Origin of the sequence: Polaribacter sp. P097 (assembly GCF_036864555.1) — a bacterium.
In the GTDB taxonomy this organism is placed as follows: domain Bacteria; phylum Bacteroidota; class Bacteroidia; order Flavobacteriales; family Flavobacteriaceae; genus Polaribacter.
Genome location: NZ_JAZETJ010000001.1, coordinates 1,038,089 through 1,153,431, shown reverse-complemented (window position 1 = coordinate 1,153,431; position 115,343 = coordinate 1,038,089). Strand labels below are relative to the sequence as shown.

Sequence of the window (115,343 nt, the reverse complement as noted above, 5' to 3'; positions counted from 1 at the left end):
TGTTAGTTTGGTAGATAGGTTACCAAATGGTGTAACCTACAAATCTGATGATGCAGGTACTTATAATGCTACCTCAGGAATTTGGACAATTAGTGATTTATCTGCAGGAAATAGCGCTACCATAAATATTACAGTTACTGTAAATGGAGGTACAGCTAATACAAGCATTACCAACACAACTTCTGCAGCAACAGCAGATCAAGCAGATCCAACTACTGTTGGAGATAGTTTAGCTGCCACAATTAACGTAGTTAGTGCAGATCTTGTAACAACAAACACTGTAAATGTAACTGAAGCAAATGTGGGCGATACTGTTATTTACACAATTACTGTAATCAATAATGGACCAAGTTCTGCAAGTGCAATTACTTTAATAGACCAATTACCTAGTGGAGTAACTTATGTTTCTGATGATAGTTCAGGTGCATATGATAATACTACTGGAGTTTGGACAATTGGTAGTTTACTAAATGGAGAATCTAATGTTTTAGAAATAACAGCAACTGTAAACGCATCTGCTGCTGGTAAAACTGTTACAAATGCAATTTCTCAAGAAGCACAAGGTGCAGAAGTAGATCCTACAATTACGAATGATAATTTAGTATCATCTTTTAATGTAATATCTAATGATTTAGTAACCTCATTAACTGTTGATAAAACAAATCCGAATGAAGGTGATGCTATTGTTTATACATTAACCATTACAAATAATGGACCTAGTAATGCAACTGGAGTAACAATCACAGATAATTTACCTGTTGGAGTTACTTATACCAATCACGCAACTAGTGAAGGTTCTTACAATAATGGTTCTGGAGTTTGGAATGTTGGTGCTATTGCAAAAGGTAGTGTAGCTACTTTAACTATTAATGCAACTGTTAATACTGCTACAGGAGGAACTACCATTACCAATACAACCAATAATGCAACTGCTAATAATTCAGATCCTGATACGTCTAACAATTCAGATAGTGTTGCAATAACCATAGGAAATGATGCAGATATCGTACTTACAAATACCGTAGATAATGCTTCGCCAAATATTGGAGATACTGTTACCTTTATTGTTACTGCAACAAATAATGGGCCTACAGAAGTTCAGAATTTGGTTATTGAAAACACTATTCCAAATGGTTTAACTATTACCTCTGCTTCTCCAAGTAATGGAACTTTTACTAGTCCAAATTGGACAATTGGTAGTTTAGCTAGTGGAACTACAGAAACCCTAACTATAGAAGCTACTGTAGATGCAGGTACAGCAGGTAAAACTTTTACAAGTTTAGTTTCTAATACTCAAAATCAAACAGATAGTAACTTAACAACAGATGATTTATCAGAATCATTAATCGTACAAAGTGCAAACTTAATTACAAGTAAATCTGTAAATGTTACTACTCCAAATGAAAACGATGTAATCACTTATACTATTTCTGTTACTAATGATGGGCCAAGTGATGCAACAGGCGTTTCTTTAACAGATGTTTTACCAACTGATGTTACTTATGCAAGTGATGACAGTTCTGGATCTTACAATAATGTTACAGGAGTTTGGACGATTGGTAATTTAGCTAATGGTGCTACTATCAGTTTAAACATAAATGCAACAGTTAATGCAGGTACTTCTGGTTCATCAATAGTAAATGTTACTTCTAGAGCAACTGCAGATCAAACTGATTTGGTAACAAGTGGAGATGATTTAGACGCTTCATTTACAGTGGCAAGCTCTGAGCTAGTTACACAAATATCTGTAGACAACACAACACCTAATGAAGGTGATATTGTTACTTATTCAATTCTGGTAAATAATCAAGGAGTAAATGATGCAACTGGTATTAGTTTAACAGCATTTTTACCAACAGGCATTTCTTTCACCAATTTTACAGCACCTACAGGAACAAGTTATAATCAAGGTTCAGGGTTATGGACTATTGGAATCTTAGCAACCAATGCTAGTAAAACATTAACCATTGAAGGGCAAGTAAATATTGGCACTGGAGGCACAACTATAACCAGCACTACTACTGAAGCTGTAGGAGATCAAACAGATCCAAACAACGTTCCAGATATATTAAGTGTTGCTTTAACTGTTGAAAATTCTTCAGATATTGAAATTACAAAAACCGTAAATAATAACAATCCTAATGAGGGTGATACAGTTACATATACTATAACTGCCACCAACAAATCTGGAGCAGAAGTAACTAATTTTGTACTTACAGATGCATTACCAAATGGATTAACTTTTGGTAATGTTACTGCTTCATCAGGAGTTTGGTCTGCACCAAATTGGAGCATATCTAAATTATCTGTAAATGATACGCAAACGTTAATTGTTGAAGCTTTAGTAGATGCAGGAACTGGTGGTTTAAGTTTAACCAACAATGTTACACATACACAAGATCAAACAGATACTAACGCTTCTACAGATGATTTATCTGAGACTGTTATTGTAACCTCATCAGATTTAGTAACTGTAAAAACGGTAGACAATGCAACACCAAATGAAGGTGATACCATCAACTACACAATTGTGGTTACCAATAATGGTGGTAGTGATGCTACTAATGTAAATCTTACAGATAATTTACCTACAGGTGTAACTTATGTAAGTCATACCACAACTTCAGGGTCATACAATACAGGTTCTGGTTTATGGGATGGTTTTAATCTTACAAATGGAGATTCAGAAACCTTAACAATTACTGCTACAGTAAATGCAGGAACTGGCGATAGTACAATAACAAATACAGCAATTACAGCTCAATCAGATCAATCAGACCCAACAACAACTGGAGATGTATTATCTGCTTCTATAACTGTAACAAGTACTAATTTAGTTACTGTAAAATCTGTAAGTAATAGCACACCAAATGAAGGTGATGTAGTTGTGTACAGCATAGAAATTTCAAATAATGGGCCATCTGATGCTACCAATGTTAGCCTTACAGATATTTTACCAAATGGCGTAACTTATGTTTCTGATGATTCAGCTGGAAATTACAATACAACTTCTGGGGTTTGGATAATTGGTACTATCGCAAACGGAACAACACAAACTTTAAATATTTCTGCAAGCGTAGATGCTGGTACAGGTGCAAATCAAACTACAATTACCAACACAACAACTGCTGCAATTGGTGATCAATCAGACCCAACAACTTCAGGCGATGTTTTATCAGCAAGCATAAATGTAAATAGTGTTGATTTAATTACAGTAAAAACTGTAGATAATGCAAGTCCGAATATTAATGATACTGTAAAATATTCAATTGCAGTTTCTAACTCAGGACCAAATTCAGCGAATAATGTTTCATTAACGGATGTTTTACCAGCTGGTATTACCTATGTTTCAGATAATTCTGCAGGTGCCTATAATGTAACTACAGGAGTTTGGACAATAGGAACTGTTTCAAATAGACAAACAAAAGTTCTTGAAATTACTGCAACAGTAGATTCAGATCAAGGAGGAAATGCAATTACCAATACTACTACTCTAGCCACTGGCGATGAAGCAGATTCAGACAACTCTACAGATGTTTTATCTGCAACCATTAATGTAACAAGTAGTAACTTAATCACTAAAAAGAGTATTACAACAAGTAGTGGAAATGGTGCTTCTTTTGAAGGTGAAGTAATTACGTATACCATTTCTGTTTTAAATGATGGTTCTTCTAATGCAACCAATGTTTCATTAACAGATGTATTACCAGTTGGTGTAACTTACGTAACTCATACAACCACAAGCGGATTATACAATAGTGCTTCTGGAGATTGGTTAATTGGAGACATTACAAACAATGATACTGTATTCTTAAACATTACAGCTTCTGTAGATATTGGTCAAGCAGGTAATACTATTACAAATACAGTTACCAAAGCAATAGGTGATCAATCAGATCCAACAGATGCTGGAAACGAATTATCAGCTTCTATAATTATAGATAATTTAGCAGATGTAGTAGTTTCAAAAACAGTAGATAATAATAACCCTAATGTTGGTGATATAATTACATACACACTTGTAGCCACAAATAAAGGCCCAGCCAGAGTAACCAATTTAGTAATTACAGATAATTTACCTACAGGATTGACCTTTGGTAATGCAATACCTACAAAAGGTGTTTGGACTGCACCAAATTGGACAATTAGTTCATTAGATTCAGGAGATTCTGCAACTTTACAACTAGAGGTAACTGTAGATGCAAATACAGGAGGACAAACGTTAGTAAACAACCTTACAGTTACTCAAGATCAAACAGATTCTGATGCTACAGCAGATGATTTAACTGAAACAATTACAGTAACTAGTTCAGATTTAGTAACTACCAAAACAGTTGATTTATCTACAGTTAATGAAGGTGACACCATTGTATACAGCATCTTAGTAGAAAACAATGGTACTAGTGATGCAACAAATGTAAATCTTACAGATGTTTTACCTACTGGAGTTACTTATTTAAGTGATGATAGTGTAGGAACTTACAATCCTAATACAGGTTTATGGATTTTAGGTGATGTAGCAGCAGGCTCGTCTAAAACACTTAACATTAATGCAGAAATAAATGCAGGAACAGCAGGTCAAAGTATTACAAATACAACTTCTGCTGCTATTGCAGATCAATCAGACCCAAGTACTGCAAATGATGTTTTATCTGCAACTGTTATTGTTAGAAGCGAATCAGACATTGTACTTACGAAGGTTGTAGATAATGATAATCCTGATGAAGGTGATATTGTAACCTATACCATTACTGTTACCAATAATGGTGGTGCAACTGCAACGAATTTAGTTGTTTCAGATAATTTACCAAGTGGTTTAGCTTACAATCAAGCTATTGTAACTGCAGGTTCTTGGAATGCTCCAAATTGGACAGTTGGTAATTTAGCTCCAGGTACTACAGAAACCTTAACACTATCAGTTTTAGTAGAACCAGGTACGCTTGGCTTAACCTTAATTAATACTATATCTAACACGCAAGATCAAACAGATACAAATGCTACAACTGATGATTTAGATGCATCTCTTACAGTAACAAGTTCAGATCTTGAAGTGGTTAAAACGGTTTCTAATAATTCGCCAAATGAAGGTGATACCATTGTTTATAGAATTACTGTAGAAAATAACGGACCAAGTGATGCAACTGGAGTTAGTTTAGAAGATGTACTACCAACAGGTGTAACTTACGTTGGTCATTTTGCAAATACAGGAAACTACAATCAAGCTACAGGTTTATGGACTATTGGTTCTTTAAATAACGGAGACATTGTAACTTTAACTATAAATGCAACAGTAGATGCAAATACATCTTTCAATAGCATTACAAATACCACCTCTAATTTAACAGCAGATCAAGCAGATCCTGATAGTTCAAATAATGTTGGTAGTGTAACTATAGTTCCTGGTTCATCAATAGATTTAAGTTTAACTAAAAGAGTTTTAGGTAACAATACATCACCAGTAACAGGAGATATTGTTAGCTACGAAATTGTAGTTAAAAACGATGGACCTAATACAGCAACAGGTATTGTTGTACAAGACTTATTACCTTCTGGTTTACAATTTGTAAGATATAATAGTTCTGGAACGTATGATGCTACAACTGGAGAGTGGAATGTAGGTACTTTAGCCAATAATGATACCAAAATTCTATTTATAGAAGCAGAAGTATTAAGTTCTGGAGATTATGAAAATTGTGCAGAAGTAATTGCTGCAGATCAAACAGATTCAGATTCTGTGCCAAACAATGGTAGCACAACAGAAGATGATTATGCTTGTGCAGGTATTGTGCCTCAAGTAAATGTAGATGTTATAATTACCAAATCCGTAGATAATAATTCTCCTAATATTGGTGATATAATTACCTATACAATTCAAGCAGAGAATAAAGGCCCAGCAAGAGCAACAGGATTAACCATTACTGATGCGTTACCTACAGGATTAACTTTAGTAAGTGCAACACCTAGCGAAGGTACTTGGACAAACCCTAATTGGAATGTTGGTAATTTGGAAGTAGGTAACATAGAAACATTAACGCTTCAAGTTCGTGTAGATATGAATACTGGAGGTCAAACAATTGTAAATACTATTAGCAAAACACAAGACCAAACAGATTCTGATGATACTACAGACGATTTAGAAGAATCAATTACTGTTACTAGTGCAGATATTAGTGTTGTAAAAACAGTAAGTAATAGTTCACCAAATGAAAATGATGTAATTGTGTATCAAATTACAGTTGCCAATAATGGCCCAGATACAGCTACAAATGTTTCTTTATTCGATGTTTTACCTGTTGGAGTAACCTATGCAAGTCATTCAACAACCAATGGTGCTTATAATCAATCATCAGGATTATGGACAATTGGTAGCATAAACAATGGAGATGCTGTTACTTTAGACATTAGTGCATCAGTAAATACTGGTACAACAGGTCAAACTATTACAAATACAACGTCTAATTTAACTGCAGATCAAGCAGATTTAGATAGTTCTAATGATGTAGGTTCTGTTTCAATAACACCAGGTTCTGTTGTAGATTTAGTTATTGCAAAAAGAGTTTTGGGCAGTACTACACCAAATGTGGGCGATGTTATAAATTATGAAATATCAGTTTCTAATTTAGGGCCTAATACAGCAACTGGTGTAGAAGTAACAGATATTTTACCTTCTGGCCTTCAATTTATCAGTTACAACAGTTCATCTACTTATAACAGCACAACAGGTATTTGGAATGTGGGTACTGTTTCAACTTCAGATAACAAAGTATTAATTATACAAGCAGAAGTATTAAGCTCTGGAGATTATGAAAACTGTGCAGAAGTAACCAGCATAAATCAAGGTGATGCAGATTTAACCAACAATGAGGTTTGTGTAAGTATTACTCCAAATTCATCTGCAGATTTAGAGTTAAATATGAGTGTAAACAATAACAACCCATTGGTAGATACAAATATCATATTTACACTAAGCCTTACCAATAAAGGGCCTAGTAGTGCAACTAATGTAGAAGTTACAGATCTAATTCCTACAGGTTATACCTTTGTAAGTGCTTCACCTTCTTTAGGTAATTATGATAGTTTTACAGGAATATGGTCTTTAGCATCAATGACAAGTAATACTACTGAAACGTTAGCTATTACTGTAAAAGTGTTGAATTTTGGAGATTGGGTTAACATTGCAGAAGTTACAAGTGTAACAGAGTCAGATCCTGATTCGACTCCAAATAACGCAGACATAGATGAAGATGATTATGCAGAAATAAGTACAATATCACCAAACATAACAGTTATAATCCCTGAAAGTTTCTCACCAAATGGAGATAACATTAATGAGACTTTCGAGATTCCGAATTTACATGTAGAATATCCTAAATTTAGAATTGTGATTATCAACAGATATGGAGATAAAGTATTTACATATTCACATAATGGAAACCCAAATACAACTCCAACTTATTGGGATGGTACCTCAATGAATAATGGCATTTTACCTTCTGCCACTTATTTCTATACCATTTACTTTAATGATGGTAACAGAACACCAAAAACAGGATGGGTTTATTTAAGAAGATAAAAGAAATTAAGCATATGAAAAGCATAAAATATATAATTAGTTGTACTCTTTTACTGGTCACAATTTCAATTAAAGGTCAGCAAGATCCACTGTATACGCAATACAATTATAACATGAATGTTATTAACCCTGCTTACGCAGGTTCTAAAGGTGTATTTAGTTTGGGTGTTTTAGGTAGGTCTCAATGGGTAGGTATAGAGGGTAGCCCAAGAACGTTAACATTGGCAGCGCATTCACCTGTTGGTAAATCTGTAGGTCTAGGGCTTTCTGTAATTGCAGATCGAGTTGGGCCTGTAAGAGAAACAAATATTTTTGGAGATTTTTCGTACACGATTGTAACTTCAGAAAATAGCAGATTAGCCTTAGGTTTAAAGGCAGGTGTAACTTCTTTACAAGTAAATACCTTAACTGCAAACAATAATAACGATCCTTTAAACGTACCTATAGATAGGACTGCACCCAATTTTGGAACAGGTGCTTATTTCTATACAGACAAATTCTATGCTGGGTTTTCGATACCAAATTTGTTAAAAACCAGGTATCTAGAAAAATCTGCTGGGGTTGTATCTACAGCATCAGAAGAAATGCATTATTTTATTACTACTGGTTACGTTTTTGATATTTATGATGATTTAAAACTAAAGCCTTCTACCATGATTAGAGGTGTAAAAAATGCACCTTTATCTGTAGATATTTCAGCCAATTTACTTTGGCAAGAGAAGTTTGAATTTGGTGCATCTTACAGGTTTAACAAATCGTTTTCTGGTGTAATTGGCTTTTTACTAAATGAAGATATGAGAATTGGTTATTCATATGATCAAAGTATTGGAAACTTTGGGAACTTTAATTTTGGCTCACATGAAATAATGTTGCTTATCGATTTTAACCGAAGAAATTTAAAAAGTCCAAGATTCTTTTAAACTTAAATTATGAAAAAAATTATACTACCATTTCTTTTCTTAACCTTAAGTCTATTTGCTCAAGAAGAGAACTACACTATTAAAAATTTAGATATCAATAAAAAATACCAAGATTTTGGTGTTAGCTTCTATAACGATTCTACAGCCGTTTTTGCTTCAGCAAGAAAAACGGTTTTTATGAAACGTGTTTGGTCTGGCAATCACGAGCCTTTTTTAAGATTGTATCAAGGAAAAATTTCATCTGATGGAGAAATTACAAATCCTACAGAATTTGGTCATCAATTAGATACCAAATACCATGAGTCTAACCTTAGCTTTTCTAAAGATTTAAAAACTGTTTATTTTGATAGAAATAACTACTTCCATAAAGAATACAGAACAAACGAAGAAGGTGTTAACCTAATACAAATTTATAAAGCCAAAATAGACGAAAATGGCAAATGGGTAGCTGTAGAAAGATTGCCTTTTAATAGCGATGAATTTAGCTCTGGACATCCTGTTTTAAATGCAGACAATACCAAGCTTTACTATATATCAGACAGGCCAGATTCTTATGGAGAGACCGATATTTATGTAGTAGATATAAATGCTGATGGTTCTTATAGCGAACCTAAAAATTTAGGAACCACTGTAAACACCTCTAAAAAAGAAATGTTTCCTTTTATAGATGAAAACAATATGTTGTATTTTTCTTCTAACGGATTCAATTCTGGAAAAGGAAATTTAGATGTTTATGCTACCAAATTAAACAAGCAAGGCGATTATTTTGCACCTCAAAACTTAGGTTTTCCTATAAATAGCAATCAAGATGATTTTGCTTTTGTGAAACAAAAAGGTAAAAATACAGGCTATTTTTCTTCTAACAGAGAAGGTGGAAAAGGAGATGATGATATTTACGCAATAACCGAAATTAATGCACCAATTTTTGAATGTAAAGAAACCTTAAAAGGTATTGTTGTAAATAACAAAACAACCAACACCATTGCATCTGCAGAGGTAAAATTGTTTCATAACAATAAAGAGTTAGCAGCTGTAATTACAGATAAACAAGGTAGATTTTCTTTTACCATAGACTGTGAATTAAACTACAAACTAGAGGCTTCTAAAGAAAATTTTCATCAAGCATTTAAAGAAGTTGCAAGCTCTAAACAAAATTTTATAGAAGTTGATTTAGAGTTAGAGCCTATAGAAAACAATCACTTTATTACAGTTAGAGATCAAGTTATGCTAAACATACCTCCTATTTATTTTGATTTAGCAAAGGCAACCATTAAAAAAACATCAGAACAAGAATTACAAATGGTGGTTGATTTAATGAACAGATATCCAAAAATTATAGTGCAAATTAGAGCACATTCAGATAGTAGAGGAAATGATAGTTATAACCTAAGGCTTTCTGATAGAAGAGCAAAAGCAACCGTAAATTGGATTCTTGACAAAGGTATTGCCAAAAACAGAATTTTCGGAATTGGTTTTGGTGAAGAAGATTTGGTAAACGAATGTTCTAATGGTGTGCAGTGTTCAGAAGAAAAACATCTAGAGAATAGAAGAACTGAATTTGTTATTTTAAATCCGTTTACAGTAGGTAAATAACTAATCTATCTTTTTATTTCTTTTAAACCAACTGTAATTGTAGTAAGTGAAACCACTAAAATTTAGGTGTTCACTTAGTTCTACATCATTCTTAGACAATTCTAAATGAAACGTTTCTTCTGCTTCTTGAAATCTATGACTTTGTAACCATCTGCCCATAAAATGATTTTCATGAGAGAATAATATAGAAACTTCTATATGTGAATGAATTGCATCTAAATAGTTTAACCTGTCTTTTACGTAAACGTAGCTGTATTTTGGGTCTTTTACATAATCGTGTATTAAAAGTTTATCTACATGCGCGCTTATTTGATCTACTTCTTTTCTCGTATATCTGCCAACGTAAGCCTCAGTTTTAACATCCATATTATCATCCTGAGCAAGTTCTTTCATCACTTTTAAAGAGCTAATGAAATAGTTGAAAGAATTTTCTCTATTGCATTTTAACTGTGCATTTTTTAAGTAAGTTTCACAGTAATAACCATTATCTACAGATTCTTTTTTGTTCCAATATTCATATTCTATATTATAAATATCAAAACGTTCTAATTCGTTTTCCCTAGATTGGTTATAAGGATGAATTGCTTTGATAAAAAAATCTCCAGTTTCACCTGATGCGCTTACACTTTTTACACCAAAATCTTTTTTAGCCTTACAAATAAAATCGGCTAATAATTGGTTCTTAGAGGCATCACCTAATGGAAATCGTTTATGTACTTTATGTAAATCATACAAAATAAGTTCATCTATTTCATTAGTTTCTACAAATTCGAAAAGTTCATGCTCAAGCGTATAAGAACCTAAAATATTTGCAAAATTATCTACATATAATTTTCTTTCTTGACCATAAATAGTAGTCATTAAAAGAAGGCAAACAACAGAGAATAAGTGGTTTAATTTTATCATAACGTAAAGATAAACAATTATAACAAAAAAAAACCACTCCAAATTTGAGTGGTTTTATATATTATTTTGGAGTTTTAGCTTTTTCCTTTTACAAGACTTAAAACTACTGCTGCAATTCCTAAACCTATTACTATGAATGAGTTGGTATTGTCCTGTGCTTCTACTAAACTAACATCGCCAATGGCCACTTTAGTTTCTGGTATTACCATTGTGTAAATTCCGTAAGCTAATAAAACTACACCTACAATTAGTAATACTGTTTTAATTGTTTTGTTCATAATTTGGTTGTTTATTGTGAGTTACGAATTTAACAATTAAAAGCAACTAAGATTAACGCTATCAAAACTTAGATTAACGTTTACCTATAAATCAAAACCAATATTTACGTTTAATTTGTTAGCAATAAGCTTGGTAATTCTTGATTTTACTTCAGGAATTTTTACACTTTCTAACACCGTATTTGCAAAGGCAAACATTAATAATCCTCTACCTTCTTTTTTAGGTATTCCTCTTTGCTGCATGTAAAATAAAGCATCATCATCTAGCTGACCAATTGTACAACCATGAGAACATTTTACATCATCTGCAAAAATTTCTAATTGAGGTTTTGCGTTTATTGTGGCTTTATCACTAACTAAAACATTATTGTTTTGCTGGTAAGCATTGGTTTTTTGAGCTTCTTTCTCTACAATTACTTTACCATTAAAAACACCTGTAGAGCGTTCATCAAAAATACCTTTATAATCTTGATGCGATTCGCAATTTGGCTCTATGTGATGTACTAAAGTATGGTGATCTACATGTTGTTTACCTTCAATAATTGTGATACCTTTTAAAATAGAGTCTATATGTTCTCCATTTTGATAAAAGTTTAAATTATTTCTAGTAATGTTACCACCAAATGAGAACGTATGCACAGATACTACACTGTTCGATTTTTGATTTACATAAGTATTGTCCACTAATGAAGCATTGGTATTATCGTTCTGAATTTTGTAATAATCTACAGTTGCACTTTTAGCCGCAAAAACTTCGGTAACAACATTAGATAAAACCTCGTTAGAAGTTAAACTTTGATGACGTTCTATAATTTGAACATGAGAATTTTCTTCAACCACAATTAAATTTCTTGGCTGAATCATTGTTGCTGGCTCAGAACCTGTTGTAAAATTAATAATCTGAATTGGTTTCTGAACTTCGATATTCTTTGGGATGTAAATGTAAGCACCCTCTGATGCAAATGCAGTATTTAAACTTGTTAAGTTATCTTGTTTGGCAACTTTATTAAAATAAGTTTCTATTACTGATTTGTATTTTGGTTTATTTAATGCAGAAGACATTAAGCAAACATCGAATTTCTCATGCGTTGTTGCAGATAAGAAAGAACTGTATTTACCATCTATAAAGACTACTTTATAAGTGTCTATATCATGAATAAAGTACTTTTTAACATCTGCTAATTCTACAGCTTTTTCTCTATCAGGAAAAATGCTATAGTCGTTTTTTAAAAGTGAGTTTAAAGATGTGTATTTCCAAGCTTCCAATTTTTTGGTTGGGAAACCTAGCTTGTCAAAGTTTTCTAAAGCTTTAGAACGTATTTCATGAACTTCTGAGTTCAAGTCTACATTGTCTTCAAAAGCTACATAAGAAGAAAGTAATTTATCTTTTAATTCCATTTTATTTCGTTTGAAAGTTAAAATCACAAAGGCTATTACAAATAGCTTTTGTGTTTAAACTAGTTCCTTTTTAATCCAATCATACCCTTTTGCTTCTAATTCTAATGCAAGAGAGGCATCACCAGTTTTTACAATTTTACCATCGTGTAAAACGTGTACAAAATCTGGAACTATATAATCTAAAAGTCTTTGATAATGTGTAATAACAATTACAGCATTGTTTTTAGATTTTAATTTATTTACACCATTTGCAACAATACGTAAAGCATCAATATCTAAACCAGAATCGGTTTCATCTAAAATGGCTAATTTTGGCTCTAACATTGCCATTTGAAAAATTTCGTTACGTTTTTTCTCTCCACCTGAAAAACCTTCATTTAACGAACGAGATAAAAATTTACGATCTATTTCTAACAATTCAGACTTTTCACGAATCTTCTTAAGCATATCTTTAGCAGGCATATCTTCTAAGCCTTTTGCTTTTCTAGTTTCGTTAATAGCTGTTTTTATAAAGTTAGTTACAGAAACACCAGGAATTTCTACAGGATATTGAAAAGATAAAAATACTCCATTATGAGCTCTTTCCTCAGGTGCTAGTTCACTAAGATCTTCGCCATCTAATTCTATACTACCATTGGTTACTTCATAATCCTCCTTACCTGCAACTATGTTTGCTAAAGTACTTTTTCCAGCTCCATTAGGCCCCATGATTGCATGAACTTCACCAGCTTTCACCTCTAGGTTTAATCCTTTTAAGATAGATTTTTCTTCTATTGCTGCGTGTAAATTGTTAATTTTTAACATGTTTTCTACTCTTTAGTTTTGAGCTTTTGGCTCTATGCTATTTAATAATTTTTCTAATTTTTCGTAATCTTTTGGAGAATGTTGTATAATCACTTCTGCATTTTCTTCTTCTGCAAATTCTTCAAAAGCCTCCATACTTTTTATAGTTTGAGGTGCATTGTAATTAAATGATGGTACTCTTTTATGTATTCTATTTTCTTCGAAATGATACAAATCACCAGTTAATAAAATTGGTTTTTCTAAACCTGTAACATTTACTAATAAAACTTGATGCCCAATTGTATGACCAGGCATTGCTTTTATAATTACTGTACCATCTGCAAAAACATCATAATCTCCATATAATTTTTGCACTTTGGTTAGATTTTTAAAAGCTTCATTTTTCGCTTTTACAGTATCTCCAAGAGTTACATTAAATTCATCATTCTGAATTAACAGAGTTGCATCATTCATATAACTGGCATGACCTGTATGATCAAAATGAGAATGAGACATTGCAAAATATTTAAAATCTTCTACTTTAAATCCTATCGATTTTAGTTGATTTTTCAGTGAATCTTGTCTTTGAATTCGATATACTCCACTTGGCTCATCAAAAGGTTCTGGCAATACTAATTGTTCTGGTAAACCAGCATCCCACATCAAGTTTCCTTTTGGATGCGAAATTACATAATAGGTATCTGTAAATTGCTTTTGTTGACCTGTATAAGTTGTATCTTGAGAAAAAACCTCTAGCTTTTTCACCAAAATAGATCCTCCTTTTAATTGATACAATTTCACTTCAGGAACATTAGGTGATTGTGCTTCTTTCTTTTCTGCATTTTTGCAGCTTACAATACTAATTGCAAAAAATAAGTAGAATAGGTTTTTCATTAATTTGGTTTAAGTTAATTTTTATGCTTATCCTACAGAACCTTCTAAAGAAATTTCTAATAATTTCTGTGCTTCTACAGCAAATTCCATTGGTAACTTGTTAAGTACTTCTTTACTAAAACCATTTACAATTAATGCAATTGCTTTTTCTGTATCTATACCTCTTTGATTACAATAAAATAATTGGTCTTCTCCAATTTTACTTGTAGTAGCTTCGTGTTCTATTTGAGCTGATTTGTTTTTAGCCTCTATATAAGGAAATGTATGTGCACCACAAGCATTACCCATTAAAAGTGAATCGCATTGCGAAAAATTACGTGCATTTTCTGCTCTTGAGTTTATTTGTACTAAACCTCTGTAAGAATTTTGAGATTGACCTGCTGAAATACCTTTAGAGATAATGGTTGACTTGGTATTTTTACCCAAGTGAATCATTTTAGTACCTGTATCTGCTTGCTGAAAATGATTAGTTACTGCTATAGAATAAAATTCACCAACAGAATTATTTCCTTTTAAAATACAAGAAGGATATTTCCAAGTTACTGCAGAACCTGTTTCAACTTGTGTCCAAGAAATTTTTGCATTGGTTTCACACAAACCTCTTTTGGTTACAAAGTTAAATACACCACCTTTTCCGTTTTCATCTCCAGGAAACCAGTTTTGCACTGTAGAATATTTAATTTCTGCATCATCCATAGCAATTAATTCTACAACTGCAGCATGCAATTGATTTTCATCTCTTTGAGGTGCAGTACAACCTTCTAAATAAGAAACATAACTACCTTTGTCTGCAACAACTAAAGTTCTTTCAAATTGTCCTGTTCCTCCTTCGTTTATTCTAAAATAGGTTGATAATTCCATAGGACATTTAACACCTTTTGGAATGTAACAGAAAGATCCATCAGAAAAAACAGCCGAATTTAAAGCTGCATAAAAGTTGTCTGATGTTGGCACAACTGTACCTAAATATTTTTTCACCAACTCTGGATGCTCTTGTATGGCCTCTGAAATTGGCATAAAAATAATACCTTTTTCACCCAAAGTTTTCTTGAAAGTAGTTGCTACAGAAACAGAATCCATTACAATATCTACTGCAACATTTGCTAATTTCTTTTGCTCATCTATAGAAATACCTAATTTTTTAAATGTTTCTAATAAATCAGGATCTACCTCGTCTAAAGAATTTAATTTTGGTTTCTTTTTAGGTGCAGAATAATAGGCAATTTCTTGAAAATCTGGCTTAGGATATTTAACGTTAGCCCAATCTGGCTCTGTCATTTTTTCCCAAACTCTAAACGCTTCTAGCCTCCATTCAGTCATCCATTCTGGCTCGTTTTTCTTTTTAGAAATTGCACGAACAACATCTTCATTTAAACCTTTAGCAAACGTCTCACTTTCTATATCTGTATAAAAACCATATTCATACTCTTTGGTTTTTAATTCTTGTTCTAAATCTTCTTCTGTATACTTTGACATGATTGTCTAATTTTAAAGTGAAAATGATTCTCCACAACCACAAGTTCTATTTGCGTTTGGATTGTTAAACACAAAGCCTTTACCATTTAGACCTCCTGAATATTCTAAAGTGGTACCAACTAAATATAAAAAGCTTTTTTTGTCTACGACAATTTTTACATCATTCTCTTCAAAAACTTTATCGTTTTCTTGTTGGTTACTATCGAAAGTTAAATCATAAGATAAGCCTGAACAACCTCCACTCTTTACACCAACTCTTACAAAATCTTTTGTTGAGTCAAAGCCATCATCTGTCATCAGTTCAATGACTTTTCTCTTTGCTGTGTCTGAAACTTTTATCATAATTTTAAATAGATTAAATCTAAATTGTCTGCAAATATACGACATAAGTCGCAAAAAAAACACAAACTTTCATTATGAAACCTAATGTGGTTATTGGTTTTATTGATTAGTTTTTAAAAGCAGGATTATTGATAAAATCTTGATCTGTAAGTGTTAATAAAAACGCTTTTAAATCGGCCTTTTCTGCGTCACTTAAACCTACTCCACCTTGATTTACTTTTTTCATCAAAGGATCTATAGTTTCTGAGAATTTTAGGCCTTCTGAATAGTGATTGATAACTTCTTCTAAGGTAGAAAAACGTCCATCATGCATGTAAGGTGCTGTATAAGTTAAATTTCTTAATGATGGTGATTTAAATTTACCATTATCTGCAGGATCTCCAGTAATGGCCCCTAAACCTAAATCTGTAAAGGTTTCATCTAAACCATTGTTATGAAATTGATTGTCTGTCCACAGTGGATTATTATTGCTTCCATGGCAATGAAAACAATCCCCTTTTTCTTCACTCATAAAAATGTTAAATCCATTTTGTTCTTCAACTGTTAGAGTTGCTTCACCCAATAAATAGTTATCAAATTTTGAATTTGCAGAGATGATAGTTCTCATAAATTGAGCAACTGCCTTAGCTACCAAGTCTGAACTGATTTCTGAGGTACCAAATGCCAATTGAAACAAATCTGGATACCTATCATGATTGTTTAACCTTTTGGTAATCTCTTTTAAATCTCCATGCATTTCTACAGGATTTACAATGGGCTCAATTACCTGATTTTCTAAACCAAATTCTTTACCATCCCAAGCAAAACGCTCATCAAAATTCCAGGCTAAATTGAATAAGGGCATAGAATTTCTTGAACCTAAATCTCCTTCAGCACCTTCACTGAATTGAAAACTGTCTGAAAAAGCTTCTTGTAATTTGTGACAGTGAGAACAAGATTGTGTTTGGTTACCAGATAAAATTCTATCAAAAAACAACTTTTTACCCAAAGCTACCCCTTCTTCTGTAAGCGGATTATCAGCAGGGATAACAGGTGCTATAAGCTTATCTGCAAATAATTCTGGTATTTGTAAATTGTAAGAAACAGGTACATAAATATCTTCCTCTTTAGATGAGCAACTCATTAAAAAAGTGATAAATAAAATATATACACCTAATTTTCTCATATCCTTAAAAGTACTAATTATTGGTTATTTCACCTAGAGAAAAAACAGATTGACCATTGGCATTCATTAAAACTTGAGCATCGAAATTGGGCATTAAAACTGTATTAAGTTCGTTTAAATTCCAGGTATTTGGATTTTTAAACCATTCTGCAACATTCATTTGAATTTCTATGGTTGTATTGTCTGAAATTTCGACATTCCCTAGGTCTATATCTATTGAAGTATCTTGTAAAATTAAGTTATCTGGATCTGTAATATCTGCAGCTCTAATTGCATGATAATTAAAATTAGCATCTGCATTATTAGTGTCTTTGTATTTGCCATCAAATTGTATGTAATGATAGCCTCCACCCAACATTTCTGGAACATTAAAAGAAGCTGAATTCAAATCTGGATAAATACCATCTAAATTATCTGCATCATTAAAACCAAATGTAAAATTAAGTGATTTTGAGCCCTTGGTAATACCCTCTAAAACAATCTCTGCACCTGTATTTTCACCAACATCAATAAGTTGATAATTATTGGCTACTGCCCCAATTGTTGTATTTGAAACCACATATCTTAATCTTTCAATACTAATTAAATCTCCATTTTCATTGGTAAATTTAAACTGATTAAAATCTGATGATGAAATTGCTGTACCATCCCAATTTTGGGTAAATTTAAGAGTAATATTTACAGTTTCTATATTTACATCATTGTCTTCTGAACAGGCCAAAAATGTAAAACAAAATACTACTAAAGTGAATATTATTTTTTTCATAAAATTATTTTATATGTATAATCAGTCCGTCTGAAAAACCTTTATTCTCAGAGATATCTAAATCTGAACTGCTACTTTCTCCTACAGCAATAATCTGGTTATTATTAAGTGCAACAGCATCAAAAAGTAATTCGTTTTCTGAACCACCCACAAATTGTTGCCAAAGTAAATTACCATTATTATCCACTTTTAAAACCCAAGCATCATTTTGACCATTATTGGTAAAACCTGAATCTAAACTTCTGGAATTACCAGAAATTATAAATTCACCATCTTGCGTTTTAGAAATAGATCTTGCCACATCAAAACTAGAGCCACCAAGGTTTTTGTCCCAAATTAAATTACCATCTGACGATATTTTTATCATCCATAAATCTGCACCTCCATTGTTTGAAGATACATCTTGATCTGTACTTCTTGTATCACCAACAACAAAAAAATTGCCATCATCTGTGGCTGCAATTCCTCTTGGTTCTTCTACTTCTGAGCCACCAAAACTTTTTTCCCAGATTAATTCTCCAGTATTAGAAAGTTTGAAAAGCCAATAATCATAAGTGCCTTTGTTGTTGCTTATATTAAAATCTTCGCTATCTGAAGATGCTGCAATTATGTATTCATTTGCGTTGGTTTCAATGACTCCAAAAGGCACATCTGTAAATGAACCTCCAAAATATCTGCTCCAAACTAAATCACCATTATTGTTTAATTTTATAGCCCAAACATCTCCTCCTGCATGTCTTTCTAAAGTTTTGGAATTACCTTGACCATTAGAAGCTGTTACATCTAAAACACCCGTAATTAAAAAACCATTGTCTGCTGTTTGAAGCAAAGCATTACCTGTATCTGCACCTGAAAATCCAAAAGTTTTTTCCCAAGAAATACTGCCATCGAAAGTGGTTTTTATCATCCAAAAATCTTGTGCACCTGCATTTTCATCTACATCAAAATCTGAACTTTTACTAAACCCAAATAATGCAAAGCCACCATCATTTGTAGCTATTAAATCTGCTGCTCTGTCATCATCTGAACCACCATAAGTTTTACTCCATAATAAAACGTGGTCTGATGAGAATTTCATCAACAAAAAATCGAAACTTTCATCGGTTTTATCTTGAATATCAAAATCTTTACTTTGTGTGTATCCTAAAACTGCATAACCACCATCTAAAGTGCTAACCACTGATTGATAAACGTCGTTTTTAGAACCTCCATAAGTTGTTGCTGTAACTTCTTTTGTTGAATTTACAAAAGAAAAACCTCCTCTAATTTCTGGGTCTGAACATTGAAAAAGTAAAAAAAGAGATGCTAAATAGCAGAGTTTTTTCATTCAAAAATTTATTCTGATTTTTTAATTAAAAACAATCCGTTTTCAATATCACTAACTACAATTACGCCACTTTCAAAATAAGGATAAACATTCCAAACTCCATTAAATGAAGCTAAGTTATTAGCAGGCCTTGTATCAAAAAAACCAACTTCATTAATAGTTTTATTGGCAATGTTGGTAATGTCTATCATTCTAACACCTGCTGTATAATTGGCTAAATAAAACGTATCATCTTTAACATACCCATTATGATCTATAGCTGCAGTTACACCTAAATATTCAAAGTACAATTTAGGATTATCTAAATCGATAAAATCAAAAACTACAGTTCTAGTTCTTCCTCCATTTCTTAACTCATCTAACTCATCACCTAAAAGAAAATAACTCATGTCTTCTGTAAACCAACCTTGGTGTGTATACTCTACATTAGAATAACTTATTGATGATAGTTTAATAGGATTTCGTTTGTCTGTAATATCTACAATTACAACTTCTGTTTCATTACTACCAATTAATATTTCTTTTCCTACATGTTCTGTGTCTGGCCCATTATAAGTAACAACTTGAGCATCATGAGAGTAGTTTGTAAAACCACCTTCGTTTACCGGATTTAAAGGATCTTGAATATTGATAAATAGAGGACCACCAGCAAAAGTGCCACTTCTACTTGTACCAACAGGATATGCATAACCTTCACTTTCATTAATGACAATATTGTGTGCACTACCAAAATTGGTATAGGTAGCGTCTGCATCGAAAACAACTGGCGGATTTGCTACATCTCTTAACTTTGTTAAATCAAAAACTTGCATACCATGATTGGATGCTTCACTAACCACAAAAGCATGATTGTTATACACTTTTACATCTCTCCAATCGCTATTTACAGTTGCAGTTGGTAAAAAACCAACTATTACTGGCTCTGTTGGCTCACTAATATCTATGAAAGAAACACCAGAATTTAAGCCCATTAATGCATATTCTTTATTGGTTGTTGGGTCTGTCCAACCCCAAGAGTCATTACCACTTAAGTTATTGGTAGCTGTGTTTGATAAGTCTAAATCGCTTAAAGAAATTCTAGCCAATAAATCATAACCATTACAAGGAAAACCACCAGCCGAACCATTTTCACATTTGGTTATGGTATCATCATTCGTATCAACAATATCTACTACAGGATTTGGATCTGTGATTTGTGAATCTGAAAGATCTTTAGAACAACTAAATGAAACAAGAATTACTAAAAACAATACTTTTTTAAACATAACATTTTTTTTAGGTTGGTAGCAATAGTGCTGATAAAACGATAAGTAACAAAGCGTTATTGCACAATTATTATACCAAAAATAGAATTTATAATTGAAATCAAATTAAAATCTCTGTTAAAGTAACTCTATCAATTTTAAGAATGTGACTATCTTTGCAGCATGTTAGAAGATAAAAATCAGAATAAAACGTCATTGGCTGAACTTGGTGAGTTTGGTTTAATAAATCATATTACAAAATACTTTAAAGCAAATCATACCTCTACAGTGAAAGCTGTTGGAGATGATGCTGCTGTTTTAGAAGCTTCAGAGCAACAAACTTTAATTACTACAGATTTGTTAATAGAAGGTGTACACTTTGATTTAAGTTACATGCCCTTAAAACATTTAGGTTACAAAGCTGTAATGGTTAATTTATCTGATGTTTATGCTATGAATGGAACTGCAGAGCAAATTACTGTATCCATTGCTGTTTCTAACAGATTTCCTTTAGAAGCTATTGAGGAATTATATGCAGGTATTCAATTGGCTTGTTCTACTTACAATATTGATTTAGTTGGGGGTGATACCACTTCTTCTACAAAAGGTATTTTAATTTCGGTTACTGCAATTGGTAAAGTCAACAAAGAAGATGTAGTTTACAGAAATACCGCAAAAGAGACTGATTTAATTGTAGTTTCTGGTGATTTAGGTGCTGCCTATTTAGGACTACAAGTTTTGGAAAGAGAAAAGCAAGTTTTTCAAGTAGACCCAAATAATCAGCCAGACTTAGATAATTATACATATTTAATTGAGCGTCAATTAAAACCTGAAGCACGTAAAGACATTCCTGGTTTACTGAAAGAATTAGAAGTAAAACCAACATCTATGATTGATATTTCTGATGGTCTGTCATCAGAACTTTTTCACATTTGTACACAAAGCAAAGTTGGTTGTAAAATTTACGAAGACAAATTGCCTTTAGACCCTCAAGTAATCTCTGCTTGTGAAGAATTTGAATTAGATTCTACAATGGTTGCTTTAAGTGGTGGTGAAGATTATGAACTACTTTTTACTGTGCCTATTGCTGATTTTGATAAAATAAAAGGAAACCCTAATTTTTCTATTATTGGCCATATCACAGAAGAAAATCAGGGTTTACAATTAATTACAAGAGCCAATCAAGAAATTGAATTGAAAGCTCAAGGTTGGAATTCTATGCAATAGTGCTATTGTTTCTTTAAGTTTACACTAGCTCAAAAATTTAGAGTTTTAATAAAGTTGGTTGTTTAAGAAATACGTTACCAATTCTGAAGAAGTCTTTAAATTTAGCTTATTAAGTATATTTTTTCTGTGCGTATGAACTGTATGAATGCTTATAGATAACTTAGCTGCAATTTCTTTGCTAGAATTATTTAGAGAAATTAATCGAATAATATCTTGCTCTCTAGAGGTTACAGCTGCTGATAAAAGTAACTGAGAATAATTTTTATAAAACAAAGTTTCGTATTCATTATTATCATTAAGAATTTTAATACTAGCAATTATAGGCCTTTTATTTTTTTCATCTATTAAACTGCAATGTGTTATACCAATTATTGGTTTTCCCTCACCATCAAAATAAATTGGTGTTTGATGTTCTACAATATTAACATATTCGTCTTTGCTATTTTTAACTCTAATATTCCAAGTATAGCTTAATTTATGCCTGTCTTTCTTTTCAACTTTAGTCATAGTAAAGTTCATCAAATCTTCTAACATTGATAAAAATACAGGCAAACTTTCAGGGTCAAAATGAGAAAACCAATACTTAATACCTTCAGTTGTCATTTTTTCTACACTTAATCCTAAAGTATGTTCAAAATTTTTACTCACAAATTCATAAATCTGCTTTGATGTATTTGTAACAATAAAAAAAGATTGCATAGGAGGTAAAAACTCATCCAACTCTCTTAACTTTTGAATATGATCTGCTACAATAGTTCCATCATACTCTTTGTAAGTATCAAAAACCTCTTTAAAAAGATTGTATTTCTGCTTTTGCATATATTTCTTAAATAACGATTTACTCAAATACTATTCTTAGATATATTTATTTAGAACACCAAAATACCTTAAACTAATCTATAATTTAAAAGTTCATTGATATTTATTTTGAGGGATAAATTGCATTTCAATAAAAGCAACGAAAGCATTGATTTATTGAAACAATTAATGGGAGATTGTTTGATTTACTATGATATTATGATTCATTAATTTAAGAGAGCCATAACCACCAAGAAAAATACATAGGCTAGAAAGAAAATGATTTCCTGTCAATTTTTCAAGAAAAAAACCAATAATAAATCCAAAAGTAATTCCTAAAAGAACCTTTAAGTAATACTTGGTTAACTTTTGTTTAGCCAAAGCAATTTGCAAAGCATTACTATCTGTAAAATTCTGATTTCCATTAATAAACAAATCTAAATTACCAATAAAATCTGCATATAAATTCTGAAAAGCAATTGGCGTAATTTGCATATTACCAGGTACATAGTAAGTTATGCTAAGTATATCTAAATTTTGAATTATGGTAATTCTAGATTCCCAATTTAAAGGATTCATTTTCCAACCATCTACTAAAGATGACTTCTTAAAAAAGGTAAATGTATTTGTACTTTCTCTCTTTTTCTTGAAATTGTAAAGTTCAAAATACTGAGTTAACTTTTCTTCTAAATCATATTGATTATCTACAACAAATTCGAAGCTTTTCCGATAAAAATCCATTACTTGAGTAAAATTGGATTAAACAACAATTTTTTTCCAAAAATAACATTTATTTAACAAATTCTTTCAAAAGATCTTGCAATTCTACTAGATTTTCTATGTGACTCATATGTCCGTTAGTCAAAGTTTTTAATTCTGTTTTTGTTGCTGAAGCTTCTTCTACAGATTTTTCATAACTCAAAACAGGATCTTTTTTACCAGCAATTATTAATTTTTTAAAGCTATTGTTGGCCAACACATGGTTTTGGTTTGGCCTTAGACGCATACCTTCATTTGCTGCTATATACCCCTGAACAGGTGTTTTTAAGGCTTCCTTTAAGGCTAAATTAATTTCTTCATGAAATGCATTTCTACTAGTTTCTGTAAATAAATTTACAAAAGACATACGAACCAAGTTTTCAAAATTGTTTTGTACCATTTTATTAGCACGAACTCTTAGTGCTTTTCGCTCTTCATCATCTTCATTAGAAGTTGAATTTAATAAGCATAAGCCTTTTATGGCATCAGGGTTTCTATCAGCCAAAGTCAATGCTACATACCCTCCTAAAGAATGACCAACAATAAAATACCTTCTCAATTTTAGGAATTTTAAAACAGCTTCTATAGCTTCAGCAAATAATTCTAAACTATGCACATAACCCAAACATGCTGTATCTCCATGTCCTAATAAATCTATAGAAATTACTCTATTTCTTTGTGATAGAGTTGGTGCTATATTTTTCCACATGGTTTTATTTTCTAAAAAACCATGAATCAAAACAATAGCAGTTCCTTTACCAACATCAGAAAAAGAAATATTTATTTTTTTAAAAGTTATCGATTTTTGCATCACACAAAAATATGTATATTTCCACTTCTAAATTAACCAAAACATGAACAAAACAAAAGAAATCTGGATTGCTGGTTTTGCACTCTTTTCACTTTTTTTTGGAGCAGGAAATTTAATTCTACCACCAACTTTAGGTGCCAAAGCAGGTTTAGACTGGTGGATTGTTGTTTTGGGCTTTGTTACCACAGCTGTTACCATACCTATTTTAGCCATTTTTGCTCACGCAAAATTACAGGGTACTTTATATGATTTTGGTAAAAAAGTATCACCAGTATTTAGTACAATTTATTGTTTGTTGATTTATAGTATTGCCATTGCAATTCCTTCTCCTAGAACTGCAGCAGTTACGCATGAAATGACTGTGCAACCTTTTTTTGACACATCAACACTATTTACAAGTATCATTTACTTTGTACTTGTTTTTATTTTTGCCATCAACAGGTCTAGAGTTATTGGTTTAATAGGAAAATTCTTAACGCCTATTATTGTAATTATATTATTAATTATTATTGGCATTGCCATTTTTACATCACCAGCAAGTTTATCTGCTTCTACTTTTAATACTCCTTTTGTAGATGGTTTATTGGAAGGTTACCAAACTTTTGACGCTATTGGAGGTGTTGTTGTAGGTGCTGTAATTATCATTTCTTTAAACTACAGCTCTCACACTACTTTCGAAGCTAAAAGAAAGCTTATTAGAAAAGCTGGTTTTATTGCTGGTACAGGCTTATTACTAATTTATGGTGGTCTTATTTTAGGAGGATCTTTATTTGCGAGTACGTTTGCAGAAAATGCTTCTAGAACCGAAATTTTAACCAGTTTAAGCACACAAACATTAGGTAATTTTGGAACAACTTTTTTAAGTGTATTGGTTGCTTTGGCCTGCTTTACAACTGCAGTTGGTATTGTAACAGGTTCTGCAGATTATGTTAAGGGTATTTGCAACAATTCTCAAAAAGCTTATTTAATTACGGCTGCAATTGCTTCGTTAATTGGCATTTTTGTTGGCAGCTATCAAGTAGATTTTATTATAACACTTGCAGTACCTGCTTTAATGTTTTTGTACCCAATTACTATAATGCTAATTTTACTAAACATTGTGCCAGATAAATTTGCTTCTAAATTAGTGTTCAGGGGTGTAATTCTGGTAACTTTCATTTTTAGCATTCCAGATTTTTTAGGCTTTATCATTCCTAGAGAAAACTTAACTGGTATAAAAAGTATTATTCCTTTAGCAGAAAATAGTTTGGGCTGGGTTTTACCTGCTTTATTAACTTTTGCACTTTTAAATCTTAGCACTTTTAAGTCTGAAAAAGATAAATTACAAGCTTAAATTTTATCATTTAATAGAAATATAACTTTTAGCAATTCAAAATACTGTAAATTAGCTACTTTAAATTGGGGCTTTGTTAAACTATTATCTTTATCCACATAACACATCTAAAGAATGGGTAACCTTTGTACATGGTGCAGGAGGTAGCAGTTCTATTTGGTTTAAACAAATACGAGATTTTAAAAAGCAATTTAATGTACTCATTTTAGATTTAAGAGGGCATGGAAATAGCAAGCCTACTTTAAAAGACACTTTTAATCCAAAATATACTTTTGATTCTATTACCAATGATATTGTAGAGGTAATAGATCATTTAAAAATTGAAAAATCGCATTTTATTGGTATTTCTTTAGGTACTATTTTAATTAGGAATCTTGCAGAAAAAAAACCAGATTTAGTACAAAGTATGGTAATGGGTGGTGCTATTATTAAGTTAAACACTCGTTCTCAAATCTTAATGAAATTGGGTGTTATCTTTAAATCTGTAGTACCTTACATGCTACTCTATAAATTCTTTGCATTTATTATAATGCCTAGAAAAAATCATAAAAAATCGAGAAGTCTTTTTGTAAACGAAGCTAAAAAATTATATCAAAAAGAATTTATAAGATGGTTTAAATTAACCTCTGAAATAAATCCTTTATTACGCTTCTTTAGAGCAAAAGATATAAAGATTCCTACTTTATATGTTATGGGTGCAGAAGATCATTTATTTTTGCCATCTATTAAAAATATTGTGAATAAACACACTACAAGTTCTCTTTTTATAATTAACAATTGTGGGCATGTTGTAAACGTAGAACAACCAGAAGTATTTAATAATGAAACTATTGGTTTCATTAATTCTCTTGCATAAGCCTTTTTAATATTCTAAATTTACTTTTAAATTTAGAAAAATCATGAACCAGATTATCACCTTTGGTGAAGTATTAATGCGTATTTCGCCTAGAGGAAACAAAAAATTTATTCAATCTAACAACGTAGAGTTTTATTTTGGAGGTACAGAAGTAAATGTAGGAATTTCAATTGCCAATTTTGGAGGAAAAGTAAAACACATCTCTTGTATTTCTGATGATTTTATTGGTAACACAGCAATATCTTATTTGAATAAATTTGACCTTGACACCACTGCAATTGTACGTTCTAGCAGACCTTTGGGTGTTTACTTTTTAGAGGTTGGTGCAGTTATTAGACCAAGTTCTATTTCTTATAACAGATCTCACTCCTCTTTTTCTGAAATAAAACCAGAAATGGTTGATTGGGAAAAATCGTTAGAAAATGGCAAATGGTTTCATTGGACAGGAATTACACCTGCCTTAAATAAAGGTAGTCAGCAAACTTTATTAGAAGGTTTAAAATTGGCTCGTAAAAAAGGCTTACAAGTTTCTGCAGACCCTACTTATAGAAGTGGTTTATGGAAATATGGAGAAAATCCTAGAGAAATTTTATCAGAAATGATTGAATATTCAACCATTTTTATAGGCGGAATTAATGAAATAAATGAACTTTTAGAAACTGAATATACTTACTCTAATGAAGATTTTATAGCAGCTAGTAAGCAGTTAATGGAAACATTTCCTTCCATAGAAAAGGTATTTGATAAAATTAGAACATCTATTAATTCTTCTTGGCATAAAATAAGAGCGAGAATGTGGAATGGAATTGAATTTAGAGAAACCGAAGATATAGACATTACACATGTTGTAGACAGAATTGGAACTGGTGATGCATTTGCAGCTGGCTTAATTCATGGTTTACAAAAGTTCGATGATTTTAAAGCCATACAATTTGCATCTGCTGCTTGTGCTATAAAACATACGTATTTGGGTGATGTAAATTATGCTAATGAAGAAGAAGTAATTAGTATTTTAGAGGGTAATACTACTGGTAGGCTAAAAAGATAAAACAATAAAAAAGGCAAGTAATAATTACTTGCCTTTTTTAAACTTTTTAATTGAATTTAATTCATTAAATCTTCAATCTCATCTGCTTCAATAGGTATGTTTCGCATTAAATTAAAAGGTTCTCCTTTTTCTTGTACAACAACATCATCTTCTAAACGAATTCCAAAACCTTCTTCTGGAATGTAAATTCCTGGTTCTACTGTAAAAACCATATTTGCTGTCATTGGTTTATGTAACAAACCATAATCGTGAGTGTCTAAACCTATATGATGACTTGTGCCATGCATAAAATACTTTTTATAAGCAGGCCACTTTGGATCTTCATTTTGAACATCAGCTTTATCTAATAAACCTAATTTTAATAACTCAGAGGTCATAATTTTACCAACCTCAACATGATAATCTTTCCAAATAGTGCCAGGTACTAATAGTTTTGTAGCTTCGTTTTTTACATAATTTACAGCATTGTAAACTTCTTTTTGTCTTTTAGAGAATTTACCTGAAACTGGTATAGTTCTAGATAAATCGCTCTTATAATTGGCGTATTCTGCTGCTATATCAAACAAAATTAAATCGCCACTTTTACATTGCTGATTGTTCTCTATATAATGCAAAACATTTGCATTATTACCAGATGCTATAATTGGTGTGTACGCAAACCCTTTAGATCTATTTCTTACAAATTCATGCAATAATTCTGCTTCAATTTCATACTCCCAAACACCTGGTTTTACGAAATTTAGAATTCGCCTGAACCCTTTTTCTGTGATGTTGCAAGCATGTTGCATTAGCTCTAATTCAATACCATCTTTTACAGCTCTTAAATCTTGTAAAATAGGGTTACTTTTTGCAACAGAATGTGCAGGATATTTAGCCAATAACCATTTTGTAAATCGGTCTTCACGTGTTTCTGTTTCTACAGAAGCTCTATAATGTTCGTTGGTATTTATGTAGAATGTATCTGCGTAAGTAGACATTTCAAACAAGGTTTTTTCTAAGTCTTGCAACCAGAAAATAGTTTGAACTCCGCTTGTTTTTGTAGCTGCTTCTTTCGTTAGTTTTTCACCTTCCCAAACAGCAATATGTTCATTTGTTTCTCTAACAAATAATACTTCTCTTAAATCTTCATTAGGACAATCAGGAAATAACATTAACACACTTTCTTCTTGATCTACACCACTTAAATAAAAAATATCTCTGTGTTGTTCAAAAGGCATTGTGCTATCTGCACTTATAGGATAAATATCATTTGAGTTAAAAATAGCAATACTTTTAGGCTTCATTTGAGCCATAAAATTTTTACGGTTTTTTATAAAAAGTTCTGAATTTATTGGGTTGTATTTCATGCGTACTTAAATTTTAGTACACAAATGTAGCAATTAAAAACTCAAAAAAAGAGTGCTAGTTTCGTTTACTTTTGGCTGCACCACTTCTACCTCTTCCTGAATTATTTGCGGGTTTTCTTCGCTTATAATTGTTAGTTCTTTTCGCTTTTTTAGGTGTGTCTGAATTGCCTTGTGTAGTTTTTTTCTTTTTGTTAAATGAACCTTTACTTTGAGAAGCTGCTCTTTTTGGAGCTGCTGTATCTGTAGGTTCAAAACCTTCTACAACTATCGATGTTAATTTCTCATTCAATAGCTTTTCAATTTCTTTTTGATATTCTGTTTCTTCACTACAAACTAATGAAATGGCTTCACCTTTTGCGCCTGCTCTACCAGTTCTACCAATTCTATGCACATAATCTTCGGGTACATTTGGCAACTCATAATTTATTACATAAGGCAATAAAGGTATGTCTAAACCACGAGCTGCAATATCTGTAGCCACCAAAACTTTAATGGTATTGTCTTTAAAGTTTTTTAAGGCTTTTGTTCTAGCACCCTGACTTTTATTACCATGAATAGCTGCTGCAGAAATTTTAGACTTAATTAAATTCTGCGTTAATCTATTTGCTCCATGTTTGGTTCTTGTAAAAATTAAAACCTGATTCCAATTATTGTCTTTAATCAACTTTATTGTGAATTCAGTTTTCTTCTTTTTATCAATTTGATAAACTTTATGCGATACTTTTTTAGCCGTAGAATTTTGGGGTGCAGTTTCTACTTCTATAGGATTTTTTAAAATACCACTAGCTAGTTTTTTAATTTCTTTAGAAAACGTAGCAGAAAACATCAAGTTTTGACGTTTTGCAGGCATATAACTAATAATTTTGTTAATGTCTCTAACAAAACCCATATCTAACATTCTGTCTGCTTCATCTAAGATAAAAACGTCAATTCGTTTAAATGAAACTGCTTTTTGGTCATGTAAATCAAGTAATCTTCCTGGTGTTGCCACTAGTATATCTACACCTCTTTTTAAAGTAGCAATTTGAGAAGCTGCTTTTACACCTCCAAAAACCACTGCAGATTTTATATTTACATATTTGCTATATTCTCTAACATTATCATGCACTTGAGCAGCCAATTCTCTAGTTGGTGTTAAAACCAAAGCTCTAATTGGCCTATATTTTGGGTGTTTCGTTTCTGATAAATATTGCAAAACTGGTAGTGTAAAACCTGCTGTTTTACCTGTACCTGTTTGTGCAGAAGCTAACACATCTTTACCTTTTAAGATATGAGGTATTGCTTTTTCTTGTATTGGGGATGGCTTTGAATATCCTTTTTCTTCTACTGCTTTTACAAAAGCATCTGATAAGCCTAATGATTTAAATGACATAGTTGTTGTTTAAGAAACAACTAGTTGTTGTTGGTTCTAAATTGCTACAAAGGTACACTGATTACTCTACTAAACGCAATTATTAGGTGCATATTTCATAAATAGAATACCAAATAAAAAAAGATGCTTAACAGCATCTTTTAATCTATATTTTCATCATAAAAATTACCTTCTTCTAGCTCTCGTTCCTCTAAGAACTCCTACTAAAAATAAAATAATAATTGCACCTGTTGCACCAACAACTATATCTTCTAACCAATAAGGATTAATGTTTAATTTTATACCCAATTCTCCATAAAGCCAGTCACCTACAAAACTTCCTGCAATACCTATAATAATATTAACAATAAGACCAAACCCATTGTCTCTCATTAAAACATCAGCTATATAACCACAAATGGCACCAATGATAATTGTGTACAAAATACCCATAATAATAATTTTTTATTGTTTAATTGATTTCTAGCTAAAATAAAAAAAATTAACAATATTTTACTAAAGGATATATTTTAAAACCAATATTTTAGTAAATTAATTCAATAATTAGCAATATTAATCGCAATTCAACATCAACAAATAACCTAACTATTATGAAAAAATTTATCTTTTTTTTCTTCTTATCAACCTCATTTTTATGTTTTAGCCAGCAAAGTGCAACAAGCGCTTCTAAAGTTGCTGAATCTCTAAAAATTAAAGAACAACTAGCTCAAAATTCTTTAGTTAAAAATGTAAGTTTCACAAATATTGGACCAACAGTAATGAGTGGTAGAGTTGCAGATGTAGCTGTAAACCCTAACAATACTACAGAATTTTATGTGGGTTATGCTTCAGGTGGTTTATGGTATACAAATAATAATGGTACCTCATTTACTCCAATTTTAGACAATTCTCCAACACAAAATATTGGTGATATTGCTGTAGACTGGAACTCAGGTACAATTTGGGTAGGTACAGGAGAAAAAAACTCTTCTAGATCTAGTTACGCAGGAATTGGTTTGTTAAAATCTACAGACCAAGGTAAAACTTGGCAAAATATGGGTTTAACAGATTCTCATCATGTTAGTAGAATAGTTATAAACCCAAATAATGTTAACGAAGTTGTGGTTGGTGTTATAGGTCATTTGTATTCTTCAAATGCAGAAAGAGGTATTTTTAAAACTACAGATGGTGGTAAAACTTGGGCAAAAACGCTATTTGTAAATAATGATACGGGTATTATTGATGTAGCATTTGCACCAGAAAACTTTAATATTATGTATGCTGCATCTTGGGAAAGAGAACGTAAAGCCTGGAACTTTGATGGTGATGGTTCTAATTCTGCCATTTATAAAAGTACAGATGCAGGTAATACTTGGACTAAAGTTTCCGACAATTCTGGTTTTCCTACAGGAAATGGTGTGGGTAGAATTGGTTTAGCTGTATTTAATGAAAACACAGTTTACGCTTTGCATGACAGTCAATTTAGAAGACCAAAAGGTGCCGCAAGAAAAGCTTCTGATGCACTTACCAAAGAAGATTTTAAAACAATGTCTAATGCAGAATTTTTAAAATTAGACGATAAAAAAATAAACACATTTTTAAAAAATAACGGATTTCAAGAAAAGTACAGAGCAGAAAACGTAAAACAAATGGTTAGAGTTGGTACAGTAAAACCTGCAGATTTAGCTAGCTACCTAGAAGACGCAAATGCTATGTTATTTGATACTCAAGTTGTAGGTGCAGAAGTATTTAAAACTACTAATGGAGGAAAATCTTGGAAAAAAACACACGATAATTTCTTAGATGGTGTTTACAGTTCTTACGGTTATTACTTTGGTGAAATACGTGTTGACTTGCAAGATGAAAACGCAATCTATGTTTTGGGTGTTCCTATCATAAAATCAAAAGATGGTGGTAAAACCTTTACCTCAATTAGTAAAGAAAATGTGCATTCAGATCATCAAGCATTATGGGTAAATCCAAAAAAATCTGGTCATATTTTAAATGGTAATGATGGTGGTTTAAACCTTTCTTTTGATGATGGTGCAAGCTGGATTAAATTAAATGATCCTGCAGTTGGACAATTCTACTCTGTATATGCAGACACTCAAAAGAATTATAAAGTTTATGGTGGTTTGCAAGACAATGGTGTATGGGTAGCTGCGAATAATGCAAGGGTAGATAAACGTTGGCAACAATCAGGTCAAAATCCATACGAATCAATTATGGGTGGAGATGGTATGCAAGTACAAGTTGATGAAAGAAATCAAAATATTGTGTATACAGGTTATCAATTTGGAAATTATTTTAGAATTGATAGAGAAAAAGGCAAGCAAACTTATATTCAGCCAAAGCACACATTAGGTGAAACTCCTTATCGATTTAATTGGCAAACACCAATTTTATTGTCAAAACACAATCAAGATATTTTATATTTAGGAGGTAATAAATTACACAGATCTTTAAATCAGGGTGATGATTGGGAAACGATTTCTGACGATTTAACCACAGGTGGTAAAAAAGGTAATGTAGCTTATGGTACTTTAACCTCAATTTCAGAAAGTCCGTTTCAATTCGGATTAATTTATGTTGGTTCAGATGATGGTTACATCAACCTTACCAAAAACGGAGGTGGAAATTGGACGCGTATTTCTAATAACTTACCCCAAAATTTATGGGTGTCTAGAGTTATAGCATCAGCACACAAAAAAGAGCGTGTTTACGCAACTTTAAACGGTTATAGATTTGATGATTTTACACCTTATGTTTACATGTCTAATGATTATGGACAAAGTTGGACAAACATTGGTAAAAACATACCAACTTCTGCTGTAAATGTTATTAAAGAAGATCCAGAAAACGAAAATATACTGTATTTAGGTACAGATAATGGTTTGTATATTTCTTTTAATCAAGGTACATCTTGGGAGGCATTTAGTAATAATTTACCAAATGTTGCAGTGCACGATTTGGTAATACAGCCAACTGCAAAGCATTTAATCGTTGCCACTCATGGGCGTAGTTTATACAAAGCAGATATTTCTGCCTTACAAAACATGAATTCTGATGTAATTACTAAATCTACGCACATTTTCAAAGTAAAAAATATTAGAAAAAACAGAAACTGGGGTCGTTCTTGGAGTCAATGGAGAGATGCTTATGAGCCAGAAATTACCATTCCTTTTTATGCAAATGCAGACAGAAAAAGTACACTTGCCATTTACCAAGGAGATGTAAAAGTAAACGAAATGGAAATAGCTGCTTCTAAGGGTTATAATGAAGTAGAGTTTGACTTAACTTTTTCTAAGAAAGGTTTAAAAGCTTATGAAAAAGCAAATAAAAATTCTAAAATTAGAGCTGCACAAAATGGCGTAAACTATCTACCAAAAGGTAAGTACACTATTAAAATTGATGATGAAACAAGCAGTTTCGAAATAAAATAATTGTAAAAAAGGGGCTTTAAAAGTCCCTTTTTTTATGACAAATATTTATGAAAAAAACACTATTACTATTATTTTTTAGTCTTGTAAGTATTTCAAATGCACAATCGAAATACACTGGTTTTTTCGAACTTTCTACACCAAAAAAAGTCTGGGTAATTTTTCATCCTTTTAAGGCTAAAAAGGCATTTAGAATTTCTGAAGAAACAAATAAAGTTTCAGACTCTATTAAAAAAACGAATGTCTTAGACAAAGACGCTTCTGGAGGCCAAGTTGATGCTTTTAGACATGCTTTTTGGATGGCTCGTTTAAGACAAGAGTTAGGAAAATCGGCTGCACGTTCTTTAGGAAAAGCACATGAAAGAGAAAACTACAAAACCTTTAAAAAAAGAAAACTAGAAGATGGTAGTGTACCTGATGAAATATCTTCTGTAATGGATTTGCATAACAATGAACAAGGTTTGGCACTAGTTGTTAAAGACGAAAAAGTATCGCAGAAAGAATTAATTATTAGAATAATTAACGCAATAAAAAGTGGTAAAATGAAAATTATCAAGAAAGATTCAAAAGGTAATTTTTTAACTTGTGAGGGTATTGTAATTTCACCAAAAAGTTTAAAAGGAAAATGGAAAAACAACAAATGCCTAATTGCTTCTAACCCTAAAACTTAAGATTTATTTAAAACTATTCTAAATACTAGCGAAAACGTTATAATTTCTTTGCTATGCATTTGTTTAAGCCTTATTTTTGTATATAATTATTAACTAATTTAAAAAAATGAGCGGATTTTTCAAATCTTCAATAGGTAAAAAAGTGTCTATGGCACTTTCTGCATTCTTCTTAATGGTTTTCCTTTTACAGCATCTATCAATAAACATGATGTCTGTATTTAGTGCAGATTTATTTAATGAAGTTTCACATTTTATGGGTACAAATCCAGTTGTACAATTTGCTTTACAGCCAATCTTAATTTTTGGTGTTGTGTTTCACTTTATAATGGGTTTCATCCTAGAAATTCAAAATAGAAATGCAAGAAATGTATCTTACGCACAAAACAATGGTTCTGCCAACTCTAGTTGGATGAGTAGAAACATGATTTGGTCTGGTGCAGCTATTTTAGCATTTATAATTTTGCACTTTATCGATTTTTGGTTTCCAGAAATCAATACAAAATTTATTCAAGGTGATTGGTCTGGTTTGCATAATGGCGAATTTAGATATTACCATGAGTTACAAGAAAAATTTGTAAACCCAATTAGAGTTGCTGGTTACTGTATTGCTTTTGTATTTTTAGGTTTACACTTAGCACACGGTTTTACCTCAGCATTTCAGTCTGTAGGTGCAGCATCTTTACGTAAAAAATTAGGCGTATTAGGAAAAGCTTATGCTATTATAGTGCCTTTAGGCTTTATAATTATTGCGCTTTATCATCATTTAAATCATAACCATTAATCTTAAATAACTATGGCTTTAGATTCAAAAGTACCAAAGGGTCCAATTAAAGATAAATGGACTGAATATAAAAATCACATAAACTTGGTAAACCCAGCAAACAAGCGTCATATAGATGTTATTGTTGTAGGTACAGGTTTAGCAGGTGGTTCTGCTTCTGCAACTTTAGCAGAATTAGGCTACAATGTAAAAGCATTTGCGTATCAAGATTCTCCAAGAAGAGCGCACTCTATTGCAGCTCAAGGAGGAATTAACGCAGCAAAAAACTATCAAGGAGATGGAGACTCTACCTACAGATTATTTTATGATACTGTTAAAGGTGGAGATTACAGATCTCGTGAAGCAAACGTATATAGATTAGCAGAAGTTTCTGCAAACATTATAGATCAATGTGTAGCACAAGGTGTACCTTTTGCACGTGATTATGGTGGTTTGTTAGACAACCGTTCTTTTGGTGGGGTTTTAGTATCTAGAACTTTTTATGCAAAAGGGCAAACTGGTCAGCAATTATTGTTAGGTGCATACTCTGCAATGAACAGACAAATAGCACGAGGTAAAATAGAAATGTTTAACAGACATGAAATGTTAGACGTTGTTATTGTTGATGGTAAAGCAAGAGGAATTATTGCACGTAACTTAGTTACAGGAGAAATAGAACGTCATTCAGCACACGCAGTTGTAATAGCATCTGGTGGTTATGGTAACGTATATTTCTTATCTACAAATGCAATGGGTTCTAACGTAACTGCAAGTTGGAAAGTGCATAAAAAAGGAGCATATTTTGCAAACCCTTGTTATACACAAATACACCCAACATGTATTCCACGTTCTGGAGACTATCAATCTAAATTAACTTTAATGTCAGAATCATTAAGAAATGATGGACGTATTTGGGTACCAAAAAATTTAGAAGATGTAAAATTAATTCGTGAAGGAAAGAAAAAACCTACAGAATTATCTGAAGACGAAAGAGATTATTATTTAGAAAGAAGATATCCTGCTTTTGGTAACTTAGTACCAAGAGATGTTGCTTCTAGAGCTGCAAAAGAACGTTGTGATGCTGGTTATGGAGTAAATGCTACAGGTGAAGCTGTATACTTAGACTTTGCATCATCTTTTGTTAGGTATGGTACAGAACAGGCAAAAATTCAAGGTATAGTAAATCCTACAGATGCTAAAATAAAAGAATTAGGTCAAGAAATTGTAAAAGCCAAATATGGTAACCTATTTCAAATGTATGAGAAAATTGTAGATGAAAATCCATACGAAACACCAATGATGATTTACCCAGCTGTACATTATACAATGGGTGGTGTTTGGGTTGATTATAACTTAATGACAACAATTCCTGGTTGTTATGCAATTGGTGAAGCCAACTTCTCAGATCATGGTGCAAACAGATTAGGAGCATCTGCACTAATGCAAGGTTTAGCAGATGGTTATTTTGTATTGCCATATACTATTGGAGATTATTTAGCTGATGATATTAGAACAGGTAAAATATCTACAGAAACTCCAGAATTTGAGGCTGCAGAAAAAGAAGTAAGAGAAAGAATTGAATTCTTTGTAAATAATAAAGGAACACACTCTGTAGATTACTACCACAAGAAATTAGGAAAAATTATGTGGGACAAATGTGGAATGTCTAGAAACGCAGAAGGTTTAAAAACTGCAATTCAAGAAATTTCAGATTTAAGAAAAGATTTCTGGCAAAATGTAAATGTACCAGGTACAGATACAGAATTTAATGAACAGTTAGCTAAAGCTGGTAGAGTAGCAGATTTCTTAGAATTAGGAGAGCTATTTGCTAAAGATGCTTTAGAAAGAGAAGAATCTGCAGGAGGACACTTTAGAGAAGAACATCAAACTGAAGAAGGAGAAGCAAAACGTTTAAAAGAATTCCAATTTGTTTCTGCTTGGGAATATAAAGGAGAACCTAAAGATGCTGTTTTACACAAAGAGCCTTTAGAGTATGAGAATATAGAAGTAAAAGAAAGAAGTTATAAATAAAAAAGATAGAATGAATTTAACACTTAAAATTTGGCGTCAAAAAGATGCTTCAACCAAAGGTAAAATGGTTGATTATAAAGTTACTGAAATTTCAGAACACATGTCTTTTTTAGAAATGATGGATGTTTTGAACGAACAATTGGTAAACTCTGGTGAAGAACCAGTTGCTTTTGACCATGATTGTAGAGAAGGTATCTGTGGTATGTGCTCTATGTATATTAATGGTGAAGCACATGGACCAGATAGGGGTGTTACTACCTGCCAATTACACATGCGTATGTTCAAAGATGGCGATACTATTACTATAGAACCTTGGAGAGCTGCAGCATTTCCTGTAATCAAAGATTTAGCAGTAGATCGTTCTGCTTTTGATAGAATACAACATGCAGGAGGTTACATCTCTGTAAATACCTCTGGTAATACTCAAGATGCCAATGCAATACCAATTAAAAAGGAAGCAGCAGATACAGCAATGGATGCAGCAACCTGTATTGGTTGTGGTGCTTGTGTAGCAACTTGTAAAAATAGTTCTGCAATGTTATTTGTAGGTGCAAAAGTATCTCAATATGCTTTATTACCTCAAGGACAAGTAGAAGCAGCAGACAGAGTTAGAAATATGGTTGCTCAAATGGACTTAGAAGGTTTTGGAAACTGTACAAATACAGGTGCATGTGAAGTTGAGTGCCCTAAAGGAATTTCTTTAGACAACATTGCAAGAATGAATAGAGAATTAATGAAAGCCTCAGTTTAAGAACAAGGTTATTACCTCATTTAAATTTCTAAATTTTTAGAAAACAATCTAATAAACCCAAAATGATTTTTCATTTTGGGTTTTGTTTTATTGCTCAAAATCTTCAAAGAATTTCTTAGGTGTTATATTAAGCGTATCTAAAATTTCAAAGAGTCTGTAAACATCTAACTTGGTCTTACCTGTTTCTACCTTAAAATAGCCACTGTACGTTAAGTTAAGTTGTTCAGATATATCCCATTGAGTTAAACCTAACTCTTTGCGCCTATCTACTATTTTCTTTAAAACTAATTGCCTATTTAACTCAGATTTTTCTATTTCTTTTTCTTTAGCTTTCTCCCCCATTATTTTTGTAATCCTTCTTTTTATTCCTAACAATAGCTCAAAAATAAGTTAAAAGTTTGATACAGTAATTTCCAATTTGGACTACCCATTTATGGGGATAAGGGTGTATCCCCATAAATGGGTAGTCCAAAATAGGAATTAAATTTTTTGTAGAAAAACGCTAACTTTATTAAATTCCAAGAAAATTGTTCAATTCTTACAACTTCTCCCATTGTAATAATTATACGAAATTAAAGCACTTACCCTTATTTTACCAAGAATCATAATGTTGTTTATTGGGTATAATTTATAAAATCTCTACTTAAAACTATACGTTTTTAAACTATCATTATTTGCAAGTACAAGTAACAAGTTCTTATTTTTCATTTTAACAACTGTAGTTTCTTTTATTTGATTATGAAAAGGTTGAATACCATATTTAGAAACAGGTTCTACATTCTTTGCATCACCCATAAAATAGCCTTTTAAGGCTGTATAACCACCATGATATGTATTAACCTTTAAAGAATTACCAGATATTAATAATTGATCTTTATTATTAATATTAACTTTTGTAAAAGAGGTAATAGGCCCCATTTGTAAACTGGCCTCAAAAGGTACAAAGTCGCTAAATTTACCATTGTTATTTTCTAAGTAACCAGAAGACAATGTATTTATTTGACTTCTTTTAGCTTTAGCTATTATAGAATCATTAAATATTTTATTAAAAGGAGTTAGCGCAAAATTTGCATGATTTACAAACTTCTTACTCATCACATTCATTTGTGAAGCCAATTCATCTTTTGTGTTTAGAGGATAATAATCATCACCAACTTTATAGGTGATAATACTTTCCTTTTTTCCGTTTTTATCAAAGTCTCCAAAATAGAAATAAATAGGATTTTCGATATACTTTGTAAACCTATTATTCTCTCCCCAATTTCCTAAAACAATGTCTTGATCTCCATCTAAATCTACATCAAAAGTGGCAATGCTTTGCCATAAACCATGTAAACTTTCTGGCAATTCTTGTAAGGTGAAATTACCATTGTTGTTGATGTAAATCTTAGGAGTGTCCCACTCTGAAGCAATCAATAAATCTTTTTGATCATCGTTATTCACATCTGCCCAAACTGCATCTGTAACTCTACCATTAAAATTAAATTTTAAGTGAATAGTATAGTTTCCTTTTCCATCATTGTTTAAAATTGCAGAATTTACTGTAGCTCCAAAACTACCAGGATTGGATAAGTTACCAATAAAAATATCTTCATCTCCATCTTTATTATGATCGTAAGCAATAATTGTAGAGGTGTTTAATGGATTGATTAACGTTTTATTTTCAGATCGTTTAAAGCTACCATTTGTATTAATGTACAAACGATCTACTTCATAATTCTGATTTCTTTTTTCATGAATACCAGAAGCTACATAAAGGTCTAAATCTCCATCTTTATCAATATCTATAAAAGCAGCATCATTATCTTCAAAAGCCTTGTCTGTTTCAAATACTGCTGGTATATTTTTTTTGAATGATGTACCAGAATTCAAATAAAGTGCAGCAGCATTTCCAGAAGAACCTCCTATAAAGATATCTTCAAAACCATTATTATCTATATCTGCTATGGCCATTGCTGGCCCAAGAGTAGAAACTTTATATGGCAACAGTTTTTCGGAAAAAAAGTCGTTATAAGAATCTTCTTCGTGAACATAATCAATTAAATTTTCTTCTTTAAAAGTTTGATTAATACTGTTTTTTGCATCAGCTTTAAACAATCTTTTAGTTGATGAGTAAGTGATTTTTGTAAGCTGATTTGCAGAAATACCTTCAATTTTTTGAACTTCTAAATTTGGCCAAATAACCAAAACTGAATCAATTTTAGCAATAGTATCTAAACCAAAATGAACCTTAGCTTCTGTAGAAGATAAAAAACCTCTCGATTTAAAAATTTGTTTGGTTTGCTTTTTACCATTAGAATATAAATGAACTTTAGCACCTATGGCTTCTTTATTACTTTCTATATAGGCTAATTGAAATGAAGCTGATTTAGTTGTAGCTGAACTGTTATTCTTAAAAATACCTGCAGGCGCATTTACGTTATTGGTTACCAAGTCTAAATCGCCATCTAAATCTAAATCTACATATACAGCCCCATTAGATAAAGAAGCTTCTTTCGCCAGCCAATTGCCTGTAGTTTCTTTAAATCTTGAAGAATTACCTTTAAATATTTGATTTGGAACACTACCACTTGGCATTTCATTAATTGATTTGTACAACCAATCTACTCCTTTCTTTTGCCCATATTTTTTAAAGGTACTAGAAACATATTTTTTAAAATCTAAACTGTTAGGTCTTCTTAGAATTCCGTTAGAAATAAATAAATCTTGATGACCATCGTTATTAAAATCAGCAAAAAGAGGAGACCAACTCCAATCTGTATCTGCGACACCATTATATAAAGCAGTTTCGTTAAAGTATTCTCCATTTTGATTGATTTGAAGCATGTTTCTAGAGTATTGATCTCTGTACCCTAAATTTTTAAGATTGGCTTGCATGTTAAGCATAGCATCATCTCCTTCTGTTTCTTTTAGTACTTTTTCGTCATTTGGCAACATGTCTAAAGTAATGATGTCTTGATAACCATTGCCTGTAATATCTGCTGCATCACTTCCCATAGAAAAACGACTTATTGTAGAAAATTTAGAAGCTAATTCTTCTGAAAACGTACCGTTTTTATTGTTGATGTAATAGTAATCATCTTCATGAAAATCGTTACAAACGTAAATATCATCCCAACCATCGTTATTAAAATCTGCAATAGAAGCACTTAAACCATAACCATTTACGCCACCAAAAATATTAGCCTCTGTACTTACATCTGTAAATTTACCATTGTTGTTCTGCAGTAAAACATCGCCAACCAAAGGCATTCTCTTGTTACGTTTAGAGGCTTTACCATGAGATAAGTTAGTATGCACTGCATGATTTACGATGTAAACATCTAAATCGCCATCTTTATCATAATCAAAAAAGTAAGATTGTGTACTATATCCTTTAAAATCTAAACCATATTCCGCAGATTTTTCCGTGAATGTATTATCGCCATTATTAATATACAATTCGTTATGACCTTGAAAATCTAAAAGTTGAGAAACTGCACAAACATAAATATCTAAATAGCCATCGTTATTAATATCAACCATGGTAACACCAGTATTCCAATCAGCATTGCTCTCAATCTTAGATTTTTTGGTAATATCTTCAAATTTAAAATCGCCTTTATTTAAATATAGCTTATTTTGGTTTTGATTAGAAACAAAACATAAATCTGGTAAACCATCATTATTAATATCGCCAGTTGCAACACCTCCACCATTGTAAAAATAGATGTAGTTTATAATGCTATGATTGGCATCTTCTGTAAGCTGATTCTTAAAATCTATGCCTGTTTCTGAGGCTGCAACTTGATTTAGAAGATAGTTTTCTGAAGGCTCTTTCTTACACTTGCTAAACGTAAATAGGACAATAAGGGCACCTAAAAGTAAATATTGCTTGGTCATTAAAATTATTTAAGGCGGTGTGTTTTACAAACATACAAAATTACCTTAACATAATTTTAACATTGGGGTATTCTATTTTATTGATTATTTACATGAGAAAAAATCAACTTAATCAAGATTAAAATCTCGAGAAAGTTGATTCAAAATATAGGGATATTATATAAAATAGGGGTATTACAGAGTTGGGGAAACTAGATTAAATTTTAGTAATATTTGGGCTTAAACTTTGCGTTTCTAAGCAGGTAATAAAAAGTAATTATCTTGTTAAAAGGATTTGAATAGATATTATTGACAAAATTTGAAGAAGCAATAAAAGATTGAGAGCGAAACGTATCTAAAATACTCTTCTTTATTTCTTTATTAACATTAGATAATCTTAAGGGTAATTTGCTATTTTCCACTAAACAATACATAACATCAAGGTTACTTTTTTGAATTTCACTCATACCATCTAGAATTACATCTAAATATGAATTATCAAACTTTCTTATAGATATTACGTATTTATAACTCTGATCATTATTGTTTAAAAATGTATTAAAATGATACAATCCTTTTTTAAATAGTACAGATCTATTGTAATTTTTTTCAGTGATTAGCAAATGTAAATTTTCGTGCCCACTAGTTAATTCTTTAAATGTTGCTTTGCACTTGTTTTTAGGAGAAACTACAAAGAGAACATCGCAAAAACTTATTCTATTAAAAGTTTTAAAAATACTTGAAAACAAACCTGGGTCTTCTTTTATAACAGGAATAATGAATATTGACTTTCTTTGCATAATTAACTTAATTATAATTTAATAGTAAAATTTAATTATTGGCTAAATACTCCTTAAACTTTGCACTATGAGTTCTACCAATAGGTACATGATATTGACCAATAATTACAAGATTGTCATATATAAGTTCGATTTTCTTAGCGTTAACTATGTAAGACTTATGTATTCTAATAAATGTACTTGCTGGTAACTTAGTTTCTATTTCTTTTAAAGAGTATGATGAAATAATTGGCTCTTTATCTGTTAAAATGTTTGCTCCACCTTCTAAACTTTTAATAACCATAATATCATCATGAGAAAGATTTATCATTCTTCTATTACAACTAAAAAAAGTATGGGTCGATTTTTCTTCTTTATTTTCCTTACTTTTTTTCATTGAAATACTTGCTTCTAGCAAGGATTTTCTATGAATAGCCCCTTTTATAGCCTCTTTAATAGAGTATTTAATAGAGTATTTATGTAATGGCTTTTTAATAAAGTATACAACGTTATTATTATTAATTACATCAATAGCATACTCAGGGTTACTTGTAACAATAGCAACACTAGTTTGCAGCCCTTTTTTATCTAACTCATTTAAAAAATCTAGACCCGTAAACTCAGGCATTTGTATGTCAAGAAAAATTAAATCTACCTTGTTATCTTCTAAAAAATCTAAAGCCTTTCTAGAGTCTTTAAATTTATTAACAATAGTAACATCATCTATGTTTTTACAGATAGCCTCAAAAATACCGTGAACAAAAACTTCATCATCTACAATAAGAATTTTCATAACTTAAATTTTGCATAAATTTACCGCTAATGACCCTTAACTAAACACAAACACCATTGAACTGCAATTAAATACCAGTGAACGGCTCTAAAGTATCGATAAGCGAAAATTAAAAGAAATTTGAATGATTTAATAATATATTTAATGCCTTCATTTTTAACATTTTGCTTGATGAAAATAAATTGCTTTTTGTTTTTGTATAAATCTAGTTACACCTTCTAAATACAAAGTTCTATATCTTATACAAGTGATAGCTGCTCTTTTTGCTTCCATTAATTTTTGAGGATCATCACCAATAAGATCTGAAGCCAATTTAAAAGCATTTGTGTTGAAATCTTTTAAGTTTTTAGCCTTTATCTTGTTTATCAGAAATAAAGTTTTGTCACATTTATTGCTAATATCTTTTTTACATAAACTCTCTAATATGAGAACCTTAGAAATAACCTCTTTACTTAAAGCAAATACTATTGCCATAAGATGTGTTTTTTGCGATTTAATAATTGTATAAATAAATCTTGTGTAATGTGAAGATTCTATACTAGTACCAGAGAGCGTTAAGGCTTCGTCTATAAGGTTGATTGTTCTAGAATGACTCAATACATTAAGAATATCACTAGTATTTGCACCCAATTCTTCCATAGCTTCTAGGTACATCTCAAAATATGATTTGATAGAACCATCTGAATCTACTGCATACTCTTCCTCATTAACAATCTTAGACAACGTTTTTAGACTTTTTCCATTATTGCTAGGAAACCAAGGAAGACTGTCATCTCTAAGTTTATTTTCTAATGCTCTCATTAGAGACATATAATCCCAGATTGCAAAAATATGATTCTCCATAAATGCTCTAGCATCTTCCACATTCTCTATACTATCAACTAAATCATTGTTGTTAGTATGATAATTTACTGAATCTAAACCTTTAATTATAAAATCTATATTACTCATATTTCTTTTAATTAAGTTGTTTTCAAATTATTACTAGAACCTGAATATTATTTTAAACTTAAAAGCACCTATCTCCTAAAATTCTATTTTTATTTGGAGGACGAATAGTGAGAAATATCCTTTAAACAAAATTTAAATAGAGATTAGGTGCCATTTTTGCAGCAATCTTAAAAATTGTATAAAGTCCTAACCCCTTAAGACTTTACCATCAACTGCTCTACGAAATAAATGAAAAGTATAATTTTAGCAAAGTAAGTACCAATAAACAGCAGTTAAAGTTCATTGAACGACAGTAAACGAACTTTAATCGTTAGTAAATAGAATTTTATAAAATATTAAAGAAATTGAAAGCTATTTTCTACCAAAATCTGCAGGTATTTCACCCCAAGCTTTGGTTTGCCATTTTAAAATCGGGTTTTTAAAAGTGTTTTGTTTTAACCAATTTTCTGCTCTTTTAATTAAATCGAGTAAGTCTTTATTAGAAGCATCAAAATGTAAGTTGGTTTTGCATTTTTTCTGGCGAACCCAACTCATAGCAATTTTAGAATCTGAGTAGATAGGCACCTCTTCTTTTTGTTTGCTTTTAAGTAAAGCAATACCATGTACCAAAGCCAAAAACTCGCCAATATTATTTGTGCCTTTTTTAAAGGGGCCTTTTCTAAAGATTTCTTTTTTATTGTGCGTTAAAACCCCTCTATATTCCATTTTTCCAGGATTACCTGAACATGCAGCATCTACAGAGATACTTTCTAAATTAGGAGCTCCAAATTTCTGCAATTCTGATGCAGACATCTTTTTAGCAGTTGATTTTTTTCCTTTATAATCTTCAAACTTTTTTGTGAAGGCAAGTTCTGCTTCATCTAAGCTTAAGAAAGATTTGTATTGGGCTCCTTCAAAACCATCAATTTGTCTTTTACAAACATTCCATGATGAGAATATTCCAGGTTTACGCCCTTTCCAAACTACATAGAATTTCTTTTTACTCATTAACTTCTAAAATTACACCTTCAATAATTCTTGGAAAATAGGTTTGCTCTAATTTATGAATTTTATTCGCAATTTCTTCTGGAGAATCATTAGGTTCAAGTGCTGTTTTTGCTTGATAGATAATAGCACCTTCATCATAGTTTTCGTTCACAAAATGTATGGTAATTCCGGTTTCTGACTCATTGTTTTCAGCAACTGCTTTATGTACATTCATTCCATACATACCTTTACCTCCATATTTTGGTAACAAAGCAGGGTGAATATTTATAATTCTCTTTGGAAACGCATTTACAATCTTAGCAGGAACTCTCCATAAAAAACCTGCAAGAATAATAAAATCTGCCTTCTCTTTTAACAGCTCTAAAATAGTGTCTGTCTCAAAAAAATCATTTCTAGTAAAGTGTAAACAAGGTACATTTAGCTTTGAACATCGCTCAAAAACTTTGGCTTCTTTATTATTACATAAAACCTGTACAACCTTTGCAGTTTTCGTTTTGTTGAAAAATTTAATAATATTTTCGGCATTTGAACCTGAGCCAGAAGCAAAAACAATAATACGTTTCATATTTATATTTCTATTTTACAAAAAAAGGAATAATTATTAAGAAATCAAGCAATTATTAAAGGCTATTAAACATTTTTATTTATATTTAGTAATCATTTTTTAGGCAAAAGTTAGTTAGAATTAATAAGATTTGTATTTTTGCCCCGATTTAAATTTTAAAAAAACAAAAAATTATGTCAGACATTGCATCAAGAGTAAAAGCTATTATCGTAGATAAATTAGGCGTAGACGATAATGAAGTAACAACAGAAGCTAGCTTCACAAATGATTTAGGAGCAGATTCTTTAGATACTGTTGAGTTAATTATGGAATTCGAGAAAGAATTTGATATTCAAATTCCAGACGATCAAGCAGAAAACATTGGTACTGTAGGTCAAGCAGTTAGCTATATAGAAGAAGCAAAAAAGTAATATTTATATGCAGTTAAAACGAGTAGTAGTTACTGGACTTGGTGCTTTAACACCAATTGGTAATAATATAGAAGAATATTGGAATGCTTTAATTAACGGAGTTAGTGGAGCAGCACCTGTAACATATTATGATGCTGCCAAGTTCAAAACTCGTTTTGCATGTGAATTAAAGAATTTTACGGCTACTGACTTTTTAGATAGAAAAGAAGCTCGTAAAATGGATAGATTTACGCAATATGCAATGGTTGCTTCAGATGAAGCTATCGCAGATTCAAAACTAAATCTAGACGAAGTTAACAAATTACGTGTGGGCGTAATTTGGGGAGCAGGAATTGGTGGTTTAGAAACTTTTCAAAATGAAGTTTTAAACTTTGCTGCAGGAGATGGTACTCCAAGGTTTAATCCTTTCTTTATCCCAAAAATGATTGCAGATATTGCTCCTGGAAATATTTCTATTAAAAATGGGTTTATGGGGCCAAATTACACCACTGTATCTGCATGTGCATCATCTGCAAATGCGATGATTGATGCACTAAACTACATAAGATTAGGTCATTGTGATGTTATTGTTACTGGTGGTTCAGAAGCTGCTGTAACTATAGCTGGTATGGGTGGCTTTAATTCTATGCATGCATTATCAACCAGAAACGAAAGCCCAGAAACTGCATCAAGACCATTTGATGCTGAAAGAGATGGATTTGTTTTAGGTGAAGGTGCAGGTGCTATTGTGTTAGAAGAATATGAACATGCAAAAGCTAGAGGTGCTAAAATTTACGCTGAAGTAATTGGTGGTGGTATGTCTTCTGATGCTTATCATATGACAGCTCCACATCCAGAAGGAATTGGAGTAATAGCAGTTATGAAAAACTGCTTGGAAAACTCTGGAATTAAACCAGAAGATGTAGATCATATTAATACTCATGGTACTTCTACTCCATTAGGAGACGTTGCTGAACTTAAAGCAATTTCTGAGGTTTTTGGAGAGCATGCTAAGAATATTAATATCAATTCTACCAAATCTATGACAGGGCATTTATTAGGAGCTGCTGGTGCAATAGAGGCAATTGCATCTATTTTATCAATACAAAACAGTATTATACCTCCTACTATAAATCACTCTACTCCAGATGAAAATATTAATCCAGAATTAAATCTTACGCTAAACAAAGCTCAAAAAAGAGAGGTGAATATAGCAATGAGTAATACATTTGGTTTTGGTGGTCATAATGCTTGTGTTGCCTTTAAGAAATTAGAGGAATAAACTATGAATTTTATTCGAAAAATAGTCAAATCTCAGTCTGATGAAGATAAAGAGTTATACTTCGAATTAAAAACCTTGCTCAATTTTTCACCAAAGAAAATTAGTAAATACAAAAAAGCGTTTACACACAGATCTGTGCAAATGACAGACAGTAAAGGAAACCCTATTAACTATGAACGTTTAGAGTTTTTAGGAGATTCTATTTTAGGCTCTGTTATTGCATCTTATTTGTACAAAAAAGTACCTACTGGTTCAGAAGGTTATTTAACCCAAATGCGATCTAAAATTGTTAGTAGAGAGCATTTAAATGAACTAGGTAAAGACTTAGAACTTATTCGTTTTGTAAAAAGTAATATTGATCAAAACACTGTAGGAGATAATATTCATGGAAATATTTTTGAAGCTTTAGTTGGTGCTATTTACTTAGATAGAGGCTACAACTATGCTCAGAAATTTATTTATGAAAATGTAATATTACCTTATGTTAATATAGAGAGATTAGAGGGTAAAATTACAAGCTACAAAGGCTTAATTATAGAATGGTGCCAAAAACAGAAGAAAAAATATAAGTTTGAAACTTATGAGGATTCTGGAAACGAAGCCATTAAACACTTTAGTGTAAAAGTTAGTATTGATGGAGAGCAAGTTGCAAAAGGTAGAGCAACCTCTAAAAAGAAAGCAGAGGAACAAGCCTCAAAGAGAGTATATTACGCCTTTCAAAGTGAAATTTCTGCAGGCTAAACACGATAACGTTTTCGTGAAAATCTCAAAAAAACTCATAAACAATTAGTAAATTAGCAACTTATTAAGTGGAATTAAAGCTAATTGATATTTGTGCCTATTCATTCATTAAGTCTTGACGTTTTTGAAGAAGAATATTCCTTAATAGGAATACACACTACATTAGAAGATTATAAGCTAGCTTACCTGCTTAATAAGAAATTAGGAATAAATTTGTGCAAATCGAAAAACGATTTAAAGTTTAACGATACTTCACATAAAGCATCCTTTTCAATTTATAATTATTTAAATGAAGAGTTTGATTACGAATGGTTTTTAATAGCTAATAGCTCTAAAAGAGAAAATCAAACAGAATCGAACGAATTATTACTAACTTCTGAAACAAAAACATATTTAATTTCAGAAAAGAAAAAAGTAGATTTCTTTATTAAAATTTCGGGCAGTTTCGATTATAGTTTTACCCTAGAAGTTGTAGATAAAATAAAAGAAATTAATCACATTATTACATCCTATTCAATAGATAAAAACTCACTAAAGTCTAAAGACTTTTTAACTTTTTAAGATATGCCAAATAATAATAAAACTAAAATAGTTGCAACCTTAGGGCCAGCAACAGATACTAAAGAAATACTTACAGATTTAGCTAAAACTGGTGTAAATGTCTTTAGAATTAACTTTTCTCATGCAGATTATGAAGATGTAAAACGAAAAGTAAAAATCATTAGAGAAATTAATGAAGAAAATGGCTTTAACATAGCAATTTTAGGCGATTTACAAGGTCCTAAACTAAGAGTTGGAGTTATGGAAGAAGGTGTTGAATTAAATGATGGAGATACCTTCACATTCACCACTGAAAAATGTATAGGAAGTAAAGAAAAAGCCTTTATGACCTATCAACGTTTTCCAAAAGACGTAAAAGTAGGTGAACAAATTTTAGTAGACGATGGTAAATTACTTTTCGAAGTAGTTTCTACAAATAAAGAAACCGAAGTTGTTGTAAAAGTAATTGTAGGAGGCCCTTTAAAATCTAAAAAAGGAGTAAACTTACCTAACACAGCTATTTCTTTACCTGCACTTACAGAAAAAGATATGGAAGATGCAGTTTTTGCAATAGAACAAGAAGTAGATTGGATTGCTTTATCTTTTGTAAGAACACCAGATGATTTAAGAATGTTACGCGATTTAATTGCACAACATTCAGAATATAGAATTCCTGTAATTGCCAAAATAGAAAAGCCAGAAGCCGTTAAAAATTTAGATGCTTTAATTCCTTATTGTGATGGATTAATGGTGGCTCGTGGAGATTTAGGTGTTGAAATACCAATGCAAGAAGTACCATTAATTCAGAAAAAATTGGTGAGACGTGCAAAAAGAGCAAGAATTCCTGTAATTATTGCAACACAGATGATGGAGACTATGATTGATAATTCCGTTCCAACAAGAGCAGAAGTTAATGATGTTGCCAACTCAATTATGGACGGTGCAGATGCAGTGATGCTTTCTGGAGAAACTTCTGTAGGTAAACACCCAATTAGAGTAATTCAGAAAATGTCTGAAATTATTAAAAGTGTGGAAAACTCTAGAATGATTAAAGTACCACATGAAGCACCACATATTAGAACTAACAGATTTGTAACTAAATCTATTTGTTATCATGCAGCATTAATGGCAAATGATACCAATGCAGCTGCTATATGTACGCTAACTAACAGTGGTTATACAGCATTCCAAATTTCTGCATGGAGACCTAGAACTCATGTTTTAGCCTTTTCTACAGACAGAAGAATACTTGGTAAATTAAATTTACTTTGGGGTGTAAGAGCGTATTACTACAATAAAAACTTTTCTACAGATGATACAGTAGAAGATGTAAACAGAATAGCAAAAGACAAAGGTTTTGTAAAAGCAGGAGATTTAATTATTAACTTAGCATCTATGCCAGCAGAAGCAAAAGGTATGGTAAATACTTTACGTGTTTCTGAGGTAGAATAAGTTAAAAATCATCTTTTTTTATAACAAATGAAATACACAAAATTACCAAATACCGATGTTGAAGTATCTAAAATTTGTTTAGGTACTATGACTTGGGGAAATCAGAATACAGAAGCTGAAGGCCATGCTCAAATGGATTATGCTTTAGAAAATGGTGTAAACTTTTTTGATGCAGCAGAACTATATCCAGTTCCTGCAAACCCAGAAACTTATGGAGGTACTGAAAGAATAATTGGTACTTGGTTTAAGAAGACAGGAAATAGAGAAAAGGTAATCTTAGCTAGTAAAATAGCTGGTGGAGGAGATTATACTGCCCATATTAGAAATGGCGGTATAAGTAAAGATAATATTATAGATGCTGTAGACAAAAGCTTACAGCGTTTACAAACAGACTATATAGATTTATATCAGTTGCACTGGCCAAATAGAGGTGTAAATTGTTTTGGAGTAAGAGATTTCCCTTTACAAGCAGCCAATGATGAAACTGAAAATTACCTAGAAATCTTAGAAACACTTCAAGATTTTATTAAACAAGGAAAAATAAAACACGTTGGTTTATCTAACGAAACTCCTTGGGGTACAATGAAATACCTGCAAGCTTCAGAACAATATAATTTACCAAGACCAGTTACTGTGCAAAACTCTTATTCTATGATTCATAGAGGTTATGAAGTTGGTATGAGCGAAGTTTCTTTAAGAGAAAATGTTGGTTTATTAGCATACTCACCTTTAGCTCAAGGCGTATTATCTGGAAAATATTTAAACGGAAATTTACCTGAAGGTGCAAGAGGAACTTTATTTCCTAGATTTATTGCAAGGTATAAAAACGATGCAAGTGAAAGAGCTGTAAAAAAATATTTACAAATTGCAGAAAAAAATAATTTAACCTTAACTGAATTGTCTCTGGCCTTTGTAAATCAATTGCCTTTTGTTACAAGTAACATTATTGGAGCCACTAAATTAGATCAATTAAAAGAGAATATTAATTCTATTAATGTTGAGTTATCTGAAGAAACTATTAAAGAAATTAATGCTGTGCATGCAGAAATTCCAAATCCTGCACCATAAATAAATCTCTTATCAAAATAGAAAAGGCTTAGTATTTATTTACTAAGCTTTTTTTGTGACCTTATTATTTTTTAATTCATATTCAACCTTACTTTCTTTACAAACTGCAATACCATCATTATTAAAATCTAAGGTATGCCCATGTTCACTAACCCAACCTATTTGTTTTGAAGGATTCCCAACAACCAATGCATAAGGTAAAACCTCTTTGGTAACTACAGTTCCAGCACCAATAAATGCATATTCTCCAATATGATTACCACACACTATAGTTGCGTTAGCACCAATACTTGCTCCTTTCTTAACCTTCGTTTTTAAGTATCTATTTTTTCTGTTAATAGCACTTCTAGGATTTATAACGTTTGTAAAAACCATAGATGGCCCTAAAAAAACATCGTCTTCGCAAGTAACTCCTGAATAAATAGATACATTATTCTGCACTTTTACGTTTCTACCCAAAACAACATTTGGAGATACAACTACATTCTGACCCAAGTTACAGCTTTCACCAATTTTACTATTAGACATAATGTGACTAAAATGCCAAATTTTAGTGCCTTTTCCTATTTTACAATTATCATCTATAACAGCTGTTTCGTGAGCAAAGTATTCCATATCAATATTTAAGGTAATTTATTTTGTAAATGTACTAAATATAAAAACCCAACTAAATAGTTGGGTTTATTTTTTTACATATTTAGAGATTTATTTAATCTACTAAAAAAGAAATAGGTAAAGTGTACCTAACCTTAACAGATTTTGAACCTTGTTTACCTGGTGTAAATTGAGGTAGTTTTTCTATCAATTCTTGAGTTTCTTGCTTCAATTTAATATGAGGTGCTCTAATTTTAATATCTACAACTTTACCAGTATTATCAATAATAAATTGAGTCTGAATTCTGTATTTACCAGATCTTAAACCAATTTCATTGGCCAATTGAGCGTCAAAATTTCGTTGTACAAATTTTAGCATCTTTTTATCAAAACACTTCTTGTTTTCCTCTTTAGATAAACCTTCACAGCCTTTAAATATTGGTGCATTTTCTATTGAAATAAAAGGAACAGGATCTTCATCTTCTTCATCTACAGGTTCTGGTACTGTTTCAATTTTATCAATATCAAAATCAACTTTTTGCTTTTTAGGCTCTGTTAGAATAACCGATTCAGTTTTATCATCATTAACCTTATCAATTTTCTCATCTAAGATTAATCGATCTGGTTTTTGTATTTCAACCTTAGGTTTAACAGTTGTTTCCTTGGTAAAGAAAACCTCTGTATTTGGCTCTAAGTAAATACCTTTGGAGACTTCTGGTTCATAGACTGCTAAAGATTTCTGTTTTGTTTCATGCTCTAATACAATGTAGACCACAAAAAGTACTAATACAAGTCCTAACTGAGTAAAAATGGTTGAGAACTTTTCTAATTGTTTGGTAGGTAGTTTTTTCACGTTTTTCATAATTAGAAAGTTTAAATGTTAAGACTATGTTAAAACAAACTTTATGCCAAAAAAAAAAACATCCTTATGAAGGATGCTATTTGTTATTATAATTTTCGGCGACTTTTTCTAGTTCATCATACCAATTCTGACCAAACTTTCGAATTAACGCTTGTTTTACAAATTTATAAACTGGCACTTGCAACTCTTTACCTAAAGAGCAAGCATCATCACAAATTTCCCATTTATGATAATTCACAGCAGAAAACTCGCTATAATCTTTAACTCGAACTGGATATAAATGGCAAGAAATAGGTTTTTTCCAGCTGATTTCGCCTTGATTATATGCTTCTTCAATACCACAAAGAGCGGTATTTTTATCATCAAAAATAACATAGGCACAGTCTGCACCATCAATTAAAGGTGTTTCTAATTCACCCCAATCGCTTGTTACCCAAGCACCTTCTCTTTCTATAACCTCTATACCTTCTTTACGCAAAAAAGGCTTTACTTTCGGATAAATATTCTCTAAGATTTTTGTTTCTTCTTTTTCTAATGGAGCACCAGCTTCGCCATCTACACAGCAAGCACCTTTACATGCAGAAATATTACAGACAAATTCCTTTTCTATAATATCTTCAGAAACGATTGTTTTACCTAGTTGAAACATAATGACAAAAATAAGTATATTTTTTACTGTATTTTTATAAATTGATAAAGTTAGTTGACTAATTTTGCACCAAAATTTAATTGATTTATGATGGATTTTAATTTAAAAGAAATTTTTACTGCTTTTATGGTACTTTTTGCAGTAATCGATATTATTGGTAACATACCAATTGTAATTGATTTACGTAAAAAAGTAGGTCATATTCAGTCTGAAAAAGCCTCTATTATAGCAGGTTGTATTATGGTTATTTTTCTTTTTTTAGGGCAGAGCTTATTAAGTTTAATTGGTATTGATGTAAATTCTTTTGCTGTAGCAGGTTCTTTTATTTTATTTTTCATTGCTTTAGAAATGATTTTAGGAATTACACTTTATAAAGATGATGGTGATTCTGGAACTATAACTGCTACTATATTTCCATTAGCTTTTCCTTTAATTGCAGGGCCAGGAAGTTTAACTACACTACTTTCTTTACGAGCTGAATTTGCAATTCAAAACATTATTGTTGCAGTTTTCTTTAATGTTATTGTTATCTACATTGTCTTAAAAACATCTTCTAAAATAGAACGATTAATAGGACCTTCTGGAATACAAATTATAAGAAAAGTTTTTGGGGTTATCTTATTAGCAATCGCTGTGAAATTATTCGCTCAAAATATCAAAGCATTATTTATTTAATATGATGTTTGACTGTTTAATTATTGGTGGTGGAGTTTCTGGAATGCAATGTGCCTTAGTTTTAGGGTCTGCAAAAAACAAAGCTTTTGCTTCCGATAAAAAAATTGGCATTATTACCCACCAAAGAGCTTCTCATTTAGAAAATGCACTATTTAATAATGTTCTTGGTTTGTCTGCAGGTACTCTTGGTAAAGACATTTTAAAAGAAAGTAAGAATCAATTAAATAGTTTATACGCTCATATAGTACAAATAGAGAAAGAAAAAGTACTATCTATAGACAAAATAGAGGGTGTTTACAGCGTTAAAACTAATAAGAACACCTATACTACTAAAATAGCAATCATAGCCTTAAACTATTCAAAACCATTTACAATAGATGGTTTAAACAATCATTTAATTCCTCATAATAAAGCAAACCCTGCAAAAGATAGAATTCAACTAGAGAACAAAGATCATTTTATAACAGATGGCTTATATTGTTGTGGAACTATAGCTGGACATCGAAGTCAATTTGCAATTGCATCAGGTAGTGGAGCAGCTGTAGCTACAGATATTTTAACTCTGTGGAATGATGGAAATCATACAAAAGTACATGATAAGATATAACTAAAAAATCCAGCTAAATAGCTGGATTTTTTTAATTCTAAATATTCAATTACCTAATTATTCTACAGTAACTGATTTTGCTAAATTTCTTGGCTGATCTACATTTTTACCTAACATTACTGCAATATGATAAGACAATAACTGTAATGGTATTGTAGTTAACAATGGCGTTAATGCTTCTTCAGTATCAGGAATTTCAATTACATGATCTGCAATTTCTTTCACTTGAACATCGCCCTCTGTTACTACAGCAATAATTTTACCTGCTCTAGATTTAATTTCTTGAATGTTACTTACTACTTTTTCATAATGACCTTTATTTGTTGCAATAACAAATATTGGCATATTTTCATCAATCAAAGCAATTGGCCCATGCTTCATTTCTGCTGCTGGATATCCTTCTGCATGAATGTAAGAAATTTCTTTAAGTTTTAAAGCTCCTTCTAGAGCCACAGGAAAATTAAATCCTCTACCTAAATATAAACAGTTTTTCGCATCTTTATAAACAGCTGCAATTTCTTTTACATGCTCATCAATATTCAATAATTCCTCTACTTGTCTAGGAATTAATTGCATTTTCTGGATGTAGTTTTCGAAAGTATGAGGAGCTAAAGAACCATTAGCTTTACCTAATTTTAAAGCAATTAATGTTAATACAGTAATTTGCGTTGTAAACGCTTTTGTAGAAGCTACACCTATTTCTGGACCAGCATGAGTATAAGCACCTGAATGCGTTTCTCTGGCAATAGAAGAACCTACCACATTACAAACTCCGTAAACAAAGGCACCTTTAGATTTGGCTAATTTAATTGCTGCAAGTGTATCTGCTGTTTCTCCTGATTGAGAAATGGCAATAACAACATCTTTGTTTGTAATAATTGGGTTTCTATACCTAAATTCTGAAGCATATTCTACTTCTACAGGAATTCTAGCCATATCTTCAAACAGATATTCACCTACTAAACCAGCATGCCAAGAAGTACCACAAGCAATAATTACTATTCTGTTGGCATTTAAAAATTTGTCTAGATGATCATCAATACTAGACATTTTAATTCTGTTTTCTATTGGTAGCATTCTACCTCTGAAAGTATCAGTAATGGCTTTAGGCTGTTCATGTATTTCCTTAAGCATAAAATGATCATAACCTCCTTTTTCAATTTGGTCTAAGCTCATCTGTAACTTTTGGATTGTAGGATCTACTTGCGAGTCATCGTTAATTTTATGAACTTTTACACCCTTATTTAATTTAATGATGGCCATTTCTTCATCCTCAAGATAAATAGCATCTTTTGTGAATTCTACAAATGGTGAAGCATCAGAAGCTACGAAAAATTCCTTATTATCTTTACCAACACCAATAGCAATAGGACTTCCCAAACGTGCTACAACAATTTCATTAGGCTTATTTTTATCAAATACAGCAATAGCGTAAGCTCCAACAACATTTGTTAATGCCAATTGAACAGCTTTACCTAATTTACAACCTTCAGTATCTTTAACCTCTTGAATTAAGTTTATTAAAACCTCAGTATCTGTATCACTCTTAAAAGTATACCCTCTTGTAATTAGTTCTTTTTTAATTGTATCATAATTTTCGATAATACCATTATGAACAATAACTAAATCTCCTGATTGAGATGCATGTGGATGTGAGTTTACATCATTTGGCACACCATGTGTTGCCCAACGTGTATGCCCCATACCAATATTACCAACTTTTCTTTCTTCTTCTGCGTCTGTAATTTTTTCAAGTTCAGAAACTTTCCCTTTTGTTTTAGAAAGTTGCATTTTTTCACCATCAAAAATCATAACACCTGCACTATCATAACCTCTATATTCTAATCTTTTAAGACCATTTATTACAATAGGATAGGCATCTCTATGACCTATATAAGCTGATATTCCACACATTTTTGATTAATTTTTTTGGCTTGGTTAATTTATTTTTTTTCTGAGTAAGATATTTTTAGAACTGCTTTTTTATCACCATTAACAGGATCGTTATTTAATAAAGTTACAGCTCTAGGGTTCCAACTAAAGTTTCTAAAGATAGTATCTGTTGTTGGAATATCTGACGTATTAAATGCTTTTATTTTTAACGTTGGATTATAATCTGTAAGACCTATAACTAAATCTGAAAGGTAATCTGTAATTTTAAACGTATACTTTTCTACTTTTCCATCTGAATCACGCACTAAATTACCATCAATTCCACCAAATGCAGCCTCTGATACTGCATCTTCAATTTGGCTAAATACTGGGCTAGTTGCATCTCCATCAGTCTTGTATAAATACAATCTTTCAGGTACAGAAGCTGTATCTGCAGATTGATTGATATAAAAAGTTAAAGAAGCATCGTTAATTAACCAATTATTGCTTCTTAATGTGCTTAAAACAGTTTCATCAAATAAAGTTACTTCTCCTTCACTACCAGCAGCACCTTGAATTTTTATCTCATTGTTGTCTGGATACGTTCTATCTTGCATGTCAAAAGTATTTACTCTATAACCTGACAATAAGAATGTATTGTTTTTTCGAACAGTTTTAATAGTATCAGTAGTTCCTGCTGTGTAAACAGTGTTTGTGTAGTAAACTTCAATTGAAGGACTCAAATCTGTAATAGCAGTATCGAAATTATACGTAATTAAGGAACCATCTGTGCCTGTAGCTTCTAAAATAACTCCTCTAAAATAATCATTGAAAGCATCTTGTGAGCTAAACTCTGCATCTTCATATTTATCTAAAAATAATTGCTCAATTAAATCTTCATCTAAAGGAATTCTAGCAAAAGGTATTGGGTTAGTACTAGCTGCAGAACTGAATATTTTTATAGTATCCATTCCAACAACTGTATTATCAATCATTCTTCTTTTTACAACAAACATGGTATCATTTAAACTTGGTGATAAAGGATAATCTGTTTGCACATTTAAAGGGCTACCTACTTTTTCAAAGTCGTCTTTTGAATTGTAACTATTTAACTTTGTAGGATCTGAAGGATTAAAATTATTTAAAAAAGTATTTGACCTATAAACGTTTAAGGTATATGGGGTAGCAGGATTACCTACAATACCATCAAATTCAAAATCGCTAGTGGCATCAGAAACATCTTCTAAAGCAACAGGATAAGGTAATTTAAGAAAAACGGTATCTATTTTGGTTAAAACTGTAGTTGTGTCTGAAATATCTGCATCATCTACAACCTGTAAATTTGCTTCTAGATTTAACTGAGAAACAATAGAGGCCTCAATCTTTTCGTAATCTGAACTTGCATAAACCCCTAATAAGTACTGATTAATTTGTCTAGAAATATTATCTGTTTGTAAAACCTCTAAAGGACTATTACTTGCAGTAATATCTAGGGTAATTTCGTTTGTATTAAACTTTGTATTGGTAATTACATTGGTATCTATGTCTGTAAAGTCAGACTCACAAGAAACAACTGCAAAACAAAAATATATAGCAGCTACTATATAAACACTCTTTTTTACGATATTTTTCACTTCAAAAATTATTGATTATCTGACAATAAATCAGCATAAAAATTTAAATAAGCTTCTTTCAAATTCTCTACTTGATATCCTAAAACTGGCTTTTCTTTTTCTTCGATAAAAGTTGTTAATTCTTCAGGTATGTCTTCACTTCCATGAATAATTGCATCAGAATTCTCAATAGCACTCTTTAAAATATTAGTATGATTTGGTGTTTGTATAGTCGATATTTTATCACTCTCATTTAAATCGAAAGTTATTTTGCTAGACATGTCTGCATTTAAATCGCCTTCAAAACCATTATTATAAAGCGAAGTAACAATTTTACTTTCGGTAAACAATGGTTCTTCTTTATAAAATTCTCTTAAATAAAGTGGTAACAAAGATGCCATCCAACCATGCACATGAATAATATCTGGTGCCCAGTTTAATTTCTTAACAGTTTCTACAACACCTTTCGCAAAGAAAATTGCTCTTTCATCATTATCTGAAAACAACTTATCATCTTCATCTGTATAAACCGCTTTTCTTTTAAAATACTCTTCGTTATCAATAAAGTAAACTTGCATTCTTTCTTTAGGAATAGAGGCTACTTTTATTATTAGTGGCATATCTATATCATTAACAACCAAGTTCATACCAGATAAACGAATTACCTCATGAAGTTGGTGTCTTCTTTCATTGATAACACCATATCTTGGCATAAAAATACGGGTTTGTACTCCTTTTGAATGTGCATTTTTCGCAGCTAAAAACGCTGTAGAAGAAAGTTCTGTCTCTGGTAAATATGGAACAACTTCAGACGAAACAAATAATACTCTTTTGTCCTTCATTAATCAAACTCTTTTTATAAGAAGGGCAAAAATACAAATTTTTATGCTAATATCGTGTTAAAATGGTAAGTTTGCAGACAATTTACAGCCATTACCCATGAAAGTTTTTACTGAAAAACAACCTTTAAAAGCACACCTTTCTAGCAAAAAAATAGAAAATAAAAGCATCGGTTTTGTACCAACAATGGGTGCATTGCATAAAGGTCATTTATCTTTAATTGAAGAAGCTAAGAAAAAAAATGATCTTGTTGTAGTTAGTATTTTTGTAAATCCAACTCAATTTGACAAAGAAGAAGACCTTGTAAATTACCCTAAAACATTGGATAAAGACAAGAAAATGCTAGAAAGTATTGATTGCGATGTGTTATTCTATCCTTCTGTAAATGAAATTTACAACAACAATATTTCTTCTGATAGTTTTGATTTTGATGGCTTAGAATTTAAAATGGAAGGTAAGTTTAGAGATGGGCATTTTAACGGAGTTGGTACTATTGTAAAAACCCTTTTTGAGATTGTAAATCCTGATGTTGCTTACTTTGGTCAAAAAGATTTTCAACAATTACAAATCATTAAAAAAATGGTTAAAAAGCACAACTTAAAATTAAAAATTAAGGGGTGCCCAATTTACAGAGAAGATGATGGTTTAGCAATGAGTTCTAGAAATGTTAGATTAAGCTCTAGTTTAAGAGAAGCAGCACCATTTATATACAAAACCTTAAAAAAAGCTCGTAAAAAATTTAAAACTAAATCTGCAGAAAAAGTAGTTTCTTGGGTAGAAAAAGAATTTAAAGAGCATTCTCTCTTAAAATTAGAATATTTTACAATTGCTGAAGAAAAAACATTAGAAACCATAATTACTAAAGAATCTGATAAAAAATATAGGGCTTTCATTGCAGTATTTGCAGGCGATATACGTTTAATAGACAACATTAAATTAAAACAATCCTAATTAAAAAATTCTTATTTTTGCAGCATGTTAGTACAAGTAGTAAAATCTAAAATCCATCGTGTAAAAGTTACAGGTGCAGATTTAAATTATATAGGAAGCATTACCATTGATGAAGATTTAATGGATGCTGCAGGAATTATTGAAGGTGAACGTGTACAAATTGTAAATAACAACAATGGTAATCGTTTAGAAACTTATGCAATTCCTGGTCCAAGAGGAAGTGGAGAAATTACACTTAATGGTGCTGCATCTAGATTGGTTGCAGTTGGCGATGTTTTAATTTTAATTGTTTACGCTTTTATGGAACTAGAAGAAGCTAAAAAATTTAAGCCTCAATTAGTTTTTCCAAACGAAAAAGACAACACACTTACCTAAGCATTTTGAATATCAAAAAAATTTTAAAACTACTATTACCTCTCATTTTGGGAGGTATTTTAGTTTGGTATTCCATCTCTAAAATATCGTTCGATGTTTTGTTAGCCTATTTTAAAGAAGCCAATTATAGTTGGATTTTTCTAGGCCTATTTTTTGGTATTTTAAGTCATTTATCTAGAGCTTATAGGTGGAAGTTTATGTTAGAACCTTTAGGTTACAAACCAAAGTTTACCAATAGTGTTTTAGCAGTATTAATAGGTTATTTAGTAAATTTAGCACTACCAAGAGCAGGCGAAGTTTCTAGAGCATATGCGTTAACCAACTATGAGAATGTACCCTTTGAAAAAGGCTTTGGAACCATAGTTGCAGAACGAATTGCAGATCTTATTATGATGTTGCTAATTGTAGCATTAACCCTTTTTGTTCAGTTCGATTTTATCTACAACCTATTAACCGAAAATTTTAATCCCACCAAAATAATAATTGGCTTAGCTATTTTAATTATTGCCTTTTACATTTTTTCATCTTTTGTAAAAAAAGCAAAATCTGGTTTTTTATTAAAAATTAAAACCTTTGTAACTGGCTTAATAGAAGGTGCAACAAGCATCTTTAAAATGAAAAACAAGTGGGCTTTTATCTTTCATACTGTTTTTATTTGGGTAATGTATGTAGCCATGTTTTGGGCCACAATACCTGCAATAGATGGTCTAGAGGTTCCTTTTGGCGGAATTTTAATCGCATTTATAGCTGGTGGGTTTTCGATAGCTGCCACAAATGGCGGAATTGGTCTCTACCCAATTGCAGTAGCAGGTGCCTTAGCACTATTTGATATTCCAACAGAACCTGCAACCGCTTTTGGTTGGATCATGTGGACAGCACAAACAGCCATGATTATCGTCTTTGGTGGTTTAGCATTTGTGCTTTTACCAATTGTAAATAAGAAATAATTTTTATAGCGTTCCCTAAAGGTCGTGCTTTCATTACTCGCTTTTTTGTGAAAAACAAAAAGAGCTCAAACATGCCATTCAATCACTAACGCAACTATTTGCTAACGCTTTGCAAACACAAAACTCATTAAATTTATAATTTACTTTGTAACTTTACTATTCTAAAATTCGAACTATAAATGGCTAAAACCAAAACAACTTTTTTCTGTCAGAATTGTGGAACACAACATGCAAAATGGGTAGGTCAATGTGGTGCTTGTAAAGAATGGAACACCATTGTTGAAGAAGTAATTCAAAAAGAAGAAAAACGAGTTTGGAAACAATCTACAACTGCAAAACAAAGCATAAATAAGCCTTTAAAAATAGCCGACATTCAGCTAAATCCTGAAGAAAGAATAGTAACTAATAATAACGAATTAGATACTGTTTTAGGTGGTGGTTTAGTTAAAGGTTCTGTAACACTTTTGGGTGGTGAACCTGGTATTGGAAAATCTACCCTATTATTGCAAGTTGCACTAAATATCAGCCAGAAAGTATTGTATGTTTCAGGAGAAGAAAGTCAGTCTCAAATTAAAATGAGAGCAGAACGTTTAGAAGCTGTTAATTCCAATTGCTTAATATTAACTGAAACCAATACACAACAAATATTTAAAAATATAGAGGAAACAGAACCAGAGGTTTTGGTGATAGATTCTATACAAACTTTACATACAAATTCAATTGAAGCTTCTCCAGGAAGTATATCTCAAATAAGAGAAACCTCTGCAGAGCTTATAAAATTTGCCAAAGAAACTGCAACACCAGTTTTGTTAATAGGCCACATCAACAAAGAAGGAAACATTGCAGGGCCAAAAATTTTAGAACACATGGTTGATGTTGTTTTACAATTTGAAGGCGACAGAAATCATACCTATAGAATATTAAGAAGCCAAAAAAATAGATTTGGTTCTACATCAGAATTAGGGATTTATGAAATGTTATCTGATGGTTTAAGAGAAATATCAAATCCGTCAGAAATTTTAATTTCTAAAAAAGATGCAGATTTAAGTGGTACAGCAATTGCATCTACTTTAGAAGGCATAAGGCCTTTAATGATAGAAATTCAAGCTTTGGTTTCTACTGCAGTTTACGGTACTCCACAAAGATCTACAACAGGCTACAATTTAAAAAGGTTAAATATGATTTTAGCTGTACTAGAAAAAAGAGCAGGTTTTAAATTGGGTGCAAAAGATGTGTTTTTAAATATTACTGGTGGTATTAACGTAGATGATCCTGCAATAGATTTGGCTGTTGTTGCTGCAATTTTATCTAGCAATCAAGATGTAGCCATAAATCCAAATGTTTGCTTTGCTGCAGAAGTTGGTTTGGCTGGAGAAATAAGACCCGTTTCTAAAATAGATCAACGAATTTTAGAAGCAGAAAAATTAGGTTATAAGAGCTTTGTTGCTTCTAAATACAATAAGATATCTTCTAAAAATCATTCAATTAGATTAATTTTAGTGGGTAAGATAGAAGAAGCGTTTGCTACTTTATTCGCATAAAAAAACCAAGCATTTCTGCTTGGTTTAAACTTTATATTAGATAAAAATTATTTCTTATTTGCTTCTTTAATATACTTTTCTAAAGCCATTGTCATAGATGGTGTTTCTTTAGATGGTGCAACAATATCACATTTAAAACCTGCAGTAGTTACTGCATTTACTGTAGAGTTACCAAAGGCAGCAATTCTTGTGTTATTTTGTTTAAAATCAGGAAAATTCTTTAAAAGAGACTCAATTCCTGAAGGGCTAAAGAATACTAAAATGTCGTAAAATACGTCTTCTAAGTCAGATAGATCACTAACTACAGTTCTGTAAAGATCTACTCTTGTCCAAGCAATTCCTAGCTTATCTAATTCAGCAGGAATTAAAGGCTTTAACTTATCTGAAGATGGTAATAAAAACTTTTCTGTTTTGTGCTTTTTAATAAGCTTTGTTAATTCAGGAAAAGTTCTGGCACCAACATAAATTTTACGTTTTCTGTACACTACATATTTCTGTAAGTAGTAAGCCACAGCTTCAGACTGACAAAAATATTTCATAGAATCTGGCACTTTAAAGCGCATTTCCTCAGCTATTCTAAAAAAATGATCAACAGCGTTTCTACTAGTTAAGATTATTGCAGTAAATTTACTTAAGTCTATTTTTTGAGCTCTAACTTCTTTTACAGAGATTCCTTCTACATGTATAAAAGACCTGAAATCTATTTTCACCTTTTGCTTATCAGACAAATCAAAATAAGGTGATGTTTCTGTCTTTGGGGCTGGCTGAGAAACCAATATAGTTTTCACTTTCATTCGATTTCAATTTTGGTTTTAAAACATCAAATTAAACAGTACAAATAGCGGTGCTATTTCGAAGGCGCAAATGTACAAAATAAAATAAAACAACTTGTTAAATATCAGCTTTTTATTTCTGAATATAAAAAACACAAACCTTAGTAAAAATAGAAATGCAGAAAAATAAAAAAGATATACGCTCTTTACATTAGCATATTCATAAAGAATAAGAAGAATATATAATATAAATGAAATTGCATAGAGATAATTGGCCTTTGTAATAAGAAAAATACTAATCTGGTTTTTTATTAAAAAAAGCCTAGTTAACGCAAATTCTAAAAGCTTTTTTAGAAAGAAGAAACAAAAAACAACCAAAAAGAGCGTAAAGAAAGTAGTAAAACTTTGTGTAGTTTCTGGCTGATTGTAAATTTTAAAAAAGTATACCAGCAACGAAATTGTACTTACTGAAAATAAAAATAAAACACTTTCAAAAGGACTTAGTAAATTGTTGGGTTCAGAAGATTCATCTTCAATAAAACTAAAATTGAATAATGCAAAAAAGCTCTCATTCAATTTTTTAGCATTTAATAGTTTCAAAAACACAATACAAACCAACAATAGAATAAAGATAATTGTAATCCAATTGTTTGAATATGTTATTTTATCTATTGCTTGCAATTAACTTTCATTTAAGATGATTAGCACAAAATTAGTAATTAAATAGTGTATATTTGCTCTCTTACTACATGAAAATTTATTTATGTCAGATGCTTTAGTAATTATACCTACTTATAACGAAAAAGAAAATATCGAAGCCATTATTAGAGCTACTTTTAGCCAACAAAAAGCCTTTCATATTTTAATAGTAGATGATAATTCTCCTGATGGAACTTCAGAAATAGTTCATCAATTAATTAAAGATTTTCCAGATCGATTGTTTATAGAAACCCGATACAAAAAAAACGGCTTAGGTAAAGCTTATATTCATGGTTTTAAATGGGCCCTTCAAAAAGGTTATGACTATATTATAGAAATGGATGCCGATTTTTCTCACAATCCAAAAGACTTAATTCGTTTATACAATGCTTGTAAAATTGAAGGTGCAGATGTTTCTGTAGGTTCAAGATACTCTAAAGGTGTAAATGTTGTAAACTGGCCTATGAAAAGAGTGCTACTATCTTACTTTGCATCAAAATATGTAAGGTTAATTACTAGAATTCCTGTTTTTGATACAACAGCTGGGTTTGTTTGTTGGAAAAGAAACGTTTTAGAAACCATTCAGTTAGATAAAATAAAGTTTGTAGGTTATGCTTTTCAAATAGAAATGAAATTTAAAGCCTGGAAACATAATTTTAATATAAAAGAAGTCTCTGTTATTTTTACAGACAGAACTTTAGGTGCTTCTAAAATGAGTAGTAATATAATATCAGAAGCACTATTTGGAGTGATAAAAATGAAGTTAAAAGGATTACCAAAATAAAATAAAAATGAGCACTTATTTAATTAAAAACGCAAACATTGTAAATGAGAACAACACTTTTATGGGTGATGTTTTAATTGAAAATGAAATTATTAAACAAATTGCTAAAGACATTTCTGCACCTGAAGATGCAGAAGTTATAGAAGCAAATGGTAAAACTTTAATTCCTGGTTTTATAGATGATCAAGTACACTTTAGAGAACCTGGTTTAACTCATAAAGCAAACATTGCTACAGAAAGTAAGGCAGCAGTTGCTGGCGGAATTACTACTTTTATAGAAATGCCAAATACAGTGCCACAAGCAACCACTCAAGAATTACTTGAGGATAAATTTAAAATTGCTTCAAAAGACTCTTATGCAAACTATTCTTTTATGTTTGGTGGAACAAATGACAATTTAGAAGAGTTGTTAAAAACAGATCCTAAAAAAGTAGCAGGAATTAAGTTATTCTTAGGTTCATCTACAGGAAATATGTTAGTAGATGATGAGGCTGTTTTAGAAAAAATATTTTCATCAACTAAGATGATTATCTCTGTACATTGTGAAGATGAAGCAACCATTAGAAAAAATACAGCTGCTTATAAAGAGAAGTTTGGAGATGATATTCCTATAAAATATCACCCAATAATTCGAAGTGAAGAAGCTTGTTATTTATCTTCCTCTAAAGCTATTGAATTGGCTAAAAAAACAGGAGCTCGTTTGCATATTTTTCACCTATCTACAGAAAAGGAAACACATCTTTTTAGAAACGATATTCCTTTAGAAGAAAAACAAATTACTGCAGAAGTTTGTATTCACCATTTATGGTTTTCAGACAAAGACTATGCAGAAAAAGGTACTCACATTAAATGGAACCCAGCAGTAAAAACAGAAAAAGATAGGCAAGGGTTGTGGAAAGCACTTTTAGATGACAGAATAGATGTTTTGGCTACAGATCATGCACCTCATACGATAGAAGAAAAAGATAATGTGTATACCAAAGCTCCAAGTGGAGGCCCATTGGTGCAGCATGCAGTAACAGCTATTTTAGAAAAAGTAAAAGAAGGTGTAATTCCTATTGAAAAGGCGGTTGAAAAGATGAGCCATAATCCTGCAAAACTATTTCAAATTGAAAAGAGAGGCTTTATAAAAGAGGGTTATTTTGCAGATTTAGTTTTAATTGACACCAACAAATTACAAACTGTTTCTAAAGATAATATATTGTATAAATGTGGTTGGTCTCCTTTTGAGGGTACCACTTTTTCATCTACAATTACCCATACTTTTGTAAATGGAAACTTAATGTATAATGAAGGCGTTTTTAATGAAGAAGTAAAAGGAAAACGAATTACTTTTAATAGATAATATGAAAAAACTAAGCTACCTATTAGCCTTTCTAATATTAAGTTCTTGTACTAGTAATACAATTTTTGAAAAGCCAAAAGATCTTATACCAAAAGACACTATGAGTCTTTTGGTACAAGAAATGATGTTGGCATCTTCTGCAACTTATATTAAGAATAAAAATATGGAAAGGAATATAAATTATATGCCTTTAGTTTACGATAAATTTAAGATTGATAGTGTTCGTTTTCAATCCTCTAATTTATATTACATGTCTAAAATAGATGAGTATAAATTAATTTTTGAAGATGCAAAGAATAGCTTAAAAAAGCAGAAAGACTATTATGATAAAATTAAATCTACAAAAGATTCTTTAAGGCAAGATTCTATCGAAAAAAATAATCTTAAAAAAAGAGAATTAGATAGTATTGCTAAAAAATTAAAACTAACTGATTCTATTAAAGTTAAGATAAAAACTACTCCTTAATATAATTCTCACAAGTTCGTTCTATAGTTGCATCTATACTTTCGAACTTGTAATCTATGGCATCAATTACTTTTTGAGAAGAATATTTAGTTACATTGTGTGCACTTCTAGCTGAATACTTAGTTAACAAAGGTGCAACACCATTTATTTTAGATACAAACCAAGATATTCGCCAAGCAAGTTCTGTTTGCCAGGTTTTTACCAATTTGTAAGGTCTCTTTTTATCAAAAGCATCAGCAATTTTATAAAAAATTTCTTTGAAAGATTTGTTCTCAGCCACTAAAATAAAGCGTTCATTTTTTAAAGAAGACTCCATAAGCTGAATCATTGGTTTTACAACATCTTGCACAGCAACAAAACCAGTTATGCCTTCTGTGTAATACTTAAAGCCATTAAAAACTTGTGTAAATAATTTTCCTGATCCAGATTTCCAAAAGCCACTCCCTAAAATTACTCCAGGATTTACAATAATTACATCTACACCTTCTTGGCTGGCTCTCCAAACTTCCATTTCTGCCCCAAATTTGGTAATAGAGTAACCACTATTATCTTGCTCTTTGTTCCATTCACAATCTTCATCTACCAAATTATCGTTTAAAGCATCACCTACAGCAGCAATAGAACTTACAAAACAAAACTTATTAACCTTAGCATCTATGGCTAAATTTACAAGAATTGCTGTTCCATGAATATTAACTTTTCGCATTTCTCTATAATCTTTAGAATTAAAAGAAATTAGAGCTGCACAATGAAAAACATGGGTAACATTGGCAAACGCGGGTTTCATAGAAGGTACATCTGTAATATCTGCTTTAAACCATTTAATTTTAGAGAAAAGTTTTACATCTGAAGTGTAATAAGAAAAGACTTGCTTTACTTTTTTTAGAGAAGCTTCTGTTCTATAGATTGCCCTTATTTTATCATTCTTTACACTTAAATGATACAACAAATGCGAACCAACTAAACCTGTGCCTCCAGTAACTAAAATCATACTACGAATTTAGCATATTTTGGTTGATAAAGTTATATTTGCCAACTGATAAATTGATTACAATGAAGAATTTTATTGAAGAGTTACAATGGAGAGGAATGTTACATGATAGCATGCCAGGAACTGAAGAACATTTGTTAGAAGAAATGCGAAGTGCATATGTGGGTTTTGATCCAACAGCAGATTCTTTACATATTGGAAATTTAGTACCTATAATGTTATTAGCTCACTACCAAAGGTGTGGTCATAGGCCAATTGCTTTAGTAGGTGGTGCAACAGGTATGATTGGTGATCCTTCAGGAAAATCTGCAGAGCGTAACTTGCTAGATGAAACAACTTTAAGACACAATCAAGAATGTGTTAAAGCTCAATTGGGTCATTTTTTAGATTTTACATCTGATGAAAAAAATGCAGCCATTTTAGTAAATAACTACGATTGGATGAAAGACATTTCTTTCTTAGAGTTCATTAGAGATATTGGTAAACATATTACTGTAAATTATATGATGGCCAAAGATTCTGTGAAAAACAGAATTAGCTCTGAATCTAAAGATGGTATGTCTTTTACAGAGTTTACTTATCAAATGGTACAAGGTTATGACTTTTTACATTTGTTTAGAGAGAATAGCACTACTATTCAAATGGGAGGATCAGATCAATGGGGAAATATAACTACTGGTACTGAACTTATTCGTAGAATTGGTAATGGAAAAGGTTATGCCATAACATGCCCATTAATTACTAAATCTGATGGATCTAAGTTTGGAAAATCTGAAGGTGGTAATGTTTGGTTAGATGCAAATAGAACATCACCTTACAAATTTTATCAATATTGGTTAAATACTTCTGATGAAGATGCTGAAAAGTATATTAAAATATTTACGTTCTTAGACAAAGAAACTATAGATGCTTTAGTTGCAGAGCATAAAGAAGCACCTCATACAAGAATTCTACAAAAACGTTTAGGAGAAGAAGTTACAGTACTTGTGCATGGAAAAGATGAATATGAAAAAGCTATAAAAGCTTCTAATATTTTGTTTGGTAAATCTACAGCATCTGACCTGAAATCTTTAGATGAAAAAACCTTACTAGATATTTTTGATGGTGTACCTCAGGCAACAGTAGCTGCTTCTTTGGTAGAAAATGGTTTAGACATGATAGCTGCATTGGCTGCAGAAACTAACTTCTTAAAATCTAATGGTGAAGCAAGAAGAGCATTAAAAGAAAATGCAATATCTGTAAACAAAGAAAAGGTTAAAGAAGACTTTGTGATTTCAAAAGATGATTTAATCGATAAGAAATACGTGCTTCTACAAAGAGGTAAAAAAACATATTACTTACTAATTGTAGCATAAATAAAAAAAAGAGCTAAAACTAGTTTTAGCTCTTTTAATACACAAGATATATAGAATCAACATTAATTGTTGATGAATTTTTGCCAATTTACATCTGCGTTTTCACGCAATTCCTCTGCACCTTCCTTTAACCAAAGTTGTAGCGTATTGGTTTTACCTTTATTATAGAATAAGTATAATTTGCCTTCTCTAATCTCAAAAGTTTTAGGGTTTACACTTACTTTTTTTCCTTTAACAGCTATTGCATACGCACAATACCCTCCATATTCTGGAATATATTTTTCTGGATCCGATTTAAATAAAGCTAAATTTTCTTTGTTCGAAAATTTAAAATTAACAGTATCATACGTAATAGAAAATTCTTTATTACCTTCTATAGCCTTGCTTTCTTTGAAATAAGCAACAACATCAAAACCCTCTGCTACATAGCCTTTTTTAGTATTATAATCTATACTTTGAGCGAAAATAACAGATGAAAATGTTAAGCATACTATTACAATAAACTGTTTCATCGAATTCATCTTAAGAATAGTCGATAAAAAGTAGGCTGCATTACAACTTCTATTAAAAAATTGCAAAAAAAAATCCTGAAAAGAAAAGTGCTAAGATATTTAGATAAAACTAACTTTTATTTACGTTCTAGAGCCTTTTGTAAATACTCATTTTGCTTCTCTAAAAGCTCGTTAGTTTTATTCATTAATTCGATATTTTTAGGAGTTGTTACTGTTTTATTTTTAGGGTCTTCAGCTTTCTTTTTCATTGAGTTCATTACTCTAACTACTAAAAAAACAGTAAAAGAAATCACTAAAAAATCTACGCCTGCTTCAATTAATTTTCCATAACCAATGGCTACTTCTTCATATTTAGGTTTACCTTCTGCAACAATTGCTTCTCTAATAACGTATTTTCTATTTTCCCAATTTACACCATCTGTCATGTAAGTTAATGGTGGCATTAAAACTTCTTTAACCAAAACATTAACCACTTTATTAAAAGCAGTACCAATAATTACACCAATGGCAATATCAATCATATTACCTTTTACAGCAAAGTCTTTAAAATCTTGTAATAGCTTAAATTTCATATTTGTTTTATAATACCATTAAATTACAACCTCTAATATCAGAATTATCAAATCTTCCAATAATTTCAAAAGTATTGTTTTCATGAACTTTTCCTAAGTCTTGAGTGGCTATAAATGAACATGAATTATAATTTGCCAAATCAATTACGTTTATTCCACCTGTTTTGCCTTTTTCTAAAACGGTTAGTGCATCTTCTGTATCTCTTGTTAGAATTTTCATCCAAGGTGGTGTTTCAAAAATTCCATTCCCTTTAGAATATCCTTGGCTTAGCAATTCTGTCATTCCATATTCAGAATGAATTTCATTTACATTAAAGCCATTTTGTAAAAGCATATGTAATTCATTTCTAATCAACTCTTTTCTTCTACCTTTCATTCCACCAGTTTCCATAACAATGGTGTTTTTTAGATTAAAATTGTGTTTTTCAACCAAATCTAAAAGCGCAAAAGAAACCCCAATTAGTAAAATCTTCTGACCTTCTTTATCTAAATTTACCAACTTTTGAGCTAAATCATCTAGATTATTAAGATAAAATCCACTGTGAACATTTTCGCTTTTTTGAATTAAATCGTTTACCATATATACTAAAGAAGACCCTTTTCTCTCTAAATAATTGGGTAGCAGCGCAAGAATCACATACTCTTTAATATCACCATAAAAATGATCAAATCCTTTTAAATAACTTTCTTCGTAAAGTGAAACATCAGTTACATAATGTTTACTTGTAACACTTCCTGTAGTTCCAGAGCTCGTAAAAACTTCATCAATTTCTTCTAAAGAAGATAGTACTTTTCTAGATTTAAAAAACTGAATGGGCAAAAAAGGAATATCTTCAATTTTAGTAATATCTGAAGGATGAACATATAACAGATCGCAAAAAGATCGATATACCTTATTGTTTTTAAATTGATGTTTAAAAACATTTAAAGCTTTTTTTGTAAATTGCTGTTCAGTTTTTATATTTAAGAGCTCGTTTTTCATTTTCTGAAAACAAAAATAGCACTTAAAGTAAAATTTGATGTTATTTTATAAAGAAACTTAAAAGTAAAACCTATGAAAAAGTTTGCCCTAATAATTTTGAGTTTGTTCGTTTTAAGCTGTAGTGAAGAGGCTCCTCTTTTTGAATTTAGCACTTTACCTATAGATGAAGCAAAAACCCCTGTAAGTTTTACCTACAAAACTTCAGACACAATTGTACTAAAATACACTTTACCTAATGCTTGTTTTTCATTCAATAATGTCTATTATGAATATGATAGAAATTCTAGAATTGTAGGAATTAACGTTATAAAAGATGTGGAAAAAACGTATAATCAGGCAACTATAGAAAAAGAAATAAAATTGCCAATTCATGTTTTACAAGAAGAAGATTATATTTTTAAATTTTACAAAGGAAAAGATGCAAATGGCGACCTAATTTTTGAGGAAATTACAGTGCCCGTAAATTGATAAAAACACAAAAAAATAATTTTTATTTAAAGAAAAATTAATATTATTGCAAAGAAATAACATAAATCCCCTATATAATGCAATTAGAATATTCTACCTACAGAACGTTAAGTGGCGTTAAAGAAGTCTTAGAAATTCCAAGAAAAAAACCAACTCAATGGATAGTTTACTTGGATAATCAACCAAAATTTTACGTAGATTTTTTCGATTTAGCAAACGAATCTAATGCTATGATGAATAGTTTAGTTTTATGCGGAAAAAGAGATATTAGAGATGTTTTACAAGTTATTGGTAAACGTAACAATGTAAAATTATCTATACCTTCAATTTCCAGAATCGGAATTAAAAAGAAGATAAATTCTATTCGTAAAAATATTAACCTAGATCCTTTACCAGAAGAATGGTTAAGCTATTCTTTATAGATTTTAATTACCAAATCACCTTTATCATTCATTGATGCTCTATACATACCAGCTGTATTGAATTCAAATGACATGTAGCCATTTTTGTCTAGAGCAACAACACCACCTGTACCTCCTAATTTAGTGAGTTTGTTTTGAATAACATCTTGTGTGGCTTGTTTTAAGGTTTTTTGTTGATATTCCATTTGAGCAGAAATATCGTAAGCAACTTGGCTTCGAATAAAATACTCACCCCAACCTGTGGAAGAAACTCCACAGGTTGCGTTATTTGCATACGTACCAGAACCTATAATTGGTGCATCACCAATTCTACCCCATCTTTTATTAGTCATACCACCTGTAGAAGTACCAGCAGCAATATTTCCGTTTTTATCTAGAGCCACACAGCCAACTGTACCAAACTTTGCGTTTTTTATATCAGCATCATAAAAAGCAGCAGTTTTATCATCATGGTCTAATTCTGTCTTTTCTCTTTCCTTAATTCTTTCTAAAGACTTAAATCTTCTTTCGGTATAAAAATAGCTTGGATCTACAATTTCTAAACCTTTTTCTTTAGCAAATATACTTGCACCATTACCTGAAAGCATAACATGATCTGAATCTGTCATTACTTTTATAGCCAATTCTATTGGACTTTTAACATCTGTAACTCCAGCAACAGCTCCTGCATTTAGAGTATTACCATCCATAAAAGAAGCGTCCAATTCATTTGTGCCAGAATTTGTAAAAACAGCACCTTTACCAGCATTAAATAGAGGAGATTCTTCCATTACTTGTATGGTTCTCATAACAGCTTCTTGACTAGTTCCTCCATTTTTAAGAATAGTATGCCCAACCTTTATTGCTTCTTCTAGTTTTGCTTTGTATTCAGCCTCTTTTTCATCAGACATATTTTTCTTTAAAATCGTTCCTGCTCCTCCATGAATAATGATAGCAAAATCATTGATTTTTTCTTGAGAAGTAGCATCAATAGTAGATACGACATCCTTTTCTGAATTTTGGGTTGATGTATTACAACCAATCAATAGCACTATTAAAGCAAATGGAATCGTAAATTTTTTCATTTAATTGTTATATTTTAAACAAATAACATTGTTTTTGTTAATTTTTTATATGTATCTTTTTATTCGTAAATTCGTTCTTCGAATTTAAACAACTAAAATTAGACTACAAAATGACAAATTTTGGAATAACTGAAGTATTGCAACAATTAGGTTTAAAAGATATAAATGAAGGTACATCTACTGGTTCAAATAACTTCTCGAATGGAGAAATTATTGAATCGTTTTCACCTGTAGATGGTAAATTAATTGGTAAAGTAAAAACAACTACCAAAGAAGATTATGAAAAAGTAATTACAACTGCAACAGAAGCCTTTTTAACTTGGAGAGATAAACCTGCTCCTCAAAGAGGAGAAATTGTACGTCAGTTTGGAAATAAATTAAGAGATTTAAAAGAACCATTGGGTAAACTAGTTTCTTACGAAATGGGAAAATCTTTACAAGAAGGTTATGGAGAGGTACAAGAAATGATTGATATCTGCGATTTTGCAGTGGGTTTATCTCGTCAATTAAATGGGCAAACCATTCCTTCTGAAAGACCAGGCCATGTTATGAGAGAACAGTGGCATCCTATAGGCGTTGTTGGTATTATTTCTGCATTTAATTTTCCTGTTGCTGTTTGGGCTTGGAATACTGCTTTAGCTTGGATTTGTGGTGATGTTTGTATCTGGAAAGCTTCTGAAAAAGCACCTTTATGTGCAGTAGCTTGTCAAAATATAATTGCAGAAATTTTAAAAGAAAATAATTTACCTGAAGGTATTTCTTGTATTATTAATGGTGATTATAAGGTTGGTGAAATGATGACTTCAGATAGTAGAATTCCATTAATTTCAGCCACAGGTTCTACAAGAATGGGTAGAATTGTTGGTGCAACTGTTGCACAACGCTTTGGAAAATCTTTATTAGAATTGGGTGGTAATAACGCTATCATTATAACACCAACTGCAGATTTAAAAGTAGTTGTGCCTGGTGCAGTATTTGGTGCAGTTGGTACTTGTGGCCAAAGATGTACTTCTACAAGAAGACTTATTATACATGAATCTGTTTATGATAAAGTAAAAGATGCTATTGTTGGTGCATACAAACAAATTAAAATTGGTAATCCTCTAGATGAAAATAATCACGTTGGACCTTTAATTGATCAAGATGCTGTGAATACCTATTTGGCTGCTATAGAAAAAGCGAAAGAAGAAGGTGGAAATGTAATTGTAGAAGGTGGCGTTTTAGATGGCGAAGGTTACGAATCTGGATGCTATGTAAAACCTGCAATTATAGAAGCAGAAAACAATTATGAAATTGTTCAGCATGAAACGTTTGCACCAATTTTATATTTAATGAAATATTCTGATGGTGTAGAAAATGCAATTGCCAAACAAAATGGAGTAGCTCAAGGATTATCTTCTGCAATTATGACCAATGAAATGAAAGAAGCAGAGAAATTCTTGTCTTATGCAGGTTCTGATTGTGGAATTGCCAATGTTAATATTGGTACTTCTGGTGCTGAAATTGGTGGCGCTTTTGGTGGCGAAAAAGAAACTGGTGGAGGACGTGAATCTGGTTCTGATGCATGGAAAGTTTACATGCGTAGACAAACAAATACTATTAATTATTCAGACGAATTACCTTTAGCACAAGGAATTAAATTTGATTTATAAAAGTTAAACATCCCCCAACTTTTGAGACCAACTCTAATAATATAGAGTTGGTTTTTTTAATTGATATTTAATTATACTTTACTTTTCGAATTACTCTCATTGCCTCTTTATATTTTACATAGGTTGTTTTATCCTGTAAATTTTTAATGTAATATTTAGCCTGTCTAAGCAATTCAGGTGCATCTAAATATCCATTTAAATAACACAATAAATAATTTGTTGGTAACCTAAAAACATCTTCATGCTCTGTTACCGACAATGAAATATTGTTAGCTATTTTAGCTACTATTTTATTACTATTAGTATAAATATGGGTAATAATTTCTGCATCATATTTAGGGGGTTCAAACAAAAATTCTTTGACAATATGATGTTTACCATTGTCTTTAAAATCAATAATTGTTTTCTCTAATGGGTAATGTGTTTCTACCTTATCTAAACCTAATAAAATATATTCTGTTACTATAAATGATTTTTGATTGTAAGAAATTTGAACATCGTCTAATGCAGAAAAAAACAAACGAACTTGTTCATTAATAAGCTCTATATCTACCCTAGAATAATAGGTTTCTGAGTTAATTGTTTTTTGTTCTCCTGCCCAACATAACACAAATTGTTCATTGAAAACTTTATATTGAGGATTGTACTTTTTCTTGTGATTATTTATAAACTCAAAAACGCCATTTAAAGTAAGCTCTATATTATTTCTAGCATTTTTCTCTATAGATGCAACAATAGACCTGTTTGTATTTCTAAGTTCAAAAGAATCTCCTAAAAAAGGCATAGAATTACTTCCTCTTCTATAAAAAATGGTACCTCTTCTATATTTCCAAGCGTTTTTTAAAAGAGAAGTTATTGTATTGTTAGGGTAAATGGTAACCAAACCCACTACTTTATGACGTGGTAAGCTAGGAAAAGGAACATTTTCGTATTCAATTTTGGGCGGATTTCTTAAATACGCATTTACCAAATTTTGAATTTTACTATCATCAAAAAAATCGACACCAACTATTTTATTTTCCTCATCTTCAATACCAATAACAATGTAAGAATTGTTAGCAGGATTTGTATTAGACAAAGCACAAATGTGCTTTAAAAACTTAGCTTTACCTTCTTTTGAGCCTAAGGATAATTTTTGCTTTTTATCATAAAAACTATTCTCATCATTATGTGAGAGTAGATTTTTAATTAATAAGCGTTTATTTATCATTTTTAAGCTACTTCTTGTCCATTACTTGCTTCTAACAGTAAAAACCAATCTTCTAGTTCTAAATTAATTTCTAAGGCCTTATTTGCGTTTAAAATGCGTTGTTTATTTGTTGTACCTATTACTGGAGATACCTTAGCAGGATGTTTAAGAATCCATGCCAATAGTAATGTATCTTCTGTACAATTGTATTTCTTAGAAAACCTTTTTAATAGTGCTTTTATACTTTTCGTTTGATACGTTTCTTCTCTAAAAACACTCCCTAAAGGACTCCAACTCATAGGTTGTATATTCTTTTGAAGCATTTGGTCTAAAGTACCATTGTTCATTGCTAAATTTTGCGTTAGAGAAAACTCAACCTGATTTACATCTATAGAAATATGATCTGAAATTAAACTTACTTGAGAAGGTGTAAAATTAGAAACTCCAAAATTGACAATTTTTCCAGCATCTTTTAAAATTGTAATTGCCTCTGCAATTTCTGTAGGATTCATTAAAGGGCTTGGTCTGTGCAGCAAAAAAGTATCTAGATAGTCTGTTTTTAAATTTTTTAAAGATTGTTCTGCACTCCAAATAATATAATCTTTAGCATAATTATAATGCTTCACCTTATTATTTCTGGTTTCTCCAGGATTCTGTATTCCACATTTTGTTATAAGCTGAATGCTTTCTCTACTTACGGAACTTGCTTTAAAAGCAACACCAAATTCGGCTTCTGTAGTATAATCACCATACAAATCTGCATGATCAAATAGTGTATTCTCATTTTCTACACAAAACTCAATCATATCTGCAGCTTCTTTGGTGGTAAAATTTTTACCCCATTTGCCCCAAGACATGCACCCAATAATTATTTTTGATGTTGGTTTCATACTAATTTTTATTAATCATTGTTGCACTCGCTTGTGCTGTGGGATACACTATTAAATCTTCTATATTTACATGATATGGTCTTGTAACTACAAAGTTGATAATATCTGCAATATCTTCTGCTTGTAAAGCTTTGTAACCAGAATAAACGGTTTTAGCTCTCTCAGTATCTCCTTTAAAACGAACATCAGAAAATTCTGTTTCTACCAAACCAGGATGAATGGCAGATACTCTAATATTGTAATCGTTTAAATCTAACCTCATAGATTTATTTAAAGCGTTTACAGCAAATTTAGATGCACAATATACATTACCATTCTTATAAACATCTTTACCTGCTGTAGAGCCAATATTTACAATAAAACCACTATTATTTTCAATCATAGTTGGTAAAATTGCTTTGGTTACATATAGTAATCCTTTTACGTTAATGTCTAACATTGCATCCCAATCGTCTATACTACCTTCTTGAATGGTAGCTAAGCCATGAGCATTCCCTGCATTGTTTATTAAAATATCGATATTCTTAAAGTTCTCTGGTAAAGATGCTATTGCTGATTGTACTTCTTCTTTTTTTGAAACATCAAATTGCAAAGTAGTAACTTCTGTTTGCTTACTTAATTCAGACTGTAATTCTTGCAGTCTTTCTGTTCTTCGTCCACAAAGAACTAATCTAATATTATTTTTAGCAAAAAGCTGAGCTGTTGCTTTACCTATACCTGAGGTTGCACCTGTTATAAAAGCTGTTTTCATGGGTTTAATTTGGTTCTTTAAAAATAGGAAATCTGGTGCTTAAGCACCTTTTTTAATGCCTATAATTTTCATCAATTATTAACAAAGAAAAAGTCACCCTCCTCAGGGTGACTCCTCTTTCAATTGATTGTCGAGAAACAACCAATCAAAAATCAACTAACCAAACTTTATTTTAATTTCTTCTGTTCTTTACTTTTCTTTTTATAATAGTACGTTTTCTGTTGCTATTTCTTACAAGGTCTTTCGCACTTTTAACAGATTCTTCACTCTTTTTGAATTGTATAAATCCTCTTCCTGAAAAATCGTATGTTGTTTCTGAATTATAGTGGAATAAACTTATTCTACCATCATTAACAACGCTTAATTCAAACTCTTCAATATCTCCATTATCATAATTCAATGTTAAAATTTTTAGGTCTTCAAAACCATTCACATCAAACACATCATAGCCTCCAACAAAGTTCCAATTAATATCTGCAACTTGCATGCCAAAGTCATCTTGAGAACTCCTAAAAGTTGTTAAATTTTCTGGTGTAAATTCAAGATAATTTTCATCATCAAAAGTATTTGGTGTACCACCTGTTGAACTTACTTTTTCCCAAGCTAAATACTCCTGTAAAAAGTATTCTATGTTTTCATAAAATAGTTTATCATAATCAAAAGTATTTACATTGTAACCTATTAAATAATAACTTACATTTTGTCTAAAGTTGTACAATACAATTTCATTATCAGATAAAATACTTACTTCAAAATCGTTTGCACCATCTATATCGTGATTGGTAGCCAGTAAACCATTAAAAGTACCATAAGTACCTACATCTATACCTAAACCATTTCCTGTTCTTCCAATATCAACAATATTGTTGTTTGCATATAAAACGCCATTTAAGAATGATAAAGTAAATGCTCTAGAGACATATGGTATATCTCCTGTTCCTGTTGTTCTGTGATAATCTACATACCATAAATCGTAGCTAGAAACAACTTCGTTTATTGTAGGTTGATAGTCTACAAAACCATCATCGTAAATTGTTGTACAAGAACTTAATATAGTACCTGTAATAATAACTGTGAATAGTAGTTTTAGCGTTTTCATAAGCCTTTTGTTTTATGGTTATGCTTAGTAATATTCAAATTGCGTGCCAAAAAATAAAAACCATAATTAATTACATATATTTCGCTAATATTCAAATACATAACAAAAGGAGAAACTTTAAATAAAAATAAAGATCTAATTTCTTTGTAAAAGAAAAAACGAACTCAATGAGTTCGTTTTTTTATATTTCTAATAATTTGACTTCGTCTAATTATTTAATGCTTGCTCTTCTAATAATTTGACTTCGTCTAATTATTTAATGCTTCAGCACCACCAACAATTTCTAAAATTTCGTTAGTAATTGCTGCTTGACGTGCTTTGTTATACGTTAATAATAATTCATCACGTAAATCTTTTGCATTATCTGTTGCTTTATGCATAGCTGTCATTCTTGCTCCATGTTCAGAAGCAAAACTATCTCTAACAGCTTTATACAATTGAGTTTTTAAAGATTTCGGAATTAAAGCTTCTACAATTTCTTCTTTAGAAGGCTCAAAAATATAATCAGAATTTACAGCAGCTGCATCTCCACCTTCAATAGGTTTGATAGGTAAAAATTGCTCTACTTGTGGCAATTGTGTAGCAGCATTCTTAAATTGGTTGTATACCAATTCTATCTTATCATAAGTACCTTCTGTATACAAATTCATTAACTTCTCTGCAATTGCAGAAACATTATCAAAAGTTAACTCGTCATAAAGGTCATTTCTACTTGCAACAATACTACATGTTTTAGATAAAACATCTTCACCTTTTTTACCAATGGCAAAAATCTCTACATTTTTATCTGAATACTTTTCAGCGATTGTTTTATTAACAGTTTTAGTGATAGAAGAATTAAAACCACCACATAAACCTCTGTTAGAAGTTACAACTACTAATAACACTTTAGAAACTTCTCTTTGAGTTGAATACGCTCCACCAGTATCACCTTCTAAAGTTGCACTTAAATTTTGCAACAACTCTGTTAATTTAGATGAATAAGGACGCATTGCAACAATTGCATCTTGCGCTTTTTTCAACTTTGCAGCAGATACCATTTTCATGGCAGATGTAATCTGCATTGTTGATTTAATAGAGGTTATTCTATTACGTATTTCTTTTAAATTCGCCATTCTTAACTTGTTACTTAGTAGTTAAAAGATTTTAGAGCCTAGTCTAAAATCTTTTAACTAAATATATTTATGCAAAGTGCTTAGAAATTTCAGCAGCAGCTTCTTCTAAAGTTGCAGTAGCTTCTGGCGTTAATTTACCAGATTTTAATACATCTAAAGTATCTCTATGTTTTGCATTTAAATAATCGATATAATCTTTTTCGAATTTCTTAACTTGATCTACAGGAACATCTTTTAACAAGTTTTTAGAACCAGCATAGATAATTGCAATTTGATCTTCTACTGTAAAAGGATCATTCTGTGCTTGTTTTAAAATCTCAACGTTTCTTTGACCTTTAGAAATTACACTCATTGTAGCTGCATCTAAATCTGAACCAAACTTAGCAAATGCTTCTAATTCTCTAAATTGAGCTTGATCTAATTTTAAAGTACCAGATACTTTTTTCATAGATTTAATCTGTGCATTACCTCCAACACGTGATACAGAAATACCTACGTTAATTGCTGGTCTTACACCTGAGTTAAATAAATCTCCATCTAAGAAAATTTGTCCATCAGTAATCGAAATTACGTTTGTTGGAATATATGCTGATACATCACCTGCTTGAGTTTCAATAATTGGTAATGCAGTTAAAGAACCTCCACCTTTAACGATTCCTTTTAAAGAATCTGGTAAGTCGTTCATTTCACTAGCAATTACGTTATCATTAATAACCTTTGCAGCTCTTTCTAATAATCTTGAGTGTAAGTAAAATACATCTCCTGGATATGCCTCACGTCCTGGAGGTCTTCTTAATAATAAAGAAATTTCACGGTAAGCAACTGCTTGTTTTGATAAATCATCGTAAATGATTAATGCAGGTCTACCTGTATCTCTAAAATATTCTCCAATTGCTGCTCCTGCAAATGGTGCATAAACTTGCATTGCTGCAGGGTCTGATGCATTTGCTGCAACTATTGTTGTATACGCTAATGCGCCTCTTTCTTCTAACATGTTTGCAATTGCTGCAACTGTAGAAGCTTTTTGACCAATAGCTACATATATACAGTATACTGGATTACCAGCATCGTAAAATTCTTTTTGATTTAAGATGGTATCTAAAGCAACTGTAGATTTACCTGTTTGTCTGTCTCCAATAATCAACTCACGCTGACCTCTACCAACAGGAATCATTGCATCGATAGATTTAATACCAGTTTGTAATGGCTCTGTTACTGGCTCTCTATAAATTACACCTGGTGCTCTTCTTTCCAATGGCATTTCGTAAGTAGTTCCTTCAATAGGTCCTTTCCCATCAATTGGGCTACCTAAAGTATCTACAACTCTACCAACAATACCTTCACCTGCTCTTAAAGAAGCAATTCTTTCAGTTCTTTTAACAGTAGAACCTTCTCTTACAGAAGTTGAAGCACCCAATAATACAACACCTGCATTATCTTCTTCTAAGTTTAATACAATACCTTCTAAGCCGTTTTCGAATTCTACTAACTCACCATATTGTACGTTAGACAATCCGTAAACACGAGCAATACCATCACCCACTTGTAATACAGTTCCTACCTCACTTAATGAAGCTTGAGCTTCAAAATTTGTAAGTTGTTCTTTTAAAATTGCTGATACTTCAGCTGGTTTAATACTTGCCATCTTTTCTAATTTGATGTATTATTAAATTTTTGGAATGTAATGACTATTGTCAAATTCCTTTTTCAATTCACTTAAATGATTAGAGATACTTGCATCATACTGCACATCTCCAACTCTTAAAATAAAACCACCTAGAATAGAAGGATTCACCTCGTTTTCTAAGTTTGCTTTTTCGCCTGTTAAAGCTACAATTTTAGCCAATACTTGTGCTTCAATTTCTGGAGAAATAGGCACAGCTGTTGTAACTTTAGCTACTTGTGTATTTTTATCAAAATCATAAATGATAGAGTATTGCTTAGCAATAGCTTCTAACATTGCAATTCTTTTGTTTTCTTGTAAAAGATTAAAAAGACCTAATGTGATGTTGTTTATTTTGCTAGAAAATGTAGCTTTTAAAACATTCATCTTGTCTGCAGATTTAATAACAGGACTTTCTAAAACTACAGAAAGCTCTTTACTATCATCTATAGTAGCTGCAATAAGCTGCATATCTTCATGCACAGCAGATTCATCATTAGAATCTTTAGCAAGATTTAAAATAGCTTTTGCGTAACGTAATGCTGCTCTTGCGTCTTTCATAAAATTAGTTTAAAGTTACGTCTTTTAAAATACCTTCTACTAAATCTAATTGGTCTTTCTTAGAAGATAATTCTTTCTTAATTACAGATTCTGCTATACCTATAGATAACTCTGCAACGTTTTTCTTTAACTCTGCTAAGGCTGCTTGCTTTTCTTGCTGAATTGATGCTTGTGCAGTTTCAATTAACTTAGTAGTTACTTCTTTTGCATCTTCTTTTGCATCTGCAATAATTTTATCGCTAATTTCTCTAGCTTCTTTCATCATTGCTTCTCTTTCAGCTCTTGCTTCTTTTGCTAACCTTTCATTATCTGCAGTTAAATTTTGCATTTCTTTACGTGCATTTTCTGCAGCAGCTAAAGCGTTTTCAATTCCAGATTCTCTTTCTTCTAAAGAGTTTAAAATTGGTTTCCAAGCAAATTTTACCATCAATCCAATTAACACTAATAGTAATACTGTAAGTATTACAAATAATCCAATTGAAAAATCTTCTAATAAAGCTCCCATTCTGTAATATAATTTTTATTTTTTACTTGTTTAATTAAAACACAATTTATAACCAACCGTTATAAATTGTGTTTTGTTTGTTTTTGGATTTGATTAACCTTGACCTAAGATTAATGCACCAAATGCTAACCCTTCTAAAAGTGCTGCAACAATAATCATAGCTGTTTGAATCTTTCCAGCTGCTTCTGGTTGACGAGCAATACCTTCCATTGCTTTACCACCAATTTGACCTAAACCAATTCCAGCTCCGATTACTACTAATCCTGCTCCAATTAAATTGTACATAATGATTGTATTTATATTAAATTAAACAAATTTGATTAATGAGCTTCTTCATGTTCTTCTACAGCCATACCAATAAATAATGCAGAAAGCATTGTAAAGATATAAGCTTGTAAGAAAGCCACTAAAACCTCAATTAATATTATTAAAAATGATAACACTGAAGAAAGAAATGTTGCACCAGCAACACCAAAGCTTTCTTTAAGTGTAAACATAATTGCTATTAAACTCATAACTACAATGTGACCTGCAGTAATGTTTGCGAACAAACGAACCAATAATGAAAATGGCTTAATAATTAATGCACCTACTAATTCTATAATCGCCAAAAATGGTCTAATTAAGATTGGTACACCTGGCATCCAGATCATGTGCATCCAATATCCTTTGTTACCACTAAATGTGTAAACCACTAAAGTAAATATTGCTAATGCAGCAGTAACTGCTATTTGACCTGTAACATTAAATCCGAAAGGCAACATACCTAAAAGGTTTAATATCCAAATAAAGAAGAATACCGTCATTAAATAACTCGTAAATCTTCTGTAGTGCTTTTCGCCAATGTTTGGTTTTGCTATTTCGTCTCTTACATAAATAATTAACGGCTCTAATACTCTAGAAAAACCAGTTGGAATTTGTTTTGTTTTGTATTGTTTTGCCAATCTTGAAAACCAGAATAACATTAACAAACCAACTAATAAAATTCCGAAAACAGTTTTAGTAATAGAAAAATCTAAAACCTTGTGTGCATTTGTTGCATGATGTGTTTCATCAAAAGATACTTGAGTTGCACCTTCATCTAATTCATAAATCTTAGAGTGAATTTTGGCAAATTTTAAACCATCTTTCTCTACGATTACATGACCATCATCATTATGATGAAATTCAGAAGACATAAAAGTTACTAAACCTTCACTCGTCCAAATAATAACTGGTAAAGGAAAACCAACATGCTTTCTTTCTCCTTCATCATTGGTGTATGAGAATAATGAAAAATCATGAGAATCTTTAACGTGATGTTTTATGTAAGCACCAACTTCTTCCTTAGTATTTACTCGACCACCATCGTTTTGATTGTCGTGCTTTTTATCTGAACTAGATGCAAAAATTGTAGCCGAAAAAAGAGCTATTAATGCAATTGTAAGAAATTTGATAGATTTTTGTGCAATCTTCATGGTAAAAATATGCTTTCTAAATTCGGCGCAAAAATAGGTAATAATTCAAAACTACAAACGCTTTTTTAAGATATTTTTTTATAATCTTTTTTCTGTAGTATTTGTGCTACGAAAAAAGCCTCTGTTAATAAAAAAATTATCATAGGAATGATGAGCGAAATTCTTGCTGCAAAACTTAAAGTTTCTTCGGTAAATATTGATTTATAAAAGATTAAACAAAATAGAACTGGTTTTAAAATAATTGTAGCTAAATAAATAAAACCCAACTGATCAGATATTTTATTAACAGTAGATAGTAAAAGGAAATTAGTGCAAATAATAAGCGAAAACCCTAAATGAAATAGGTATATTTTTTTTAATGAAAAAGGCAATATTATTTCTTGTTTTTCTATAACATTTTGATGCAAAAGATGGCTTAAAAAGTAAAGTGCAAAGAAAACTGTAGTATAAAGAAATAAGTTTTTAATCATTTATTTTCTGTGCTTGTTTAATAAGTGCGTAAATAGCTAAGAAGATAGATAGTAAAGTAACTGTTTGCTCTAAATAAGTGGTTTGAAACTGCTTATCTAACCATTGGCCAAGTAAGTAGCCTAAATAAATGGTGGCACCCATTTGCAAACCTGCCCCTGAAAGATGTAACGCTTTATTTAAAGGCTTTTTTGGGTTTGGCTTCTTTTGAGTTGATTGGCTGTTTTTTTGTGTCATCTTCTTTATTACTTTCTTTAGAAGGTACTTTCATTGCACAAGATGCATTAAAAGTTGCACCTGGCTCTATAGATAATTTCCCAACAACAACATCTCCAGAAATGTTTGCTGCAGCTTTAACCGTAAGCGTTTTTTCTACCTTTAACTCACCAGAAAATTTACCTTCAATATCTGAATTAGATGCAGATACATTACCAATTAAAACACCTGTAGCTCCTAAAATTACTCTACCCTTAGTTGTTAAATTACCTTCTAAAGTACCATCAATTCTAAAATCACCTTCAGACAAAATATCTCCTGTAATTTTAGTGTTTTTGGCAATTACATTTCTTTCCATGGTGTAAACTTTCCTAATTTTATTATGGATTTTTCTCTTAATTTTTACTCTTTTAATTGAGCCAAAATTGCTTTGGCTTTTTCTGCTTCTTCTGTATTACCATAATTTACAACGATAAACTCTAAAGCTGATTTGTATTCTTCTTTAGTTTTGTACTTGCCAATAGCTAAAGCTCTCAACAATTCGAATTTTGGAAGTAACTCAGCATTCGGAATTGAAGGCAGAAATTCATCAACTTGAGTAATTACTTCATCAAACTGATCATCTTTATACAAATAATACAGTTTTTTATACTTGACTTCCACTTCATTCACCTCAACTTCATCTTCAAAAACAACGTTCGGATTTAAAATTACCTGTGCAAATTTGGTTTCTGGATAATCTGTAAGAATTACATTTTTGTAATGTGCTGCTTTGCTTTCATCTCCTAAAGTGATATATAGTTGATACAAATGCCAATTAATAGGCAAAACAAGCGCTTCATCTTTATTTACCTTATTAACTCTTACAAGTCTTTGTTCTGCTAAATCAAAATTCTTAAACTGCTCTTTATATATTAAACCTAACTCATAAAGTGCTTCGTTTCTTGTAACAACTAAGCTATCTATTACTGATTGTTCTGTAGGAATTGTGCTTAGGTAAGTATCTAAATCATACTTAGCATTTGCCTTTTTAGCAGATACTGAATCTTTGGCTGCAATACCAATACTTGCTTTTTCAGACCATCTCCAATTGTCTTCTAAACGTCTATTACCCCAAATTTTAAAGAATTCTGATTTTCCAAAACTTAACGACTGATTGTTGTAAAAATACCACTCGCCTTTTTTTGCAGATTGTATACCACTTATAGGGTTTGCAAAAGCCATTTGATTCAATCTTAATTGAGCAGCTGCTTCATCTGCCTCCTTAATTTTTTCGATATAATTTGTAAAGTAAGCAACTTGCTCGTCTTCTGTAAGTGTTGCGATTTTTACAATACTATCATTAGTTTGAACAACATCTTCAAACTTTATTAACGATGCTAAGTTTTTGTATTTACGCTTAATTCTTCTAATTCTAAGTTTTAGAGTGTCTTTGGTAAACTGCAAAACACTATCATAATAAGCACTTGCGTTTTGATATTCTGCTTCTTTAAATGCTAGGTTTCCTAAATTTTCATAGGTAAACGTTTTTTGCTTATCGCCTGCATTTGCTGCTCTTAATGAATTGTAATAATTGTTTTTGGCAAGCTGAATACTATCATTCTTTTCGTGTAAAACTGCTGTTTGATAATACAACTCATCTAAATAAGGTCTGTTTTCTCTATCCTTAATTAATTCTTGTAAAGTGTTTAAAACTACAACAGAAGTAGAATCGTTTGTAATGTTTCTTGCCAATTCTATATTAGCATGAATTTTATATTTGTAAGGCGATTTTTTAAAGTTTGCCAAACGATTAAATACCAAATTAGCAGAATCTTTCTTATTTTCTAAACTATAAATTTGCCCTAAAACGAATAAATTTCTAGCTCCTTGTGCTTTATTCTCTAAAGTTCTTGTGGCTAATTGTAAGTGCTTTTTTGCATTTTGTAAACTATCACTTTTTACATATGCCATAGCCAATGCTGTATGTGCTTGTTCTTTAATTTTATTTGGTAAGTCTGACTCTAACGTGTCTTTTATAACCAACAATAGCTTCATGGCTTCTATTGCAGTTTCTTCATTATCTAGCCTGATATTGGTTTTGGCTCTCCAAATTTTTGTTTCTGCAATTAAATCTGCGTTCGGATAATTTGCAATAACATAATTAAAAGCCTCTACTGCAGGTATAAATCTTTGCTGATAATAACGTGATTTTCCTAAAAGTAAATACGCATTATCTATTTGCCTATTTCTTTCAATACCATCTATATTCATGCCATGCTTTTGAATGGCTTTTACTGCTTTTTCTTCTGCTCTTTCAAAAGTAGTGGTTGGTTTTTTGTCATCATCATCGTCATTATTGAAACCATTTCCTAAATTATTATTAAAGGTTGGTGCAATAATTTTATCTTCTTCGAACTCAATAGGCTCTATTGGTAATTGTAAAAACCAATCGTCTCTATAGCTATTGTTAATTTCGTCTATGCCTTTATAAAAGGCATTATTACCATTAAATAAAACGTTATATTTTGTAGTTAAAGCGTGGTAATTTCTACTAATTACAGAATCTTTTTTAGTGCTGCAAGAAGCAACTACAGCAATAAACGTTAACAAGAAAAGGTACTTAAATGTAATTTTCAAAACTGGCGATTCTAAAATTATTTCTTTAACAAAAGCTAAAAGCTGTAATTTACAACTATTTTCTAGAGAAAATAGTATAAATACAGCTTGTAAAAATAATAATAAATTAAAGATTGGCTAATTATACAGCAAAATAGCTTTCTAATTCTTGCAAGGTCTCTGCAGAAGTAACTATATCTTTTACTACATTTCCTTTATCTAGAACTACAATTCTTTCACAAACTTCGGTTACATGTGTTAAATCATGACTAGAAATTAGCACTGTAACTTCTCTATTTTCTGTTAATTCTTTAATGATTTTTTTTAGCCTTATTTGTGTTGTTGGATCTAGATTTGCAAATGGCTCATCTAAAATTACAACTTGTGGGTTACCCATCATTGCAGCTACAATACCCACTTTTTTCTGGTTACCTTTACTAAGGTCTCTTAGGTATTTCTTTTTACCTATAATTTCTTGGTTAAAAAATTCATCAAACTGATTAATGAATTTAGTAACGTCTGCTTTATTCATACCTCTTAAATCGCCAACAAACTCAAAGTATTCTTCTGCTGTTAAATAGCCAATTAAAAAAGATTCATCTATAAAAGAACCTGTAAATGATTTCCAGTCTTCACTTGTATTTACTTGAATATCATGATTTACAATAGCACCAGTTGTTGGCCTAATTAAATCTAGTAGAATGTTAAAATATGTGGTTTTACCTGCACCATTATTACCTACTAAACCAAAACTTTGGCCTGTTGGAATTTCTAATTCGTTAATATTTAAAACCTCTGCAGATCCGTATTTTTTTGAGAGTTGTGTAGTTTGTATCATGGCTTTGTTTAGTTTTCTTGATTAAATGCGTGAATCATTACATACTTGTTTGTAATGTATTTTTTTGTGATGGCTTTCATTATTTTTTTGTGCAATGCAATACCTATAAATCCTAAAACAGCTAAGGTTATACATGCAATTTCGAAGCTTACCAACCAATTAATTAGACCAAAAATTGCCATTGGTAACACCATTAAAGGCAAACCAATTAACCATTGTACAGCACCTGTACCTTGAAAATTAAAGGCCGCTTTTTCATCTAAATTAATTTTTTTTCTGTTGAAAGTTCCTCCAAATAAAATTACGTGCGTATTTACACCTACATTATAAATCATGGCTGCAAAGTGAACAACCAGAACTTTCCAACCAAAGTAAACATAAGGAATACCTAGCACAAAAAGAGCTACAACACTAATTGTCATTATTGTAAATTTCGATTCTAAATACCTTTCGTATTTAAAATTCTGACTCATTAACATCTTGTAATAGCTGCTATCCCAAGCAGGAATAAATTGCCCAAAGTTTATTAAGAAGGTTCCTGTAGAAAAAATACCAACCAACACATACATAAACTCCATACCTTTATACATTGGGTTAGGATAAAATATTAAACCATATAATAATCCTACTAAAATCATCCATACTCCAGACTTTGTTCTTTTATTTCTCCACATTAAACGTAAATCGTTTTTAATAAAAGGAGCCAAATCACCCAACTTATCAGCAAAAGATAAATCTGCTGCATTTACTTCTTTGGTTTGCTCAGTAATAATAGCATCTAAATACACCTCATTTCTTAGCTGTTTGTAGTTTATACTGTATAGAAATAAAAGTAATGCTGCAAAAGCAACTACCATAATTGGGTTTTCGTAAATAAAGTCGAAACCTTTACCTATAAATCCTGGTAAATTGAACCAATTAAAATAATTTACGAGATAACCAGCAATTAAAAGGGTAACTAAACCTGCAAATATTTTGGTGTTTTTATTGATTAAAAAGTTTAAGTAGTTTACAGACTGAATAATAAAAATCATTGTAAATAACCAACCTAAAACTCCAGCTACATTATAACCTTGCATTATTAAAACAACTGCAAACGGTATGTAGAAAAACAAACTCATAATATTAAAAAATGAGAATGACGATTTTATAAGTATAAAGTGAACAATTTTACTTTTAGGAATTGGCAGTGTTAACATTGGTTTTATGTTCATTACTGGAAGCTTTTGCATGAGGTATCTAAAAATTAAATCGCCCACAATTGCAAAAAGCAAAAATGCATTAACCACCACTAAAGGATCTTGTTCTGGATACATTTCTTTTAAAATCCAGTAACCACCTACACCAATTATTAAAAAGCTTACTACAAAGTATAGTGCAAAAAGCACCAATAGAATATTTAGAAAAACACTTTTTTGCCAATTTGCAGCTCTAAAATATTGTTTCCATTCTAGTTTAAGAAAATGTGAAATCATAAGTTTGGTGGTTTAGTTTGAGTATAAGTAGTTGATTTGCAGTTTTTGTTACAAGTTTTTTACCAATTTATATTCAGGATATGTTTCTTGCAACAATTCTTCTGCTTTTTGTGGTAGCACATAGTTTGCTACATAAAAGAATATGAATAGTAAAGTAACTGTTGCAGCTATTAATAATAACCAATATATATTTAAACCAGAAAAATCAAATTCTGTTAGGTTGATAAAATTAAATAAGTTGATGAAGGTAAAACCTGTAAAACTATTTTTTGTTGTACCAATCATGGCTTCCAAAAGAAAAATCTTCTCATCCGTTTTTTCTTTGGCTTTGTGCTCTTTTCTGATTCTATAGGCTGCAACCATTTCAAAAACAGCTAATATTAACAAAACACTTACTATTGCAATTTCTGCAAACGGAATTTGTATTAACCAAAAAACACCTAAAAATATAAGTAAAGTAGTAATGACTTTAGGTAAGGTAAACCATTCTTTTACAAAGCGAAGTAACAAATGCCAATAGCGTTTGTTCATTTGTTTTTGCTTGGCTTCTATAACATCCATAAAACCAAAAACACCAAACTTCTTAAATGATTTATCTCTAGCTTCTTCAAAAGATATTTTAGGATTTCCTTCCCAAATTTGTTCTATATCATTGGCTAAATGATCTACCAACTCTGTTTGCACATCATAATGATACACAAAGTGCTGTCTTGTAAACTTGTATAAATTATCTATTTGAATTTCTGTAAGTTTCATCAAAAAATAAAATTAAGTAATTTGATATTCAGGATACGTTTGAACCAACAACCCTAATGTTTTTTTAGGAATAACAACTAAGGTGATGTAACTAATAATTAAAAATGCTGTAATTAAAAGTGCAGAATATGCTCTTTTAAAATCGCCCATAGCTAAAAATTCTTTGGCACTAGAAACTGGAAAATCAAAAAAATAGATAAATATAATCGCTGTATTTCCTAACCCTTGTATGTTTAAAACATGCTCAAAAAGCCATTTTTTTTGAGTTTGTCTTTGCCTTCGTTTTAATTTACGAGTATTATTAATAAGCATAATAAACTGAGTGATAGTGCTTGTAATGAATATTCCTAAATAAATCTGATATCCAAAAGAATATTGCTGCAGTTGATAAAAACCAAATAAAAGTAAAATTGTTAAAACGATTTTAGGCAAGCTTAACCCTTCTTTCGCAAATTTTAAAACGAGTTTAAAATACTTTTTTGTCATTTGAAGTTCTTTACTTTCTACAACATTCATAAAGCCAAAAACACCAAATTTTTTGAATGATTTATCTCTAGCTTCTTCAAAAGATATTTTAGGATTTTCTTCCCAAATTTTCTCTATATCATTAGCTAAATGATCTACAAGTTCTACTTGCACATCGTAATATTCTACATAGTGCTGTCTTGTAAATTGGTATAAAGATTCTATTTGAATTTCTGTAAGTTTCATAAGCTAAGTTCTTTTTTAATTCTTTCTACTTTTTGTATAGATTCTTTAAAAAGTTGATACCCAGAAAATGTGGCTAACGTAAACAAAGGCAATAGTAAAATCAAAAAAAATTTTTGATAAAAAACATCTAAATAGCCAGAAATCTGTAGTGGTAGATTTATCATTATTAATGCAAATCCGAAGTAAAAAATACCATAATCTAAATGTATAGATTTGCCATATTTTTTCAACCAAAGCTTAATGGTTAAAATAAAAAATGGAATAGAAACAATAATGTAACTAGAGAAATTAATTAGTTTAAAAGTTTTTAATGGTAAATAATCAATCAAAAAATAATTGATAATTACACCAAGAGTTACCAAGAGTATAATAGCAGGACTTTTTAAATAGTTTTTAATGTTTTCAACATATTTTTTTCTGTAATACTTATTTACATTTTGCCAACCTTGTGTATTTAAATTGTACAAATTATTGTAATAACCAATTCGCTTTAACGAATTATTTAGTTCTTTTTTAAAATCGTTACTAATTGCATTTTCCTCTAAATCTGTGGCAATATGATCTATCATTTCTAAACGCAAATCCCAATACTTAATACCTCTAGATTTTAATCTTTTATCTATCAATTCTATTTGTTCTTTATTTAATTCCATGTTACACAGATTTAAATTTTGAGATTACTGCTAGATGTTTTTTATAAAATCGATTACAAATAAAAACAACAGCAAAACCTGCAAATGTAAAACCGGTCATTACAGGATTTAGGGAACCATTTTTATCAAATACACCAACAAGTAAACTTACTACTAGAAATATGAGTCCAAAATATTGAGTTCTCAAGACGAAACTTGCTGTAGTTTTAACCTTACTTTTCTTAACTTTTATAAATATATAAAGCACGTATACATTCATGCACAATATAAAAGACATTAAAAATCCATTAGCAAAACTTACAAAACTTTCAGAAAAACTAATATCTGATAATTTTAATAGAATTAGTGGTAGAAAATAAGAAACTACATAAAGCAAAAAATACAATCGAAATTGCTTAATTGCTTTCTTAATTACAATCTTAGACTCTGAATATTGTATTCCAAAATAAAGACTAGAAGTCATTTTAAAATCATCTTGCCATTTCAACGTAACCATTTTAAAAGCTTTATTAAAAGTGATGTTCTTGTCCATCAACATTTCAATTTCAGAAACCATATGATCTAAAACTTCAATTTTCAAATCCAGATAATCAAAATTCTTGGTTTCTAAAAAGTGCTGAACCTTACCTACTTGCTCTTTCGTTAATTCCATAGCCATAAAATTTACTCTAAACTAAACTTTGGGTTTACCAAGTGCTGCATCGTTTTTAAAAAATCTTGCATTTCTTCTAACTTACTCGCAGTTTCTTTAGTGCCATTTTCTGTTAATTTATAGTACTTACGCAATCTATTACCAACTTTAGCTACTTCAACATCTAACAAACCATCTGCTTCTAACTTGTGTAAAGCAGGATACAGTGCACCTTCAGTAATTTTTAACTCACCCTTGGTTAATTCTTTCACTTTTTGGGTTATTTCATAACCATACATTTTAGTATTACTAGCTAGCAATTTTAAAATGATTGTTTGTAAAGAGCCTTTGTATAATTTCTGATTTCCCATAATTGAAATATTTAACTAAATAATTGTTTCAAATATATACATAATTTTCTAATGCATAAAAAACTTATGTATATTTTTTAGAGCAAAAAAAAGCCTAAAAATTAATTTTAGGCTTTACATTCAATTGTAATAATTTTACTTTTCTACTTTTAAAACTTCGCTAATTACTCTTTCTAAATCTGCTTTTGGTAAAGCTCCATTTGCCATTTGCGGTTCTCCTTCTGTAGGGCAAAATAGCATAGAAGGTATACTTCTAATTCCAAATGCAGCAGAAAGTTCTTGCTCTGCTTCTGTATCTATTTTATAAATATCGATTTTATCTCCATATTCTTCTGAAAGTTCTTCTAAAATTGGGGCTAACATTTTACATGGGCCACACCAATCTGCATAAAAATCTATCAATGCAGGTCTTTTACCTTCAAACTTCCACTCTTTATTTTCTTTAAAATTAAATACCTTTTCTAAAAACGTTTCTTTCGTTAAATTCTCTGTCATATTGTTTCGTAATTTAGTACAAATTTAGTCGAAGCATATTTAAAATTCTTACAAAACCACATAATTTGAAATTAAAATGTTAATTTGTTGTAACAATTTTAAAATTAGACAACTAATAATAAATTAATCAAAAATCGAAATAATGAAAAGCGTTCAAAAACTATTGTTTACAACTGCTATAGCTTCTATAGCATTTGTTTCTTGTAAAAACGATGCACCAGAAGAAGAAAAAGTAGCTGGTATTGTTTTAGAAAACATGGATACTTCTGTAAAACCTACAGATGATTTCTTTAGACACGTAAACGGATCTTGGCTAGACAACACCGAAATTCCTGATGACCAAACTTCTTGGGGTGGCTTTAATCAACTTCGTAAAAAAACAGATGCTGATGTTTTAGAAATTTTAAATGTTGCAATAGAAGAAAGAGATTTTCCTAAAATTAAAGATGCACAAGGCAATGAGATAGACTCAGATCAAGAAAAAGCAGTAAACTATTATGAAACTATAATGGATACTATTGCCAGAAACAAACAAGGTAAAGCACCTGTTATGCCTTATTTATCTAAAATTGATGAAATAGTTACTAAAGATGATGTAGAAACTTATTTAACAAACATGGCTCCTTATGGTGGAGGAGGCTTTTATGGTTTTGGCGTTTTTAACGATTTAAAAAACAGTAGTCAATATGCAGGTTATATGAGTGGTGGTTCTTTAGGATTAACCAGAGATTATTATGTGGATGCTAAAGTGAAAGATAAATTAGAAAAATACGAAGTTTTTGTAGCCAAAATGTTACAAGAATTTGGTGATGATGAAGCTTCTGCAAAGCAAAATGCGGCTACCATTGTAGCTTTTGAAAAAAGCTTAGCAGAACCAATGATGACCAAAGAAGAAAGCAGAGATATTAGAAAATTATACAACCCAATGTCTGTTGAAGAACTTCAAAAATTAGCACCAGCTATAGATTGGCAAGCGCATTTAGAAGGCATTGGAGTTGGAGATATTGAAACTGTAATTGTAACAGACTTAGGGTATTTTAAAGCCATGAGTAACATTTTCGAAAACAGATCTGTAGAAGATATTAAATTATTACTACGTTGGAACACAATTAACAGTGCTTTAAGTGCCCTTTCTACAGATTTAGAAACTGCAAATTGGGAGTTTTATAGCAAAGAAATGCAAGGAGCTAAAAAACAACGTCCAAGAGATGAGCGTGCATTAAATAATTTAAATGGCGCAATTGGTGAGGCTTTAGGAAAATTATATGTAGAAAAAATGTTTCCACCAGAAGCTAAGAAAAAAGCAGAGGAAATGATTGATAATGTAATGCTAGGTTTCGAAAAAAGAATTGCACAATTACCTTGGATGAGTGAAATTACAAAAGAAAAAGCGCTAGAGAAACTGCATAAATTAACAGTTAAAATAGCGTATCCAGATGTTTGGAAAGATTACTCAGAACTTCAAGTAAAAGGTTTAGAAGATGGTGGTTCTTATTTCGAAAATGTAATTAATGTTACAAAATGGAACTATAATCAAAACATGAATAAATTAGGTAAAGAAGTTGATAGAACAGAATGGGGTATGTCTCCACAAACTGTAAACGCATACTTTAACCCTGTAAATAATGAAATTGTATTTCCTGCAGCAATTTTACAACCTCCTTTTTATGATTATAGAGCAGATGAAGCTGTAAATTATGGTGGAATTGGCGCTGTTATTGGTCATGAAATTTCTCATAGTTTTGATGATTCTGGTGCACGTTTTGATGGCGATGGAAATCTAAAAAATTGGTGGACAGATGAAGACTCTGAAGAATTTAAAAAAGCAGGTAAAAAATTAATAGATCAGTACAGCAATATTATTGCAATAGACAGCATGCATTTAAATGGCGAATTTACACTTGGTGAAAATATTGGAGATTTAGGTGGTGTGCAAGCTGCTTACGAAGGTTTACAAATTTTCTTTGAGAAAAATGGAAGACCAGGTAAAATTGATGGTTACACTCCAGAACAACGCTTTTTCCTTTCTTGGGGTACAATTTGGAGAACCAAAATGAGAGATGATGCATTAAGAAATAGAATTATGACAGATACTCATGCTCCAGGAATGTACAGAGCTTATATGCCACTTAAAAATGTGGATGCTTTTTATGCCGCTTTTGATGTGAAAGAAGGTGATAAAATGTACTTAAAACCAGAGGATAGAGTTCGTATTTGGTAAAAAAATAGCATTTAAAAAATACCCAAAGCATTCAAGAATATTCTTGGATGCTTTTTTTGTGAAATAATACCAATCTTAAAAAATAAATTGTAACTTGTACCTCTAAACCCCTAGTCAAATACCTAGTGTTTGATTTTTAAATTTTATCGTTATTAGAAAAGGTGCCCCCTACATACTCCTTTTGCTATTGCTTAGTACCCAAGTTTTTGTATCTCAAGAACTATTAAAACCTGTCTTAAAATTTACTAACGCTTGTGCAAGTGATTCCTTTAATTCTTATGAATTAGAAGTTACTTTTATCAATGCTGTCTTTAATTCTGACAACGTTTTTACCCTTGAACTTTCTAATAAAGATGGTGATTTTTCATCGCCAACAGCTTTAAACACAATTTCAGATAAAAACAGTGCTTTCAGGTTTACTTCAGAATTTAGTATACCAAATAATGTAGCTGGTGCCAATTATAAAATTCGTGTCAAATCTTCATCGCCAGAAATAATTAGTCCAGAGTCTGATGTATTTGAAGCCTATTACATGTCTTTAGATGCTTTAGTATTAAATAATTTTGAAAACATAAGCCTTTGTGAAGCAGAACCTAAAGAAATTAGTGTTAATTACTCTGGTTCTAATCAATTGCAATGGTATAAAGATGGCCAAGAATTTGTATTAGGAGGCTCATCTATTACTGTAAATGATCCTGGTTTATATTACTGTGAAATTTATTATGGTTCTTGTAATTCACCTGCAACATCAAACATCATAGAAGTTAGTATTAGCAGTGCTGTAGATGCAGAAATTTTAGGAAATTCTGAGGTTTATCTGTGTGAAAACGAAAGCTATGTTTTAGAAGCTAATGTAGACAACAATTTATATACCTATACTTGGTTTAAAAATAATGAGAAACTAACCAATTTACCTGCTTATTCACCAAGTTTAACCATTTCTGACCTTGCAGATTTGGGTACTTATCGTTTAGAGATTACTAATGAAATTGGTTGTACATCAACCTCAAATGAAGTAAACATAAATAGCGTAAATACCAATTTTTCTGTTAGCATTGATAGTGCAACTCCTATCAATATTTTGGCTGGAGAAACAAGGGTAATTGCTATAACACATGATGCAAAAAATGCCGAAATTAGTTGGTATAGAAACAATGTTGAAATTCCGAATTCAAACTCACTTAGTTTAAATATAACAGAATCAGGAACCTATTTTACTGCTGTAAAAAATACAGCAAACGGTTGTACAGAAACAAAAAACTCAGAAAATATAGTTGTAAATTATTTTCAAGATTTTGAAACCAATATAACAATAAATTCAGATTATACTTCTTGTGTTTCTTCAGAAGCTCAATTATTCATAGAAACTATAAAAGGTATTGATGCCAACAATGTTGCTTATAATTTAAATGATGCTCAAATTGCCTTATTAAATTTTGCATGGTTTAAAGATAATAACCCTTTAAATGGGGCTACAGAAAACCAAATTAACATTTCTACTTTTACAAATAATGGTGTATACTTTGTGCAGACCTCAAATGGAAATGTTAGCTCAAACTCAAATACTTTAGAAGTAAATTTAAAATTACCAACCATTGAAATTTCTTCAAGTAGTGCATCAAACACATATTGTGATAATAAACAAATTGTTCTTTCTTCGGATGTGAATATTGGACTAAATTATCAATGGTATTTAGACAATACTGCTATTGCTACTGCAACAAATGATACTTATGAAATTACTCAAACAGGAGTTTATTATTTAGTACAATCCGCTGCAAATGGATGTACAACTAAATCTAACGAAATTGAATTTACGAATGTAAACAACAACTTTTCTGTAAACACAATTTCAGAGACAGAAAACTTTATCCTTTTTGGTGAAACAAAGGTTTTAGAGATTACACATACTGCTCAAAACGCTAGTTTAAATTGGTTTAAAGATGGGGTTCTTATTCCGAATTCAACAACTACAACTCTAACAATTACTGAACCTGGAACCTATTATGCTGCAGTTACCAATACTGTAGATGGTTGTTCAGAAACTAAAAAATCAGAAAATATCAATGTAAATGCTGTTGAAAGTTTTGATGTACTTATTAAGCCTCTACCAAATTATTCAGATTGTGTTTCTGAAAGAACTCAGTTACTTTTAGAAAGCGTAAAAGCCAAAGATGAAAATCAGAATATTTACGATTTAACCCATAATCAAATTAGTTTATTAAATTTTAATTGGTACAAAGACAATAACCTTCTAAATGGTTTTACAGACAACCAAATTACAATAGAAAATCATGTAGAAAATGGTAGTTATTTTTTAGAAGTTAGCAATGGTTCTATAAAATCTGAATCTAATGTTTTAGACATTATTCTTGGTGTATTTGAACCTGTAATATCTTCTAATGATCAAACCAATATTTATTGTAGCACTAAGCAAATTACATTAAGCAGTACCCAACAAAATGGAGTTACTTATCAATGGTTATTAAATGGATCTCCAATAACAAATACCAATGAAACCACTCTTGAAATAACTGAAGCAGGAGTTTACCAAATAGAGGTTAAAAATGATGAAGGCTGCTTAAAAAAATCTACCGAAATTGTTATTGAGAATTTTGATAGCAACTTTACCATTTCATCAACTACAACTGCTGCAACTATAATTTTAGAAGGTGAAACTAGAGTACTTAATGTAACTCATAATGCGCAAAACGCAATTATAACTTGGTTTAAAGACAATGTAGAGATACCAAATTCTAACACAAATAATTTAAATGTAACAGAACCAGGTGTTTATTTTGCTCAAGTGACCATAACCGCTAACGGATGCTCAGAAACAAAATCTATAGATGCTATCTCTGTTAGTGCTGTTAGTAGTTTAATTACAGTTATTAATGCTTTGCCTAACTACTCAGAATGTACATCTTTACAAACACAACTTACTTACAAAACCATAGAAGCTAGAGATATTAATGGCACAACATACCAATTATCTGCAGCACAAATTCAGCTTTTAGAATTTCAATGGTATAAAGACAATAACATTTTAAACGGATCTAATGAACCTGAAATTACCATTAATGATTATGAAGAAAATGGGGCTTATTACCTTAAAATTAATAGTGGTTCTAAAACATCAAACTCGAATATTTTAGCTGTAAAACTAGGGTTGCCAGAAGTTAATGTTGCTTCTGTAGATGATATTTATGCGCTTTGTACAGACAAAGAAATTATTTTATCCACTCCAGAAATTAACGGATTAAGTTATCAATGGTACCTCAATAATACAGCAATTGCAGGCGAAACAAATACAACATTAACCGTTGTTGAGGTTGGTAATTATACTGTTGAAGCTGTAGGTTATTCTTGTTCAAAAACCTCATCTGCAATTACTATTAATTCTTTTGATGGTAGTACTATTGAGTTTGATTTTGATGATGAAATTACCATTCAAGAAGGAGAAACAAAAATCATTTCTGTAAATGGTGCAGACACTTATGAGTGGTTTGATGAGGATAACAATTTAATAGAAACCTCTTCTTCTTTAGAAATAACAAAAGCAGGTAATTACAGGGTTATTGCATACTTGAATGGTTGCTCAATAGAAAAATTCTTTACGGTTACTGTAATTTCTGGTAATATATATGTACCAAATGTTTTAACTCCAAATGGAGATGGAGTTAACGATTCTTGGAAAATTCCGTCAGAATTTGCTTTTAAACCCAATATTGAAGTAGAAATTATTTCGAATGCAGGACGAACTGTATTAAGACAAAAAAATTATCAAAATAACTGGCCAGATATTAATGTAAAAACAGCAAGTTTATATTTCTACATCATTAGAAGTGATGAAAATATTATAAAAAAAGGCACCATAAACATTATAAGATAAATGTGTAGGAAACAAAGACATATTATTATTTTATTATGTACAGTAACATCACTGTATTCTCAAGATTCTGTAGAAAAAATCTTTAATAGATTTTCTTCGCAAAGTTTTGTGAAACAGAATACTTATTTACTAAACCCTACTTTTACTGTAGTTAATGAAACAGGAAAATCAATTGCTATATTAAGTAGAAACAGTTTTATTGGTTTTGAAGGTTCTCCTGTTTTGAACATTCTTGGATTTTCTGGTAAAATTGACGATAATATTGGTGCTGGAGTTGGTATTTATAGACAAAGAATTGGCGTGTTTACCAACTTTGGAGCCATTGCCAACTATGCATATCAAATTAAATTAAATGCCAAAAGCAGTTTAACCTTAGGGTTTAATTTTATGTTTAGTCATTTTGATATTGATAGAACAAGAATTGTAGATCCTGCTTCAGATGCAGTTATTTTTAACTTTCAAGAAAAGACAAATATTATTTTACAAACGGGCTTAAATTACAATTATGGTAAATTTAATGTTGGTGTAAATTTAAGAGATGCAGTAGATTACAATTTAAAAGAAGGCGATTTTATTACACCCATTTCAGAAAAGTCTTTTTCTATTCATGCGCAATTTACAGAACCTATAAATAGTAATATCAAGCTACTTGAAGATGGACTTTTGCGTTTTTTTTATAGCGCTAATTACAATACCAACAGTGGTTCTACAGGAAATGTACTACTAGATTTACCTAAACTTGGTTGGGTGCAAGGTGGTTATGATGATTTTTTTGGAACATCTGTAGGTTTAGGAATTCGATTATCACAAAAAGTAGCGGTTTCTTATGTTTATGAAACAGGAAAAAACGATTTAGGCCCTACAAGCGAATTAGGTATTGTGTATTCCTTTGCTAAAAAACCTAGCAACAACATCAGCTACAATACTCCAATAAAAAGTGAAATTGAAACCATTGAAGAAGACCTAAAAAATACTGAACCCAAAATTATTGATGCTGAAAAAGTTCAAAAAGACAGTTTAAATGCGAAACAAATAAAAACAGCTGCAACTTTAAAAGATAGCATTTCTATTAACGAAAAAATTAAGGCGCTTCAAATTCAAATTGATAGTTTAAAAGCTATCAATAAATCAAAATCTATTCAAAAGAATAAGGATAGTTTATCAATTAATGACAAAATTAAGTCTAACCAAAGTAGTAAGGATAGCTTATCACTTAAAAATAAAAGTATAGCATCTAAGTATCAGAAAGACAGTTTATCAATAGAGAATAAAACCAAAATACCCCAAAATGAGAAAGATAGTATATCAATAAAAGAAAAAATTAATTCCTTAGAAAATGAAAAGGATAGCTTACCTGTAGCTAAAAAAGTTTCTGATTTGCCTAAAATGGAAATTATTAAAAGAACTGATGATATAGAAGCAGGTTTCTATCTAATTGTAAATGTTTTCTCAAATGAAAACTATGCAAATTCATTTATGGAGAATTTAAAAAAGGATGATTTAAACCCTAACTATTTTATACATCCTATTAAAAATTATAGGTACGTATATATAGCATACGCAAAGAGTCAAAGAGAAATAATTAAATTAATTTATAACAATGTGAACGGAAAATATGTTCACGATAAATGGATCTTAAAAGTAGAAGACTAACATTCATAATACCCCCACAAGATGAATACCCAACAAACCCTAAAGAAGTGTATAATTGCATTGATTGTAATTATAAGTTTTGCAAACCAAACCTACTCGCAAACTTTCGTAGAATTTAAACAACGACTGCAAAATGGAGGTGTAAACCTTAAAGGAGACATCACTTTTATTGCCAATAGTATTGTAAGTAAAAATCAAGATGGTACTGTACCTAATGATGATTACAATGGAAGCCAAGGAAACAATAAATTAAATCTAGATTATATAGATATTGATAATGATCCTACCACATTTTCTTCCAGCAAAGCAGCCTTAAATTTACCTGGCTGTTCTAAAGTAGTTTTTGCAGGTTTATATTGGTCTGCAGTATATCCAAGAAAATATTGGAATGATGTTAACAGTACAAGAGATGTAGATGTAAATACCATTAAATTTAAATTACCAAACCAAGAATATCAAGATGTTACAGGTGATGTTATTTTTGATGGACCAACCATTTCTGGCACCAAAGAAAAAATTGTTTATACCTGTTTTAAAGATATCACAACAATTATAGATGCCCAAGATTCACCAAATGGTGATTATGTTGCTGCCAATATAAAAGCCACTGTTAGAGGTAAAAGTAACACAGGTTCATCTGCAGGTTGGATTATGGTTGTAATCTATGAAAACGAGTTAGAGCCTACAAGAAGGGTTTCTATTTTTGACGGATTTACAGCTGTAAAAGGGGGTTCTAATTCTGTAAATGCAGAGGTTTCATATTCTGGTTTTAAAACAATTCCTAATGGGCCTGTAAGAGCAAAAATGTTGGTAGCTGCTTTAGAAGGTGATAAATCTATTAAGGGAGATCGTTTTCAAATGAAAGACATTAACGGAACTTTTCAAACCCTTTCTACACCAAACACAAACCCTGCAACTAACTTTTTTAACGGTTCTATTACAGTTAATGATCAATTCTTGGCCAATAGAAGTCCAAGTAGTGAAAACACTTTAGGTTTTGATGCTGATATTTTTAATCTGAACAATGTAAACAATCAACTTATTGCAAACGATCAAACAGATGCAGATATAAAATTAACCACTAGTGGAGATGGTTATTGGGTATTTCTAAATGCCATGAGTGTAGAAATTATAGAGCCAGACATTGAACTCGTAAAAACCATAGAGGATACAAATGGTAATGATATTTCTGGGGGTGAAGTTAATTTAGGAAACGAAATTTGGTACAATATCGCATTTAGAAATAAGGGTAATGACAATGCTACAAATACTACAATCATAGACAGGTTACCTAAAAATGTTGACTTGTTCGAAACCGAACTTATAATGCCTTTAGGAGTAACTTACACCTACCAAGCACCAACAGTAGCCAATGAATTTAGAGGTGAACTTGTATTTACAATTCCAGACGATTTAGTAGAGCTAGGTGACCCAACTTATAATATCAGGTTAAAAGTAAAAGTAGTAGAATCTTGTAATGAGTTAAGAGACGTTTGTTCTAACATCATTCAAAATCAAGCGTTTGTAAATTTCACAGGAGAAATAAATGGTGTAACCACAAACAACACACCAAGTTATTTTGGAGTAGATGCTTGTAATAGAGGTTATGAAGGGCCATCTAATTTCTTAGCAGATGTAGATCAATGTACATATGAAAGAGAAGAAGTACTTTGTACAGACACTGTAGATTTAACTGCTGGAGCAGGATTTTTATCTTACACTTGGAAAAATGCAAATGGAGATGTTATTGGAAATACACAAACCATTACAGTAGATAAAGTTGGAAGATATACCGTAGATAAAGTTGCACCTGTAGGGTGTATTAGCAGTCAAGAAATTATAAATGTAGTATCATTTATTACGCAACCAAACCCAGTTATTGACTTTGCAGACGAAGTAAAAGTATGTTCAGATGACGGTTCTGAGCTATCAGAAATTTATTTATGTGGTACAGAAAGCAGTAAACTTATTAAAACAAATATTTACAACTCAAATACCATTTTATGGCAAAAGTTAGATGAAAATTCTTGTATAGATGATAGCAGTGCAGATTGTCCAAATACGAGCAACTCTTGTACTTGGAACACTGTTAAAACTGGTAACGATTACAATGCAAACGAACCAGGAAAATATAGGGTAGAAATTAGAGCTCAAGGTGGTTGTTTTAAGCGTTATTATTTTGATGTTTTTCAAGCAACTTTAGATCCTTTAGTAGATAAAACAGATTTAATTTGTGGTAACATTGGTAATATAACCATCAATAATATTCCTGGTAATTATCAATTTAGTTTAACAAACGATATCAATACTTTTCAAGACAGTAATTCTTTTGATATTACTGCAGCTGGAACTTACACAGTATTCGTTAGAAAAAAAGGTGGTTCTGCAACTTCTTGTGTTTATGAATTACCTGCAATTGATGTCTTTGAAAAAAACATAGAAGTAGATTTAATTGTAGACCAAATTCAGTGTTCAGATTCTGATGGTACCATTAGAGTTCAAGTAAATAATGTAGATGGTGAGTATGTGTATCAGATATTTAAAGAGGGGCAACTATTATCTGAAACATCACCAAAAATAGACAACGATCATACCTTTGTTGTATCTGAAGCTGGTGTTTATACTGTTAAAGTTACTGCTCCTAACAATTGTTCTTTTGAGGGTGATGTAACCATTACAAAACCAGAACCACTAGCATTAACAGCTGTTACTACCAAAAATATTAGTTGTACAAATGGTAGAATAGATTTAACAACTACAGGTGGTACCCCAATTTATAATTATGCAATTTGGTCTATAGATGGTGTAGAATTGTATGCAAACCCTACAACCATTCCAATCATTGAATTCTTTACAGATAGTTATTTAGAAATAGCTCCAGGAGATGAAGGTGTATATCAATTTGTAATTGTAGATGGTAACAATTGTTTCACGTTTTCTAATCCTACTGAAGTGATAGCAGAACCAGCTTTTACTTTTTCTGAATCAATTCAAAATGTTACTTGTAATGGAAATCAGAATGGAAGTTTTTCTATTACTCCAGATCAAGATGTAAATAACTATACCTTAAATTATAGTATAGATAATGGCACAAATTATCAAACAGAAAATTTATTTAACAATTTAAATGCTGGTAACTATAAGGTTTTAATAAGAGCAACTAAAGCTTTAGATACTTGTAATTACACCAAAGATATTGTTATTACTGAAGCTGCAAAAATTACTGGTAATGCATCAATCACCCAAAATTACACTTGTAATACAGATGCAACCATAACTTTTGATTCGGTTTCTGGAGGTAATACTCCATATACTTATAGTATAGATGGTGTTAATTTCTTTGAGGAAACTAGTTTTCCAAACTTAAAAGAAGGCACTTATACACCCACTATAAAAGATGCTAACGATTGTACTTTGGCTCTTAATGATATTATCATAGATCCTTTACCTACAGCACCTATTTTTACTACCAATTTAAGTTACAGCTGTACAGGAAATGCTACCATAGAAATTTTACCAAACACAACTGGTTATTTGTATAGTTTAGATGGAAATCCGTTTACGAATTCAAATATTTTTGCTGATGTTCCAGAAGGGAATCATACCATTTCTGTAAACATAGGTAGTGAGTGTTTAGAAGAAGTTCAAGTAACTGTTTTACCAAATCAAGGATTTAGCAGTTTTGTAGCCAACTCAACAGATATTTCTTGTTTTGGTGAAGCAAATGGAAGTATTACAATAGAAGCTAGCAACTACAATTCTTCTTTTGAATTTTCTTTAAATGGTGGTTCTTGGGTTACTGCAAGTTCATCTCAATTAACCATTAACAACCTAGATAAAGGTGATTATAGCCTGCGTGTACAATCTGATAGTTGTACCCTAGATTTAGGAAATGTTACCATTTCTGAACCTAATGAATTGCAAGTTACAGCAAGTATAGCTCAAGAAATTACCTGTACAAATGCAACTGCAGCTTTAGATGTAAATGCAACTGGTGGTAATCCTCCTTATCAATATTCAATAGATAATGGAGCAACTTGGGTAGATGACTTTACGAGTGTTGTTGCTGGTAATTACACCATTAAAGCTAGAGATAGCAAAGGTTGTGAAACAGCAATGGGTGCTTCTATTACTGTAAATCCTGCAAAATCGTTATTAATAGATACCACTGTAACTAGTTGTTTTAATGGTACAAATGGTGAAATTAAAATTGATGTTACTCAAGGTAATGACAATTACGTTTTCCGTTTAAATAATGGTCCTTGGCAATCACCAAGTACTGCAAATACAAACACTTTTACCTTTACAAATCTTCAACCAAATACGTATACTGTAGAAGTAAAAGACGGATTTTCATGTGAAGTTTTAGAACAAAACATTGTTTTAAACAATCAATTAAATGCTAGTATTGTTACTGCAGATATTGGTTGTAATCCTGGTTCAATAAACATAACTGCAACAGGTGGTGATAGCAATTATGTGTATGCCTTTATTAGTTCAACTGCTACAATTACCAATGCCGATTTTAGCGCAAATAGTAGTCAAAATATTACAACTGCTGGCGATTATAAAGTATATGTAAGAGACAATAATGGAGCTACAAATTATTGCGAATATGTAGATACTGTAACTATAAATAAAGCTGCAGATGTTGATATTACAGCTTCTGTAATTCAGCCAAAATGTTTTGATGAAAAAGGTAATTTAACTTTAGATTTTTCTGGAGGTCTTACACCATATACTATTAATGTTTCAAATACCTTAGGGTTTACAGAAACCTCTACTAACATTTACAATACAACAAAAGAGTATTATAATTTAGATGCAGATACTTATACCATTACAATTACTGATGCCAATAATTGTACAAAAACAATTAGTTCGCTTATAGAAAATCCTGTTGAATTAACTGCAACTATCAATCCTATTCTACCAACTTGTGGAGTTACAGATTTAAATCAATTTGGAATAGAATTTATTACCTCAAACAGTTATGCTCCTTATACTTTAGAATATTCTATTGATAATGGTACAACTTGGTCTAATAACAACACATTTATGAGCATAAGCTCAGGTACAGTATTTACACCTGTGTTGCGATTATTAGAAACAGATGGAGTAACTGTTAGGTGTATAAAAGTTTTAGATAATTTTAGAATGCCATTTCATGTATCTAATTTAATTGTTAGCTCTTCAGCTACAGGAGATTGTAAAGATGGTTTCCAAGTTACTGTAGAAGCTCAAGATGGTGTTGCTCCTTACGAATTTGCTGTAAATTCTACTAGCAATTGGGTGTCTCCAACTATTGTAAATGGTACAACTTATGTTTTTGAAAACTTAACTCCTGGTTTAGGATATTACTTTTATGTAAAAGATGCAACTGGTTGTATTAAAGAAAATAGTGTAGATATTTACGACTCATTTACACCAGAAGTAGAAATAGCAGCAAACGTTACTCAAGAGGCTTGTGCAACTTCAGATACTGGTGAATTAACATTTACCATTAACGATCCTAGTAATAATTTATCAGGCACTTTAAATTGGCAATTGTTTGATGTTGATACCAATTTACCTGTCAGAAATGGTTCTCAAAGTAATTTAAATGATATTGTAGTTTCTAATTTGCCTGCAGGTAATTTCTATTTGGTAATTACAAATAATGCTTGTTCTTGGGGAAGCAGAAATGCAAGAATTAATAGAGGTGCAGAAATAAATGGTTCAATATCAGTTTTAAGAGATATTACTTGTAACCAACCAGGTATTGTAAATATTGATGCCATTTCTGGCGGATTTGGTGATTATACATTCACCTTAACAAGTACCAATTTCATCAACCCAATTACAACTCAGGATAGAGCTGTAGAAATAGATGTAAATAATTTAGTTGATGCTACAATTGCATCAACCATAAATGTGGCTGTTTCTGATGAGTTTTCTTGTTTAAAAGATTTAGGTAACGTTCTCATTAACATTAGCGAAAAACCAGAAATACAAAACATAACAAGTAATTTATGTACACTAAATAATAGCATTATAATAAATGCTTCTAAAGGATTGGCTCCATATTTTTATTCGATTGATAATGGCGTAACTTTTCAATCAGATGCCAATTTTTACGATTTAGCTGCTGGTAATTATACAGCTATTGTTATGGATAGCAATGGTTGTTTAAGTCTGCCAGAAAATGTTATTATTTATCCTCCTCTAAACTTTGAGGCGACTATTACTAAAAATTTAGATTGTACTCTAAATGCAGACGCTAGCGTAGAAATAAATGTATTACAAGGTTCTAATAATTACGAATATGAAGTTGTAAATAGTGCTAGCACAAGTATAATTTCTAGAACTACCTTAGCTTCTGCCACTGAAACTATTCAATTATCAGATGCAGGTGTGTATACAATTACCGTATTTGATTTAGCGACCAATTGTAGTAAAAGCATCACTGTAGAAGTTTTATCAAAAGAAGATCCTACCTTTACATTCAGTGTAGATAATAGCACCTGTTCTGGCACTAATTCTGGTACCATTGCATTGCAAAATAGCAACTCTAGTTTAGACTATACGTATTCAATATCGCCAGTTTCTGGTAGTTTCGATGCAACCACTAACAGTTTTATAAATGTTGCTCCAGGTACTTATACAATTACAGCACTTGGTAATAACAATTGTACAATTGTAGAGGCAAATGTTACTGTAAATGAATTTGATCCTATTCAAATTCCTACACCAACTATTACCGATTTTTCTTGTACTACAGGAAATACTTACAACAACGCAAGCATAACAATAGATACTGCTTTGATTATGGGTGGTAGTGGTAATTATACACAAATAGATTTCATTAACAATAAGGGTACAGCAACTACTGCAGATGATGAAATTGTACAAACAGGTAATAATGATACTTATATTTTAAGCGATACAAATGGTGGCAATTTTACTATAGTTATTTACGATGATGAAGGTTGTTCTGCTTCCATTCAAACCACTGTAAATGAATTTTTTGCTTTAACCGATATTTTTATCACAGAAGATGTAAGCGCAGATTGTAAAACAGGTGCTTCTATTTCTGTAACCACAAATACAGAAGTTAGTGGTGCAAACAAATCTTATACAATTTCAAACAACACTGGTTTTACAGAAACAAATACTACTGGAATTTTTACAGATATCGCAGAAGGTAGTTATACAATTAGAGTACTTAATTTAGACACTAATTGTTACCTAGAAACCAACTATACCATAGAAAACGTAAATGAATTTGACATAATTGTTCAAAAAAATAACGATTTAAGTTGTGCAAATAGTGCAACTGGTAGTGTGTCCTTTCAGTTTTCTAGTACAACCATTTATTCAGGAAATTACGATTATATTTTATTTGATAAAATCACCAATTTACCAACAACATTTGTAGGTTCTGGTTCAGGTGAAACTATAATTAATAATTTAACAGAAGGCGAGTATTATATAAAAATAACACAATTAGATAGCCCTTTTTGTGATGTAGAATCAGCACCTTTTTCTATAGAAGGCCCTGCAGAAGCATTAGATTTTGACTTTATTACAACACCTATAACCTGTGTTTCTGCAAATAGTGGAACCTTATTAATTGATGCTTTTGGTGGTTGGCAAGAATATGAATACCAATTAGCAACAGCTAGTGGTACTATTATACAAAGCTTCTCTACCAACAATTTAATAGATAATTTAGCTGCAGAAGATTATATTATTTTTGTAAAAGATAAATTTAATTGTGTTGTAGATAAATCTTTTACATTAGAAAATCCGTTAGAAATTACAGCAGATATTACTGTTGCAGATTTGGTTTGTTTTGATGAAAAAGATGGCGCAATTACACTATCAAATGTAGCAGGTGGTCAAGGCAATCCTGTAAAATACTATTATCAAATTCAAAAAGATAGTGGCATTTTAAGTGTTAAACAAGAAAGCAATGTTTTCGATAATTTAACTGCTGGTAATTATACTATTGTTATTTCAGATGAATATTCGTGTTCAAAGACTTACAATGTAGTCATTGATAATCCTGATGCTGTTTTAGTTACTGCAAATATTACAACAGCTATTACTTGTTCTTCTAATTTATCTGAAGTTACCTTGAGTGCAAGTGGAGGTTCTGGAAACTATACGTATAGTAAAGACGGAATTTCTTTTACCAATTCTCCAATTTTTGAAGTTGCAGTGGGTACGCATCAATTTTATGCAAAAGATGACAATGGCTGTATCTCTGAAGCTTCTGCAATTGTAGAAATCGATGCTTTAAATCCGTTAACTGCAATCTTAGATACAAGTGCAGCTAATGTAAGTTGTGCTGCAGAAACAGGAGCTGTAATATCGGCAATTGCCAGTGGTGGTTTTGGAAACTATCAATATGAACTATTGAGTGATGCAGATGTAATACTTAGAAACAGGCAAGATGAGGATACTTTTAGTGGTTTATCATCTGGTACTTATAAAATTAAAGTATATAGTGAAGATTGTGTATTTACTACAGTAAGTTACACTATAACAGAACCTGTAGCTTTAGAAATACAAACTCCAGTTGTAGTTTCTAACATAAGCTGTTTTGGTAATTTAGATGGTAGTATTGTAATTAATGCAACTGGTGGAACAGGAGACTTAGTGTACAGTATAGATCAAGTTAAGTATGAATCTATAAACGTATTTAATAATTTACCAGCAGGCATTTACAATGTTACTGTACAAGATGAAAGTGGTTGTTTTGTAAGTGAAACTGTAGAAATTACAGAACCAGACCAATTAACATCAAATGCAATAAATGTTCAACAAGAATTATGTTTAGGTAGTAAAAATGCTGCTTTCGATTTAGAAATTACAGGTGGAAATCCTCCTTATAAAACAAGTTTAAACGGAGCCGCTTTTGTAGAAAATCAGCTTTCATTTAGCAATTTAGAAGGTGGTAAAACCTATGTAATTTTTATAGAAGATGCTAAAGGATGTGAAGATTTTCTTGTAGTGCCTTTAGAGGAGGCTGTAGAGGTTAATTTAACTAGCAACACAACCTTAAGTTGTACCAATTACCTATCTACAATTGAGGCTTCTGTAAATGCATCTGCATCAAGCAAAGTGCAATATTCTATCAATAATGGTGCTTTACAAACGTCGGGTATTTTTAGTGATTTGGCTAGTGGTAGCTATACAATAACAGCGGTTCATGAAAATGGTTGTGAAGTGTCTGAACAAGTTATAATTAATAATCCTAATCCACTTACAATAGAAGGGGTTTCAACACAAGATATACTTTGTTTTGGGGGAAACAATGGTAGTATTGTAGTTACCTCTTCAGGTGGACAAGGAGTGGTTAGTTATAGTATAGATGGCGTTAACTTTCAAACTGATAATACGTTTACAAACCTAAGTAAAGGCACTTATCAAGTTACCATAAAAGATGAGTTAGATTGTCAAGTTGTTTCTACTGCTGTAGTTATTGATGAAGTAGAAGAGCTGAAAGTAAGCTTAAAAGACGTTCAGCATGCTACTTGTTTTGGAGAAAGTGATGCTGGTTTTGAAATTGAAATTGAAGGTGGTACTGCTCCTTATAATGTAAAATTAGACAATGGTGCTTTTATAGAAAATCAGTTTATATTTTCTGATTTAGAAGGTGGTAAAACCTATCAAATCACTGTAGTTGATGCTAACAATTGTACTACCAATTTTTCTGTAGATATAGAAGCTGGAGTATCATTAAACTTAACTACAAACACTACTTTAAACTGTCTTAATTACCTGTCTGAAATAGAAGCTACTGTTAATGCCACAGAAGCGAATAAAGTGCAATATTCTATCAACAATGGTGCTTTACAAACGTCAGGTATTTTTAGTGATTTGGCTACTGGTAGCTATACAATAACAGCGGTTCATGAAAATGGTTGTGAAGTGTCTGAACAAGTTATAATTAATAATCCTAATCCACTTACAATAGAAGAGGTTACATCAGAAAATATACTTTGTTTTGGGGGAAACAATGGTAGTATTGTAGTTACCTCTTCAGGTGGACGAGGAGTAGTTAGTTATAGTATAGATGGTACAAACTTTCAGACTGATAATACTTTTGCTAACCTAAGTCCTGGCACTTATCAAGTTACAATTAAAGATGAGTTGAACTGTGAAGTTAATTCTACAGAAGTAACTATTGATGAAGTAGATGAACTTAAGGTAAGTGTAAAAGATATTCAGCAAGCCACATGTGTTGGAGAAAGTGATGGTGGTTTCGAAATTGAAATTGAAGGTGGTACTGCTCCTTATAATGTAAAGTTAGATAATGGTGCTTTTGTAGAAAATCAGTTTGCATATTCTGATTTAGAAGGTGGTAAAACCTATCAAATCACTGTGGTTGATGCTAATAATTGTACCACCAATTTCTCTGTAGATTTAGAATCTAGTGTTAACCTAGACTTGGTTTTATCTCCTGAATATACTTGTAATAATAATGCTACAGTTTTTGCTTTAGTAGATGATTTATATGAAGGTGATGTAACCTATACCATAAATGGTACAAATCCTCAGCAAGAAGGTATTTTTATAGAGTTAGTTCCTGGTAATTATACTATTACAGCTACTCATAAAAACGGTTGTTCTACAAGTGAAACTATTTCAATTAAAGAGAATCCTGAGTTAATTTTAGAAATAGATACCTCAGAAATAAATAAACTAATTGCTAATGCTTCAGGTGGTGTACCTCCTTATACTTACAGTATAGATAATGGTTCGTTTACGGCAGAAAACACCTTTATAATTACTGAAACCAGAATTTACAATATTGCTGTAAAAGACAGCAGAGGTTGTGTAGAATACATTGCTATTTTGGGTGAGTTTATAGATATCGAAATTCCGAATTTCTTTACACCAAATGGAAATGGAAAACACGATTGCTGGTATCCTACAAAAGTTAAAGACTATCATAACATAGAAGTTTTAATTTATGATAGATACAGCAGATTACTTAAAACTTTTAAAGGCGTAAACAATTGTTGGGATGGTTTATACAACAACAAACCACTTCCATCAGGTGATTATTGGTATGTAATTTATTACGATCAAAAACCAGGAATGAGAAGAAGATTAATGGGCAACTTTACTTTATACAGATAAAAAAATGAGAAAAATATATATTCTACTGCTTACCTTACTTTTTAGCGCAAATATTAATGCTCAAGAAGTAAATCTACCTCAATACTTAAATTATTTAGGAGACAATCCTTTTGCCATAACACCAGCTTATGTTGGTATTGGCTCTGGATTACGATTTAGATTAAATGGATTATCACAATGGGTAGGTATTAAAAACGCCCCAGAAACCCAATCTCTCTCTATAGAAAGTAGACTTGCAGATAGATTTGGAGGTGGCTTAACCATCTTTAAAGATGCAAATGGTAACACCTCACAACAAGGTTTTAAGGCCACTTTTGCAAGTCATTTAATTTTGAGTGATGTAAACCAAAGCTTTTTCTCCTTTGGTTTTACTTATAGTTTAGTGATGTTTAACATTAATGCAAATAGCTTTGAAGATTTAGATGCAGGCTTAGGAAACACCTTAAACTTTAATACCTCTAATTTTGATGTAAGTTTTTTATATCGATATAATGATTATGGAGTGAGTTTTAACGTATCTAATATTTTAGACAAAAAAGACCGATTTTTCTCTAATGGAGAACCAATTATTTTAAGACGATATTCACTCTACAATTACTATATTTTTACTCGTTTTTATGGTGATTATGAATTTGAACCTTCTATTCTAGTTGAGTATTTAGAAGGTGATCAAAGATCGAGAACCGATTTAAATTTAAAAATTAGAAAAAGAACAGCAAGTGGTTATATTTGGGCTGGTTTCACCTATAATTTTTTAAATGACCAATTGTTTAATCCAAACACTTTTGCGCCTTTAGTAGGTATAAAATCGGGTAATTTGTATGCGTCTTATGGCTTTGGAATTAACATAAATAATACACAAAGTTTTAATGTAGGTTCACATATGATTACACTTGGTTTCGACTTTAAGAAAAGAGAAAGTTTGGCAAGGTGTACTAAGAAATTTTACATGTTTCAATAACTTGAAAATAATAACTTAATCAACAAGCTCTAAATCCCAATTTTGAACATAGGTAGCTTCTGGTTCTAATACTTGAAGTCCTATGTTATTATTAAAATTGTTAGCAACTCCTGTTAATGGCTCTATAGCAATTAATGGGAGTTTTTTTGGCGTAAAAACTTGATAGTAATTCTTACTAGCATCTGAGGTAATTTTTAAATGATAATCAGGCGTTTTTAAAATAGCCTTATTATGTTTTAGTATAAAACAGTCATCTAAGCGTGCATCTTTTAATGCAATTTCACCATCAAAATTATAATCAGCTAACTTTTCAGCCACCATATTTTCATTGAAGACTGCTTTTTTATAACAAGAAAGTGCTAAAAAGCTTTCCTGAAAATTGGTAACTTTAAAATAAGGATGCCATCCTAAAGTAAAAGGAAAAGCTTTATCATCTATATTTTTGATAGTAACTCTTGTGTTTAAATGCGACTCAAATAAAGTGTAAGTAACCGATAAAAAATAAGTGAAAGGAAAGCCATCTACAGGGTTTTTCTCATAATAATTAAAGGTAACAGAACAATTATCTTGATGTTCTTCAGGTTCAAAAATTTCAAAGGTTTTGTTGTAAACTAAGCCATGAATTGCATTGTTTTTATCATTACAATCTAGCTGATAATCATCAAACTTAAATTGATAAGCACCATTTTCTATTCTACCTGCAAACGGAAATAAAACTGCTGAAGCATATGAGTTTTTATAGTCAAAATTGGTTTGCTCTTCAATTACAGTTTTGTTGTTTAACGTTAAATCAACCAACCTTGCACCTTCATTTAAACCAATTTTTGCAATAGCTGTTTTGTCTTTATTAGACAGTTCTACAACAGTATTTTCCTTTTCTTTTAAAACATTAATTTTAAACACAGTATACTTTTAAAGAGTTTTATATAATTGTGTTTGCCTAGCAAACTTTTCTCTAAAAATACAAGTAATCCTTTAATCTGAAAAAGAATTGAATCGAGTTTTTAAAATTTTAAGATTGCACCTTTTTTAAACCAACTTTATGACCCCAAAAAGCGTAGTAGAAAATAATTAAATAACAAGGCAACAAAATCCAATAACCAAAAGAGGCTGCTTCTGCCATTGCTGAAACTTCATTTGCCCCATCCACTATTAAACTTTCTTTCTTATTATCTACAAGTGCACCATATAAAGGCGGAATAATTGCGCCACCAGAAATTGCCATAATTAAAAGTGCTGATGCTGTTTTGGTAAATTTACCCATACCTGTTAGTGCCAAAGGCCAAATTGCTGGCCAAACCAAGGCATTTGCAATACCAAGAGCTGCAACAAATAATACTGATGTAAAACCAGTAGTAAATACAATACAAAATGATAAAACAATACCTAAAATTGCACTTGCCTTTAATGCAAAAGTTTGGCTAATATATTTAGGAATTAAAATAACCCCTAAAGCATAAGTTGCAACCATTGCCATTAAAGTATATGTTGTAAATGAATTAGATTTTACTCCTAAACCAATCGACCTTCCATAAGAAATAATAGTATCTCCAGCCACAACTTCTACACCTACATATACAAATAAGGCCAACACACCTAACCATAAATGTGGAAATTGAAAAACACTTGTTTTAGAAGTTTCTCCTTCTTTTAACTTTTCGGTCTGTTTTGCTTCTACGTTTGGTAAAGGTGCTTTTCTTATTAAAATACCAAGTATTAAAAGAACAACAGCCATAGCTATATAAGGTGTTATAACACTATCAGCCATAGTATCTAATAAACTCGCTTTTTCAATAGCATCTACAGTAGCTAATTTATCTTTAATTTCATCTATTCCAGATAGAAGAAGTGTTGCAAAAATAAATGAACCCAATGCTCCTGCTACTTTATTAGCAATACCCATAATTGCAATTCTTTTTGCTGCACTTTCTATTGGGCCTAAAATGGTAATGTATGGGTTTGATGCTGTTTGAAGCAAAGTCATTCCTGCTCCTTGAATAAAAATAGCAGTTAAAAACATCCAATAAGTTCTGGCATTTGCTGCTGGTATAAAAACCAAAGCACCAATAGCCATAATTATTAAACCTAAAGACATTCCTTTTTTATATCCTATTTTATTAATGATAGATGATGCAGGTAATGCCATTACTACAAATGAAATGTAGGAAGCTGAGG

Annotated in this window: 97 protein-coding genes (2 of these 97 running past the window's edge); 36 read left to right on the top strand and 61 right to left on the bottom strand. The window is 31.1% G+C overall.

Features of this window, described 5'->3' with window-relative positions; translation table 11 throughout:
- The 3 genes in view from V7R38_RS05375 to V7R38_RS05365 are tightly spaced (at most 14 nt apart) and all read left to right on the top strand, a layout consistent with a single transcriptional unit that may run on beyond the window.
- Positions 1 to 7,573, top strand: partial view of an isopeptide-forming domain-containing fimbrial protein gene (locus V7R38_RS05375; RefSeq protein WP_334056460.1) — the final stretch only. The gene continues 16,385 nt to the left of window position 1, outside the view; only the last 7,573 of its 23,958 coding nucleotides appear in the window; its start codon lies off the left edge, out of view; the stop codon is at positions 7,571 to 7,573.
- Between the two features lie 14 nt (positions 7,574 to 7,587).
- Positions 7,588 to 8,493: a PorP/SprF family type IX secretion system membrane protein gene (locus V7R38_RS05370; protein WP_041383492.1), complete on the top strand. Its 906-nt coding sequence runs from the start codon at positions 7,588 to 7,590 to the stop codon at positions 8,491 to 8,493.
- A 9-nt stretch (positions 8,494 to 8,502) separates the two neighbouring features.
- Positions 8,503 to 10,086 carry an OmpA family protein gene (locus V7R38_RS05365; RefSeq protein WP_334056457.1) on the top strand — a complete coding sequence of 528 codons (1,584 nt, stop codon included), beginning with the start codon at positions 8,503 to 8,505 and terminating at the stop codon, positions 10,084 to 10,086.
- Here V7R38_RS05365 and V7R38_RS05360 read toward each other — a convergent pair whose 3' ends face one another.
- The 11 genes from V7R38_RS05360 to V7R38_RS05310 all read right to left on the bottom strand — a co-directional run bounded on the left by V7R38_RS05360 (position 10,087) and on the right by V7R38_RS05310 (position 20,686).
- A complete protein-coding gene (locus V7R38_RS05360) occupies positions 10,087 to 10,992 on the bottom strand; it encodes a hypothetical protein (protein ID WP_334056455.1) in 906 nt (301 codons plus the stop codon).
- Positions 10,993 to 11,066: 74 nt separating this feature from the next.
- On the bottom strand, positions 11,067 to 11,270 hold the full coding sequence (locus V7R38_RS05355) for a hypothetical protein (RefSeq protein WP_334056453.1): 204 nt from the start codon (positions 11,268 to 11,270) through the stop codon (positions 11,067 to 11,069).
- Positions 11,271 to 11,354: 84 nt separating this feature from the next.
- Positions 11,355 to 12,668: a Fe-S cluster assembly protein SufD gene (sufD, locus tag V7R38_RS05350; RefSeq protein ID WP_334056451.1), complete on the bottom strand. Its 1,314-nt coding sequence runs from the start codon at positions 12,666 to 12,668 to the stop codon at positions 11,355 to 11,357.
- 54 nt (positions 12,669 to 12,722) lie between these two features.
- On the bottom strand, positions 12,723 to 13,472 hold the full coding sequence (gene sufC / locus V7R38_RS05345; protein WP_015481352.1) for a Fe-S cluster assembly ATPase SufC: 750 nt from the start codon (positions 13,470 to 13,472) through the stop codon (positions 12,723 to 12,725).
- Positions 13,473 to 13,484: 12 nt separating this feature from the next.
- On the bottom strand, positions 13,485 to 14,345 hold the full coding sequence (locus V7R38_RS05340) for an N-acyl homoserine lactonase family protein (protein ID WP_015481353.1): 861 nt from the start codon (positions 14,343 to 14,345) through the stop codon (positions 13,485 to 13,487).
- Positions 14,346 to 14,372: 27 nt separating this feature from the next.
- Positions 14,373 to 15,821, bottom strand: a complete 1,449-nt coding sequence (gene sufB, locus V7R38_RS05335) for a Fe-S cluster assembly protein SufB (RefSeq protein WP_334056448.1) — start codon at positions 15,819 to 15,821, stop codon at positions 14,373 to 14,375.
- A gap of 12 nt (positions 15,822 to 15,833) precedes the next feature.
- Positions 15,834 to 16,163, bottom strand: coding sequence for a HesB/IscA family protein (locus V7R38_RS05330; protein ID WP_334056446.1), 330 nt, complete (start codon positions 16,161 to 16,163; stop codon positions 15,834 to 15,836).
- Positions 16,164 to 16,269: 106 nt separating this feature from the next.
- Positions 16,270 to 17,328: a cytochrome-c peroxidase gene (locus V7R38_RS05325; protein ID WP_334056444.1), complete on the bottom strand. Its 1,059-nt coding sequence runs from the start codon at positions 17,326 to 17,328 to the stop codon at positions 16,270 to 16,272.
- A gap of 13 nt (positions 17,329 to 17,341) precedes the next feature.
- Complete coding sequence (locus V7R38_RS05320; protein WP_334056442.1) at positions 17,342 to 18,094, bottom strand: MbnP family protein; 753 nt, start codon at positions 18,092 to 18,094, stop codon at positions 17,342 to 17,344.
- Between the two features lie 4 nt (positions 18,095 to 18,098).
- On the bottom strand, positions 18,099 to 19,421 hold the full coding sequence (locus tag V7R38_RS05315; protein WP_334056440.1) for a hypothetical protein: 1,323 nt from the start codon (positions 19,419 to 19,421) through the stop codon (positions 18,099 to 18,101).
- Between the two features lie 8 nt (positions 19,422 to 19,429).
- Positions 19,430 to 20,686 (bottom strand): choice-of-anchor B family protein, encoded by a 1,257-nt coding sequence (locus tag V7R38_RS05310; RefSeq protein ID WP_334056438.1) that lies wholly within the window; start codon positions 20,684 to 20,686, stop codon positions 19,430 to 19,432.
- Between the two features lie 162 nt (positions 20,687 to 20,848).
- Between V7R38_RS05310 and thiL the strand changes: the two genes are divergently transcribed.
- Positions 20,849 to 21,892, top strand: coding sequence for a thiamine-phosphate kinase (gene thiL, locus V7R38_RS05305; RefSeq protein ID WP_334056436.1), 1,044 nt, complete (start codon positions 20,849 to 20,851; stop codon positions 21,890 to 21,892).
- A gap of 45 nt (positions 21,893 to 21,937) precedes the next feature.
- Here thiL and V7R38_RS05300 read toward each other — a convergent pair whose 3' ends face one another.
- The 3 genes from V7R38_RS05300 to V7R38_RS05290 all read right to left on the bottom strand — a co-directional run bounded on the left by V7R38_RS05300 (position 21,938) and on the right by V7R38_RS05290 (position 24,260).
- Positions 21,938 to 22,711, bottom strand: a complete 774-nt coding sequence (locus tag V7R38_RS05300; RefSeq protein ID WP_334056434.1) for a LuxR C-terminal-related transcriptional regulator — start codon at positions 22,709 to 22,711, stop codon at positions 21,938 to 21,940.
- 165 nt (positions 22,712 to 22,876) lie between these two features.
- Positions 22,877 to 23,431: a hypothetical protein gene (locus V7R38_RS05295; RefSeq protein ID WP_334056433.1), complete on the bottom strand. Its 555-nt coding sequence runs from the start codon at positions 23,429 to 23,431 to the stop codon at positions 22,877 to 22,879.
- A gap of 49 nt (positions 23,432 to 23,480) precedes the next feature.
- Positions 23,481 to 24,260 (bottom strand): alpha/beta fold hydrolase, encoded by a 780-nt coding sequence (locus V7R38_RS05290; RefSeq protein ID WP_334056431.1) that lies wholly within the window; start codon positions 24,258 to 24,260, stop codon positions 23,481 to 23,483.
- 43 nt (positions 24,261 to 24,303) lie between these two features.
- Between V7R38_RS05290 and brnQ the strand changes: the two genes are divergently transcribed.
- The 3 genes from brnQ to V7R38_RS05275 all read left to right on the top strand — a co-directional run bounded on the left by brnQ (position 24,304) and on the right by V7R38_RS05275 (position 27,497).
- Entirely contained in the window at positions 24,304 to 25,593 is a 1,290-nt protein-coding gene (gene brnQ, locus V7R38_RS05285; RefSeq protein ID WP_334056429.1) for a branched-chain amino acid transport system II carrier protein, read from the top strand.
- A gap of 73 nt (positions 25,594 to 25,666) precedes the next feature.
- Positions 25,667 to 26,449: an alpha/beta fold hydrolase gene (locus tag V7R38_RS05280; protein WP_334056427.1), complete on the top strand. Its 783-nt coding sequence runs from the start codon at positions 25,667 to 25,669 to the stop codon at positions 26,447 to 26,449.
- Between the two features lie 43 nt (positions 26,450 to 26,492).
- A complete protein-coding gene (locus tag V7R38_RS05275; protein WP_334056425.1) occupies positions 26,493 to 27,497 on the top strand; it encodes a sugar kinase in 1,005 nt (334 codons plus the stop codon).
- 56 nt (positions 27,498 to 27,553) lie between these two features.
- Here the strand turns inward: V7R38_RS05275 and V7R38_RS05270 are convergent, their stop codons facing one another.
- The 3 genes from V7R38_RS05270 to V7R38_RS05260 form a co-directional block, all read right to left on the bottom strand.
- Positions 27,554 to 28,843 (bottom strand): aminopeptidase P family protein, encoded by a 1,290-nt coding sequence (locus V7R38_RS05270; RefSeq protein WP_334056423.1) that lies wholly within the window; start codon positions 28,841 to 28,843, stop codon positions 27,554 to 27,556.
- Between the two features lie 55 nt (positions 28,844 to 28,898).
- Entirely contained in the window at positions 28,899 to 30,215 is a 1,317-nt protein-coding gene (locus V7R38_RS05265) for a DEAD/DEAH box helicase (RefSeq protein ID WP_334056421.1), read from the bottom strand.
- Positions 30,216 to 30,380: 165 nt separating this feature from the next.
- A complete protein-coding gene (locus V7R38_RS05260; protein ID WP_015481369.1) occupies positions 30,381 to 30,647 on the bottom strand; it encodes a GlsB/YeaQ/YmgE family stress response membrane protein in 267 nt (88 codons plus the stop codon).
- Between the two features lie 158 nt (positions 30,648 to 30,805).
- Between V7R38_RS05260 and V7R38_RS05255 the strand changes: the two genes are divergently transcribed.
- The 5 genes from V7R38_RS05255 (at position 30,806) to V7R38_RS05235 (ending at position 37,847) form a co-directional block, all read left to right on the top strand.
- The gene (locus tag V7R38_RS05255; protein ID WP_334056418.1) at positions 30,806 to 33,637 is read left to right on the top strand and encodes a WD40/YVTN/BNR-like repeat-containing protein; all 2,832 of its coding nucleotides are present in this window, start codon (positions 30,806 to 30,808) and stop codon (positions 33,635 to 33,637) included.
- A gap of 47 nt (positions 33,638 to 33,684) precedes the next feature.
- Positions 33,685 to 34,305, top strand: coding sequence for a DUF6973 domain-containing protein (locus V7R38_RS05250; protein WP_334056416.1), 621 nt, complete (start codon positions 33,685 to 33,687; stop codon positions 34,303 to 34,305).
- 106 nt (positions 34,306 to 34,411) lie between these two features.
- On the top strand, positions 34,412 to 35,086 hold the full coding sequence (locus tag V7R38_RS05245; protein WP_334056413.1) for a succinate dehydrogenase cytochrome b subunit: 675 nt from the start codon (positions 34,412 to 34,414) through the stop codon (positions 35,084 to 35,086).
- A 12-nt stretch (positions 35,087 to 35,098) separates the two neighbouring features.
- On the top strand, positions 35,099 to 37,096 hold the full coding sequence (locus V7R38_RS05240; RefSeq protein WP_334056411.1) for a fumarate reductase/succinate dehydrogenase flavoprotein subunit: 1,998 nt from the start codon (positions 35,099 to 35,101) through the stop codon (positions 37,094 to 37,096).
- A 10-nt stretch (positions 37,097 to 37,106) separates the two neighbouring features.
- Positions 37,107 to 37,847 carry a succinate dehydrogenase/fumarate reductase iron-sulfur subunit gene (locus V7R38_RS05235; RefSeq protein ID WP_015481374.1) on the top strand — a complete coding sequence of 247 codons (741 nt, stop codon included), beginning with the start codon at positions 37,107 to 37,109 and terminating at the stop codon, positions 37,845 to 37,847.
- Between the two features lie 87 nt (positions 37,848 to 37,934).
- Here the strand turns inward: V7R38_RS05235 and V7R38_RS05230 are convergent, their stop codons facing one another.
- From V7R38_RS05230 to purN, 7 genes are all read right to left on the bottom strand, one after another.
- Complete coding sequence (locus V7R38_RS05230; protein WP_334056408.1) at positions 37,935 to 38,189, bottom strand: helix-turn-helix domain-containing protein; 255 nt, start codon at positions 38,187 to 38,189, stop codon at positions 37,935 to 37,937.
- A 297-nt stretch (positions 38,190 to 38,486) separates the two neighbouring features.
- Positions 38,487 to 41,729, bottom strand: a complete 3,243-nt coding sequence (locus tag V7R38_RS05225; RefSeq protein ID WP_334056406.1) for a VCBS repeat-containing protein — start codon at positions 41,727 to 41,729, stop codon at positions 38,487 to 38,489.
- Positions 41,730 to 41,932: 203 nt separating this feature from the next.
- A complete protein-coding gene (locus V7R38_RS05220) occupies positions 41,933 to 42,508 on the bottom strand; it encodes a hypothetical protein (protein ID WP_334056404.1) in 576 nt (191 codons plus the stop codon).
- A gap of 31 nt (positions 42,509 to 42,539) precedes the next feature.
- Entirely contained in the window at positions 42,540 to 43,280 is a 741-nt protein-coding gene (locus tag V7R38_RS05215; RefSeq protein ID WP_334056402.1) for a LytR/AlgR family response regulator transcription factor, read from the bottom strand.
- A 156-nt stretch (positions 43,281 to 43,436) separates the two neighbouring features.
- Complete coding sequence (locus V7R38_RS05210) at positions 43,437 to 44,231, bottom strand: DUF3050 domain-containing protein (protein ID WP_334056399.1); 795 nt, start codon at positions 44,229 to 44,231, stop codon at positions 43,437 to 43,439.
- A gap of 351 nt (positions 44,232 to 44,582) precedes the next feature.
- Positions 44,583 to 45,218 carry a ribonuclease H1 domain-containing protein gene (locus V7R38_RS05205; RefSeq protein ID WP_015481380.1) on the bottom strand — a complete coding sequence of 212 codons (636 nt, stop codon included), beginning with the start codon at positions 45,216 to 45,218 and terminating at the stop codon, positions 44,583 to 44,585.
- Positions 45,211 to 45,783: a phosphoribosylglycinamide formyltransferase gene (gene purN / locus V7R38_RS05200; RefSeq protein WP_334056397.1), complete on the bottom strand. Its 573-nt coding sequence runs from the start codon at positions 45,781 to 45,783 to the stop codon at positions 45,211 to 45,213. The genes V7R38_RS05205 and purN overlap by 8 nt, the downstream gene beginning before the upstream one ends.
- Positions 45,784 to 45,956: 173 nt before the next feature.
- On the opposite strand from purN, the gene V7R38_RS05195 reads away from it, so the two are divergent.
- The 6 genes from V7R38_RS05195 (at position 45,957) to V7R38_RS05170 (ending at position 51,255) form a co-directional block, all read left to right on the top strand.
- Positions 45,957 to 46,193, top strand: a complete 237-nt coding sequence (locus V7R38_RS05195) for an acyl carrier protein (protein WP_004569249.1) — start codon at positions 45,957 to 45,959, stop codon at positions 46,191 to 46,193.
- 7 nt (positions 46,194 to 46,200) lie between these two features.
- Entirely contained in the window at positions 46,201 to 47,454 is a 1,254-nt protein-coding gene (gene fabF / locus V7R38_RS05190; RefSeq protein ID WP_334056374.1) for a beta-ketoacyl-ACP synthase II, read from the top strand.
- 3 nt (positions 47,455 to 47,457) lie between these two features.
- Positions 47,458 to 48,195, top strand: a complete 738-nt coding sequence (gene rnc / locus V7R38_RS05185) for a ribonuclease III (RefSeq protein WP_015481383.1) — start codon at positions 47,458 to 47,460, stop codon at positions 48,193 to 48,195.
- A 93-nt stretch (positions 48,196 to 48,288) separates the two neighbouring features.
- On the top strand, positions 48,289 to 48,756 hold the full coding sequence (locus V7R38_RS05180; RefSeq protein WP_041383504.1) for an IPExxxVDY family protein: 468 nt from the start codon (positions 48,289 to 48,291) through the stop codon (positions 48,754 to 48,756).
- Positions 48,757 to 48,759: 3 nt separating this feature from the next.
- Complete coding sequence (gene pyk, locus V7R38_RS05175) at positions 48,760 to 50,187, top strand: pyruvate kinase (protein WP_334056371.1); 1,428 nt, start codon at positions 48,760 to 48,762, stop codon at positions 50,185 to 50,187.
- A gap of 27 nt (positions 50,188 to 50,214) precedes the next feature.
- Positions 50,215 to 51,255 (top strand): aldo/keto reductase, encoded by a 1,041-nt coding sequence (locus V7R38_RS05170; protein ID WP_015481386.1) that lies wholly within the window; start codon positions 50,215 to 50,217, stop codon positions 51,253 to 51,255.
- A 42-nt stretch (positions 51,256 to 51,297) separates the two neighbouring features.
- Here V7R38_RS05170 and V7R38_RS05165 read toward each other — a convergent pair whose 3' ends face one another.
- From V7R38_RS05165 to V7R38_RS05155, 3 genes are all read right to left on the bottom strand, one after another.
- Positions 51,298 to 51,870 (bottom strand): acyltransferase, encoded by a 573-nt coding sequence (locus V7R38_RS05165; RefSeq protein ID WP_015481387.1) that lies wholly within the window; start codon positions 51,868 to 51,870, stop codon positions 51,298 to 51,300.
- A gap of 94 nt (positions 51,871 to 51,964) precedes the next feature.
- On the bottom strand, positions 51,965 to 52,711 hold the full coding sequence (locus V7R38_RS05160; protein ID WP_334056367.1) for an energy transducer TonB: 747 nt from the start codon (positions 52,709 to 52,711) through the stop codon (positions 51,965 to 51,967).
- Positions 52,712 to 52,787: 76 nt separating this feature from the next.
- Entirely contained in the window at positions 52,788 to 53,360 is a 573-nt protein-coding gene (locus tag V7R38_RS05155; protein WP_334056365.1) for a DUF3109 family protein, read from the bottom strand.
- A gap of 90 nt (positions 53,361 to 53,450) precedes the next feature.
- Here V7R38_RS05155 and V7R38_RS05150 point away from each other — a divergent pair, with 90 nt between their 5' ends.
- Together V7R38_RS05150 and V7R38_RS05145 are read left to right on the top strand one after the other, a co-directional pair.
- Entirely contained in the window at positions 53,451 to 54,035 is a 585-nt protein-coding gene (locus tag V7R38_RS05150) for a MarC family protein (RefSeq protein WP_041383507.1), read from the top strand.
- Positions 54,036 to 54,039: 4 nt separating this feature from the next.
- Complete coding sequence (locus V7R38_RS05145) at positions 54,040 to 54,642, top strand: FAD-dependent oxidoreductase (protein ID WP_334057118.1); 603 nt, start codon at positions 54,040 to 54,042, stop codon at positions 54,640 to 54,642.
- Between the two features lie 57 nt (positions 54,643 to 54,699).
- Here V7R38_RS05145 and glmS read toward each other — a convergent pair whose 3' ends face one another.
- The 3 genes from glmS to V7R38_RS05130 are packed head-to-tail and all read right to left on the bottom strand — an operon-like array spanning position 54,700 to position 58,969.
- Positions 54,700 to 56,556, bottom strand: a complete 1,857-nt coding sequence (glmS, locus tag V7R38_RS05140; protein ID WP_334056363.1) for a glutamine--fructose-6-phosphate transaminase (isomerizing) — start codon at positions 56,554 to 56,556, stop codon at positions 54,700 to 54,702.
- Between the two features lie 29 nt (positions 56,557 to 56,585).
- Positions 56,586 to 58,148, bottom strand: a complete 1,563-nt coding sequence (locus tag V7R38_RS05135; protein WP_334056361.1) for a DUF4270 domain-containing protein — start codon at positions 58,146 to 58,148, stop codon at positions 56,586 to 56,588.
- Positions 58,149 to 58,156: 8 nt separating this feature from the next.
- Positions 58,157 to 58,969, bottom strand: coding sequence for a glycogen/starch synthase (locus V7R38_RS05130; RefSeq protein WP_334056359.1), 813 nt, complete (start codon positions 58,967 to 58,969; stop codon positions 58,157 to 58,159).
- Between the two features lie 97 nt (positions 58,970 to 59,066).
- Here V7R38_RS05130 and panC point away from each other — a divergent pair, with 97 nt between their 5' ends.
- From panC to radA, 4 genes are all read left to right on the top strand, one after another.
- A complete protein-coding gene (gene panC / locus V7R38_RS05125) occupies positions 59,067 to 59,918 on the top strand; it encodes a pantoate--beta-alanine ligase (RefSeq protein ID WP_334056357.1) in 852 nt (283 codons plus the stop codon).
- Between the two features lie 24 nt (positions 59,919 to 59,942).
- Entirely contained in the window at positions 59,943 to 60,293 is a 351-nt protein-coding gene (gene panD / locus V7R38_RS05120) for an aspartate 1-decarboxylase (protein WP_015481396.1), read from the top strand.
- A gap of 5 nt (positions 60,294 to 60,298) precedes the next feature.
- Positions 60,299 to 61,240 (top strand): lysylphosphatidylglycerol synthase transmembrane domain-containing protein, encoded by a 942-nt coding sequence (locus V7R38_RS05115; RefSeq protein ID WP_334056354.1) that lies wholly within the window; start codon positions 60,299 to 60,301, stop codon positions 61,238 to 61,240.
- 179 nt (positions 61,241 to 61,419) lie between these two features.
- Positions 61,420 to 62,781 carry a DNA repair protein RadA gene (radA, locus tag V7R38_RS05110; protein WP_015481398.1) on the top strand — a complete coding sequence of 454 codons (1,362 nt, stop codon included), beginning with the start codon at positions 61,420 to 61,422 and terminating at the stop codon, positions 62,779 to 62,781.
- Positions 62,782 to 62,828: 47 nt separating this feature from the next.
- Here the strand turns inward: radA and V7R38_RS05105 are convergent, their stop codons facing one another.
- Positions 62,829 to 63,575 (bottom strand): uroporphyrinogen-III synthase, encoded by a 747-nt coding sequence (locus tag V7R38_RS05105; protein ID WP_015481399.1) that lies wholly within the window; start codon positions 63,573 to 63,575, stop codon positions 62,829 to 62,831.
- A gap of 18 nt (positions 63,576 to 63,593) precedes the next feature.
- Positions 63,594 to 64,235 (bottom strand): DUF4271 domain-containing protein, encoded by a 642-nt coding sequence (locus V7R38_RS05100; RefSeq protein WP_334056351.1) that lies wholly within the window; start codon positions 64,233 to 64,235, stop codon positions 63,594 to 63,596.
- Positions 64,236 to 64,317: 82 nt separating this feature from the next.
- Between V7R38_RS05100 and V7R38_RS05095 the strand changes: the two genes are divergently transcribed.
- Genes V7R38_RS05095 through V7R38_RS05085 form a run of 3 tightly spaced genes read left to right on the top strand, consistent with a single transcriptional unit; the run spans position 64,318 to position 66,848 of the window.
- The gene (locus V7R38_RS05095) at positions 64,318 to 65,037 is read left to right on the top strand and encodes a polyprenol monophosphomannose synthase (RefSeq protein ID WP_015481401.1); all 720 of its coding nucleotides are present in this window, start codon (positions 64,318 to 64,320) and stop codon (positions 65,035 to 65,037) included.
- Between the two features lie 7 nt (positions 65,038 to 65,044).
- Complete coding sequence (locus tag V7R38_RS05090; RefSeq protein ID WP_334056349.1) at positions 65,045 to 66,382, top strand: dihydroorotase; 1,338 nt, start codon at positions 65,045 to 65,047, stop codon at positions 66,380 to 66,382.
- 1 nt (position 66,383) lies between these two features.
- On the top strand, positions 66,384 to 66,848 hold the full coding sequence (locus V7R38_RS05085) for a DUF4296 domain-containing protein (protein WP_334056347.1): 465 nt from the start codon (positions 66,384 to 66,386) through the stop codon (positions 66,846 to 66,848).
- On the opposite strand, the gene V7R38_RS05080 is transcribed toward V7R38_RS05085, so the two are convergent.
- Positions 66,838 to 67,839, bottom strand: a complete 1,002-nt coding sequence (locus V7R38_RS05080) for an SDR family oxidoreductase (protein ID WP_334056345.1) — start codon at positions 67,837 to 67,839, stop codon at positions 66,838 to 66,840. The two genes, V7R38_RS05085 and V7R38_RS05080, sit on opposite strands and share 11 nt — an antisense overlap.
- 62 nt (positions 67,840 to 67,901) lie before the next feature.
- Between V7R38_RS05080 and tyrS the strand changes: the two genes are divergently transcribed.
- Positions 67,902 to 69,194, top strand: a complete 1,293-nt coding sequence (gene tyrS, locus V7R38_RS05075) for a tyrosine--tRNA ligase (protein ID WP_334056343.1) — start codon at positions 67,902 to 67,904, stop codon at positions 69,192 to 69,194.
- A gap of 62 nt (positions 69,195 to 69,256) precedes the next feature.
- Here the strand turns inward: tyrS and V7R38_RS05070 are convergent, their stop codons facing one another.
- From V7R38_RS05070 to V7R38_RS05060, 3 genes are all read right to left on the bottom strand, one after another.
- Positions 69,257 to 69,706 (bottom strand): YHS domain-containing (seleno)protein, encoded by a 450-nt coding sequence (locus V7R38_RS05070; RefSeq protein WP_334056341.1) that lies wholly within the window; start codon positions 69,704 to 69,706, stop codon positions 69,257 to 69,259.
- Positions 69,707 to 69,822: 116 nt separating this feature from the next.
- Positions 69,823 to 70,278, bottom strand: coding sequence for a large conductance mechanosensitive channel protein MscL (mscL, locus tag V7R38_RS05065; RefSeq protein WP_334056339.1), 456 nt, complete (start codon positions 70,276 to 70,278; stop codon positions 69,823 to 69,825).
- Positions 70,279 to 70,285: 7 nt separating this feature from the next.
- Positions 70,286 to 71,260 carry a LuxE/PaaK family acyltransferase gene (locus V7R38_RS05060; protein WP_334056337.1) on the bottom strand — a complete coding sequence of 325 codons (975 nt, stop codon included), beginning with the start codon at positions 71,258 to 71,260 and terminating at the stop codon, positions 70,286 to 70,288.
- A gap of 72 nt (positions 71,261 to 71,332) precedes the next feature.
- Here V7R38_RS05060 and V7R38_RS05055 point away from each other — a divergent pair, with 72 nt between their 5' ends.
- Positions 71,333 to 71,728 carry a hypothetical protein gene (locus tag V7R38_RS05055; protein ID WP_334056335.1) on the top strand — a complete coding sequence of 132 codons (396 nt, stop codon included), beginning with the start codon at positions 71,333 to 71,335 and terminating at the stop codon, positions 71,726 to 71,728.
- A gap of 77 nt (positions 71,729 to 71,805) precedes the next feature.
- A complete protein-coding gene (locus V7R38_RS05050) occupies positions 71,806 to 72,150 on the top strand; it encodes a hypothetical protein (RefSeq protein WP_015481410.1) in 345 nt (114 codons plus the stop codon).
- On the opposite strand, the gene V7R38_RS05045 is transcribed toward V7R38_RS05050, so the two are convergent.
- Entirely contained in the window at positions 72,138 to 73,214 is a 1,077-nt protein-coding gene (locus tag V7R38_RS05045) for an isoaspartyl peptidase/L-asparaginase family protein (protein ID WP_334056332.1), read from the bottom strand. The genes V7R38_RS05050 and V7R38_RS05045 overlap by 13 nt on opposite strands.
- Positions 73,215 to 73,324: 110 nt before the next feature.
- On the opposite strand from V7R38_RS05045, the gene amaB reads away from it, so the two are divergent.
- A complete protein-coding gene (gene amaB, locus V7R38_RS05040; protein WP_334056330.1) occupies positions 73,325 to 74,866 on the top strand; it encodes an L-piperidine-6-carboxylate dehydrogenase in 1,542 nt (513 codons plus the stop codon).
- Positions 74,867 to 74,933: 67 nt separating this feature from the next.
- Here amaB and V7R38_RS05035 read toward each other — a convergent pair whose 3' ends face one another.
- From V7R38_RS05035 to trxA, 22 genes are all read right to left on the bottom strand, one after another.
- Positions 74,934 to 76,076 (bottom strand): ATP-binding protein, encoded by a 1,143-nt coding sequence (locus V7R38_RS05035; protein ID WP_334056328.1) that lies wholly within the window; start codon positions 76,074 to 76,076, stop codon positions 74,934 to 74,936.
- A 2-nt stretch (positions 76,077 to 76,078) separates the two neighbouring features.
- Positions 76,079 to 76,945 carry an aldo/keto reductase gene (locus tag V7R38_RS05030; RefSeq protein ID WP_334056326.1) on the bottom strand — a complete coding sequence of 289 codons (867 nt, stop codon included), beginning with the start codon at positions 76,943 to 76,945 and terminating at the stop codon, positions 76,079 to 76,081.
- A gap of 1 nt (position 76,946) precedes the next feature.
- Positions 76,947 to 77,696, bottom strand: coding sequence for an SDR family NAD(P)-dependent oxidoreductase (locus tag V7R38_RS05025; RefSeq protein WP_334056324.1), 750 nt, complete (start codon positions 77,694 to 77,696; stop codon positions 76,947 to 76,949).
- Between the two features lie 172 nt (positions 77,697 to 77,868).
- On the bottom strand, positions 77,869 to 78,795 hold the full coding sequence (locus tag V7R38_RS05020; protein ID WP_334056322.1) for a hypothetical protein: 927 nt from the start codon (positions 78,793 to 78,795) through the stop codon (positions 77,869 to 77,871).
- A 248-nt stretch (positions 78,796 to 79,043) separates the two neighbouring features.
- Positions 79,044 to 79,910 (bottom strand): ATP synthase F1 subunit gamma, encoded by an 867-nt coding sequence (atpG, locus tag V7R38_RS05015; protein WP_015481417.1) that lies wholly within the window; start codon positions 79,908 to 79,910, stop codon positions 79,044 to 79,046.
- A gap of 67 nt (positions 79,911 to 79,977) precedes the next feature.
- On the bottom strand, positions 79,978 to 81,555 hold the full coding sequence (gene atpA, locus V7R38_RS05010; RefSeq protein ID WP_015481418.1) for a F0F1 ATP synthase subunit alpha: 1,578 nt from the start codon (positions 81,553 to 81,555) through the stop codon (positions 79,978 to 79,980).
- A 21-nt stretch (positions 81,556 to 81,576) separates the two neighbouring features.
- Positions 81,577 to 82,134, bottom strand: a complete 558-nt coding sequence (gene atpH / locus V7R38_RS05005; protein WP_334056319.1) for an ATP synthase F1 subunit delta — start codon at positions 82,132 to 82,134, stop codon at positions 81,577 to 81,579.
- A gap of 4 nt (positions 82,135 to 82,138) precedes the next feature.
- A complete protein-coding gene (locus V7R38_RS05000) occupies positions 82,139 to 82,639 on the bottom strand; it encodes a F0F1 ATP synthase subunit B (protein WP_015481420.1) in 501 nt (166 codons plus the stop codon).
- Between the two features lie 93 nt (positions 82,640 to 82,732).
- The gene (gene atpE, locus V7R38_RS04995) at positions 82,733 to 82,924 is read right to left on the bottom strand and encodes an ATP synthase F0 subunit C (protein ID WP_015481421.1); all 192 of its coding nucleotides are present in this window, start codon (positions 82,922 to 82,924) and stop codon (positions 82,733 to 82,735) included.
- Positions 82,925 to 82,959: 35 nt separating this feature from the next.
- Positions 82,960 to 84,096, bottom strand: a complete 1,137-nt coding sequence (gene atpB / locus V7R38_RS04990) for a F0F1 ATP synthase subunit A (protein WP_334056315.1) — start codon at positions 84,094 to 84,096, stop codon at positions 82,960 to 82,962.
- 65 nt (positions 84,097 to 84,161) lie between these two features.
- Entirely contained in the window at positions 84,162 to 84,566 is a 405-nt protein-coding gene (locus V7R38_RS04985) for a DUF6168 family protein (RefSeq protein ID WP_334056313.1), read from the bottom strand.
- A complete protein-coding gene (locus tag V7R38_RS04980; RefSeq protein ID WP_334056311.1) occupies positions 84,559 to 84,801 on the bottom strand; it encodes an AtpZ/AtpI family protein in 243 nt (80 codons plus the stop codon). Before V7R38_RS04980 ends, V7R38_RS04985 begins: the two co-directional genes overlap by 8 nt.
- Positions 84,740 to 85,138 (bottom strand): bactofilin family protein, encoded by a 399-nt coding sequence (locus tag V7R38_RS04975; RefSeq protein WP_015481425.1) that lies wholly within the window; start codon positions 85,136 to 85,138, stop codon positions 84,740 to 84,742. The genes V7R38_RS04980 and V7R38_RS04975 overlap by 62 nt, the downstream gene beginning before the upstream one ends.
- 44 nt (positions 85,139 to 85,182) lie before the next feature.
- Complete coding sequence (gene porW, locus V7R38_RS04970; protein ID WP_334056309.1) at positions 85,183 to 87,399, bottom strand: type IX secretion system periplasmic lipoprotein PorW/SprE; 2,217 nt, start codon at positions 87,397 to 87,399, stop codon at positions 85,183 to 85,185.
- Between the two features lie 121 nt (positions 87,400 to 87,520).
- Positions 87,521 to 88,216, bottom strand: a complete 696-nt coding sequence (locus tag V7R38_RS04965) for an ABC transporter ATP-binding protein (protein WP_015481427.1) — start codon at positions 88,214 to 88,216, stop codon at positions 87,521 to 87,523.
- Between the two features lie 8 nt (positions 88,217 to 88,224).
- Positions 88,225 to 89,691: a DUF5687 family protein gene (locus V7R38_RS04960; protein WP_334056307.1), complete on the bottom strand. Its 1,467-nt coding sequence runs from the start codon at positions 89,689 to 89,691 to the stop codon at positions 88,225 to 88,227.
- A 48-nt stretch (positions 89,692 to 89,739) separates the two neighbouring features.
- Positions 89,740 to 90,447: a hypothetical protein gene (locus V7R38_RS04955; protein WP_334056305.1), complete on the bottom strand. Its 708-nt coding sequence runs from the start codon at positions 90,445 to 90,447 to the stop codon at positions 89,740 to 89,742.
- A gap of 12 nt (positions 90,448 to 90,459) precedes the next feature.
- On the bottom strand, positions 90,460 to 91,158 hold the full coding sequence (locus V7R38_RS04950; protein ID WP_334056303.1) for a hypothetical protein: 699 nt from the start codon (positions 91,156 to 91,158) through the stop codon (positions 90,460 to 90,462).
- The gene (locus V7R38_RS04945; RefSeq protein ID WP_334056301.1) at positions 91,155 to 91,811 is read right to left on the bottom strand and encodes a hypothetical protein; all 657 of its coding nucleotides are present in this window, start codon (positions 91,809 to 91,811) and stop codon (positions 91,155 to 91,157) included. The genes V7R38_RS04950 and V7R38_RS04945 overlap by 4 nt, the downstream gene beginning before the upstream one ends.
- 1 nt (position 91,812) lies before the next feature.
- The gene (locus V7R38_RS04940) at positions 91,813 to 92,463 is read right to left on the bottom strand and encodes a hypothetical protein (RefSeq protein ID WP_334056299.1); all 651 of its coding nucleotides are present in this window, start codon (positions 92,461 to 92,463) and stop codon (positions 91,813 to 91,815) included.
- Between the two features lie 11 nt (positions 92,464 to 92,474).
- Positions 92,475 to 92,813 carry a PadR family transcriptional regulator gene (locus V7R38_RS04935; RefSeq protein ID WP_334056297.1) on the bottom strand — a complete coding sequence of 113 codons (339 nt, stop codon included), beginning with the start codon at positions 92,811 to 92,813 and terminating at the stop codon, positions 92,475 to 92,477.
- Between the two features lie 135 nt (positions 92,814 to 92,948).
- Positions 92,949 to 93,308, bottom strand: a complete 360-nt coding sequence (gene trxA, locus V7R38_RS04930; protein ID WP_334056295.1) for a thioredoxin — start codon at positions 93,306 to 93,308, stop codon at positions 92,949 to 92,951.
- A gap of 142 nt (positions 93,309 to 93,450) precedes the next feature.
- On the opposite strand from trxA, the gene V7R38_RS04925 reads away from it, so the two are divergent.
- From V7R38_RS04925 to V7R38_RS04905, 5 genes are all read left to right on the top strand, one after another.
- Positions 93,451 to 95,529: a M13 family metallopeptidase gene (locus V7R38_RS04925; RefSeq protein ID WP_334056293.1), complete on the top strand. Its 2,079-nt coding sequence runs from the start codon at positions 93,451 to 93,453 to the stop codon at positions 95,527 to 95,529.
- A gap of 187 nt (positions 95,530 to 95,716) precedes the next feature.
- The gene (locus V7R38_RS04920) at positions 95,717 to 99,421 is read left to right on the top strand and encodes a T9SS type B sorting domain-containing protein (protein WP_334056291.1); all 3,705 of its coding nucleotides are present in this window, start codon (positions 95,717 to 95,719) and stop codon (positions 99,419 to 99,421) included.
- Positions 99,422 to 101,074 (top strand): PorP/SprF family type IX secretion system membrane protein, encoded by a 1,653-nt coding sequence (locus tag V7R38_RS04915; RefSeq protein WP_334056289.1) that lies wholly within the window; start codon positions 99,422 to 99,424, stop codon positions 101,072 to 101,074. It begins immediately after the preceding gene.
- A 21-nt stretch (positions 101,075 to 101,095) separates the two neighbouring features.
- Positions 101,096 to 112,207, top strand: coding sequence for a T9SS type B sorting domain-containing protein (locus tag V7R38_RS04910; RefSeq protein WP_334056288.1), 11,112 nt, complete (start codon positions 101,096 to 101,098; stop codon positions 112,205 to 112,207).
- 4 nt (positions 112,208 to 112,211) lie between these two features.
- Complete coding sequence (locus tag V7R38_RS04905; RefSeq protein ID WP_015481439.1) at positions 112,212 to 113,168, top strand: PorP/SprF family type IX secretion system membrane protein; 957 nt, start codon at positions 112,212 to 112,214, stop codon at positions 113,166 to 113,168.
- Positions 113,169 to 113,183: 15 nt separating this feature from the next.
- Here V7R38_RS04905 and V7R38_RS04900 read toward each other — a convergent pair whose 3' ends face one another.
- Both V7R38_RS04900 and V7R38_RS04895 read right to left on the bottom strand, forming a co-directional pair.
- The gene (locus V7R38_RS04900; protein ID WP_334056287.1) at positions 113,184 to 114,071 is read right to left on the bottom strand and encodes an aldose 1-epimerase; all 888 of its coding nucleotides are present in this window, start codon (positions 114,069 to 114,071) and stop codon (positions 113,184 to 113,186) included.
- A 109-nt stretch (positions 114,072 to 114,180) separates the two neighbouring features.
- On the bottom strand, positions 114,181 to 115,343 hold the 3' portion of the coding sequence (locus tag V7R38_RS04895) for a sugar MFS transporter (protein WP_334056285.1). 157 nt of this gene lie beyond the right edge of the window; 1,163 of the gene's 1,320 nt are visible here — the last part of the coding sequence; the start codon falls outside the window, past its right edge; it ends in the stop codon at positions 114,181 to 114,183.

Coding starts and splice junctions, on each gene's coding strand:
- V7R38_RS05250 (WP_334056416.1), top strand. CDS start 33,685: ATGAAAAAAACACTATTACTATTATTTTTTAGTCTTGTAAGTATTTCA.
- V7R38_RS05145 (WP_334057118.1), top strand. CDS start 54,040: ATGTTTGACTGTTTAATTATTGGTGGTGGAGTTTCTGGAATGCAATGT.
- V7R38_RS05270 (WP_334056423.1), bottom strand. CDS start 28,843: ATGAAATACAACCCAATAAATTCAGAACTTTTTATAAAAAACCGTAAA.
- atpE (WP_015481421.1), bottom strand. CDS start 82,924: ATGTACAATTTAATTGGAGCAGGATTAGTAGTAATCGGAGCTGGAATT.
- V7R38_RS04960 (WP_334056307.1), bottom strand. CDS start 89,691: ATGATTTCACATTTTCTTAAACTAGAATGGAAACAATATTTTAGAGCT.
- V7R38_RS05370 (WP_041383492.1), top strand. CDS start 7,588: ATGAAAAGCATAAAATATATAATTAGTTGTACTCTTTTACTGGTCACA.
- V7R38_RS04975 (WP_015481425.1), bottom strand. CDS start 85,138: ATGGAAAGAAATGTAATTGCCAAAAACACTAAAATTACAGGAGATATT.
- V7R38_RS05340 (WP_015481353.1), bottom strand. CDS start 14,345: ATGAAAAACCTATTCTACTTATTTTTTGCAATTAGTATTGTAAGCTGC.
- fabF (WP_334056374.1), top strand. CDS start 46,201: ATGCAGTTAAAACGAGTAGTAGTTACTGGACTTGGTGCTTTAACACCA.
- atpH (WP_334056319.1), bottom strand. CDS start 82,134: ATGAAAGACGCAAGAGCAGCATTACGTTACGCAAAAGCTATTTTAAAT.
- V7R38_RS05260 (WP_015481369.1), bottom strand. CDS start 30,647: ATGGGTATTTTGTACACAATTATCATTGGTGCCATTTGTGGTTATATA.
- V7R38_RS05325 (WP_334056444.1), bottom strand. CDS start 17,328: ATGAGAAAATTAGGTGTATATATTTTATTTATCACTTTTTTAATGAGT.
- sufB (WP_334056448.1), bottom strand. CDS start 15,821: ATGTCAAAGTATACAGAAGAAGATTTAGAACAAGAATTAAAAACCAAA.
- V7R38_RS05050 (WP_015481410.1), top strand. CDS start 71,806: ATGCAATTAGAATATTCTACCTACAGAACGTTAAGTGGCGTTAAAGAA.
- V7R38_RS05230 (WP_334056408.1), bottom strand. CDS start 38,189: ATGGGGGAGAAAGCTAAAGAAAAAGAAATAGAAAAATCTGAGTTAAAT.
- V7R38_RS05060 (WP_334056337.1), bottom strand. CDS start 71,260: ATGAAAAACGAGCTCTTAAATATAAAAACTGAACAGCAATTTACAAAA.
- V7R38_RS05195 (WP_004569249.1), top strand. CDS start 45,957: ATGTCAGACATTGCATCAAGAGTAAAAGCTATTATCGTAGATAAATTA.
- mscL (WP_334056339.1), bottom strand. CDS start 70,278: ATGAAATTTAAGCTATTACAAGATTTTAAAGACTTTGCTGTAAAAGGT.
- V7R38_RS05095 (WP_015481401.1), top strand. CDS start 64,318: ATGTCAGATGCTTTAGTAATTATACCTACTTATAACGAAAAAGAAAAT.
- V7R38_RS05310 (WP_334056438.1), bottom strand. CDS start 20,686: ATGTTTAAAAAAGTATTGTTTTTAGTAATTCTTGTTTCATTTAGTTGT.
- V7R38_RS05205 (WP_015481380.1), bottom strand. CDS start 45,218: ATGAGTAAAAAGAAATTCTATGTAGTTTGGAAAGGGCGTAAACCTGGA.
- V7R38_RS05105 (WP_015481399.1), bottom strand. CDS start 63,575: ATGAAAGTGAAAACTATATTGGTTTCTCAGCCAGCCCCAAAGACAGAA.
- V7R38_RS05240 (WP_334056411.1), top strand. CDS start 35,099: ATGGCTTTAGATTCAAAAGTACCAAAGGGTCCAATTAAAGATAAATGG.
- glmS (WP_334056363.1), bottom strand. CDS start 56,556: ATGTGTGGAATATCAGCTTATATAGGTCATAGAGATGCCTATCCTATT.
- sufD (WP_334056451.1), bottom strand. CDS start 12,668: ATGGAATTAAAAGATAAATTACTTTCTTCTTATGTAGCTTTTGAAGAC.
- V7R38_RS05080 (WP_334056345.1), bottom strand. CDS start 67,839: ATGATTTTAGTTACTGGAGGCACAGGTTTAGTTGGTTCGCATTTGTTG.
- V7R38_RS05330 (WP_334056446.1), bottom strand. CDS start 16,163: ATGATAAAAGTTTCAGACACAGCAAAGAGAAAAGTCATTGAACTGATG.
- V7R38_RS05255 (WP_334056418.1), top strand. CDS start 30,806: ATGAAAAAATTTATCTTTTTTTTCTTCTTATCAACCTCATTTTTATGT.
- V7R38_RS04950 (WP_334056303.1), bottom strand. CDS start 91,158: ATGAAACTTACAGAAATTCAAATAGAATCTTTATACCAATTTACAAGA.
- V7R38_RS05235 (WP_015481374.1), top strand. CDS start 37,107: ATGAATTTAACACTTAAAATTTGGCGTCAAAAAGATGCTTCAACCAAA.
- V7R38_RS05220 (WP_334056404.1), bottom strand. CDS start 42,508: ATGCAAAGAAAGTCAATATTCATTATTCCTGTTATAAAAGAAGACCCA.
- atpG (WP_015481417.1), bottom strand. CDS start 79,910: ATGGCGAATTTAAAAGAAATACGTAATAGAATAACCTCTATTAAATCA.
- V7R38_RS05020 (WP_334056322.1), bottom strand. CDS start 78,795: ATGAAAACGCTAAAACTACTATTCACAGTTATTATTACAGGTACTATA.
- V7R38_RS05360 (WP_334056455.1), bottom strand. CDS start 10,992: ATGATAAAATTAAACCACTTATTCTCTGTTGTTTGCCTTCTTTTAATG.
- V7R38_RS04945 (WP_334056301.1), bottom strand. CDS start 91,811: ATGGAATTAAATAAAGAACAAATAGAATTGATAGATAAAAGATTAAAA.
- V7R38_RS05365 (WP_334056457.1), top strand. CDS start 8,503: ATGAAAAAAATTATACTACCATTTCTTTTCTTAACCTTAAGTCTATTT.
- panC (WP_334056357.1), top strand. CDS start 59,067: ATGAAAGTTTTTACTGAAAAACAACCTTTAAAAGCACACCTTTCTAGC.
- V7R38_RS04965 (WP_015481427.1), bottom strand. CDS start 88,216: ATGATACAAACTACACAACTCTCAAAAAAATACGGATCTGCAGAGGTT.
- V7R38_RS04985 (WP_334056313.1), bottom strand. CDS start 84,566: ATGATTAAAAACTTATTTCTTTATACTACAGTTTTCTTTGCACTTTAC.
- V7R38_RS05225 (WP_334056406.1), bottom strand. CDS start 41,729: ATGACCAAGCAATATTTACTTTTAGGTGCCCTTATTGTCCTATTTACG.
- atpA (WP_015481418.1), bottom strand. CDS start 81,555: ATGGCAAGTATTAAACCAGCTGAAGTATCAGCAATTTTAAAAGAACAA.
- tyrS (WP_334056343.1), top strand. CDS start 67,902: ATGAAGAATTTTATTGAAGAGTTACAATGGAGAGGAATGTTACATGAT.
- V7R38_RS05070 (WP_334056341.1), bottom strand. CDS start 69,706: ATGAAACAGTTTATTGTAATAGTATGCTTAACATTTTCATCTGTTATT.
- V7R38_RS05160 (WP_334056367.1), bottom strand. CDS start 52,711: ATGAAAAACGTGAAAAAACTACCTACCAAACAATTAGAAAAGTTCTCA.
- V7R38_RS05315 (WP_334056440.1), bottom strand. CDS start 19,421: ATGAAAAAACTCTGCTATTTAGCATCTCTTTTTTTACTTTTTCAATGT.
- V7R38_RS04915 (WP_334056289.1), top strand. CDS start 99,422: ATGTGTAGGAAACAAAGACATATTATTATTTTATTATGTACAGTAACA.
- pyk (WP_334056371.1), top strand. CDS start 48,760: ATGCCAAATAATAATAAAACTAAAATAGTTGCAACCTTAGGGCCAGCA.
- V7R38_RS05035 (WP_334056328.1), bottom strand. CDS start 76,076: ATGATAAATAAACGCTTATTAATTAAAAATCTACTCTCACATAATGAT.
- V7R38_RS05210 (WP_334056399.1), bottom strand. CDS start 44,231: ATGAGTAATATAGATTTTATAATTAAAGGTTTAGATTCAGTAAATTAT.
- V7R38_RS05045 (WP_334056332.1), bottom strand. CDS start 73,214: ATGAAAAAATTTACGATTCCATTTGCTTTAATAGTGCTATTGATTGGT.
- V7R38_RS05300 (WP_334056434.1), bottom strand. CDS start 22,711: ATGCAAAAGCAGAAATACAATCTTTTTAAAGAGGTTTTTGATACTTAC.
- V7R38_RS04940 (WP_334056299.1), bottom strand. CDS start 92,463: ATGGAATTAACGAAAGAGCAAGTAGGTAAGGTTCAGCACTTTTTAGAA.
- V7R38_RS05155 (WP_334056365.1), bottom strand. CDS start 53,360: ATGTTTCAACTAGGTAAAACAATCGTTTCTGAAGATATTATAGAAAAG.
- V7R38_RS05355 (WP_334056453.1), bottom strand. CDS start 11,270: ATGAACAAAACAATTAAAACAGTATTACTAATTGTAGGTGTAGTTTTA.
- panD (WP_015481396.1), top strand. CDS start 59,943: ATGTTAGTACAAGTAGTAAAATCTAAAATCCATCGTGTAAAAGTTACA.
- V7R38_RS04925 (WP_334056293.1), top strand. CDS start 93,451: ATGAAAAGCGTTCAAAAACTATTGTTTACAACTGCTATAGCTTCTATA.
- V7R38_RS05295 (WP_334056433.1), bottom strand. CDS start 23,431: ATGGATTTTTATCGGAAAAGCTTCGAATTTGTTGTAGATAATCAATAT.
- V7R38_RS05030 (WP_334056326.1), bottom strand. CDS start 76,945: ATGAAACCAACATCAAAAATAATTATTGGGTGCATGTCTTGGGGCAAA.
- V7R38_RS05215 (WP_334056402.1), bottom strand. CDS start 43,280: ATGAAAATTCTTATTGTAGATGATGAAGTTTTTGTTCACGGTATTTTT.
- V7R38_RS04955 (WP_334056305.1), bottom strand. CDS start 90,447: ATGAAACTTACAGAAATTCAAATAGATAATTTATACAAGTTTACAAGA.
- radA (WP_015481398.1), top strand. CDS start 61,420: ATGGCTAAAACCAAAACAACTTTTTTCTGTCAGAATTGTGGAACACAA.
- V7R38_RS04905 (WP_015481439.1), top strand. CDS start 112,212: ATGAGAAAAATATATATTCTACTGCTTACCTTACTTTTTAGCGCAAAT.
- V7R38_RS05265 (WP_334056421.1), bottom strand. CDS start 30,215: ATGTCATTTAAATCATTAGGCTTATCAGATGCTTTTGTAAAAGCAGTA.
- amaB (WP_334056330.1), top strand. CDS start 73,325: ATGACAAATTTTGGAATAACTGAAGTATTGCAACAATTAGGTTTAAAA.
- V7R38_RS05130 (WP_334056359.1), bottom strand. CDS start 58,969: ATGAAGGACAAAAGAGTATTATTTGTTTCGTCTGAAGTTGTTCCATAT.
- V7R38_RS05320 (WP_334056442.1), bottom strand. CDS start 18,094: ATGAAAAAAATAATATTCACTTTAGTAGTATTTTGTTTTACATTTTTG.
- brnQ (WP_334056429.1), top strand. CDS start 24,304: ATGAACAAAACAAAAGAAATCTGGATTGCTGGTTTTGCACTCTTTTCA.
- V7R38_RS05290 (WP_334056431.1), bottom strand. CDS start 24,260: ATGCAAAAATCGATAACTTTTAAAAAAATAAATATTTCTTTTTCTGAT.
- V7R38_RS05165 (WP_015481387.1), bottom strand. CDS start 51,870: ATGGAATACTTTGCTCACGAAACAGCTGTTATAGATGATAATTGTAAA.
- V7R38_RS05275 (WP_334056425.1), top strand. CDS start 26,493: ATGAACCAGATTATCACCTTTGGTGAAGTATTAATGCGTATTTCGCCT.
- rnc (WP_015481383.1), top strand. CDS start 47,458: ATGAATTTTATTCGAAAAATAGTCAAATCTCAGTCTGATGAAGATAAA.
- V7R38_RS04935 (WP_334056297.1), bottom strand. CDS start 92,813: ATGGGAAATCAGAAATTATACAAAGGCTCTTTACAAACAATCATTTTA.
- V7R38_RS05170 (WP_015481386.1), top strand. CDS start 50,215: ATGAAATACACAAAATTACCAAATACCGATGTTGAAGTATCTAAAATT.
- V7R38_RS04980 (WP_334056311.1), bottom strand. CDS start 84,801: ATGACACAAAAAAACAGCCAATCAACTCAAAAGAAGCCAAACCCAAAA.
- sufC (WP_015481352.1), bottom strand. CDS start 13,472: ATGTTAAAAATTAACAATTTACACGCAGCAATAGAAGAAAAATCTATC.
- V7R38_RS05245 (WP_334056413.1), top strand. CDS start 34,412: ATGAGCGGATTTTTCAAATCTTCAATAGGTAAAAAAGTGTCTATGGCA.
- purN (WP_334056397.1), bottom strand. CDS start 45,783: ATGAAACGTATTATTGTTTTTGCTTCTGGCTCAGGTTCAAATGCCGAA.
- V7R38_RS05085 (WP_334056347.1), top strand. CDS start 66,384: ATGAAAAAACTAAGCTACCTATTAGCCTTTCTAATATTAAGTTCTTGT.
- atpB (WP_334056315.1), bottom strand. CDS start 84,096: ATGAAGATTGCACAAAAATCTATCAAATTTCTTACAATTGCATTAATA.
- V7R38_RS05025 (WP_334056324.1), bottom strand. CDS start 77,696: ATGAAAACAGCTTTTATAACAGGTGCAACCTCAGGTATAGGTAAAGCA.
- thiL (WP_334056436.1), top strand. CDS start 20,849: ATGTTAGAAGATAAAAATCAGAATAAAACGTCATTGGCTGAACTTGGT.
- V7R38_RS04910 (WP_334056288.1), top strand. CDS start 101,096: ATGAATACCCAACAAACCCTAAAGAAGTGTATAATTGCATTGATTGTA.
- V7R38_RS05150 (WP_041383507.1), top strand. CDS start 53,451: ATGGATTTTAATTTAAAAGAAATTTTTACTGCTTTTATGGTACTTTTT.
- trxA (WP_334056295.1), bottom strand. CDS start 93,308: ATGACAGAGAATTTAACGAAAGAAACGTTTTTAGAAAAGGTATTTAAT.
- V7R38_RS05090 (WP_334056349.1), top strand. CDS start 65,045: ATGAGCACTTATTTAATTAAAAACGCAAACATTGTAAATGAGAACAAC.
- V7R38_RS05055 (WP_334056335.1), top strand. CDS start 71,333: ATGAAAAAGTTTGCCCTAATAATTTTGAGTTTGTTCGTTTTAAGCTGT.
- V7R38_RS05000 (WP_015481420.1), bottom strand. CDS start 82,639: ATGGGAGCTTTATTAGAAGATTTTTCAATTGGATTATTTGTAATACTT.